The sequence below is a fragment of the Microbacterium sp. NPDC060132 genome (genome assembly GCF_042729675.1).
Lineage (GTDB): Bacteria > Actinomycetota > Actinomycetes > Actinomycetales > Microbacteriaceae > Microbacterium > Microbacterium sufflavum.
The window spans coordinates 2398214-2512402 of sequence record NZ_JBHWXU010000001.1; the positions used below are offsets into that span (position 1 = coordinate 2398214).

The 114189-nt window shown below is 70.9% G+C and carries 103 protein-coding genes and 1 tRNA gene (2 of these 104 only partly in view); 68 read left to right on the forward strand and 36 right to left on the reverse strand.

The annotated features are described in order from the left end of the window. Positions 1-432, forward strand: the end of a protein-coding gene (locus ACFWCH_RS11620) for a PDZ domain-containing protein (RefSeq protein WP_206251501.1). It extends 660 nt beyond the left edge of the window; the window shows 432 of its 1092 coding nt (coding positions 661-1092); its start codon lies off the left edge, out of view; it ends in the stop codon at positions 430-432. Positions 433-513: 81 nt separating this feature from the next. Next, positions 514-3435: a UPF0182 family protein gene (locus ACFWCH_RS11625; RefSeq protein WP_136029959.1), complete on the forward strand. Its 2922-nt coding sequence runs from the start codon at positions 514-516 to the stop codon at positions 3433-3435. A 1255-nt stretch (positions 3436-4690) separates the two neighbouring features. Here the strand turns inward: ACFWCH_RS11625 and ACFWCH_RS11630 are convergent. Beyond that, positions 4691-4764 (reverse strand) — tRNA-Met (locus tag ACFWCH_RS11630). Positions 4765-4844: 80 nt separating this feature from the next. On the opposite strand from ACFWCH_RS11630, the gene ACFWCH_RS11635 reads away from it, so the two are divergent. Next, positions 4845-5651: a carbon-nitrogen hydrolase family protein gene (locus ACFWCH_RS11635; protein ID WP_136044825.1), complete on the forward strand. Its 807-nt coding sequence runs from the start codon at positions 4845-4847 to the stop codon at positions 5649-5651. Positions 5652-5660: 9 nt separating this feature from the next. Here the strand turns inward: ACFWCH_RS11635 and ACFWCH_RS11640 are convergent, their stop codons facing one another. Further along, on the reverse strand, positions 5661-6857 hold the full coding sequence (locus tag ACFWCH_RS11640) for an aminotransferase class I/II-fold pyridoxal phosphate-dependent enzyme (protein ID WP_136035597.1): 1197 nt from the start codon (positions 6855-6857) through the stop codon (positions 5661-5663). A gap of 97 nt (positions 6858-6954) precedes the next feature. Between ACFWCH_RS11640 and ACFWCH_RS11645 the strand changes: the two genes are divergently transcribed. The 3 genes from ACFWCH_RS11645 to ACFWCH_RS11655 are packed head-to-tail and all read left to right on the forward strand — an operon-like array spanning position 6955 to position 11234. Next, complete coding sequence (locus ACFWCH_RS11645) at positions 6955-8496, forward strand: trypsin-like peptidase domain-containing protein (RefSeq protein ID WP_378803568.1); 1542 nt, start codon at positions 6955-6957, stop codon at positions 8494-8496. Positions 8497-8547: 51 nt separating this feature from the next. After that, the gene (locus tag ACFWCH_RS11650) at positions 8548-9801 is read left to right on the forward strand and encodes a CDP-glycerol glycerophosphotransferase family protein (RefSeq protein ID WP_136035937.1); all 1254 of its coding nucleotides are present in this window, start codon (positions 8548-8550) and stop codon (positions 9799-9801) included. Further along, the gene (locus tag ACFWCH_RS11655) at positions 9798-11234 is read left to right on the forward strand and encodes a CDP-glycerol glycerophosphotransferase family protein (RefSeq protein ID WP_378803569.1); all 1437 of its coding nucleotides are present in this window, start codon (positions 9798-9800) and stop codon (positions 11232-11234) included. Before ACFWCH_RS11650 ends, ACFWCH_RS11655 begins: the two co-directional genes overlap by 4 nt. A 12-nt stretch (positions 11235-11246) precedes the next feature. On the opposite strand, the gene ACFWCH_RS11660 is transcribed toward ACFWCH_RS11655, so the two are convergent. Beyond that, complete coding sequence (locus ACFWCH_RS11660) at positions 11247-12272, reverse strand: glycosyltransferase family 2 protein (RefSeq protein WP_136030000.1); 1026 nt, start codon at positions 12270-12272, stop codon at positions 11247-11249. 148 nt (positions 12273-12420) lie between these two features. On the opposite strand from ACFWCH_RS11660, the gene ACFWCH_RS11665 reads away from it, so the two are divergent. From ACFWCH_RS11665 to ACFWCH_RS11690, 6 genes are all read left to right on the forward strand, one after another. Continuing rightward, positions 12421-13704 (forward strand): CDP-glycerol glycerophosphotransferase family protein, encoded by a 1284-nt coding sequence (locus ACFWCH_RS11665; RefSeq protein ID WP_136035935.1) that lies wholly within the window; start codon positions 12421-12423, stop codon positions 13702-13704. After that, positions 13701-14471, forward strand: coding sequence for a biotin--[acetyl-CoA-carboxylase] ligase (locus tag ACFWCH_RS11670; protein WP_241115289.1), 771 nt, complete (start codon positions 13701-13703; stop codon positions 14469-14471). The genes ACFWCH_RS11665 and ACFWCH_RS11670 overlap by 4 nt, the downstream gene beginning before the upstream one ends. A 58-nt stretch (positions 14472-14529) precedes the next feature. Further along, complete coding sequence (locus ACFWCH_RS11675) at positions 14530-15084, forward strand: PH domain-containing protein (protein ID WP_168387224.1); 555 nt, start codon at positions 14530-14532, stop codon at positions 15082-15084. A 61-nt stretch (positions 15085-15145) separates the two neighbouring features. Then, positions 15146-16270: a 5-(carboxyamino)imidazole ribonucleotide synthase gene (locus ACFWCH_RS11680; protein ID WP_378803570.1), complete on the forward strand. Its 1125-nt coding sequence runs from the start codon at positions 15146-15148 to the stop codon at positions 16268-16270. Positions 16271-16394: 124 nt separating this feature from the next. Next, a complete protein-coding gene (purE, locus tag ACFWCH_RS11685; RefSeq protein ID WP_136029996.1) occupies positions 16395-16862 on the forward strand; it encodes a 5-(carboxyamino)imidazole ribonucleotide mutase in 468 nt (155 codons plus the stop codon). After that, positions 16859-18313 (forward strand): LCP family protein, encoded by a 1455-nt coding sequence (locus ACFWCH_RS11690; protein WP_136029939.1) that lies wholly within the window; start codon positions 16859-16861, stop codon positions 18311-18313. Before purE ends, ACFWCH_RS11690 begins: the two co-directional genes overlap by 4 nt. Before the next feature lie 166 nt (positions 18314-18479). Here the strand turns inward: ACFWCH_RS11690 and ACFWCH_RS11695 are convergent, their stop codons facing one another. After that, on the reverse strand, positions 18480-18938 hold the full coding sequence (locus ACFWCH_RS11695) for a hypothetical protein (RefSeq protein WP_240744521.1): 459 nt from the start codon (positions 18936-18938) through the stop codon (positions 18480-18482). Positions 18939-19207: 269 nt separating this feature from the next. After that, on the reverse strand, positions 19208-20971 hold the full coding sequence (locus ACFWCH_RS11700) for a DUF4012 domain-containing protein (protein WP_136035337.1): 1764 nt from the start codon (positions 20969-20971) through the stop codon (positions 19208-19210). 142 nt (positions 20972-21113) lie between these two features. On the opposite strand from ACFWCH_RS11700, the gene ACFWCH_RS11705 reads away from it, so the two are divergent. The 5 genes from ACFWCH_RS11705 to ACFWCH_RS11725 all read left to right on the forward strand — a co-directional run bounded on the left by ACFWCH_RS11705 (position 21114) and on the right by ACFWCH_RS11725 (position 28406). Then, positions 21114-22187, forward strand: a complete 1074-nt coding sequence (locus ACFWCH_RS11705; RefSeq protein WP_378803571.1) for a glycosyltransferase — start codon at positions 21114-21116, stop codon at positions 22185-22187. 197 nt (positions 22188-22384) lie between these two features. Next, positions 22385-24730, forward strand: a complete 2346-nt coding sequence (locus tag ACFWCH_RS11710) for a VCBS repeat-containing protein (protein ID WP_206251497.1) — start codon at positions 22385-22387, stop codon at positions 24728-24730. 75 nt (positions 24731-24805) lie between these two features. Continuing rightward, positions 24806-25720 carry an ABC transporter permease gene (locus ACFWCH_RS11715; protein ID WP_136029929.1) on the forward strand — a complete coding sequence of 305 codons (915 nt, stop codon included), beginning with the start codon at positions 24806-24808 and terminating at the stop codon, positions 25718-25720. Beyond that, positions 25717-26454 carry an ABC transporter ATP-binding protein gene (locus tag ACFWCH_RS11720; protein WP_136029927.1) on the forward strand — a complete coding sequence of 246 codons (738 nt, stop codon included), beginning with the start codon at positions 25717-25719 and terminating at the stop codon, positions 26452-26454. The genes ACFWCH_RS11715 and ACFWCH_RS11720 overlap by 4 nt, the downstream gene beginning before the upstream one ends. Further along, on the forward strand, positions 26451-28406 hold the full coding sequence (locus tag ACFWCH_RS11725) for a DUF6541 family protein (RefSeq protein ID WP_378803572.1): 1956 nt from the start codon (positions 26451-26453) through the stop codon (positions 28404-28406). The genes ACFWCH_RS11720 and ACFWCH_RS11725 overlap by 4 nt, the downstream gene beginning before the upstream one ends. On the opposite strand, the gene ACFWCH_RS11730 is transcribed toward ACFWCH_RS11725, so the two are convergent. Further along, positions 28403-28783, reverse strand: a complete 381-nt coding sequence (locus ACFWCH_RS11730; RefSeq protein ID WP_136029923.1) for a DUF2304 domain-containing protein — start codon at positions 28781-28783, stop codon at positions 28403-28405. The genes ACFWCH_RS11725 and ACFWCH_RS11730 overlap by 4 nt on opposite strands. Positions 28784-28788: 5 nt before the next feature. Beyond that, complete coding sequence (locus ACFWCH_RS11735; protein WP_136029921.1) at positions 28789-29475, reverse strand: glycosyltransferase family 2 protein; 687 nt, start codon at positions 29473-29475, stop codon at positions 28789-28791. Between the two features lie 80 nt (positions 29476-29555). Between ACFWCH_RS11735 and ACFWCH_RS11740 the strand changes: the two genes are divergently transcribed. The 4 genes from ACFWCH_RS11740 to ACFWCH_RS11755 are packed head-to-tail and all read left to right on the forward strand — an operon-like array spanning position 29556 to position 34063. Beyond that, positions 29556-30167: an acyltransferase gene (locus tag ACFWCH_RS11740; protein WP_136029919.1), complete on the forward strand. Its 612-nt coding sequence runs from the start codon at positions 29556-29558 to the stop codon at positions 30165-30167. Further along, entirely contained in the window at positions 30164-31261 is a 1098-nt protein-coding gene (locus ACFWCH_RS11745) for a DegT/DnrJ/EryC1/StrS aminotransferase family protein (protein ID WP_136029917.1), read from the forward strand. The genes ACFWCH_RS11740 and ACFWCH_RS11745 overlap by 4 nt, the downstream gene beginning before the upstream one ends. Further along, positions 31261-32250 carry a Gfo/Idh/MocA family protein gene (locus ACFWCH_RS11750; RefSeq protein WP_136029915.1) on the forward strand — a complete coding sequence of 330 codons (990 nt, stop codon included), beginning with the start codon at positions 31261-31263 and terminating at the stop codon, positions 32248-32250. Before ACFWCH_RS11745 ends, ACFWCH_RS11750 begins: the two co-directional genes overlap by 1 nt. 10 nt (positions 32251-32260) lie before the next feature. Continuing rightward, entirely contained in the window at positions 32261-34063 is a 1803-nt protein-coding gene (locus ACFWCH_RS11755) for an ABC transporter ATP-binding protein (protein WP_136029914.1), read from the forward strand. Positions 34064-34085: 22 nt separating this feature from the next. Here ACFWCH_RS11755 and ACFWCH_RS11760 read toward each other — a convergent pair whose 3' ends face one another. From ACFWCH_RS11760 to ACFWCH_RS11770, 3 genes are read right to left on the reverse strand one after another with little or no spacing between them, the layout of a single operon-like run. Further along, a complete protein-coding gene (locus ACFWCH_RS11760) occupies positions 34086-35171 on the reverse strand; it encodes a glycosyltransferase (protein WP_136029913.1) in 1086 nt (361 codons plus the stop codon). Then, the gene (locus ACFWCH_RS11765; protein ID WP_136029911.1) at positions 35168-36253 is read right to left on the reverse strand and encodes a glycosyltransferase; all 1086 of its coding nucleotides are present in this window, start codon (positions 36251-36253) and stop codon (positions 35168-35170) included. Before ACFWCH_RS11765 ends, ACFWCH_RS11760 begins: the two co-directional genes overlap by 4 nt. Before the next feature lie 25 nt (positions 36254-36278). Then, positions 36279-37334: a glycosyltransferase family 2 protein gene (locus ACFWCH_RS11770; RefSeq protein ID WP_136046079.1), complete on the reverse strand. Its 1056-nt coding sequence runs from the start codon at positions 37332-37334 to the stop codon at positions 36279-36281. A gap of 98 nt (positions 37335-37432) precedes the next feature. On the opposite strand from ACFWCH_RS11770, the gene ACFWCH_RS11775 reads away from it, so the two are divergent. Then, the gene (locus tag ACFWCH_RS11775) at positions 37433-38581 is read left to right on the forward strand and encodes an acyltransferase (protein WP_136029907.1); all 1149 of its coding nucleotides are present in this window, start codon (positions 37433-37435) and stop codon (positions 38579-38581) included. Here ACFWCH_RS11775 and ACFWCH_RS11780 read toward each other — a convergent pair. From ACFWCH_RS11780 to ACFWCH_RS11795, 4 genes are read right to left on the reverse strand one after another with little or no spacing between them, the layout of a single operon-like run. Further along, entirely contained in the window at positions 38573-39793 is a 1221-nt protein-coding gene (locus ACFWCH_RS11780; RefSeq protein ID WP_378803573.1) for a hypothetical protein, read from the reverse strand. The two genes, ACFWCH_RS11775 and ACFWCH_RS11780, sit on opposite strands and share 9 nt — an antisense overlap. A 1-nt stretch (position 39794) precedes the next feature. Next, positions 39795-40991, reverse strand: coding sequence for a glycosyltransferase (locus ACFWCH_RS11785; protein ID WP_168442798.1), 1197 nt, complete (start codon positions 40989-40991; stop codon positions 39795-39797). After that, on the reverse strand, positions 40988-42163 hold the full coding sequence (locus ACFWCH_RS11790; RefSeq protein ID WP_247638597.1) for a hypothetical protein: 1176 nt from the start codon (positions 42161-42163) through the stop codon (positions 40988-40990). The genes ACFWCH_RS11785 and ACFWCH_RS11790 overlap by 4 nt, the downstream gene beginning before the upstream one ends. Then, entirely contained in the window at positions 42147-43382 is a 1236-nt protein-coding gene (locus ACFWCH_RS11795) for a hypothetical protein (protein ID WP_247638598.1), read from the reverse strand. Before ACFWCH_RS11795 ends, ACFWCH_RS11790 begins: the two co-directional genes overlap by 17 nt. A 148-nt stretch (positions 43383-43530) precedes the next feature. On the opposite strand from ACFWCH_RS11795, the gene ACFWCH_RS11800 reads away from it, so the two are divergent. Beyond that, entirely contained in the window at positions 43531-44205 is a 675-nt protein-coding gene (locus tag ACFWCH_RS11800; protein ID WP_136029897.1) for a GCN5 family acetyltransferase, read from the forward strand. A 40-nt stretch (positions 44206-44245) separates the two neighbouring features. On the opposite strand, the gene ACFWCH_RS11805 is transcribed toward ACFWCH_RS11800, so the two are convergent. Beyond that, on the reverse strand, positions 44246-45151 hold the full coding sequence (locus ACFWCH_RS11805; RefSeq protein WP_136046075.1) for an LpxD N-terminal domain-containing protein: 906 nt from the start codon (positions 45149-45151) through the stop codon (positions 44246-44248). Positions 45152-45217: 66 nt separating this feature from the next. Between ACFWCH_RS11805 and ACFWCH_RS11810 the strand changes: the two genes are divergently transcribed. Genes ACFWCH_RS11810 through ACFWCH_RS11865 form a run of 12 tightly spaced genes read left to right on the forward strand, consistent with a single transcriptional unit; the run spans position 45218 to position 56397 of the window. Then, positions 45218-45442, forward strand: coding sequence for an acyl carrier protein (locus ACFWCH_RS11810; protein WP_136029893.1), 225 nt, complete (start codon positions 45218-45220; stop codon positions 45440-45442). After that, on the forward strand, positions 45435-46202 hold the full coding sequence (locus tag ACFWCH_RS11815) for an SDR family NAD(P)-dependent oxidoreductase (RefSeq protein ID WP_378803574.1): 768 nt from the start codon (positions 45435-45437) through the stop codon (positions 46200-46202). The genes ACFWCH_RS11810 and ACFWCH_RS11815 overlap by 8 nt, the downstream gene beginning before the upstream one ends. Positions 46203-46228: 26 nt before the next feature. After that, entirely contained in the window at positions 46229-47236 is a 1008-nt protein-coding gene (locus ACFWCH_RS11820; protein ID WP_206251487.1) for a ketoacyl-ACP synthase III, read from the forward strand. Continuing rightward, positions 47233-48402 (forward strand): glycosyltransferase family 1 protein, encoded by a 1170-nt coding sequence (locus ACFWCH_RS11825; RefSeq protein ID WP_366626882.1) that lies wholly within the window; start codon positions 47233-47235, stop codon positions 48400-48402. Before ACFWCH_RS11820 ends, ACFWCH_RS11825 begins: the two co-directional genes overlap by 4 nt. After that, positions 48395-49573 carry a hypothetical protein gene (locus ACFWCH_RS11830; RefSeq protein ID WP_378803575.1) on the forward strand — a complete coding sequence of 393 codons (1179 nt, stop codon included), beginning with the start codon at positions 48395-48397 and terminating at the stop codon, positions 49571-49573. Before ACFWCH_RS11825 ends, ACFWCH_RS11830 begins: the two co-directional genes overlap by 8 nt. 28 nt (positions 49574-49601) lie before the next feature. Beyond that, positions 49602-50666, forward strand: coding sequence for a non-hydrolyzing UDP-N-acetylglucosamine 2-epimerase (gene wecB / locus ACFWCH_RS11835; protein WP_378803576.1), 1065 nt, complete (start codon positions 49602-49604; stop codon positions 50664-50666). A 49-nt stretch (positions 50667-50715) separates the two neighbouring features. Next, positions 50716-52026: a nucleotide sugar dehydrogenase gene (locus tag ACFWCH_RS11840; RefSeq protein WP_378803577.1), complete on the forward strand. Its 1311-nt coding sequence runs from the start codon at positions 50716-50718 to the stop codon at positions 52024-52026. 59 nt (positions 52027-52085) lie between these two features. Next, entirely contained in the window at positions 52086-53222 is a 1137-nt protein-coding gene (glf, locus tag ACFWCH_RS11845) for a UDP-galactopyranose mutase (protein ID WP_136029879.1), read from the forward strand. Between the two features lie 10 nt (positions 53223-53232). After that, on the forward strand, positions 53233-54024 hold the full coding sequence (locus tag ACFWCH_RS11850) for an ABC transporter permease (RefSeq protein WP_136029877.1): 792 nt from the start codon (positions 53233-53235) through the stop codon (positions 54022-54024). Further along, complete coding sequence (locus tag ACFWCH_RS11855; RefSeq protein WP_168387290.1) at positions 54024-55130, forward strand: hypothetical protein; 1107 nt, start codon at positions 54024-54026, stop codon at positions 55128-55130. The genes ACFWCH_RS11850 and ACFWCH_RS11855 overlap by 1 nt, the downstream gene beginning before the upstream one ends. Continuing rightward, a complete protein-coding gene (locus tag ACFWCH_RS11860; protein ID WP_247638603.1) occupies positions 55127-55663 on the forward strand; it encodes an NUDIX hydrolase in 537 nt (178 codons plus the stop codon). The genes ACFWCH_RS11855 and ACFWCH_RS11860 overlap by 4 nt, the downstream gene beginning before the upstream one ends. Next, entirely contained in the window at positions 55663-56397 is a 735-nt protein-coding gene (locus ACFWCH_RS11865; protein WP_136029875.1) for an ABC transporter ATP-binding protein, read from the forward strand. Before ACFWCH_RS11860 ends, ACFWCH_RS11865 begins: the two co-directional genes overlap by 1 nt. Before the next feature lie 39 nt (positions 56398-56436). On the opposite strand, the gene ACFWCH_RS11870 is transcribed toward ACFWCH_RS11865, so the two are convergent. The 3 genes from ACFWCH_RS11870 to ACFWCH_RS11880 are packed head-to-tail and all read right to left on the reverse strand — an operon-like array spanning position 56437 to position 59916. After that, positions 56437-57045: a hypothetical protein gene (locus tag ACFWCH_RS11870; protein WP_247981498.1), complete on the reverse strand. Its 609-nt coding sequence runs from the start codon at positions 57043-57045 to the stop codon at positions 56437-56439. A gap of 1 nt (position 57046) precedes the next feature. Beyond that, complete coding sequence (locus tag ACFWCH_RS11875; protein WP_136029870.1) at positions 57047-58009, reverse strand: glycosyltransferase; 963 nt, start codon at positions 58007-58009, stop codon at positions 57047-57049. Beyond that, positions 58006-59916 carry a glycosyltransferase gene (locus ACFWCH_RS11880; RefSeq protein ID WP_378803578.1) on the reverse strand — a complete coding sequence of 637 codons (1911 nt, stop codon included), beginning with the start codon at positions 59914-59916 and terminating at the stop codon, positions 58006-58008. The genes ACFWCH_RS11875 and ACFWCH_RS11880 overlap by 4 nt, the downstream gene beginning before the upstream one ends. Before the next feature lie 148 nt (positions 59917-60064). Here ACFWCH_RS11880 and galE point away from each other — a divergent pair, with 148 nt between their 5' ends. Beyond that, entirely contained in the window at positions 60065-61054 is a 990-nt protein-coding gene (gene galE, locus ACFWCH_RS11885) for a UDP-glucose 4-epimerase GalE (protein ID WP_136029866.1), read from the forward strand. 15 nt (positions 61055-61069) lie between these two features. Here the strand turns inward: galE and ACFWCH_RS11890 are convergent, their stop codons facing one another. Together ACFWCH_RS11890 and ACFWCH_RS11895 are read right to left on the reverse strand one after the other, a co-directional pair. Further along, positions 61070-62368, reverse strand: a complete 1299-nt coding sequence (locus ACFWCH_RS11890; RefSeq protein WP_136029864.1) for an O-antigen ligase family protein — start codon at positions 62366-62368, stop codon at positions 61070-61072. Further along, on the reverse strand, positions 62365-63780 hold the full coding sequence (locus ACFWCH_RS11895; protein WP_136029863.1) for an O-antigen ligase: 1416 nt from the start codon (positions 63778-63780) through the stop codon (positions 62365-62367). The genes ACFWCH_RS11890 and ACFWCH_RS11895 overlap by 4 nt, the downstream gene beginning before the upstream one ends. A gap of 68 nt (positions 63781-63848) precedes the next feature. Between ACFWCH_RS11895 and manA the strand changes: the two genes are divergently transcribed. From manA to ACFWCH_RS11915, 4 genes are all read left to right on the forward strand, one after another. Beyond that, positions 63849-64976 carry a mannose-6-phosphate isomerase, class I gene (gene manA / locus ACFWCH_RS11900; RefSeq protein WP_247638605.1) on the forward strand — a complete coding sequence of 376 codons (1128 nt, stop codon included), beginning with the start codon at positions 63849-63851 and terminating at the stop codon, positions 64974-64976. Between the two features lie 150 nt (positions 64977-65126). After that, positions 65127-65444 (forward strand): WhiB family transcriptional regulator, encoded by a 318-nt coding sequence (locus ACFWCH_RS11905; RefSeq protein WP_136029858.1) that lies wholly within the window; start codon positions 65127-65129, stop codon positions 65442-65444. An 82-nt stretch (positions 65445-65526) separates the two neighbouring features. Then, a complete protein-coding gene (locus tag ACFWCH_RS11910; protein WP_378803579.1) occupies positions 65527-68547 on the forward strand; it encodes a glycosyltransferase in 3021 nt (1006 codons plus the stop codon). Then, a complete protein-coding gene (locus tag ACFWCH_RS11915) occupies positions 68544-69926 on the forward strand; it encodes a DUF5719 family protein (protein WP_378803580.1) in 1383 nt (460 codons plus the stop codon). Before ACFWCH_RS11910 ends, ACFWCH_RS11915 begins: the two co-directional genes overlap by 4 nt. A 20-nt stretch (positions 69927-69946) precedes the next feature. Here the strand turns inward: ACFWCH_RS11915 and ACFWCH_RS11920 are convergent, their stop codons facing one another. Beyond that, a complete protein-coding gene (locus tag ACFWCH_RS11920; RefSeq protein WP_240744592.1) occupies positions 69947-70369 on the reverse strand; it encodes a hypothetical protein in 423 nt (140 codons plus the stop codon). 77 nt (positions 70370-70446) lie between these two features. Here ACFWCH_RS11920 and ACFWCH_RS11925 point away from each other — a divergent pair, with 77 nt between their 5' ends. From ACFWCH_RS11925 to ahcY, 5 genes are all read left to right on the forward strand, one after another. Beyond that, positions 70447-70653: a DUF3499 family protein gene (locus ACFWCH_RS11925; protein WP_136032271.1), complete on the forward strand. Its 207-nt coding sequence runs from the start codon at positions 70447-70449 to the stop codon at positions 70651-70653. Between the two features lie 92 nt (positions 70654-70745). After that, on the forward strand, positions 70746-71672 hold the full coding sequence (locus tag ACFWCH_RS11930) for an efflux RND transporter periplasmic adaptor subunit (RefSeq protein WP_136036380.1): 927 nt from the start codon (positions 70746-70748) through the stop codon (positions 71670-71672). Beyond that, entirely contained in the window at positions 71669-72418 is a 750-nt protein-coding gene (locus ACFWCH_RS11935; protein ID WP_136032267.1) for an ABC transporter ATP-binding protein, read from the forward strand. Before ACFWCH_RS11930 ends, ACFWCH_RS11935 begins: the two co-directional genes overlap by 4 nt. Then, a complete protein-coding gene (locus tag ACFWCH_RS11940; RefSeq protein ID WP_378803581.1) occupies positions 72415-73629 on the forward strand; it encodes an ABC transporter permease in 1215 nt (404 codons plus the stop codon). Before ACFWCH_RS11935 ends, ACFWCH_RS11940 begins: the two co-directional genes overlap by 4 nt. Positions 73630-73671: 42 nt before the next feature. Further along, positions 73672-75117, forward strand: a complete 1446-nt coding sequence (gene ahcY / locus ACFWCH_RS11945; protein WP_136036381.1) for an adenosylhomocysteinase — start codon at positions 73672-73674, stop codon at positions 75115-75117. 19 nt (positions 75118-75136) lie between these two features. Here ahcY and ACFWCH_RS11950 read toward each other — a convergent pair whose 3' ends face one another. Next, positions 75137-75946 (reverse strand): RDD family protein, encoded by an 810-nt coding sequence (locus ACFWCH_RS11950; protein ID WP_247638607.1) that lies wholly within the window; start codon positions 75944-75946, stop codon positions 75137-75139. A 16-nt stretch (positions 75947-75962) separates the two neighbouring features. Between ACFWCH_RS11950 and ACFWCH_RS11955 the strand changes: the two genes are divergently transcribed. After that, entirely contained in the window at positions 75963-76955 is a 993-nt protein-coding gene (locus ACFWCH_RS11955; protein ID WP_247638608.1) for a stage II sporulation protein M, read from the forward strand. A gap of 12 nt (positions 76956-76967) precedes the next feature. On the opposite strand, the gene ACFWCH_RS11960 is transcribed toward ACFWCH_RS11955, so the two are convergent. The 5 genes from ACFWCH_RS11960 to ACFWCH_RS11980 are packed head-to-tail and all read right to left on the reverse strand — an operon-like array spanning position 76968 to position 82525. Next, on the reverse strand, positions 76968-78275 hold the full coding sequence (locus ACFWCH_RS11960; protein WP_136035404.1) for a DUF58 domain-containing protein: 1308 nt from the start codon (positions 78273-78275) through the stop codon (positions 76968-76970). After that, positions 78276-79247: a MoxR family ATPase gene (locus ACFWCH_RS11965; RefSeq protein ID WP_136035405.1), complete on the reverse strand. Its 972-nt coding sequence runs from the start codon at positions 79245-79247 to the stop codon at positions 78276-78278. A 52-nt stretch (positions 79248-79299) separates the two neighbouring features. Further along, entirely contained in the window at positions 79300-80487 is a 1188-nt protein-coding gene (locus ACFWCH_RS11970; protein WP_378803582.1) for a DUF4350 domain-containing protein, read from the reverse strand. Beyond that, positions 80484-81125, reverse strand: a complete 642-nt coding sequence (locus ACFWCH_RS11975) for a DUF4129 domain-containing protein (RefSeq protein ID WP_378803583.1) — start codon at positions 81123-81125, stop codon at positions 80484-80486. Before ACFWCH_RS11975 ends, ACFWCH_RS11970 begins: the two co-directional genes overlap by 4 nt. Next, the gene (locus ACFWCH_RS11980) at positions 81122-82525 is read right to left on the reverse strand and encodes a hypothetical protein (RefSeq protein ID WP_378803584.1); all 1404 of its coding nucleotides are present in this window, start codon (positions 82523-82525) and stop codon (positions 81122-81124) included. Before ACFWCH_RS11980 ends, ACFWCH_RS11975 begins: the two co-directional genes overlap by 4 nt. Before the next feature lie 95 nt (positions 82526-82620). Here ACFWCH_RS11980 and mtrA point away from each other — a divergent pair, with 95 nt between their 5' ends. From mtrA to hpf, 5 genes are all read left to right on the forward strand, one after another. Further along, on the forward strand, positions 82621-83301 hold the full coding sequence (gene mtrA, locus ACFWCH_RS11985) for an MtrAB system response regulator MtrA (RefSeq protein ID WP_136032889.1): 681 nt from the start codon (positions 82621-82623) through the stop codon (positions 83299-83301). A gap of 7 nt (positions 83302-83308) precedes the next feature. After that, a complete protein-coding gene (gene mtrB, locus ACFWCH_RS11990) occupies positions 83309-84988 on the forward strand; it encodes an MtrAB system histidine kinase MtrB (RefSeq protein WP_136032890.1) in 1680 nt (559 codons plus the stop codon). After that, a complete protein-coding gene (locus ACFWCH_RS11995; protein WP_136036241.1) occupies positions 84985-86703 on the forward strand; it encodes an LpqB family beta-propeller domain-containing protein in 1719 nt (572 codons plus the stop codon). The genes mtrB and ACFWCH_RS11995 overlap by 4 nt, the downstream gene beginning before the upstream one ends. Positions 86704-86795: 92 nt before the next feature. Then, the gene (locus ACFWCH_RS12000; RefSeq protein WP_378803585.1) at positions 86796-87443 is read left to right on the forward strand and encodes a ComF family protein; all 648 of its coding nucleotides are present in this window, start codon (positions 86796-86798) and stop codon (positions 87441-87443) included. A gap of 131 nt (positions 87444-87574) precedes the next feature. Further along, positions 87575-88231 carry a ribosome hibernation-promoting factor, HPF/YfiA family gene (gene hpf, locus ACFWCH_RS12005; protein WP_136032892.1) on the forward strand — a complete coding sequence of 219 codons (657 nt, stop codon included), beginning with the start codon at positions 87575-87577 and terminating at the stop codon, positions 88229-88231. A 66-nt stretch (positions 88232-88297) separates the two neighbouring features. Here hpf and ACFWCH_RS12010 read toward each other — a convergent pair whose 3' ends face one another. Beyond that, positions 88298-89623 (reverse strand): hypothetical protein, encoded by a 1326-nt coding sequence (locus ACFWCH_RS12010; RefSeq protein WP_206251468.1) that lies wholly within the window; start codon positions 89621-89623, stop codon positions 88298-88300. A 79-nt stretch (positions 89624-89702) separates the two neighbouring features. Further along, positions 89703-90320: a PadR family transcriptional regulator gene (locus ACFWCH_RS12015; RefSeq protein WP_136032894.1), complete on the reverse strand. Its 618-nt coding sequence runs from the start codon at positions 90318-90320 to the stop codon at positions 89703-89705. 185 nt (positions 90321-90505) lie between these two features. Between ACFWCH_RS12015 and secA the strand changes: the two genes are divergently transcribed. Beyond that, positions 90506-93310, forward strand: coding sequence for a preprotein translocase subunit SecA (gene secA / locus ACFWCH_RS12020; protein WP_378803586.1), 2805 nt, complete (start codon positions 90506-90508; stop codon positions 93308-93310). 69 nt (positions 93311-93379) lie between these two features. Further along, a complete protein-coding gene (locus ACFWCH_RS12025; protein WP_136032898.1) occupies positions 93380-94606 on the forward strand; it encodes a pyridoxal phosphate-dependent aminotransferase in 1227 nt (408 codons plus the stop codon). Here the strand turns inward: ACFWCH_RS12025 and ACFWCH_RS12030 are convergent. Then, positions 94497-95774: a CpaE family protein gene (locus ACFWCH_RS12030; protein ID WP_378803587.1), complete on the reverse strand. Its 1278-nt coding sequence runs from the start codon at positions 95772-95774 to the stop codon at positions 94497-94499. The two genes, ACFWCH_RS12025 and ACFWCH_RS12030, sit on opposite strands and share 110 nt — an antisense overlap. Then, positions 95774-96394 (reverse strand): SAF domain-containing protein, encoded by a 621-nt coding sequence (locus ACFWCH_RS12035; protein ID WP_378803588.1) that lies wholly within the window; start codon positions 96392-96394, stop codon positions 95774-95776. Before ACFWCH_RS12035 ends, ACFWCH_RS12030 begins: the two co-directional genes overlap by 1 nt. A 97-nt stretch (positions 96395-96491) precedes the next feature. On the opposite strand from ACFWCH_RS12035, the gene ACFWCH_RS12040 reads away from it, so the two are divergent. Then, a complete protein-coding gene (locus tag ACFWCH_RS12040; RefSeq protein ID WP_136032904.1) occupies positions 96492-96770 on the forward strand; it encodes a helix-turn-helix domain-containing protein in 279 nt (92 codons plus the stop codon). Here ACFWCH_RS12040 and ACFWCH_RS12045 read toward each other — a convergent pair. Continuing rightward, a complete protein-coding gene (locus ACFWCH_RS12045; protein ID WP_136032906.1) occupies positions 96758-97369 on the reverse strand; it encodes a hypothetical protein in 612 nt (203 codons plus the stop codon). The genes ACFWCH_RS12040 and ACFWCH_RS12045 overlap by 13 nt on opposite strands. Before the next feature lie 127 nt (positions 97370-97496). Between ACFWCH_RS12045 and ACFWCH_RS12050 the strand changes: the two genes are divergently transcribed. Together ACFWCH_RS12050 and ACFWCH_RS12055 are read left to right on the forward strand one after the other, a co-directional pair. After that, a complete protein-coding gene (locus tag ACFWCH_RS12050; protein WP_136032908.1) occupies positions 97497-97883 on the forward strand; it encodes an Rv3235 family protein in 387 nt (128 codons plus the stop codon). Positions 97884-97908: 25 nt separating this feature from the next. Further along, entirely contained in the window at positions 97909-99393 is a 1485-nt protein-coding gene (locus tag ACFWCH_RS12055) for a sensor histidine kinase (RefSeq protein WP_136032911.1), read from the forward strand. 60 nt (positions 99394-99453) lie between these two features. Here ACFWCH_RS12055 and ACFWCH_RS12060 read toward each other — a convergent pair whose 3' ends face one another. After that, a complete protein-coding gene (locus ACFWCH_RS12060; protein ID WP_017203224.1) occupies positions 99454-99702 on the reverse strand; it encodes a WhiB family transcriptional regulator in 249 nt (82 codons plus the stop codon). Between the two features lie 229 nt (positions 99703-99931). Here ACFWCH_RS12060 and ACFWCH_RS12065 point away from each other — a divergent pair, with 229 nt between their 5' ends. Next, on the forward strand, positions 99932-100318 hold the full coding sequence (locus ACFWCH_RS12065) for a hypothetical protein (RefSeq protein WP_136045625.1): 387 nt from the start codon (positions 99932-99934) through the stop codon (positions 100316-100318). A gap of 18 nt (positions 100319-100336) precedes the next feature. Here ACFWCH_RS12065 and bcp read toward each other — a convergent pair whose 3' ends face one another. From bcp to aroA, 3 genes are read right to left on the reverse strand one after another with little or no spacing between them, the layout of a single operon-like run. Next, the gene (gene bcp / locus ACFWCH_RS12070) at positions 100337-100810 is read right to left on the reverse strand and encodes a thioredoxin-dependent thiol peroxidase (protein ID WP_136032915.1); all 474 of its coding nucleotides are present in this window, start codon (positions 100808-100810) and stop codon (positions 100337-100339) included. 9 nt (positions 100811-100819) lie between these two features. Beyond that, positions 100820-101887, reverse strand: a complete 1068-nt coding sequence (rsgA, locus tag ACFWCH_RS12075; RefSeq protein WP_378803589.1) for a ribosome small subunit-dependent GTPase A — start codon at positions 101885-101887, stop codon at positions 100820-100822. Positions 101888-101889: 2 nt separating this feature from the next. Continuing rightward, positions 101890-103206, reverse strand: a complete 1317-nt coding sequence (gene aroA, locus ACFWCH_RS12080) for a 3-phosphoshikimate 1-carboxyvinyltransferase (RefSeq protein ID WP_136032919.1) — start codon at positions 103204-103206, stop codon at positions 101890-101892. Between the two features lie 71 nt (positions 103207-103277). Here aroA and ACFWCH_RS12085 point away from each other — a divergent pair, with 71 nt between their 5' ends. The 11 genes from ACFWCH_RS12085 to ACFWCH_RS12135 form a co-directional block, all read left to right on the forward strand. Next, entirely contained in the window at positions 103278-103940 is a 663-nt protein-coding gene (locus ACFWCH_RS12085; protein WP_136032921.1) for a sigma-70 family RNA polymerase sigma factor, read from the forward strand. Further along, positions 103937-104182: a zf-HC2 domain-containing protein gene (locus tag ACFWCH_RS12090; RefSeq protein ID WP_136032923.1), complete on the forward strand. Its 246-nt coding sequence runs from the start codon at positions 103937-103939 to the stop codon at positions 104180-104182. Before ACFWCH_RS12085 ends, ACFWCH_RS12090 begins: the two co-directional genes overlap by 4 nt. A gap of 42 nt (positions 104183-104224) precedes the next feature. After that, the gene (locus tag ACFWCH_RS12095) at positions 104225-105526 is read left to right on the forward strand and encodes a GNAT family N-acetyltransferase (RefSeq protein ID WP_378803590.1); all 1302 of its coding nucleotides are present in this window, start codon (positions 104225-104227) and stop codon (positions 105524-105526) included. Between the two features lie 122 nt (positions 105527-105648). After that, positions 105649-107313: an ABC transporter substrate-binding protein gene (locus ACFWCH_RS12100; protein WP_378803591.1), complete on the forward strand. Its 1665-nt coding sequence runs from the start codon at positions 105649-105651 to the stop codon at positions 107311-107313. Between the two features lie 41 nt (positions 107314-107354). Beyond that, a complete protein-coding gene (locus ACFWCH_RS12105; protein WP_136032929.1) occupies positions 107355-108359 on the forward strand; it encodes an ABC transporter permease in 1005 nt (334 codons plus the stop codon). Continuing rightward, positions 108352-109344, forward strand: a complete 993-nt coding sequence (locus ACFWCH_RS12110; RefSeq protein WP_136032931.1) for an ABC transporter permease — start codon at positions 108352-108354, stop codon at positions 109342-109344. Before ACFWCH_RS12105 ends, ACFWCH_RS12110 begins: the two co-directional genes overlap by 8 nt. Beyond that, positions 109341-110192 (forward strand): ABC transporter ATP-binding protein, encoded by an 852-nt coding sequence (locus tag ACFWCH_RS12115; protein WP_378803592.1) that lies wholly within the window; start codon positions 109341-109343, stop codon positions 110190-110192. The genes ACFWCH_RS12110 and ACFWCH_RS12115 overlap by 4 nt, the downstream gene beginning before the upstream one ends. Further along, entirely contained in the window at positions 110189-111049 is an 861-nt protein-coding gene (locus ACFWCH_RS12120; protein ID WP_378803593.1) for an ABC transporter ATP-binding protein, read from the forward strand. Before ACFWCH_RS12115 ends, ACFWCH_RS12120 begins: the two co-directional genes overlap by 4 nt. Positions 111050-111076: 27 nt before the next feature. Beyond that, positions 111077-112207, forward strand: a complete 1131-nt coding sequence (locus tag ACFWCH_RS12125; RefSeq protein ID WP_136030857.1) for an ROK family transcriptional regulator — start codon at positions 111077-111079, stop codon at positions 112205-112207. Between the two features lie 35 nt (positions 112208-112242). Beyond that, positions 112243-113499 (forward strand): 6-phospho-beta-glucosidase, encoded by a 1257-nt coding sequence (locus ACFWCH_RS12130; protein WP_378803594.1) that lies wholly within the window; start codon positions 112243-112245, stop codon positions 113497-113499. Further along, on the forward strand, positions 113496-114189 hold the 5' portion of the coding sequence (locus ACFWCH_RS12135; protein WP_378803595.1) for an N-acetylglucosamine kinase. The gene runs 323 nt beyond the window's last position; only the first 694 of its 1017 coding nucleotides appear in the window; its start codon is at positions 113496-113498; the stop codon falls past the right edge of the window. Before ACFWCH_RS12130 ends, ACFWCH_RS12135 begins: the two co-directional genes overlap by 4 nt.

The following is a 114189-nucleotide window of genomic DNA, read 5'->3' on the forward strand; positions in this document are numbered from 1 at the left end:
GGCGGGACCACGACCTGGCTGGTCGGCATCACCCTGCGCACCGACTACGATTTCGAGATCGACGTGACCATCCAGCTCGACAACGTGGGCGGCCCGAGCGCCGGCATGATGTTCGCGCTGGGCATCATCGACACGCTCACGCCCGGCGAGCTCAACGGCGGCAAGGACGTCGCGGGAACGGGCACGATCGACGCGGAGGGCGACGTCGGCCCCATCGGCGGCATCCGGCAGAAGCTCTACGGTGCGCGCGACGCGGGTGCCGACTACTTCCTGGCTCCGGCGTCGAACTGCGACGAGGTGGTCGGGCACGTGCCCGATGGCCTGCAGGTGATCCGGACGGCGACGCTGGAGGAGTCGCTGGCGGCGTTGGACGTCATCGCGGACGGCGGGGACACGAGCGGACTCCCGACGTGCGAGATCCCGGCCACCTGAGCCGGGTGGCCTTCCGCTCCGTGACGTCGCCGTGACCGGCGTGACAGCCTGCGCACAGCCGCCCGTGCCTAGGATGGAGGGGTGACCTCGACCTCAGCCCCGAACCCGGCCACGCCACGAACCTCTCGACGAATCCTCGGCATCTCGCTGGTGATCATCGCCGCGCTGATCGCGGCGTTCTTCGTCTTCGCTTCGCTCTACACCGAATTCCTCTGGTTCGACCAGGTCGGGTTCACCGGCGTGCTGACCACGCAGTGGATCGCGACGGCGGTGATGTTCGTCGTCGGCTTCCTCGGCATGGCGGTCCCGCTGTTCGTCGTCATCCAGCTGGCCTACCGTCTGCGCCCGGTCTACGTGCGTCTGAGCTCGCAGCTCGACCGCTATCAGGAGGTCATCGAGCCGCTGCGCCGCCTGGCCATGTGGGGCATGCCCATCTTCTTCGGACTGTTCGCGGGCTTCGCGGCGGCGGGCAACTGGAAGACGGTGTGGCTCTGGGCGAACGGTGTCGCCACCGACACGGTCGACCCGCAGTTCGGCGTCGACACGGGCTTCTACATGTTCGCGATGCCGTTCTACTCGATCCTGCTCGCGTTCGTGTCGGCCGTGCTGCTGCTGTGCTTGCTGGTCACCGCGCTCGTGTCGTACCTGTACGGCTCCGTGCGCATCGGCCAGGGCGAGCTGCGCATCTCCAAGCCGGCGCGCATCCAGCTCGCCGTGATCGCCGGTCTCTATCTCCTGGTGCAGGCCGCGAGCCTCTGGCTCGACCGCTTCAAGACCCTCGTCACGCCGGACGACCGCATCACGGGTGCCGCGTACACCGGTGTGAACGCGACGATCCCCGGCCTGGCGATCCTCGCGATCATCGCCGCCGTGGTCGCGATCCTCTTCTTCGTCACGGCCGTCATCGGGCGCTGGCGGTTCCCGCTCGCCGCGACGGCGCTGCTCATCGTGGCCTCGCTGGTCGTGGGCGTCGGCTACCCCTGGGTGGTCACCACCTTCCAGGTGAAGCCGAACCAGAACGCGTACCAGGCGGAGTACTACCAGCGGAACATCGACGGCACGAAGGAGGCCTACGGGGTCGCGAACCTCGAGACCACCGCCTTCGAGGCCGAGACCGATGCGGCGGCCGGCCAGCTGCGGGCCGACGCCGAGACCACGGCGTCGATCCGCATCATGGACCCGAAGGTCATCCCGCCGACCGTGCGTCAGCTCGAGCAGTACCGCGGCTACTACCAGTTCCAGACCACGATGGACGTCGACCGCTATGAGATCGACGGCGTCATGCAGGACACGGTGGTCTCGGTGCGCGACCTCGACATGTCGGGCCTCGGCGACGGCGACAACTGGAACAACCGCGTCGCGGTCTACACCCACGGTTACGGCCTCGTGGCCGCGGCGGGCAACCAGCGCACGAGCGACGGTGAGCCGGTGTTCCTCGAGCGCGGCATCCCGAGCTCGGGCTTCCTGACCGACCGCGAGAACTTCGAGCCGCGCGTCTACTTCGGCGAGAACTCCCCGGAGTACTCCATCGTCGGCGCCCCGGAGGGCTCCGAGCCGGCGGAGATCGATTACCCGCGCGGCAAGGACGGCTCGAGCGAGACGAAGACGACCTTCGACGGCGACGGCGGTCCGAAGATCGGCGACACGTTCACGAAGCTGCTCTACGCGCTGAAGTTCCAGTCGGAGCAGATCCTGTTCTCGAACCTGGTGAACGACGAGTCGCAGATCCTGTACGACCGCGACCCGAAGACGCGCGTGCAGAAGGTCGCTCCGTACCTCGAGCTCGACAGCGACCCGTACCCGAGCGTCGTGGACGGTCGCATCGTCTGGATCGTGGACGGCTACACCACCAGCTCCACGTACCCGTACTCGACGAGCGTGAGCCTGTCCGACGCGATCGCCGACTCGAACGTCACCTCGCCCTCGCTCGCGATCGACGACATCAACTACATCCGCAACTCGGTCAAGGCCACCGTCGACGCCTACGACGGCTCGGTCACGCTCTACGCGTGGGACGAGGAGGACCCGGTGCTGCAGACGTGGCAGAAGGTGTACCCGTCGACGCTCAAGCCGATCAGCGACATGTCGGGCGAGCTCATGAGCCACGTGCGCTACCCGACCGACCTGTTCAAGGTGCAGCGCGACATCCTCGGCATCTACCACGTCGACAAGGCCGGCTCGTTCGCGCAGCAGGACAACCGCTGGCAGACGCCGAACGACCCGCGCAGCGAGGCGATGCTGCAGCCGCCGTACTACCTGACGATGCAGATGCCCGGTCAGGACCAGCCCCGGTTCTCGATGTTCTCGACCTTCATCCCGGCGTCGCAGGGCGCGGGAGGCAGCCGAGACGTGCTGATGGGCTACCTCGCGGTGGACTCGGACGCCGGGTCGGAGAAGGGCGTGAAGGCCGACGGGTACGGGCAGTTGCGCATGCTCGAGATCGACACCGACACCACGGTGCCCGGCCCCGGTCAGGTGCAGAACACCTACAACTCGGACACCGCCGTGGTGCCCCAACTGAACCTCCTCCAGCAGGGGGAGTCCGAGGTGATCTACGGCAACCTGCTCACGCTGCCCGTCGGCGGCGGTCTGCTCTACGTGCAGCCGGTGTACGTGCAGTCGTCGGAGGGCACGCAGCTGCCGCGTCTGCAGAAGGTGCTGGTCGCGTTCGGCGACCGGGTCGCTTTCGAGAACACGCTCACCGAGGCGCTCGACACGCTGTTCGGCGGGGACTCCGGCGCCACCGGCGGTGATGACGAGGTCGAGCCGACGGATCCGGGCACCGATCCGGGCACGACGGATCCGGACACGGGGGAGACCCCGACCGAGCCGACCGCGCCGACGGACGCCCAGGCCGACGCGCTGGCTGCTGCGCAGCAGGCCCTGCTCGACCGGCAGGCCGCGCTGGCCGAGGGTGACCTCGAGAAGTTCGGTGAGGCCGACAAGCGCCTCACGGCGGCCGTCGAGAAGCTCCTGGAGCTGGAGGGCGCCGCGGGGCAGTGATCCTGCGAGGCTGAGACGAATGGGCGTCCCTGCGGGGGCGCCCATTCGCGTATCCGCCGGACGGACAGAGGGCGGGCGAGGCCAGCGCGCGCAGGGAAAGGCGAAGGCCCCTGATCGGATTTCTCCTCATCAGGGGCCTTCTCTTGTTGCGGGGACAGGATTTGAACCTGCGACCTCCGGGAGCTGGGCGTACCAGAGATGAACTTTGCGGCAGCTTGCGGTAATTCTGACTGATCTGGGCTTCTCTTGTCGTCATCAGAACAACGCAAAACACCACAAACTGGCGATGACGACTGATTTCTGTCGAGCGAATCTGTCGAGTGCCGTCTAGGACTTGTGTCCTTCGACATAGTGGCGAGCGTGCCGGGCCTCGATGACGAGTCCCGGCGGGAAGAGTCGCGTCCCTCGCGGACTATCCTCTCGCCTCCTATGGCAATGTTTCGTTCGCCACCGGGACGGTCTATCTGCAGTGCGGTCCAATCGGACTTAAGTCCTATGGGTGGCATCACATGCAAAGCAATCATCAGTCGCAGTGGGAGGGGCGAGTGGTTCAGATGACCGGGCTACCCTACGGGACCCCAGGAACGCCCGCTTGGGACGACTTCATGGAGAGCTTCATCAAGCAGACACTTTGGGAACCGGGTGGAATCACGAAGGAGTACAGCGGGAAACGCTGCTACACCGCTATATTTGATGTCTACCGGCTGAGCTCCAACGGGACGCCCGTGTACCAATACACATTCAACCCGACAACTATTCTTTCCATGTCGAACAATCGAGTAATCTCGTCCTACCCGACGACCTCTCAGGACTGCACCCGACAGGCGCCGTGGTGGTAAGGAAAGTCGAGGTCGAACTTGGCGTGCCTTATACAGGATGGCCGCTCCGGGCGGGACCCGATTACGAGTTCGGGCAACAAACCCTTTCGCCTGCTCTTAAGGAAGCTCTAGTTGGTTGGGCTGCCGAGTTCAACAGAGAGTTCGACGATGAGACAGGCTGGTCCTCTGATGAGACGCGTCGTACGCATCAGGAAACAGGTGAGCGATTGCGCGATGAGATCCAGGACCTACTTGGAGACTCGTTTGCGGTAACCCTCAATCCGCTCGGAGCAGGGTCGCTCCCGCCGGAGGACGTACCTCCCAGGTCATAGTATCGTGAGCGGATCGCGGCATAACTGTCGACCGAATCTGTCGAATCGTACTCGATTCAAAAGGAAAAGGCCCCGAGATCGTGATGATCTCGGGGCCCTTCTTTGTTGCGGGGACAGGATTTGAACCTGCGACCTCCGGGTTATGAGCCCGGCGAGCTACCGAACTGCTCCACCCCGCGGCACAAGAAGTAACTTATCACGGATTCCGAGGGTCGTCGAATCGAGCGCGGGAGTCCCGGGGGTGCGAGAGGATGGGGCCATGTCCGAGACCGCCGTCGCCGTCGCCGTGTGCCAGTTCGCCCCGACCGCCTCCCGCGAGGACAACCGCGACACGATCGCGGCGCTCACCGCCGAGGCGGCGGCGCGTGGCGCGAAGCTCGTCGTGTTCCCCGAGTACGCGAGCTACTTCGTCGACCCGCTCGACGAGAGTCTCGCCACGCACGCGGAGACACTCGACGGCGACTTCGTGTCCACGCTCACCGCTCTCGCGGGGGAGTACGCGGTCGTGATCGTCGCCGGGCTCGTGGAGCGGGCGTCCACCGAGGGGCACGTGCGCAACGCCGTCGTGGCCGTGGACGGGAGCGGCGTGCTCGCGGTCTACCGGAAGCAGCACCTGTACGACGCCTTCGGTCAGACCGAGTCCGACTGGATCGAGGCCGGCGAGCTGACGGAGCCCGCGGTGTTCGAGGTCGCTGGGCTGCGCTTCGGGCTGCTCACCTGTTACGACCTCCGGTTCCCCGAGGTCGCCCGGCTCCTGGCGGTCGCGGGCGTCGACGCACTGGTCGTCCCGGCGGAGTGGGTGCGCGGTCCGCTCAAGGAGCATCACTGGACGACGCTGCTCGCGGCGCGCGCGATCGAGAACACGGTCTATGCGGTGGCGGCCGATCACCCGGCACCGATCGGAGTCGGGCATTCGCAGATCGTGGATCCGCAGGGGGTCGTCCTGGCCGGAGTGGGCAGCGCGCCCGGCATGGCGGTCGGCGTGGTGGAGCGCTCGGCCGTCGAGCGGGTGCGGCAGGTGAACCCGGCGCTGCGCCTGCGCCGCTACGACGTCGTGCCGCGCTGAGGACCCGCGTCAGGCGGAGGCGAGGCGGCGGGCGGCCTCCTCGAGCACCTCGGTGCGTTTGCAGGCGGCGAAACGCACGAGTCCGGCGTAGTCGGCCCGATGCTCGGCCGACACGAAGGCCGTGAGAGGAATCGCGACGACGCCCGCCCGCTCCGGGAGGGTGCGGCAGAACGCCGCGGCATCCGACCCGCCGAGTGCGCTGGCGTCGGCCACCGTGAAGTAGCCGCCCCGGGGCGCGTGCACCACGAAGCCCGCGGCGCGCAGGCCGTCTCCGAGGATCTCGTGCTTGTGGGCCAGCGTGGTGGTGGCGTCGCGGAAGAACGCGTCGTCGAGGCGGAGTCCCCGTGCCACAGCCGGCTGGAACGGTGAGCCGTTCACATACGTGAGGTATTGCTTCACGGTCAGGACGGCGGTGATGAGCGCCGCAGGTCCGTGCACCCAGCCGATCTTCCATCCCGTGGCCGAGAAGGTCTTGCCCGCGGACGAGATGGTCAGCGTGCGCTCGGCCGCGCCGGGCAGGGTCGCGATCGGCGTGTGCGGGCCGTCGAAGGTCAGATGCTCGTACACCTCGTCGGTGACGATGACGGCGTCGTGGAGCTCAGCCAGCCGGACGATCTCGGCCAGCACCTCGGGGCCGAACACCGCTCCGGTCGGATTGTGGGGGTCGTTGACGAGGATGAGGCGCGTGCGGTCGGTGACGGTCGCGGCGAGCTGTGCGAGATCGGGCTGGAAGTCCGGCGCGCGCAGGGGGACGGTCCGCAGCCGGGCCCCGGCCAGGGCGACCGCTGCGGCGTAGGAGTCGTAGTACGGCTCGAACACCACGACCTCGTCGTCGGGGCCGTCGATCAGTGCCAAGAGCGTCGCGGTGAGCGCCTCGGTCGCGCCGGCTGTGACGATGACCTCGGTGTCCGGGTCGACCTCGAGACCGTAGAACCGCCGCTGGTGCTCGGAGATCGCGGTGAGCAGGTCGGGGACGCCTCGTCCCGGCGGGTACTGATTGGCGCCGGAGGCGATCGCTGCCCTCGCTGCCTCGAGCACCTCCGCGGGCCCGTCCTCGTCGGGGAAGCCCTGGCCGAGGTTGATCGCGCCGGTTCTGGCCGCCGCGGCGGACATCTCTGCGAAGATGGTGGGCGCGACGGTCCCGTCTGCGGACAGCAGGCCCGCACCGGCCGCCGTGCGCTGCCATGCGCCGGGTATGACACTCATGAAGAACAGGCTAAGGCCATAGCCGAAACTCACGCTCGACATACGAAACGCACAGGCACACGCGCCATCCTGAAGGGGCGTCGAAGGAGCAGACACCATGAACGAAGACAACCCCCAGGACCACACCGCACCCGCGTCGAGCGATGCCGTGCCCACCCCGCCCGTCCCGCCGATCCCGTCCGGCGACGGCCACTCGACCGCCGCCGGCCCGACCGCACCGAACGCGAACCACACGTCGGGGCCCGCGCCCGCGCAGGGACACGAGGTGCCGTCGACGTTCGCGTCGCACGCCCCGGTCGCCCCGATCGTCGCGCCGGTTCCGCACGGCCTCGCCGCGCCGGGCTCGACCCCGAACGCTCCGGGCGCCGCATTCGGCGTCCCCGCCACCGCGCCCTCCGGCGCCCACGCGCCGTCCGACGGCAACGCCCCCGCGGCGACGAAGGAGAAGTCCCGCGGAGGAACGCGCATCGCCGCGTTCGTCGTGGCGGCCGCCCTCGTGGGAGGTGTCGCCGGGTTCGGCGGCGGTGCGCTTCTCACGGGCTTGCAGGATCGCCCGTCGTCCGGCACCGCGCAGGGCCCGCAGACCGTCACCGTGAACAACCCCGGATCGGTCAACGAGACCACGGCCGTCGCCACCGCCGCCCTCCCCTCCGTCGTCACGATCGAGGTCGCGGGATCGCAGGAGGCCGGCAGCGGCTCCGGCGTGATCATCAGCAAGGACGGCTACGTGCTCACCAACACGCACGTCGTGACGCTCGGCGGTGCCGTGGCCGACCCGACCATCCGGGTGACCGCATCGGACGGCCGCATCTACGACGCCACGGTCGTGGGCACCGACCCGATCTACGACCTCGCGGTCATCAAGCTCACCGACGCGAAGGACCTCACCCCGATCGAGTTCGCCGACTCGTCGAAGCTCAACGTCGGAGACACCGCGGTCGCGCTCGGCGCCCCGCTCGGCCTGGCGAACTCGGTCACGACCGGTATCGTGAGCGCGCTGAACCGCAGCATCCAGATCGCCTCGTCGGCGCTGCCGGACTCCTCGTCCGAGGATGCGCCGGAGCAGCAGTCGCCACAGGAGGGCCAGGGCCCGTTCCAGTTCGACATCCCGGGCAGCGGCGGCCAGCAGACGACGGACTCCATCTCGGTGGCCGTGATCCAGACGGACGCCGCGATCAACCACGGCAACTCCGGCGGTGCGCTCGTCAACAGCAAGGGCGAGCTGATCGGGATCAACGTCGCGATCGCCAGCTCGGGCAACTCCGAGGACTCGGGATCGATCGGCATCGGCTTCGCGATCCCCTCGAACATCGCCAAGCGCGTGTCCGAGGAGATCATCGCCGACGGTGCCGCCACGCACGGGCTGCTCGGCGCCTCGGTCCGCGACGCCTCGGGTGTTGAGGGAGCCACGGTGTCCGGGGCGTACATCGCCGACGTCACGCCCGGGGGCGCCGCGGCGGACGCCGGTCTGAAGGCCGATGACGTGGTCACCGAGTTCAACGGCGTCCCCATCACGGGCGCCACCGACCTCACCGCGCAGGTGCGCGCGGCGGCTGCGGGCAGCAAGGCCACCGTCACGTACGTGCGCGGCGGCAAGGAGTACGACGTCGACCTGACGCTCGGGACGCTCGCCGGCTGAGGCACCCTGCTCCGGACGGAGGGACGCCACCTCGCGCGATAGGCTCGCGGGGTGGCGTCCTTCTCTTTCGGCACCGGCAATGCGGCCAAGCTGCTCCGCATCCCGCTGTACGCCCTCGGACGCCTCGGCACACTGCTCGTCCCCCGGGGCCGGCGCTGGGTCTTCGGCTGCGGCGCCGGGATCGGCGACGGAGCTCTTGCGCTCCAGCGTCACGCCGCCGCTCTCGGTCACGACACGCTCTGGCTCACGGCCGACGACCGCGAGGCGCGCGACGCCGCTGCGCTGGGCATCCGCACCGTTCCCCGCTCGGGGCTGCGCGGCTGGTGGGCGACCGCGCGGGCCGGAGTCGTCGTGGTCACGCACGGACTCGGTGATGTGAACCGGTACGCGAACGGCGGTGCGTTCGTGGTGCAGCTGTGGCACGGCATCCCGCTCAAGCGCATCGGGCTCGACTCGCCCGCGACGACACAGGTTCCGCCGGTTCCGGGTGCCCCGCTGCTGCGGCGCCTCATCGGGGTGCTCTACCGCGCAACGGCGCAGCGCATCCGTGTGCTGCCCGCGGCATCCGACCGGGCCCGCGGGCGCCTGGAGTCGGCATTCGGACTGGGCGACGACCGGGTCGTGGTGACCGGCGAGCCGCGCGTGGACGTGCTGTCCGCCGGCACCGAGGCGGAACGCCGCGCGGCGGCGCGCGCCGTGCTGGTCGGTGCCGCGGGGGAGTTGCCGCCCGCCGCTCGGGTGCTGCTGTATGCGCCGACGTGGCGTGACGGCGCTCCCGATCCGTCCGTCCCGACCGCTCAAGAGTGGATCGAGGTCGTGCGGCTGCTGGAGCGCCACGATGCTGTGCTCCTGGTCCGTTCGCACCCCCTGGGCGCCGGCTCCTACGCGCCGCCCCTGCCGACCGCCAGGGTCCGGATGCTGCCGAGCGCGGTGCTCCCCGATGTGACACCGGCTCTCGCCGCGGTCGACGTGCTGGTCACGGACTACTCGTCGCTGGCGTACGACGTCGGACTGCTGCGCATGCCGGTCGCGTTCCTGGCGCCCGACGCGGAGGAGTACGCCCGCACCCGCGGCTTCTATGGACGCTACGCGGATGTCGCCACGACCGGTGCGGCCGAGGGATGGCAGGCGCTGCTGTCAGAGCTCGACGCGCTCCTGGGGGATCCCGCCGCCTTCGCCGATGCCGCGACGCGGTCCGCTACGCTCAGCGCGGAGATGCACGCGTTCCGCGACGGGGAGAACACCCGTCGCGTCTACCGGGCGATCCGCTCGCGGGGTGTGCCCGCGCCGAAGGGAGCAGCATGACGACGGCCCGCATCGATGTCGAGGCGGAGGCGCTGATCATCGCCGGGTCCGGCCAGCGACCCGGTATCGCCGAGCTCGCCGGACCGCGGGCGCGGGTGTCCGCCCGCCTGACCGGTGGCGGCACGACGTGGAAGGCGACGTTCCCGCTGCAGGCGTCGCGGTGGGGCGGGCCCGAGCTGCCGCTGCCGTCGGGCGAGTACGCGCTGTCGATCGAGGGCGTGGATGTGACGGAACTCCGCATCGCTCCCCTCGTCCTGCGTGGCGTGCGGATCGCGGTCGACGGCGCCACGGTGCGCATCGCGGCGCCGATCGATCCGGTGTACGACACCCCGGAGGGGCGATCGACGCTCGAGGAGCGCTACGTGTCGCAGGCTGGCGGCACCGAGAACGCGGTGTTCTTCGAGAGCTTCTACGGCCGCAGCGTCGGCTGCAACCCGCGGGCCATCGACCGCGAGCTCGCGCAGGGGGCACCGGAGGTGCGCCGCTACTGGAGCGTGGTCGATCTGTCGGTCGCCGTGCCCGACGGTGCGATCGCGGTGGTGGAGGGCAGCCCGGAGTGGTGGCGTGCCCGCGGTGCCGCACGTCTGCTGATCGTGAACGACTGGCTGCGCCGACGGTTCGCGCGCAAGCCGGGACAGAAGGTGCTGCAGACGTGGCACGGCACCCCGCTCAAGCGGCTCGCCCTGCACCGCCCCGGCTTCGACCCGCGCCGCATGGCGGCCGTGGTGAAGGAATCGCGGCGGTGGGACGTGCTGCTGGCGCAGAACACCTACGCCGAGCGCATCCTCCGCAAGGCCTACGCGTTCTTCGGTCGTCCGATCTGGGTCGACGGCTACCCCCGCAACGACGCGCTGATCACGGGCGACCCTGCGGCGGTGCGTGCGGCGCTCGGCATCGGCGACGAGGAGCGCGTGCTGCTGTACGCGCCCACCTGGCGTGACGACCGCGCGGAGATGGTCGACTTCGTCGACCCCGAGCTCCTCGCCCGTCAGGCGAACGCGGTGGTGCTCGTCCGCGGGCACTCCCGCACGCTCGAGCAGGGGAGGGACAGGGCAGGGGCCCGTGTGATCGATGTCACGGGCTACCCGGAGACATCCCAGTTGCTGCTTGCCGCCGACGCCCTCGTCACCGACTACTCGTCGGTGATGTTCGACTTCAGCGTGACCGGCAAGCCGCTCTACTTCCTGGTCCCCGACCTCGACCACTACCGCGGGCAGCTGCGCGGGTTCTACTTCGACCTCGCCGAGCGGGCTCCCGGTCCGCTGGTGCGCACGCAGGACGAGCTGGTGGCGGCGCTCGACGATCCCGAGCACGAGCAGAGGTACGCGGAGCGCTATGCGGCGTGGCGTCGGCAGTTCAACACGCGCGACGACGGGCACGCGGCGCGACGGGTCGTCGACCGCATCCTCGACCTGGGGTTCGTGACCCGCTGATCACCCCGTAGGTCAGGGCAGCGGCGTGTTGCGGCTGCCCAGGCGCGAGGCGTCCACCGTGTCTCTGGCACCGCGCAGCACGCCGGTCAGGAACCCGAGCCCCCAGGACAGGTGCATGGTGGGCAGCACCGCGAGAGTCCACAGCCGTTGCCGCAGGTCTCCGCCGCCGCGCGCACAGGCGACGGCCACCACGAGCAGGACGTACAGGACGATCGGCCCGTAGACGAGCACGGACGCCAGGATCGACGCCACCCCGCCGAGCACGCCCGTGAGCTGCAGCACGCCGACGACCACCGCCAGCACCACGAGCAGCACGAGGGCGGGCGGCGCGAAGTAGCGGAGGCCGTTGCTGCGGCCGAACCGCCGGACGAGCTCCCCACGCCACGCCCCGGTCGCCCGGAACTGTCGCGCCAGGCGCAGCCAGTTCTCGCGCGGCCAGTAGGTGACGGACAGCTCCGGGTCGAACCAGACCGCGTGGCCCGCCTGCCGGATGCGCAGGTTGAGCTCCCAGTCCTCGCCGCGGCGGATGGTCTCGTCGAACAGGCCGACCTCGTCGAGCACCGCGCGGCGCATCACCCCGAGGTAGGCCGACTCGGCCTCGCCCTCGGTGCGGCCTCCGTGGTACGCGCCTCCGCCGAGTCCGACGGGGGAGTTGTAGAGCCGGGCGACGGCCTTCTGGAACGGCGTGCGGCCCTCCGCGTGCATGACGCCGCCCACGTTCGCCGCTCCCGTGCGTGCGAGCGTCTGCAGGGCGTGGGCCGCGTAGCCGGGGGCGAGTTCGGAGTGCGCGTCGACCCGGACGATCGTGGGGTAGCGGCTTGCGCGGATGGCGGCGTTGAGTCCGACCGGGATGTGGGCGGCGGGGTTCTCGACGAGCCGGATGCGGTCGTCGGCGGCGGCCAGACCGCGTGCCAGCTCGGTCGTGCCGTCGGAGGAGGGCCCGAGAGCGAGGACCAGCTCGGTCGGACCCCCGACCTCCTGCGCGAGGACGGACTCGACCGCGTGCCGAAGGTAGGCGCGCTCGTTGAGCACCGGCATCACGAACGACACTCCGGTCGCGGGGTCGGTCGTCTTCTCTGGGGGCACACGTCGATCATGTCACGGCGGCTCCCTCGCTGGCTGAGGGCTGTCCACCGCTCGCGTCCCTCCGCCGGGAGGGGCGCGAGCGACGAACTATCCTGGAGGGATGGGTGCACTGTCTGATGCGAAGAAGGCCTACCGTCTGCTGCGACGGGCACTCGAGTCCCGCTCTGCCGTGCAGCGCGTGCGCCGTCGGCTCGCCGAACGGGAACCCTACCCGCCCGAGCACTTCCAGATCGCGGTGTACTTCGCCGACGGTGCGGTCAACATGTACCAGATGCGCCAGTGGTACCGCCCCCTCGCGGAGCTCTCGAAGCGCTGGCCCGTCGTGGTGCTCTCGCGCCAGGCAACGGGAGCCGAGAAGCTGCTCGACGAAGATGCGCCTCCCGTCGCGTTCGTGCCGAAGGTGCGCGATCTGGAGCGTTTCATCGCGACGCAAGACATCCGCATCGTGCTGTACGTCAACCAGAACACCCGGAACTTCCAGATGTTCCGCTACGGTCGCCGCTGGCACGTGTTCATCAACCACGGCGAGTCCGACAAGATGTACATGACCACGAACCAGTACAAGGCGTACGACTGGGCGTTCGTGGCAGGGCAGGCCGCCCGCGACCGGCTGTCGCGCACGCTGTGGGACTACGACGTGGACCGTCGCACGATCGAGATCGGCCGCCCGCAGGCCGACCACTACTCGGGCGTGCTGCCCTACGCACCCGACGACAGGATCGTGGTGCTCTACGCGCCGACGTGGGAGGGCGACCGGCCGAGCGCCCACTACGGGTCGATCGCCTCGCACGGCGAGGCGCTCGTGTCGGCGCTGCTCGCGAGCGGCCGTCATCGTGTGATCTACCGGCCCCATCCGCGCAGCGGTGTGGTGGACGAGGCCTACGGTGCCGCGCACCGCCGGATCCTCGCGGCGATCGCCGCCGCCAACGCGGCCGATCCCGCCGCGCAGCACGTGTACGACGACGGTCCCGAGCTGGGGTGGCAGCTCGCGGCGGCCGATGTCGCGGTGGTCGACATCTCCGCGATGGTCTACGACCGGCTCGCAGCAGGCAAGCCGCTGATGATCACCCGCCCCGTCGACCCGGAGGCCGCCGTCGACACCACCGGCTACCTCTCCGATTGCGAGTGGCTGACGGTCGAGGGTGCGACTGACATCGTCTCCGAGGTCGACCGGGTGCGGGCCGACGAGGCGGCCGTCGCGCGGCTGCGCATGTGGGTGCAGCACTACTTCGGCGACACCACCCCCGGAGTCGCGACCGCCAAGTTCCACGGGGCGATCGAACAGCTCATGCAGGAGTGGGATCGCTGGCGCGCCCACGAGGTGGGAACCGTGCGCGACGATCAGAACGACGACGACGAGGAAGCCGAGGACGAGGACGCATGAGCCTCGATCTGCCGCGCACCGCCGCAGTCGCCTCCCGGCTCGTGGTCGTCGAGGCCACCGGCTCGACGAATGCCGACCTGCGCGCTTCCGCGGCAGATCAGCGGGCCTGGCCGCACCTGTCCGTGCTCGTCACGGAGGATCAGACGGCGGGGCGCGGACGCCTGGATCGCACCTGGGTCGCGCCCGCCGGTACCGCGCTCGCGGTCTCGGTGCTCCTCCGTGACCTTCCCCGTGATCCGGCTGTTCGCGGCTGGATCCCGCTCGCCGCCGGGCTCGCACTGGCCGATGCGGTCGCCGCACAGCTGCCCGCCTGCGAGGTCGCCGTGAAGTGGCCCAATGACGTGCTGGTCGACGGTGCGAAGATCTCCGGGATCCTGGCGGAGGCGACGGCCGACGCCGTGGTGGTCGGCGCAGGGGTGAACACGCGCATGTCGCGGGAGCAGCTGCCGGTGCCGACAGCCACCTCGTTCGCAGCGCAGGACGCCGCCGTCGACGAGGACCTGCTGCTCGTCACCTACCTCACGGGGCTCGACCAGTGGCTGACGGCGCTCGCCGCGGGGGAGGACGCCCTCACCAGTGGCCTGCACGCCGCGGTGACGGCGCGCTGTGCGACCGTCGGCCAGGCGGTGCGCGTCTCGTTGCCCGACGGCAGCTCGCTCGAAGGAACCGCCGGCGCCCTCGACCCGGACGGGCGGCTGCTCGTGGTCGCCGACGGCGCGACGCGCGCGGTCTCCGCGGGCGACGTGGTGCACGTGCGGCCCGCGTGACGCGGGGACACGCCGCCCGGCGACCGGCGTTGTCGGTCTCCCGGGGCACAATGGTGGGGTGACCCAGCCCGTGACGCTCGGCGGGCGGCCGCTGATGCCGCCGCCCGGGGCCCCCGCCGAAGAGCTGCTGATCGCGCGCTTCCGTAGCCACGCGCGACGCCTGTTCTGGTCCGCAGTGGTGCTCATCGCGACGTTCGGGCTCACTGCCTACCTGTACGACAACCTGCCGGCCGGGTTCGAGAACTGGATGCTGCTCGCCGCAGCCGGCGCCGTGGTCCTGCTCGCGGTCGTGGTCCCCTTCGTCGTCTGGTACTCGCGCACCACCACCATCACGACGCGACGGGTGATCGCGCATCAGGGCATCGGTTCCCGGCAGCGCAGGGAGATGTCGCACGCGCGTGGGTACACGATCGGGGTGCGCCGCGGACCGCTCCAGCGCCTGTGGGGGTGCGGCACCGTGACGCTGTCCAACGGCGTCGACGCTCCGCTGCGGCTGCCGAACGTCCCGAACGTGACCCTGGTGCACGAGACGCTGGCGGACCAGATCGAGGTCGGGCAGATCCTCGCGCACCGCGACGCACAGGCCACCGCCGACGACACCGACGCCCTCTGACCCGCGGTCCCTCGCGCGCCCTCGAGTGCGGAAGAATGGGACCAACGAATGGAGGCGGCACATGGCGTTGCGCGTTGGCGTGATCGGCGGAGGACAGCTGGCACGGATGATGATCGCTCCGGCGGTCGAGCTCGGGATCGACCTGCGGGTGCTCGCGGAGGACGACGGCATGTCCGCCGGGCTCGCGGCCACGGCCGTCGGCGACTACCGTGACCTCGCGACGGTCCGCGCGTTCGCCGAGGGCGTCGACGTCATCACCTTCGATCACGAGCACGTGCCGCAGGACGTGCTGCGGGCCCTCGTCGCCGACGGCGTCGCGGTGCACCCGGGGCCCGACGCGCTCCAGTTCGCCCAGGACAAGCTCGCGATGCGTGCCCGTCTCGCCGACCTCGGGGTGCCGCAGCCCGAGTGGGCAGCGGTGCGGAGCGTCGCCGAGCTGCAGTCCTTCCTCGACGCCCAGGGTGGCGCGGCCGTGGTCAAGACCCCGCGGGGCGGCTACGACGGCAAGGGCGTGCGCGTCGTCCGCTCCGCCGACGACGCACGGGACTGGCTGGACGCCCTCGGTGAGGGGGAGGCACTGCTCGCCGAAGAGCTCGTGCCGTTCGTCCGCGAGCTCGCCCAGCAGGTCGCCCGGCGCAGCGGGGGAGAGATGATCGCGTACCCCGTGGTCGAGACCGTCCAGCGCGATGGGGTGTGCGCCGAGGTCATCGCGCCCGCCCCGGCCGCCGGCGATCGGCTGGTCGAGGTGGCGGAGGGGATCGGACGCACCATCGCGGAGGGTCTCGGCGTCACCGGCATGCTCGCGGTCGAGCTGTTCGAGACCGACGACGAGCGCATCCTCGTCAACGAACTGGCCATGCGTCCGCACAACAGCGGGCACTGGAGCCAGGACGGCGCCGTGACCGGACAGTTCGAGCAGCACCTGCGCGCGGTCGCCGACCTGCCGCTGGGCAGCACCGCTCCTCGCGCGTCGTGGTCGGTGATGGTGAACATCCTCGGCGGCCCGATCGGTGCCACGCTCGACGAGCGGTTCGCGTCGGCGATGGCGGAGCACCCCGGCGCCAAGATCCACACGTACGGCAAGGCGCCGCGTCCGGGTCGCAAGGTCGGACACGTCAACGTCGCCGGGGAGGACCTGGACGAGGCGGTGTACGTCGCTCGGGCGGCCGCCGCGCACTTCGCGTGACGCGAGGCGGACGGGACCTGGGCGCAGCCGCGTGCCGCTGGGGTGTTCTCCCAGTGCGAGCCCGTAGCCTGTTCTGGTGACAGAGCCACTTCACTCCTCCGCTGCGCCCGTGGTCGGCGTCGTCATGGGGTCCGACTCCGACTGGCGCGTCATGAGTGACGCCTCGCAGGCCCTGACGGACTTCGGGATCCCACACGAGGTCGAGGTGGTCTCGGCGCACCGCACCCCCGACAAGCTCATGTCGTATGCGCGGGAGGCCCGCGCGCGAGGGCTCCGCGTGATCATCGCGGGGGCCGGCGGAGCGGCCCATCTGCCCGGGATGCTCGCGTCGATGACGCCGCTGCCCGTGGTCGGTGTTCCCGTGCCGCTCGCGTACCTCGACGGCATGGACTCGTTGCTGTCGATCGTGCAGATGCCGGCGGGGATCCCCGTGGCGACCGTCTCGATCGGCGGGGCCCGCAACGCCGGCCTCCTGGCCGCCCGCATCCTCGGCGCCGCCGACGCGGAGCTCGCCGACCGGGTCGAGGCCTACGCGGCCGATCTCGAGTCGCAGGTCGCGGCGAAGAACGAACGGCTGAAGGACTCGCTGTGACCCTTGCGCCTCCGCGCGCACGACAGCGCCCGATCATCGAGACCCGGCCGCTGCGGCACCCGGACTCCACCGACCCCGGGATGATGTCGAAACGCGGGTGGTGGCTCATCGCGATGAACCTTCTTCTTCCGGGGTCCGCTCAGGTGCTGGCGGGCAACCGCCGTCTCGGTCGGTTCGGTCTCGGCGCCACGCTCACGGCCTGGCTGCTGGTGATCGTGACCGTCGGTCTCGCCCTGTTCGCCCGACCGGTCCTCCTGTGGCTCACGGTCGCCGGCGGGTTCTTCTCCGCCGTGGTGCTGACGATCGTCCAGGTGCTGCTGGTGGCGTACGTGGTGCTGTGGATCGTGCTGACCCTCGACACCCTGCGCCTCGTGCGGCTGGTCAAGGTCCCCAACCCCTCGCGGCTGGCGATCCCCGTGGTGGCGCTCGTGCTCCTCGGTCTGGTCGGCGGCGCCGCCGGTTACGCCGCGACATCGGTGGGATCCGTGCGGGGAACCGTCGGGGCGATCTTCGGGCAGAGCGGACCGAGCCTCCCGCCGAGCGACGGCTACTACAACATCCTCCTGCTCGGTGCGGACAGCGGGGACGGCCGCGACTCCATGCGTTTCGACAGCATCTCGGTCGTGTCGGTGAACGCCGAGACCGGTGCGGTCACGATCACGGGCATTCCGCGTGAGCTCCCGAATGCGCCGTTCAGCGACGGCAGTCCCATGCAGGCGCAGTACCCGAACGGATTCGAGGGGCACAGCTCGTCGACCTGCGGGTGGAACGGCTGGATGAACCACGTGCGTTACGCCGCAGAGGTGTGCCGGGACGACGGAGGAGCGGAGCTGTACCCGAAGGCGGTCGCCCAGGGCTCCGAGCCGGGCATCGAAGCGACGAAGGATGCCGCCGAGGGCGTCCTCGGGATCGAGATCCCGTACTACGTGTTCGTCGACATGCACGGCTTCGCCGACCTGGTCGACGCGCTGGGCGGGGTCGATATCAACGTCACCGAGCGTCTCCCGAAGGGCGGTCCGCCCGAGGGATGGACCGGGACGGACGTGAACGAGTGGGCGATCGGCTGGATCGAGCCGGGCCAGCAGCACATGGACGGCGACACGGCGCAGTGGTACGCCCGCTCGCGCTACACGACCAGCGACTGGGACCGCATGAAGCGGCAGCGGGAACTTCAGGAGGCGATCCTGGCTCAGTTCACGCCGCAGACCGTGCTGACGCGGTTCAACGAGGTCGCCGCGGCCGGCACGGCGTTGATCAGCACCGATCTGCCCCAGGACAAGCTTCCGGAGTTCTTCGATCTGATGCTCAAGGCGAAGGAGCAGCAGGTCACGACGATCGAGCTGACCCCGGATTCGGGCGTGGACGAGCACAACCCCGACTACGGGTACATCCACCAGATGATCCAGCAGGCGCTGCACCCGCCGACGTCGACCCCCACGCCCAGCCCCTGACGGAGGGGGCCCGCTCCGCGTGGGCATGGCGCAGCCCACGGGCGACGCTCCCGAGGGTCGTCGCCCGTGGGCGTCCGGTGCAGCACCGGATTCGCCAGACGACGGTGATCGGAGGGGGAGGGATCACCGTCGTCCAGCCGACCACCGCGCGAGGCGGCAGCCAGGCTCAGGCGCGCTTGCGGCGAACGATCCCGGTGGCGACGAGCGCCCCACCGGCGACCAGGGCGGCAGCTCCACCGCCGAGCACCCACGGCGAGACCGAGCCGCCGGTGAGCGCGAGCTCCATGCCGCCGCCGGTCAGGGGCAGCTCGGTACCCGCGGGTGCGACAGCAGGGTCGTGATCGCAGCTGGACGCGGCGTCGTGGCCGTGCGACACGGTGATCGTGGCGGTGTACGGACGCGAGCCCCCGAAGGCGACGGCGTAGGAGCCCTCACCGTCGGCCGGCGGGCGGAACGTCAGCGTCATGCTGCCGTCGGCGCCGGCGGTGTTGCCGGAGGTCGCGGCCTTGCCCGCGTTCTTGCCGGAAACGGAGACCGCCACGTTCTCGGACGGCAGGAAGTACCCGGGGCCGAAGACGATGGTGGAGACCTCGCACACGTCGATGATCGGGTCGCCGACCTTCACACCGGGAGGCGAGGGGTACGAATCGCTGGATGCGTCCGGAATCGTCGGCGCAGCGGTTGCGATGGTCGGCGCGACGAGTACCAGCGCGCCAGCGGTAAGGCTGATGGCAGCCAGTTTCTTCAGCATGATCTCTCCCCAGAAATGTCACGCGGAATCGCCTCCGGACACACCCCTGCGTCCGACTGCGTGAGGTCTCCTGCCCCCACGGCAGGTTCACAGACCCCAGTTATTCCCCAGTGAGATGACAGTACCCCATTCGAGGGAGATTGTCACGAACCGCAGCGGAGTGTGTCCTTGGTCAGCTCCGGCCCCGTGATCAGGGGGGTGTGCAGCACCTCGGTGAGCCGCTGACCGGCACCCGTGCCCTGGAACTCGACGGTGATGGTGGTCGACTCGCCGGGCGCCAGCTGCACCTCGTGCTGCACGACGGACCGGTCGCCGAGCATCGCCGTCTGCACGCCGTCGTCCTCACCGTCCCTGTCCACGTGGGACGGGGTGGCGCCCTCGGGGCCGTACACCGCGATGAGCGTGCGCACGGTGCCGGGCGGCACGCCGTAGAACCCGTCGCCCGTCACGTACGGCGGCAGGGAGGTCGCCGCGTCGGCGGGTGCGGTGTTCGTCCAGGTGACGGTGATCTGCGTGGTCGGCTCTCCGTCGCAGCGCCCGACGGCGGTCGCGATCGTGGCGCGCGTGTAGTAGTCCATCTTCGCGCCGGTGCCGTCGTTGAACAGCACGCCCACGTGACTCGTGTCGGCCGAGTCCGGGGGGATCGTGCCGCCGAGGGCGCTCGCGGCGAGCAGGGTCTCCTCGTCCTCGTGCGCGCTCCAGATGCGGATCCGACCCTCGCCCGCGGCATCGGCCAGCGCGCCGATCAGAGCCTGGGGATCGCCGCCCGACAGGGCTGCTCCGAACAGGCCGCCGGCTGCAAGAGCGAAGATGTCATCCTGTGCCACGGGGTCGGGGACGGCCGCGTAGATCTCCGACAGCAGAATGCTCGTGATCGTGTCGGACGTCGCCGTGAAGGGCCCGAACGTCAGGTCGCCCGTGACCTCCATCAGATGCTCGGCGACCAGGGCGTCCACGGCGATCACCCCGTCGACCTGGCCGCCGAAACGCCCGACCCACCGTGCCGCGATCGTCTCGCCGGCCTCGCGGAAGTCGGGGATGCTGGTGATGTTCTGCAGGAACCGTCCTGGACGATCCTCGAACAGCGCCGTGGTGGACTCGCTCACCGGGAGGGGGACATCGAGGGCGGGGAAGTCGCGCGTGGATGCCTGGCTCTGCAGGGTCACCCGCCCGTTCTCGGCGTGCAGCAGGGCGATCGAGCCGATGATGCCGCCCGAGGAGCGCAGTTCGGCGTTGTTCTGCATCGCGAGCACGTACGTGCGCGGACCGTCGCCGCCCAGCATCGTGGGCAGGAGCACGGCAGCGCCGTGCAGCGAGCCCACGACCGTCGCCGCCTGCGTGACGGATCCTCGCATCTGACGGATGGCATCGGCGAGAGGGGGCAGCGTCGCATCGGCGTCGATGCGCTTGGCACGGTCGTCGGCGGAGGTGAGCGACGCCGCGGCGGCGGCCAGGGGCTCCTCGACCTGGGCGAACGGCGCGAGGTTGATCGCGCCGTCGGTGAAGCCCAGGCTCGACAGGTCGAGATCGGCGCCGACCTGCAGCAGGGGTCGCAGCGCCTCGGTCGATACGTCGTCCGCGATCTCGGCGATCTCGCTGACGGCCTGGAAGTTCGGACCGACCCACGGCAGGACGCCGAACGCGTGCCAGATCGGATCGGAGGTGAGGTCATGGGCGGAGGCCGCGTTGCGGGCGATGGCATCGGAGATGGGCTCCGCGCCGTCGAGATCGCCCTCCGCGATCGCCTGCTTCAGCTGGGTCGCGCCCTTCGCGACCTGACGCAGATCGTCCACCGCGCCGATGCCGCGGACCGTGACCCAGCCGATGGCGATCACGAGCAGTGTCAGGAGGATGCCGATGGTCCATCCGATCCATCGGCGTCGGGCAGGAAGTCGGCCATCGCTCACTCGAGCATTCAAGCACGGTGGGTACGCGCGAGGCCATGGAGCGCGCACGTGAGGTCATGCGTTGCTGTGGGAACGCTGAAATTGCGGACCGGCGGGCGGTGCGCTCCACGGCTCCGCAGCATGCCGCGGTTAGCCTGAACCCATGGGTGCTCGGCTGCGTGTGGTTCTGGATCAACTGGTGCACGTCGTGGACCAGGACCAGGCCACGGCGGCACGTGAGCTGACGGCGGGGCTCGTCGCGACGGCCCCGTCCGGCTGCGCGGTCGACGCGATCGTACCGGCGGGCGCGCAGGTGGACGTCACCGGGGTCGACGAGGTGCGCACGCTCGGTTTCGGTCGCCGGGAACTGGCGGCCTCGTGGCAGCTGGGCATCGCTCCGGGTGTGGGCGGCGGGATGATCCACGCGCCCACGCTGATGGCGCCGCTCGTGCGCCACGACAGGGTGCACGACCACGATCAGACCACCGTGACGGTGTGGGACCTGTGCGCCTGGGACGACCCGGGCGCCCTGTCGAAGTCGGCCGTGGCCTGGCAGCGCGGCATGCTCCGCCGTGCCGCGCGGCACGCGGACGCCGTGGTCGTGCCGACCCACGCCGTGGGGGAGCGTCTGGCCGAGATCGCCCGACTCGGCGACCGGATCCGCGTCATCGCCGGCGCACCGCCGCACGATTTCGCCGTGCCTGCCGACGCCGAGTCCCGGCGGGGCGCGCTGTCCCTGCCGTCGGAGTACATCGTCCTGACCGGATCGGCGGACACCCTCGCGGCGGGGTTCCGTGGAGCCGTCGCCGCCGGCGTCGATGCCGTGGTGCTCGACGCCCCGGAGGGCTCGGAGCCGCGGCTGGCCGAGGTCGCCTCCGCCGCAGGCCTGCCCGAACGGCGCGCGCACGTGCGCGGTGCGCTGTCGGCAGCGGACCGAGCTGCCGTGCTCTCGGGGGCGTCCGCCTACGCGGCGACGAGGACGGTCGCGGGGTGGCCGTGGCGCGCCGTCGAGGCGCTCACCGTCGGGGTGCCCGTCGTGGCGAGCGATACCGGGTGCCACCGTGACGTGATCGCGGACGGCGGGATGTTCGCCGCGCCGGACGACCTTCCCGACGCGCTCGCCGATGCGGCGGGCAACGGTTCTGCGCGCTTGCGGGTGCTCGCATCGGACCGGTCGCGCGCGTTCTCCTGGGCGGGCGCGGCAGAGAGGGTGTGGAGCCTGCACGCCGACCTGTGAACGGCTGGGAAGACGCTGCACAATCGGGCGACACGCCGAATTCCCCTGGTGGAAACGTCGCAACAGTGGCATCATCCCGCAACTTCCGTCACACTGGTCACATGTCTCGACGTGCCCCACGCTCGCGAAACACCCTGAGGACCTCCCGACTCCTCACCTGTTTCCTCGCCGTCTCCGCCCTCCTCGTCGGCACCGTCATGCCGGCCACCGCCGCGACGGCCGCCGCTTCCGCTTCCGCGCCCGTCGCCCGCGCGGTCGGCGCCCCCGCGGCGTCGGGGATCGCGAAGAGCACGCTCGCCGGCTTCACGCCCGGCAACATCATCAGCGACGCCGTCTTCACCAACAAGGACACGATGACGGAGGCGCAGATCCAGGCCTTCTTCAACGCGCGCGTCTCGCGGTGCCTCGGCGGCACCGACGAGGACGGTCGTCCCATCGTGTGCATCAAGGACTTCAAGATGACCACGGTCACTCGGGCCGCCGACCAGTACTGCGACGGATACACCGGCGCCGCGAACGAGAGTGCCGCGCGCATCATCTACCGTGCAGCGCAGTCGTGCGGGATCAACCCGCAGGTGCTCATCGTGATGCTCCAGAAGGAGCAGAGCCTGGTCAACCACACGTGGCCCAGCGCCTGGCGCTACGACATCGCGCTCGGACAGGGCTGCCCGGACGACGCGCCCTGCGACCCGCAGTACGTCGGCTTCTTCCACCAGATCTACGGCGCCGCCCGCCAGATGCAGATCTACATGGAGGGCAAGTGGTTCCAGTACTACGCGCCCGGCCGCACCTGGAACATCCTCTTCAACCCGAACCGCGCGTGCGGCTCCTCGCCGGTGTACATCGCCAACAAGGCGACCTCGGCCCTCTACTACTACACGCCGTACCAGCCGAACGCCGCGGCGCTGCGCGCCGGATACGGCGACGGCGACACCTGCTCGGCCTACGGCAACCGCAACTTCTACAACTACTTCACCGACTGGTTCGGCTCCACCCAGGCGCCCCAGGTGCCTTCGCTCGCCTCGGTCAGCTCCTCGTCGTACATGGTCGGCGTCGACAGTGCCGGCGTGCTGTGGGGATACCCGTTCGCGAAGAACGTGTGGGGCAACCGCAAGCAGCTCGCGAGCGGCCTGACCGGGGTCAGCGCGGCCATGGTGGTCGGCGATCTCGACGGCAGCGGCACGCGCGACCTCATCATCCGCCAGGGCAACGGCGTCTCGGTGATGCGCGGCAGCGGCGCCAGCTTCTCGGCACCGCAGTCGCTGAACCTGGACTGGAGCGGCGTGGTGCTCTCCACCGCCGCGGGCGACCTCGACGGCGACGGCATCCCCGACGTGCTCACCACCGCCAAGAACGGCGACCTCATGCTGTGGCGCGGCAACGACAAGGGCGGCCTCCTGCCTGCGATCCGCGTCGGCTGGGGGTGGGCCGGCATGAACATGCTCGTCGGCAACATCGACCTCAACGGCGACGGCAACCCCGACCTCATCGGCAGGGACGCCGCCGGTCGACTGTTCGCCTACTACGGAGACGGCGGCGGCGGCTGGACCGGCTCCCGTCAGCTCGGGCAGGGCTGGGGTGGCATGACCGCGATCTTCGTGCCGGGCGACTTCACGGGCGACGGCGTCAACGACGTGGCGGCGCGCACCGCGAACGGCGACCTCTACATGTACCCCGGCGACGGACGGGGAGCGATCACGTCGAGCGGCAAGATCGGCAACGGCTGGCAGATCCTGTCGGCGCTGACCGGTTCGGGCGACCTCGTCACCAAGCCGCGGGCCATGCCATCGGGCGTGGGCGACGTCGACCGTGACGGCGGACCCGACGTGCTCGGGCTCACGGCACAGGGGAACCTCAACCTCTACCGCGGGAACGGCGCCGGTGCCTGGCGCGGCTCCCAGCAGATCGGCTCGGGGTGGACGGCGGGCGACCGACTGATCCCCATGGGCGACTTCAACGGCGACGGGTACCGCGACCTCGGCCGGGTGACTCCCGACGGACGGCTCTGGCTGATCCCCGGCGTCGCGGGCGGCTACGGGCAGCCCGTCGTGATCGGCAACGGCTGGCAGAACCACACGCTCCTCGTGGGCGGCATCGACTTCGACGGCGACCGCAACACCGACATGATCGCGCGCAACTCCGCCGGCCACCTCGTGTACTACCGCGGTGACGGCAGGGGCGGCTGGGCGAGCCAGGCCATCCAGATCGGCTACGGCTGGGGCGGCTTCGACATGGCCGTCAACGGCGGCGACTTCGACGGCGACGGTCGGGCGGACCTCATCATGCGCACGACCGACGCGCGCCTGTGGGTGTACCCGACCAACGGCACGGGCGGCTGGGGCACGCCGCGTCAGATCGGTGTCGGGTGGGGCGGCTTCAACGCCCTGTTCAGCCCCGGCGACTTCGACGGCGACGGCACCTCCGACCTCCTCGGGCGGCACACGAACGGCAACCTCTACCTGTTCCGCGGTGACGGCCGTGGCGGCTGGGGCGCGAGCGGCGTGATCGGGAACGGCTGGAACACGCTCACCGCCCTCGGCTGAGCGCGTGCCGTGAAGGCGTCCGGACGGGTGCCATAGGATACTGGAGTGCGCCGCGGCGACCGCCGCCGCAGCTGAATGAGTGGGGCCGTGACAGATACCCGAGATCTTTTCGCCGTCGTCCCGCGTTCCTCCTTCGACACCCCCGGCACGAGTCGCGGTCTGATCGATGTGGTGCGCTGGCGGTATCTGCTGTATCTGCTCGTGCGGACCGGCGTCACCACCCGCTACCGCAACTCGGTGCTCGGCTGGACCTGGTCGTACGTGCGACCCGGGGCGCAGTTCCTGGTGTTCTGGGTGGTCCTCGGATTGTTCCTCAGCCTGAACAGGAACATCGAGAGCTACCCCGTCTACCTGTTCTCGGGCATCGTCGTCATCAACCTCTTCTCCGAGGCGTTCAAGAACGCGACGACGTCGATCGTGAACAACGCCCCGCTCGTGCGGAAGGTGTTCCTGCCGCGGCAGCTCTTCGCCGTCTCCGCCGTGCTGGTGGCGTTCATCCACTTCCTCCCGCAGCTGGCCCTGCTGCTGATCGTGTGCCTCTTCCTCGGCTGGATCCCCGGGATCACCGTGCTCTCGGTGCTCGCCGCGCTGGCGGGCATCGTCATCGTCACGCTGTTCGCGCTGGGGCTCGGCCTGTTCTTCGGCGCGATCAACGTGCGGTTCCGTGACGCGGAGAACATCGTCGAACTGCTGCTCCTGCTCGCGACCTGGGCCTCGCCCGTGCTCTACGCGTGGACGATGGTGCAGGAGGCCGTCCGCACGCTCGGCTGGCCGGACTGGATCCTCGAGCTCTACATGCTGAACCCGATCACGCAGGGCGTCGAGCTGTTCCACTACGCCTTCTGGCGTCCGGTCACCGAGACGACCATGCCGCTGCCGCCCGGCCTCGGCTGGAACACGCTGTGGACGTTCCTGATCGCCCTGGGCACGCTGCTGATCGGGCAGCTCGTCTTCCGCCGACTCGAGGGAAGGTTCGCGCAGGACCTATGAGTACCGCCATCGCCCCCCGCCCGAGCATCGTCGTCGACGGTGTGCGGAAGAACTTCACGCTGAACCACGCGCTGTCGCTCAAGGACACCGTGGTCGCCTGGATCCGACGTCGCAAGACCTCCAGTACCTTCGAGGCGCTCAAGGGGCTCGACCTCGTCATCAACGAGGGGGAGTCGGTCGCGATCCTCGGGCTCAACGGCTCGGGCAAGTCCACTCTCCTCAAGCTCATCTCGGGGGTCATGGAACCCGACGCGGGCGAGGTGCTCACGCGCGGCAGGGTCGCGGGTCTCATCGAGGTCGGTGCCGGCTTCCACCCCGAGCTGTCCGGGCGCGAGAACGTGTTCCTCAACGCGGCGATCCTGGGCATGCAGCGCAAGGAGATCGAGGAGCGCTACGACGAGATCGTCGCGTTCAGCGAGATCGAGCAGTTCATCGACCAGGAGGTCAAGCACTACTCCTCCGGCATGTTCATGCGGCTCGCGTTCTCCGTGGCGATCCACGTCGAGCTGGACGTGCTGCTCGTCGACGAGATCCTGTCGGTCGGCGACGCGCCCTTCCGGGAGAAGTGCCGGCAGAAGTTCGGCGAGCTGATCGCGCAGAAGAAGACCCTCGTCGTCGTGAGCCACGACATGGAGATGGTGCGTGAGCTCTGCACCCGAGGCGTGGTGATCAACAAGGGCGAGGTCGTGTACGACGGCGAGATCGAGGGCGCGATCGCGTTGGTCGACGAATGATCGGCGACTGGGTCGCGCAGTCGGGGCTGATCGCCCTGACGCTCCTCGTCTTCTTCGTCCCCGGTCTTCTGCTGGGCGCCGCTCTCCGTCTGCGCGGGTTGACGCTCTGGGCGTCGGCCCCGAGCCTCTCGGTCGGCACGCTCGCGGTGCTGGCCATCGTCTTCCCGTTCCTCGGGGTGCACTGGGGTCTCGCTTCTGTCGGCATCGCGGTCGCGGTCGTCGTGGCGGTGGTGTTCGCGGTGTCGCTGCTGCTTCGTCGCGGTCGCAGCGTGGCCGACGTGCCACGGCGGCAGCCCCGGCACCTCGCGCTCCTGGCCGTCGGCCTCATCGTCGGCGGCGGCCTCAACGCGGCGCGATTGATGGCGTACGTCGGCACCCCGACCGCGATCTCCCAGACGAACGACGCCGTCTTCCACCTGAACGCGCTGCGCTGGGCCGCCGAGTCCGGCACGGTCTCGTCGCTCGACCTCTCCGGCCTGCTGGGCGGATCCACCTTCTATCCCGCGGCCTGGCACGCCATGACCTCCCTGGTGGCTCTGGACATCGGCTCGATCCCGGTCGCGGCCAACATCGTCGCGCTGGTGATCGCCGCGGTGGTGTGGCCGCTGAGCGTGTCGCTGCTCGCCCACGTCGTCAGCCGCGGGGATGCACTGGTCACGGCGCTGGCGGCCGGGTTGTCGGCGGGCCTGATGGCGTTCCCGCAGCTCATGTTCGAGTGGGGTGTCCTGTACCCCTACGCCCTCTCGCTCGCCGTCGTCCCCGCCGCGGTCGCCCTCACGATCGTCGCGGTGCGGTCGTGGCGGGGCGCACGGCGCGGTGAACGCCTTCTGGCCGCTGCGGGTCCGGGCGTCGCCGCGCTCCTGGCGGTGACGGCGGCCACGCTGTCGCAGCCGTCGTCCGTGCTCACGTGGGGTGCGCTGGTGATGCTGTGGTTCTCCGGGAGCCTGCTGCTCGGCATCCGCCGCCCCGGCGCGCGCCCTGTGCTGCGGTGGAGCGTGATCGTGGTCGGCTGGGCCGCGGTGGGCGTCGTGTGGCTCGTCCTGGCCTACCTCGCCGGACCGGTGCTGTGGCGGTCGTACCGCGGCGTGTTCGGCGCGATCGCCGACGTGCTGGTGAACAGCCACTCGCTGCTGCCCGCGGCGTGGGGGATGAGCGTGCTGCTGCTGGCCGGATTGATCGCCGCCGTGCGCGACCGGCGACTGCGGTGGCTGGCGGTGGGATGGGCCGGGTTCTCGCTGCTCTACATCGTGAGCGTCGGCACCGACCTTCCCTTCATCAAGAGGGCCCTCACCGGTCCCTGGTACGGCGACTCCTTCCGGCTCGCGGCGATGGTGCCGATCGTCGTCGTCCCCCTCGCCGCCTTCGGCCTCGCCATGATCGTGCGGATGGTGTCCGCCGCGATCCCGAGGCTCACGGGAGCGCGTCGCGACGCGGTCGCGCTGGTCTCGCTGGCGGTCGTCGCCGTGGTCGGGATCGTCAACGTCGCGCTCTCCCCGGTGGTGCTACTGCGCGTCGCGGACGAGACGGACGAGCAGTCCCGCTACGCGATGAACGCCGACAGCTACCTCTCCGACGACGAGTACCGCCTGCTCACCGAGCTTCCCGACCTCGTGTCGCGGGATTCGCTGATCATCGCGAACCCCTCCACGGGAGCCGGCTTCGCCTACGTGCTCGGGGAGCGCGACATCGTCCCCCGCACGTGGGCGCCGCCGCAGTCCGCCGCGTGGGACGTGATCGCCGCGCACCTGCGTGACGCTGCGGAGGACCCCGCGGTGTGCGAGGCCCTCGCCGCCTACGGCGACCCGGAGTACGTGCTCGACTTCGGCATCGGCGGCACCGGTCCCGGCGAGTACCTCATGCCCGGCATGACCGACTTCGAGGACCGGCCGGGATTCGAGGAGGTCGCCTCGGAGGGTGACGCGAGCCTCTGGCGGATCACCGCCTGCGGCTAATCCTCGGGCTGGCCGTCGTCCGGGGCGGCACGACGCGCGCCGTCCTGCGGGTCCTGCGACGCCTGCAGGAGCGCGAGCTTGCGCGCGAGCAGGGTGAGGCTGCGCTGCTGCGCGGCGTTCTTCCTCGACTGCGTGTAGACGAAGACCATGAAGATGACCACCAGCGCGTACAGCAGCAGGTCGGTGCCGCGCCCGACGCCCACGAGGTTCGCGACCCAGGTGAGCCACTGGGGGAACAGGATCGACACGATCGCCACGAGCACGAAGCCGCCGTACAGGAGACGGCGGATCGCCAGGTGGCTGTCCGCACCGGTCCGGCGCATGAACACGGCGCCGATGGCGATGACGGCCGCGATGAGAAGGATCTGGATCCACATGGCGTTCACCGCACGATCAGGTCGACGAGGATGTTGACGGAGTTGAGCACCGATTGGCCCTTCGATTTGGAGTAGTCGGTGTAGAGGAGCTCCACCGGGTGCTCGATCCACGGCAGCCCCGTGTCGCCGAGCTGCAGCACGATCTCGGTGGCGTGCGCCATCCGGTCCTGCTTGAGCTGCAGGCGCGCGGCGGCGTCGGCGCGGATGACGCGAAGGCCGTTGTGCGCGTCGGTGAGCTTGACGCTCGTGGTCATGTTGGTCACCCACACCGCGGTCTTCAGGATCACGCGCTTCATCCAGCCCGGGTTCGTCCGGTCGTCGAGGAAGCGCGAGCCGAACACGATCGCCGCGCCGCTGGCACGCGCCGCGGCGACCATCGCCACCGCGTCGTCGATGCGGTGCTGGCCGTCGGCATCGAAGGTCACGATGTACTCGCAGCCCGGCTGGGACAGGGCGTACTCGATGCCCGTCTGCAGGGCCGCACCCTGACCGAGGTTGATCGGGTGCTCGACGATGTGGGCTCCGGCGCGTCGTGCCACCTCCAGGGAGCCGTCGGTGGAGCCGTCGTCGATGCACACGATGTTCGGGAAGTGGGGGAGGACCCCCGCGATGACGCCGGCGATGACGCTTGCTTCGTTGTACAGCGGTACGACAACCCAGGTATGCGGGTCGGGAGTGGCTGGGTTGGTCACACCCCTATCCTCTCAGGAAACGCCTGTGCGAGCAGATAGGATGACCGAGTCCCCTTCCCGAGCCGCGAGGAGAATCCCGCATGCCCTCACCGACCGACGTCCGGATCGTCGATTCGGCCGATGTGTCCCCCGAGGCGAAGATCGGAGCAGGGAGCTCGATCTGGCATCTGGCCCAGGTGAGGGAAGACGCGCAGCTCGGCGAGAACTGCATCGTCGGCCGCGGCGCCTACATCGGCACCGGTGTCGTCATGGGCGACAACTGCAAGGTGCAGAACTACGCGCTCGTGTACGAGCCCGCTCGACTCGGCGACGGCGTGTTCATCGGACCGGCCGTCGTGCTCACGAACGACACGTACCCGCGGGCGATCAACGCCGACGGCACGCAGAAGAGCGCGCACGACTGGGAGCCCGTCGGCGTCACGATCGAGCGTGGCGCCTCGATCGGTGCCAGGGCGACCTGCGTCGCGCCCGTGACCATCGGCGCCTGGGCGACGGTGGCGGCCGGGGCCGTCGTGGTGAAGGACGTCCCCTCCTACGCGCTCGTGGCCGGGGTGCCGGCCCGCCGCATCGGCTGGGTGGGCGAAGCGGGCGTTCCCCTCACGCGCGCCGACGACGACAAGACCTGGGTGTGCCCCGCGACCGGCGGACGCTACACCGAGACAGACGGAACACTGACCAAGGAGACCGTGTGAGCGAGTTCATTCCCCCCGCCAAGCCGATCATCGGCGACGAAGAGCGCGAGGCCGTCGATCGGGTGCTGCGCAGCGGCATGGTCGCGCAGGGCCCCGAGGTCGCCGCGTTCGAGCAGGAGTTCTCGGCGCACTTCGTGCCGGGGCGGCCCTCCGTGGCCGTGAACTCCGGCACCGCCGGTCTGCACCTGGGTCTGCTCGCCGCGGGCGTCGGCCCCGGCGACGAGGTCATCGTGCCGTCGTTCACGTTCGCGGCGACGGGCAACTCCGTGGCCCTCACCGGCGGCACCCCGGTGTTCGTCGACATCGAGCCGGAGACCTTCACGCTCGACCCCGAAGCCGTCGCGGCCGCAATCACGCCCAAGACCAAGGGCATCCTCCCGGTGCACCTGTACGGTCACCCCGCCCGCATGCGCGAGCTGGAGGCCCTGGCCGCCGAGCGCGGCGTGGCCCTGTACGAGGACGCCGCGCAGGCGCACGGCGCCTCGCTCGACGGCCGCCCGGTCGGCTCGTTCGGCGACTTCGCGATGTTCAGCCTCTACCCGACCAAGAACATGACCAGCGGCGAAGGCGGCATGGTCACCACGGCCACGGACGAGATCGCCCGTCAGGTCAAGCTCCTGCGCAACCAGGGCATGGAGCGGCAGTACGAGAACGAGATCATCGGCTTCAACGCCCGCATGACCGACATCCACGCCGCGATCGGCCGGGTGCAGCTGCACAAGGTCGACGCCTGGACGAAGACCCGTCAGCAGAACGCGGCCTTCCTGGACGCGAACCTGCGCGGCGTGGTCGTGCCCCCGGTCGCCGACGGTGCCGTGCACGTGTACCACCAGTACACGGTCCGGGTGCCGGAGGACCGCGACGGCTTCGTGGCGGCGCTCAAGAACGAGCACAACGTCGGCGCCGGCGTGTACTACCCGATCCCGAACCACCGGCTGCCCTCGCTCACGCGCTTCGCCCCGGGCCTCGACCTCCCCGAGACCGAGCGTGCCGCCCGCGAGGTCGCCTCGCTGCCGGTGCACCCGTCGCTCAGTCAGGACGACCTCGAGCGCATCGTCACCGCGGTGAACGCCGTCGCGGGGGCAGGCGCCTGATGGCGGCGAATCTGCGCGCCGGACTGCTCGGCGTCGGGATGATGGGCCGCAACCACGCCCGCGTGCTGCGTGACGTGGAGGGCATCGACCTGGTCGCGATCGCCGACCCGGGCGGTGACCCGCACAAGGTCGCGGGCGAGCTCGAGATCCTCCCCGACATCGAGGCGCTCATCGCCGCCGGTATCGACATCGCCGTGGTCGCCGTGCCGACCGCGTTCCACGAGGACGCGGCGCTCAAGCTGGCCGACGCCGGGGTGCACACCCTCGTCGAGAAGCCGATCGCGCACTCGCTCGAGGCGGGGCGCCGGATGACGGACGCCTTCGCCGCCCGGGGCCTGGTCGGAGCCGTCGGCCACGTCGAGCGCTTCAACCCCGCGCTGCAGGAGATGCGACGCCGCCTGGAGGCGGGGGAGCTCGGTGACGTGTACCAGATCGCGACCCGCCGCCAGAGCACGTTCCCCGCCCGCATCGCCGACGTGGGCGTGGCGAAGGACCTCGCGTCCCACGACATCGACCTCACGAGCTGGGTCGCGCAGAGCGAGTACACCACGGTGTTCGCGCAGACCGCGCACAAGAGCGGACGCGACTACGAGGACATGATCACGGTCACCGGCCGGCTGGCCAACGGCGTGATCGTCAACCACCTCGTCAACTGGCTCTCGCCCATGAAGGAGCGCATCACGGTCGTCACCGGCGACCGCGGCACCTTCATCGCCGACACCGCGACCGGCGACCTGACGTTCTACGCCAACGGCACCATCCCGCTCGAGTGGGAGTCGATGCTCGCGTTCCGCGGCGTGTCCGAGGGCGACATCACCCGGTTCTCCTTCGCCAAGCGCGAGCCGCTGCGGGTCGAGCACGAAGCCTTCCGCGACGCCGTCCTCGGCAAGCCGAACGACGTCGTCACGATGGAGCAGGGCCTGCGCACGCTCGAGGTCGTCGAGGGCGCTCTCTCCTCCGCCGCCAACGGCGCATCCGTCGCCCTCTGAACGCGAGAACATGAAACGCATTTGGCCGGTCCTCAAGGATCTCCTCCCGCTGCTGCCGACCGGCGCGCAGCGGTACTTCGTCGGGTACATGATCGCCACGACGCTCATCACCGCACTCGACGTGGTGGCGATGTCGCTGCTGGCCGTGATCATCGGCCCGGCACTGACCGGCGGGGCGCTGCGGCTCCCGCTGATCGGCGAGGTCTCACCCGACATGACGCCGCTTCTGGTGCTCGGCGCCTGCGCGCTCATCATCCTGAAGTCGGTGCTCTCGGTCACGCTGCACTGGTTCGCGACGCGCCGGTTCGCGCGCTACGAGCTCGAGATCGGCGACCGGATGTTCAAGGCGTACATCAACTCCAGCTGGGAGGAGCGCTCGAAGCGCACGGTCGCCGAGATCACGCGCATCGCGGACGGCGGCATCGCGAACACGATGTCGGGCTTCCTGCTGCCGCTCATGCGCGTCCCGAGCTCGATCTTCACGTTCGTGCTGATCATCGTCGTGCTGCTGGTGGTCGACCCGATCACCGCGCTCATCGCCATGGTGTACCTGATCCTCGTGGCGCTCATCGTGCACCAGGTGGTGACGAAGCGCTCGCTGGAGGCCGCCACCGTCAACCGCAACTACAGCTACCGCGTCGCGATCCTGATGACCGAGATGATGGAAGCGCTGAAGGAGCTCAGCCTCCGCAACCGGCTCGCCGACGTCGCACAGCTGGTGACGGACAGCCGCCACCACTCGGTCCGCGCCAGGGCGAACGCGTCGTTCCTCGGTGTCGTCCCGTCGTTCGCGTTCGAGTCCGCCCTCATCGGCGGCGTCGTGATCATCGGCGGCGTCTCGTACTGGCAGGGCGGTCTGGCGGCCGCGTTGTCGTCCGTCGCACTGTTCACCGCGACCGGCTTCCGCCTGATCCCGGCGATCAGCGGCATCCAGGGCGGCATCGTGCAGGGTGTCGCGAGCATCCCCTCGGCACAGGACGTCATCGGTGACCTCACCGCCGCGGAGAAGGACATGGAGGTGTCGCAGACGCCCGCCGACACCGCGGAGCTGGCGGAGAACCCTCGGCTGCTCAGCCTGTCGGACGTGCACTTCCGGTACCCGGGAGCCGACGAGGACGTCATCCGCGGGCTCTCGCTCGACATCCCCCTCGGCAGCTCGCTGGGCATCGTCGGGCCGTCCGGAGCCGGCAAGTCGACGCTGATCGACCTGCTCCTCGGCCTCAGCCAGGCCACGACCGGCGACATCGAGATCGACGGGCACCCGCTCTCGAGCGTGCTCCGTCAGTGGCGCGGGCGCGTCGGCTACGTGCCGCAGCGGGTGGCGCTGTTCGACGCCTCGATCGCGCAGAACGTCGCCCTGACCTGGACGGATGAGATCGACCGGGACCGCGTGGAGTACGCCCTGGAACGCGCGCAGCTCAGCTCGCTCGTCGCGTCGCGGGCGAACGGCATCGACGAGCGCATCGGCGAGCGGGGCGTGTCCCTGTCCGGCGGTCAGCAGCAGCGTCTGGGCATCGCCCGCGCGCTGTACACCGATCCGCTGGTGCTGGTGCTCGACGAGGCCACGAGCTCTCTCGACACGAAGACCGAGGACGAGGTCACCAAGGCGATCCGGTCGCTGCAGGGCGAGGTCACGCTGATCTCGGTGGCGCACCGCCTGTCGACCATCAAGGACTACGACCGGATCTGCTACATGGACGAGGGCGTGATCGCCGCGCAGGGCACCTTCGTGGAGGTCGCCTCCTCGCTGCCCGCGTTCGCCGAGCAGGTGCTGCTGGCCGGACTCTCCGGAGAGCTCGAGCGCCGGGCGTGACTCCGCCGCCCGACCGGGTCGGTCAGACGATCCGGTCGGTGCGGTTCGCGGCGTAGAACAGCCGCGCCATCGCCTGCGGGTGCAGGGAGAACAGCGGGTTGGGCGTGAGCAGCGCCCCCAGTGACCGCTGGTTCCAGCGGTCGTTCGCGAGGATGCGGATCCGCTCCACGTCGGGCGCCGCCGAGAAGGTCTCGTCGATGATGCGATGGTCGACCCGCGACAGCAGCCGCAGGGCCCCGGGCGCCAGGGCCACGAGTCGGTCCAGGGTCTCCCGCAGCTCGGCCTGGTGCGTGACCAGCTCCGGCGTCGTCGTCGCACGGACGCCGATCGCGCTGAGGAACTGGATGCGCAGCAGCTTGACGACCGCTGCGGTGCGGGCGCGGCGGCCGAGGGCGCGGAACCAGGGCGCGGCTTCGAGGCCGTCGAGGAAGGCGAAGTCCTCGCGCACCGGGCGTGCCGTGAACGTGACGCGGTCGCCCTCGTCCTCGTGCCCGACGTACGCGGGACCGTCGATGTCGACGGCGAGGTCGCGCCCGCGGAACCACAGCTCTCCGGTCAGGGCGATGTCCTCTCCGGACGACAGGCCCTCGGTGAAGCGCAGATGGCCGAACCGTTCGCGGTCGATGAGGCCGAGCGGCGCGCTGCGGTAGGAGAGGCGGTCCTTCGCGGCGTCGAGCCGCCGCGATCGACGTCCGTTCCGCACGGGAGGAAGCGGGTTGTTGTGGCGCCCGACGAGCGTGATCTTCGGGATCACCGCGCTCGCCCCGGTCTCGCGCTGGATGCGCAGCCAGGAGTCCAGCGCGCCGGGCGCGAACTCGTCGTCGGAGCCGAGCAGCGCGATGAACGGGGCGGTGGACGACGCGAAGCCGAGGTTCATCGGTCCGGCCGGCGAGCGGATGCCGTCCTGCAGCTCGAGCAGGACCACGCGCTCGTCCCCCGCGTACTCGCCGAGGTTGCCGCGGATCACGGCGGGGTCGATGTTGTGCGCGACCACCAGCACGCGCACCGGAGCGGCGGTGGCGTCGAGCACCGAGGCCACCGCACGACGGATCGGTCGGGTGGCGGAGTGGACGGCGATCGTGACGTCGACCAGGGGCGACGCGGTCACAGCTGCCCCACCCGCTGCGATCGGGCGCCCGCGGCGAGCGTGCGGAAGGGGGCGTGCCGGTGCAGCGCCAGGAATGGGTTCCGGGGGAGCTGAGCGGCGGGGGAGAGATAGATCCACCGACGACCGAGCAGCGCGCGAGTGCGCTCGGGATCGGGCGCCCCGCGGCGCAGCTCGTCCATGACCCGGCGGTCGGCGATCGACAGCACCGACAGCACTCCGGGGGCCCAGGCGCTGACGCGGTCGACCACGGCGAGGAGCTCGGCGGCGACCGCGGCGATGCCCGGGGTCTCCAGGCGCGCGGCCACGGCGTCGAAGAAGTGGATGCGGAGCAGCTTGACGGCCAGGGCGCGGCGGTCGGCGGTTGAGGCGGCCGCGAACCAGTCCGCCTCCTCGATCACGCGGAGGAACGCGAAGTCGGCCGCCACGTCGCGCGGAGCGGAGGTGACGCGGTCGTCCGCGTCGTCGTGGCCCACGTACGGGGGACCGTAGAGGTCGTAGGCGATGCTCGTCGCCGTGATCCACAGCTCGGAGGTGTACGGCAGGTCCTCGCCGGACGTGAGGCCCTCGGTGAAGCGCAGGTCGCCGAAGCGCTCGCGGTCGATGAGGCCGAGGGGCGCGCTGCGGTAGTGCAGGCGGTCGCGGTCGGCGCTCAGGCCGGTCGTGCGGCGTCCGCGGCGCACGGGCGGGTACGGGTCGGGGCCTCCGGTCACCAGGCGGATGCGACCGATCACGACGTCGGCATCCGTCGCGCGCTGCAGCGCCAGCCACGAGTCGATCGCGCCAGGGGCGAACTCGTCGTCGGAGCCGAGCAGGGTGTGGAAGCGTGCCGTCGCCGCCGCCATCCCGAGGTTCATCGGGCCGGCGGGCGACGGGATGCCGTCGCGGAGGGAGAGCAGCCGGACGGCCGGGTGTTCCGACCAGGTGCCGAGGTTCGTGCGGATGATCTCCTGGTCGATGTTGTGTGCCACCACGTTCACGCGCACCGGAGCGGTCGTGCCTTCGATGACCGAGGCGACGGCGCGCGCGATGGGCCGGGTGGCGGAGTGGACGGCGATCGTGACGTCGACAAGTGGGGATTCCATACCGGATCGATGCTACCGCGGAGGCCTACGCCATCATGTCGCGCAGGGTCCGGTACGGGGCGTGCCGGTGCAGGGCGAGGAACGGGTTCGCCGTGAGCCGCGCATCGAGCCCGCCGCCCCAGCGGGCCGAGAGGAGGGCGCGGATCCGGTCGGCCGACGGCGCGCTCGTCTCGAGCTCGCGGAGCACCTTCCGGTCCGCGCGGCACAGCAGCGCGGTCGCGCCAGGGGACATCCGCTCGATCGCCGCGGCGGTGTCGAGCAGCTCGGCGCGGTAGGCGGCGATCCCGCCCGGGGCGTCCAGCCGGGAGGCGACGGCATCCATGAGGTGCACGCGGAGGTTCTTCACGCCGAACCCCCGGCGCGCCGAGCGCGAGGCAGCCCGGTACCAGGGCTTGGCGGCGACGATGTCGAGGAACGCGAAGTCGGCCGACAGGGGTCGGACGGTGCGGGTCACACGGTCGACCGCATCGTCGTGGCCGACGTACGCCGGGCCCGTACGGTCGTAGGCGATGTGCGCGCCGGTGAACCACAGCTCCGCGGTGAACTCGAGGTCCTCGCCGGACTCGAGGCCCGGGGTGAAGCGCAGGTCGGGGAAGCGCGTCCGGTCGATGAGGCCGAGCGGCATGCAGCGGTAGCTGAGGCGGTCCTTATCGACGTCGAGCTCCCGCACCCGTCCGCGACGTCGCGGCGGTGTCGGCTCTGCCGCCTCGTCCACGCGCACGCGCGGGATGACGGTGGTCGCGCCGGTCGAGCGGGCGACCGCGAGCCAGGAGTCGAGTGCCCCCGGCTCCAGCTCGTCGTCCGAGCCCATGACCGAGAAGTACGGCGCCTCGGCCAGCGCGATGCCGTGGTTCATCGGCCCGGCGGGGGAGGGGATGCCGTCCTGCAGGGACACGACGCGCACCTCGGGCCGCGTGCCCAGGTCGCCGAGGTTGGCGGAGATCGCCTCGGGATCGGTGTTGTGCGCGACCACGGTGACCCGCACGGCGGCGGTCGTGTCGAGCACGGAGGAGACCGCGCGGCGGATGGGACGAGCGGGCGTGTGCACGGGGATGACCACGTCCACGTCGGGCGACGGCATGTCGTCGATCCTATCGCGGGCGTTGCGGACGGACGGGGCGCGGGGGTCGGCACTGTATCCTTTCCGGAGCCCTGTCCTCGATCAGAGAGTCTCGTCGCGTGCACTCCGCCTCCACCCTCGCTCAGCCCACGCAGCGGCTGGACTCGCTCACCGGGCTGCGCTGGTGGGCAGCGTTCGCGGTCTTCCTGTACCACATGAATGTGTTCGCACCTCTGCCGGGTTCGGTGCAGTCGGTGCTGCTGAACGGCTATCTCGGCGTGACGTTCTTCTTCGTGCTCTCCGGTTTCGTGCTCACGTGGTCGGCGCGGCCGAACGTGCCCACCTCGACGTTCTACTGGCGTCGCTTCGCACGCATCTGGCCATCGCACATGGTGGCGCTCCTGATCGCGATCCCCGTGTTCTACACGTTGGCGCCGGTTCCGGAGGGGAGCTTTCTGAAGCCGTTCGACCTCGGCATCCTCCTGCTGTCGGTCGTCGTGATCCAGGCCTGGTGGTCCAACCCCGCCATCCTCTTCTCCGGCAACCCGGCCGCGTGGACGCTCACCTGCGAGGCCTTCTTCTATGCGCTGCACCCGTGGATCTCCCGGGTCCTGGTGCCGATGGCCAAGCGCGGGGCGCTGCTGCTGGCGGTCGGTGTCGTCGCCTACGCGTTCGTGTACCGCGCGGTGGTCCTGTTCGCCCCGGACCTCGGACTCGCCGCGCTCCCGGTGCCCGTGCAGCGGCTTCCGGAGTTCGTGCTGGGCATGGCGCTCGCGTGGGCGATCCGCTCCGGCTGGCGACCGCGCATCCACCCGCTCATCGGCGTCGCCGCTCCCGTGGCGGTGATTCTGGCGCACTACGCTTCCGGGCGGTTCATCCCGACCTGGAGCGTGACCCCGGCGATCAGTGGCATGCTCAACGAGCTGTTCACGGTCGCGTGCGGCATCGCGATCGTCTCGCTCGCCGTGCATGCACTGCGCGGCGGACGGCTGTGGTTCGCGTCGAAGTGGCAGGTGCGGCTGGGTGAGTGGTCCTTCGCCTTCTACCTCGTGCACGCGACGTTCATCTACGTGGCGCTGCGCGTCTTCGGCTACCAGCCCGCGTCGTGGAGCAACCTGCTCTGGTTCGCCGCCCTGTTCGTGGTCGACCTGGTGGCCGCATGGGCCCTCCACACGTTCGTCGAGCGCACGCTGGAGAAGCGCATGCGCCGCTGGAAGGACGACCGGGACGCGCGCCGCCGCACGCGAGAGGCGGTCGCGTCAGCCTGAGGCGCGGATCCAGCCGTCGAGCAGGACCGCGGCGCTCCGGCGCCCGGAGTGCACGGCCTCGACGAACACCGGCCCCGCCGCGGCCGCGGCGGCCGCTGCCTCACGGTCGGAGATCAGTCGGGCGACCACCTCGCCGAGGGTGTCCGGCGTGGCCTCGACGATCGGCAGCGGCAGTCCCACCTCCGCCTCGATGGCGCGGCGTACGTCGGGCAGCACGTGTCCGACCACCACGCGACCCGTCGCCATGGCCTCGCAGGCCGCGACTCCGTAGGAGCCGGCGCGGAACTGGTCGAGCACGATGTCGGCGTCGCTCAGCACCTCGGGCATCCGGTCGGCGGCGACGCCGGTCACGAGCTCGTACTCGATGTCACCGCTCGCGATGAGGGAGGCGAGGGCGGGCTCGATCAGGTGACTGCCCTTCTGCACGACGGAGGTGGAGGAGTGGATCACCCGCACCCGGTCGCGGTCCATGGCGGGGCGCCGCGCCCGGAACCGCGCGGTGTCGACGACCACGGGACACCACGTCGCCCACGGAACATCGTGCAGCAGGTCGGGTGTGGACACGAACGTCGGGCGACGCAGCTCCGTCAGCAGTGCGAGGTTGGCGTCCGCATCGGCCTGCAGCACGGCGGTGCGCGGATCGTCGGGGTACGGCGACCACGGGGTGCGCAGCGCATGGTCGCGGGGGCTGCGGATGTCGGTGCCGTGGCACAGGTACGCGACGGACACCCCCGCCTCCTCCAGCGCCGCGACCTCCGCGCGGACCTGCCGGTCGAACAGGCGGCCGAACAGCGGGCGCTCCGCCTCGATCAGCACGTGCGAGAACCGGCTGACGGCCTCCCACTCCGACTGCTGCCACTCGGTGGACGAGGTGGAGGAGATCGGGACCGGGACGTCCGCGGGGAAGGAGAGCCCGCCGGGCAAGACCTCCTCCATGTTGCGGGCGGCGATCTCCGGGTCCGCCTGCTCCAGGGCGCGCGCCCAGCGATACCCCTGGCCCGAGTAGTTCGTCGGGCCGATGAAGACCCGCACCCCGGCATCCGGCACGTCGGCCACCGGGGCGTCGCCGCCGCCGAGCGCGCGATGCGCCAGCCGACCGATCAGGCCGTCCGGGTCGCGCGCCGCCGAGTCGAGGGCGCGGTTGACCCAGCGGGGCAGTCGGGAGCGGTGCCGGATGATCCAGCCGGCGATCGCGTTCAGCCGCGCGCGCATTTCAGCGTCCGTCCCTCGTCTGGCCGACCGACTCGATCACGTCGACGACGCGGCCGGCGACCGCGGCCATCGAGTGCCGTTCCGCCGTCCAGTCGGCGACGCTCCGCCGCTCCGCCGCGCTCAGCGGGCGGGCCGCGAGGGCGGCCATGGCCACCGCGACCGACTCGGCGGCGTAGCCGCTGACGATGCCGCCGCGCACCTCCAGGTTCGCCTGGTCGAGGTAGGCGCCGGTGGGTCCGTTCGGCGGACCGGCGAAGATGACGGGGCATCCGGCGGCCATCGACGAGTACGCCTTCGTGGCGAACGCGTACTCGTAGCCGGTGCCGGGGCGCTGGGTGGCGATGGTCGCGACGGCGCGGTGCAGATGCGGGACCAGCTCGCTGCTGGGCATGGTCTCGACGAACTCCACGGAGTCGGCGACCCCGAGCTCGCGGGCCCGCTGCTCCAGGAAGGCGCGCTCGCTGCCGTTGCCGATGAAGCGCAGGGTGTACCCGGGGGTGCTGCGGCTGAACGCGGCGAACCCGTCGACGGCGATGTCGGCGCCGTGCCAGTGCGAGTAGGTGCCGGCGTACAGGAACACGGGTTCGGTCGGCGCCTCCGCCTCGGCGTCGGCCGGGGGGAGGAAGGCACCGGTGTCCGCCCCGAACCCGGTCACGACGGCCGGTCGGTCCACGCCGAGCGCGGCGATCCGGTCGAGCACGCCCTGGGAGATCGTGACGATGCGCCGCGCTCCCCGCATCGCGAAACGCTCGGTCGCGCGCAGCACGCGGATCACCAGGCGCGACGAGGTCACCTGCTCCGCGGCATCGGACCAGACGTCGGCGGCGTCGTACACGTAGGGGATGCGCCGCAGCGCGCACACGAGCCGCACCACGAACCCCGTGGTGGGCGGCGGCTCCATGAACACCACGTCGGGGCGCCGCAGGAACAGGAGTCGGAAGAACAGCGGCACGTCGAAGCTGGCGTACGGGAGGTAGCCGCGCACGTAGCCGCTGCGGTCGCGCAGCACCGGGGCCATGCGCACGTCTTCGACGGGTGTCCCCTCGTCGAGGCCGTGCGGCGGACGCACGGTGAGCACGGTGACGCGGTGCCCGCGGGCGACCGCCTCGTCGGCGACGGCGCCGAGGAACGACGACGCGGCCGAGGGCTCGGGGCGGTAGATGCGCGAGACGATCGCGAGGCGCATGCTCATGCTCATGCGGAGAGGAAGTGCGTCATCAGCTGCGCGCGGGAGAAGTCGCCGTTGTGCACGCGTCGGACGAACTCCCTCCCGGTCGCGGCGATCGCGCGGTAGTGGTCCCGTCGCACGGCGATGTCGCGCAGCATGTGTTCGAGTGTGTCCGGGGTGGTCTCCGGGATCGGCAGGGTCATGCCCGCGTGCCCCTCCACCTCGCGCCGGGCCTGCTCCGTGACGTGGGCCAGCACCACCCGCCCGGCGGTCATGCTCTCGCACGCCGCGACACCGTAGTCGCCGACCCGGAACTGGTCGAGCACGACGTCGGCGGACGCGACCACGGCCGGCATCTCGTGGTTGGGGACGCGGTCCAGCTGGATGAACTCGATGAGCCCCTCGTCGTGCAGCTTCTGCGCTACGGGGACGATGAGCGGCGTGCCCTTGACGTGCGCGTTGGTGGGCGCGTGGATGACGCGGATGCGCTCGCGCTCCAGGAGCGGCTCGTCGTTGATCCACTGCTCCTGGTCGATCACCACGCCGAGGAAGTGCGCGCGGGGAAGGTCGACGAGCAGGCCGGCGGTCGAGACGAACGTGGGCACGTCGAGGTCGGCGATCGCCGCGAGGTTGTCGGCCACGGCCTTCTCCGCGAGGTCGAAGGGCACCCAGTCCTCGCTGTCGACGAACAGCGACCACGGCGTCGACTCCAGGTGGGTCGACGGCAGTCGCACGTCGGTGCCGTGTCCGACGATGCCCACGCGCACACCGCGCTCCTGCAGCAGTGCGGTCTGACGGCGCAGGTCGCCGGAGAACATCCCGCCGAGGATGGGGAAGCACGCCTCGATGAGCACGTGCGTGTAGTTCGTCGCGATCGCATCGAGCATCGAGCGCTGCCATGCGCGGGAGTGCTCCGCGGTGCGCCAGGTCACGGTGTAGTCGGCGGGGTACTGCAGGAGGTTGTTGCCCGCGTGCACGTAGTTGACCGCGGACACCTCACCCGTCGACTCGGCCGCGCGCGACCACCGGTACCCCTGGCCGGCGTAGTTCACCGGTCCCACCAGCATCCGGATCGGACGGGAGAGGTCGGGCAGCGGCGGCGGGGGCGGGGTCACGCCCTTCGCCCGGTCGACGGTCGACGCGATCGCGTCCTGCACCGGCTTCGGGACGAGCTTCCAGGCGGCTTCAACGCGGGGATGCATCGGTGTCCTCCTCGTGCGGATCAGGGGCGGTGGCATGCAGCCAGGCTTCGTCGAGCACGGCGGCGGAGCGACGGCCGTCGTGGACGGCGCGGACGAACGTGTCGCCGGTGGCGCGGAGGGCGTCGAGGCCGTCGTGTGCGGCGAGCTCGCGCAGGACGCCCTCGATCGTGTCGGGCGTGGCCTCGACGATGGGCGGCTCCAGCCCGGTCTCCTCACGGACGGTCGCGCGCACCCGCTCGCTCAGGTGCCCGACGACGACGCAGCCGGACGCGAGGGCCTCGCACGCCGCCACGCCGTAGGAGCCGATGCGCAGCTGATCGATCACCACGTCGGCCGCGGCGAAGCGGTCGGGCATCTGCGCGGTCGGCACGCCCTGGATCAGATCGAGCTCGATGACCCCCTCCGCCTGCAGCCGCTCGAGCGTGTCGCGGATGAGGTGCGTGCCCTTGATCACGGACACCGACGGGGCGTGGGCGACCCGGAGACGCGCGCCGGGCGTGCGCGCCGTGCGCGGTCGCTCCCAGCGGGCGACGTCGACGGCCACCGGGAGCCACCGTGCGGTGGGGAGGTCTTCGCGCAGGTCGGGGGTGGAGACGAACACGGGGCGTCCGCTGCTCTCCAGGAGTGCGATGTTGCGCGCAGCGACCACCTCGTCCCGCGCGGCGTAGACCTCGGGGTCGGCGTAGTGCGACCACGGGTGGTCGCGCATGTGCCGCGACGGCAGCCGCACGTCGGTGCCGTGGGCGAGGTAGGCCACGTCCACGCCGCGCGTGCCGAGCGCTGCCGCCTGCGCGGCCACCGAGCGACCGAGGAGGCGACCGAAGGGTGGCTCCTCCGCCTCGATCAGCACGTGCGTGGCCGCGGTCGCCGCGGCGAACTGGTCACGCTGCCACGCGGTGTCGTTGTGGTAGGTCGGGATCGGCACGAGCAGGTCGGACGGGTAGTCGAAGCCGCCGGGGACCTCGATGGCCATGGTGCGCGCCGAGATGCGCGGCGAGCGGCGCTCCAGGGCCCTGCTCCACGCGAACGCCTGGCCGGAGTAGTTGACCGGCGCGATGAGGACGCGGACGGGTCGGTCGTCGAACGTGGTCGTGCCGACGGCTCCGGGGACGGGCTTCCCGTAGCGGCGGGCGGCGATCCGCCCGAGGGGGCTGGTGGGGGAGTCGGCGATGCGGTCGATCGTGGCGTTGACCCACCGGGGGAGTCTGTTCCGGTTCACGTCGTGCGTGCATTCTCCGGGGGACAGGAACTCATCCCGTCAGTATACCGAGGGGGCGCAACGGCGGTCCGACGGCGGGCGACTATCATGGGCGGGGTTGCCGCGGTCCCGTTCCGGTGGACCGGGACCGAATGGAACGGTGGGATCGATGGCCTCGTCAGAGCCGGGCAAGAAGGGCTTCTCGCTCAAGGACTATGCGGAGACGCTTCACGCCTATCTCGACGACGGGTACGCCGTCACGAGCTTCGACAAGTACCTCGATGCCCCGCAGGAGAAGCACCTCATCCTCCGGCACGACATCGACAACAGCATCGAGCAGGCCATGCGCGTCGCGCGGGTCGACGCGGAGGCCGGGTGCTCGTCGAGCATCTTCCTGCGCGTGCACGCCCGCGGCTACAGCCTGATGAGTCTGCCGTCGCTCATGATGATCCGCGAGATGGAGGAGCTGGGTCACGAGGTCCAGCTGCACCTCGAGGGCGGCATCGGCGAGGTGCTCGGCGGTGACAACTTCGAGTGGGCCGAGCGTCAGCGCACGGTCTTCGAGACGGCGGTCGGCCGACCGGTCGGCGGGTTCAGCCTGCACGAGCCGGCGCGACTGGGCGGATTCGAGTTCGCGGCGGAGCTCCTCGACCGCTGGTCCGACACGGTGCGCTACCACGCCTACGAGCCGCGGTTCATGATGCCGAACATGAAGTACCTGAGCGACAGCAGCGGCAACTGGCGTGAGGGCCACTTCGCCGAGTGGGTCGGCAAGGTGCCCGTGGTGCAGGTGCTCACCCACCCGTTCTGGTGGTTCGAGAAGGTTCCGGCCGAGAACTACTGATCCGGCCGGAACGACGGAGTCCGCAGCCGGCCGCCCCGGCTCAGCGCTTGTTGTCGCCGAGCCGACGGGCGGGGTTGCCGATGCGGATCTCGTCGTCGGGCACCGACTTCACCGCGACCGCACCGATGCCGAGCAGGGAGTTGCGGCCGAGCGTGACGCCCTGGATGACGGAGGCGTTGGGGCCGATCCAGGCGTCGTCCTCGATCACGACGCTGCCGGAGATCTCCGCGCAGGCCGTGATGATCACGTTGCGGCCGATTCGGCAGTTGTGGGCCACGTGCACATGGTCGTCGATCTTGGTGTGATCGCCGACGCGCGTCGGGGCGATGGTGCCGGAGCAGACCGTGGTGAAGTTGCCGACCTCGACGTGGTCCTCGATGACGACCGAGCCGAGGTGCGGGATGCGGATGTTGTCGCCGTCGGCGTCGCGCTCCATGCCGAAGCCCTCCTCGCCGATCACGGCGTGGCTCTTGATGAGAGCGTGCGCCCCGATGCGGACGTCGTGCCCGATCACCACGTGATCGCGGATCTCGGCGCCGTCGGCGATCACGGCGCCGGCACGGACGACGGTGTACTCCCCGATGTGGGCGCCGGGGTGCACCTCGGCGGTCGGGTCGACGCGAGCGGTCGGTGCGATCCCGGGAACGGGCTTGCGGGCGAAGTGCTCGGCGACGGCCAGGGCGAAGGCGGCGCGCGGGTTCTCCACCAGCACCGCCGTCCCCGAGCGGGCGTCGTCGGGGAGGGTGGCGGGGGCGAGGAGCACGGCTCCGGCCTCCAGCGCCTTCGCGGCAGCGGCCGCCGCCGCGACCGGATCGACCACGAACGTCAGGTCTCCCTCGCCGGCCTCGCCGAGCGGGGCGAGACCCGTGACGGAGCGATCCGTGCCGACGAGTTCGCCCGACAGCTGCTGGGCGAGGGCGGAGGCGGTGACGTGGGGCGCGTTCATGCTCCGACCCTACTGCGAACGGCGGGGCGCCCCGGCGGTGCGAGGGGCGGCCGATATGATCGACGCATGGATGAGAAGGCGCTTCTGGAGCTGGTGGCGGAGATCCTCGAGGTCGAGGTGGACGAGGTCGCACTGACCGATGAGCTGGACGCGGTGGGCTGGGACTCGCTCGCGAACATCAGCTTCATCGCGGAGGTCGACGAGGCGATCGGCGTGACGATCGATGCGGACGAGCTCGCGAACGCGAAGACCGTCTCCGACCTGCACGCACTCACCCGTGCCGGTGCCTGAGACCTCCGACTACCTGCACCTCGACGGCCGCGCGGTCGTCGTCACGGGCGCAACCTCGGGCATCGGTCGGCAGACCGCGATCCACCTCTCGCGTCACGGCGCCCGGGTCGCGCTGATCGGACGCCGCGAGGCCGAGCTGGAGGAGAGCCGCGACCTGCTCGCGGGCGAGGGGCACCTGCTGGCGCCGTTCGACCTGACCGACCACGCGGGCGTCGCGGCGCTGCTGCGCGGGATCGCCGCGGAGCTCGGACCGCTCGACGGCCTGGTGCACGCGGCGGGCGTCCACGTGACCGCTCCGCTGCGGATCGCGACGGCCGATCAGACCTCGGCCGTGTTCGACATCAACGTCACGAGCGCGCTGATGCTCGCGAAGGCGTTCCGTCACCCCAAGGTGCGCGCCGAGTCGTCGAGCATCGTCCTGCTGTCGTCGGCGGTCGGCCTGGTCGGGGAAGCCGGAGTGAGCGCGTACGCCGCGAGCAAGGCCGCCGTGGCGTCCCTCGGCAAATCGCTCGCGCTCGAGCTGGCGCGGGAGGGTGTGCGCGTCAACAGCATCGCCGCCGGGATCGTCGAGACCGCGCTGACCGAACGGCTGCGCGCCTCGGTGGGTGCCGCGGCCTGGGACGAGATCGAGGCGGCGCACCCGCTCGGCCTCGGCACCGTGGAAGACGTGGCGGGGGCGGCGCTGTATCTGCTCTCCCCGGTCTCGCGCTGGGTCACCGGTTCGGTGATGGTGGTGGACGGCGGGTACACCGCGAGGTGACCGCTCCCGGCCCGTAGACTGGGGGCATGGGTGCCCGCATCGCTGCCGTCGACTACTACCTGCCCGAGGCCGTCCTCAGCAATGAGGATCTCTCCCGAGAGTTCCCGGAGTGGAGCGTCGAGAAGATCTCCGGCAAGACCGGGATCGACCGCCGCCACATCTCCGGTCCCGACGAGTTCTCGTCCGACCTGGCCATCGCGGCCGCGCGGCGTCTGTTCGAGCGCGAGGGCATCGACCCCCAGTCGATCGACTACGTGATCCTCTGCACGCAGAGCCCCGACTACTACCTCCCCTCGACCGCCTGCATCGTGCAGGACGCCCTGGGCATCCCGACCTCGGCGGGCGCGACCGACATCACGCTCGGCTGCTCCGGCTACATCTACGCCCTGGGCCTCGCCAAGGGCCTGATCGAGTCGGGCCAGGCGGCGAACGTCCTGGTCGTCACGGCCGACACGTACACGAAGTTCATCAACCCGGCCGACAAGTCCGTGCGCACGATCTTCGGCGACGGCGCGGCCGCGACCCTCGTGACCGCGGACGGCTCCGACACCTCGCTCACCGCCATGACGTACGGCACGGACGGCTCGGGCGGCAAGAGCCTCATCGTCCCGAACGGCGGGCTGCGCGCGGGCGCTGCGCTCCAGCCGAAGGCGGACACGGCCGTGCGGGAGCTCGTCGCCTCGGGCTACGACCTGTACATGGACGGCCCCGACATTTTCAACTTCACCCTCCGCGTGGTGCCGGAGACGGTCGAGGAGATCCTCGCCAAGGCGCAGCTGGAGCAGGACGACATCGACCTGTTCGTGTTCCACCAGGCGAACGCCTTCATGCTCGAGCACCTGCGCAAGAAGCTCAAGGTGCCCGCCGAGAAGTTCTTCGTGTCGCTCGCCGAGTCCGGCAACACGGTGTCGTCGACCATCCCGATCGCGCTCGCCGACGCCGAACGCCAGGGCGCCCTGGTGCCCGGTATGCGCGTGATGCTCCTCGGCTTCGGTGTCGGTCTCTCCTGGGGTGGGCTGGTCGCGACGTGGTGAGCGCCTCCGCCCCGCGCCCGACGCTCCTCATCCTGTCCTTCGTGCCGATCGACGGTGACCCGCGCGTCATCAAGCAGGTGCGCCGCTTCGTCGACGAGTACGACGTGACGACGTGCTCGCCCGGACCGTCGCCGCACCCCGGCGTCACGCACGTCGAGATCCGTGGCGACCTCCCGCCCAAGCAGGACATCGTGACCAGGGTGCGCGACGAGTTCGCGCGGCGGACCGAGGGGTTCCGCCGGATGTACTTCCAGTCGCCCGGTGTGCTCGAGACCATCCACCTGCTGCGCGGGCGGCGCTTCGACGCGGTGATCGCCAACGACGCCGAGACCGTGGGCGTCGCGTGCCGGCTCTTCGGCGCCGACCGCGTGCACGCCGACCTGCACGAGTTCTTCCCGGACATGGGCTTCGAGGACACGCCGCTCGGCCGTCGGCACCAGCGCTACTGGTCGTGGATGACGAAGCACCTGGTGTCGCAGGCGCACTCGTCCACGACGGTCGGCGGCGAGATCGCCAAGCGGTACCACGAGTACGGCCTCCAGCCCGGGGTGGTGACGAACTCGACGCACCTGCGCGACCTCCCGTACCGTCCCGTGGGTTCCGCGATCCGGCTCGTGCACAGCGGCAACCCGTTCCACGAGCGCAGCCTCGGCGAGATCATGCGTGCGGTGGCGGCGTCCCCGGTCGAGGTCACCTTCGACCTCTACCTCACGTGGCAGCCCGAGAAGACGCGCTCCGAGTTCGTGGCGCTCGCCGAGGAGCTGGGGCCGCGGATCACGGTGCACGACCCCGTGCCGCAGTCCGTGCTCATCGAGACGCTCAACGAGTACGACCTCGGCATCCACATCCTGCAGCCGGTGAGCACCAACAACGTGATGGCACTGCCGAACAAGTTCTTCGACTACGTCCAGGCGCGCCTCGGCATCGTTGTCGGCCCGTCGGTCGAGATGGCGCGCATCGTGCGCGACCATGGCCTCGGCGTCGTCACGGACGGCTTCGACGAGGCATCGATCGCCGCGACCATCGACGCGCTCACCCCCGAGCGCGTCGACGGGTTCAAGCAGGCCGCGATGCGGGCGGCCGATGCGCTCTCCGCGGAGCGGCAGGTCGAGGTGTGGGCGCGGGCCGTGGAGGAGATCGTCGCCGGCTCGGCGGGCCGTGCCTGACGTCGGGGCGCGGGCGTATCGCCTCGCGCAGAAGCTCGTGCCCTCGTCGATCGCGGGGTACGTGCTCCCCGGGCACGTGCGCCAGTTCCGCGAGACCGGTGTCACCGTGGCCCGCGACGCCCCGCGGCGACTGCTCATCGCGCCGGTGAACTCGGCGGGGCAGGGGTACGCGTGGGCGCGCGCCGCCGAGACGCTGCCCGGCGTCGCCGCCGCCAGCGCCATGTTCCGCGGGGGTGACGACGTGTTCGGGTTCCACGCCGATCACCTCATCCCCGCGACGGCACTGGTCGGCAACGCTCGCTGGCGCCGGGCGCAGCACCGCGCGATCCTTCAGGGCTTCACGCACGTGCTGATCGAATCCGGGCGTCACCTGTCCGAGCTCGACGGCGACCCGCTGGAGCTGGTGCGAGAGCTGCAGGCGGCGGGGGTCCGCGTGGCGCTCGTGTGGCACGGGAGCGACATCCGTCTCCCGAGTGCGCACGCCGCGCGCGAGCCGGACTCGCCCTTCCACGGTGATCGCTATGCCGGGACAGCCGTGCTCGAGGAGATCGCCGAGCGGCACGCGCGCTTCGCAGAGGCCGCCGGGGTGCCCGTGTTCGTCTCGACTCCGGATCTGCTGCCGTTCGCGCCGGGTGCCACCTGGCTCCCCGTCGTGGTGGATCCGCGATCCTGGGCCGCGGCGGGGAACCGCCCTGCGCTCTCGGGCGACGGGCCACTGCGCGTCGTGCACGCCCCGTCGAGCGCCGGCCTGAAGGGCAGCGACCGCATCGCCGCAGCCGTGCAGCGGCTCGAGGCCGAGGGCCTCATCGACTACACCGAGGTGCGGGGCGTCCCCGCCGAGCGGATGCCGGAGCTGTACGGCGGCGCCGACGTCGTCCTCGACCAGTTCCTCGCCGGTGCCTACGGCGTCGCGGTGTGCGAGGCACTGGCGGCCGGTCGCCTGGTGGTCAGCCACGTGTCGGACGAGACCCGCGGTGCGGTGCGCGCGGCCAGCGGACACGAGCTCCCCGTGGTGCAGGCCAGGGCGGCGGAGCTGGAAAGCGTGCTGCGCGAGGTCGCCGCGAATCGCGCGCGCTCTGCGACGCGAGCCGCCGCGGGGCCGGCGTTCGTGCGCGCGGTGCACGACGGGACGATGTCGGCGGAGGCGCTGCGGCCGTTCCTCGACGCGTGAGCCGCCGGGCTCCGTAGAGTAGATGCTCGTGAAGATCGTCAGCGTCGTCGGCGCGCGCCCCCAGTTCGTCAAGCTCGCCCCGATCCACCATGCCGCCCGCGCGGCCGGGGTGGAGCACGTGATCGTGCACACCGGACAGCACTACGACCCGCTGCTGTCTGACGTGTTCTTCGAGGATCTGGGGATCGGCGCCCCCGACGTGCACCTCGGCGTGGGCAGCGGCTCGCACGGCGTGCAGACCGGAGCGATGCTGGGTGCCCTCGACGCGGTGTTCGACGAGCACCGCCCCGACTGGGTGCTGGTGTACGGCGACACGAACTCGACCGTGGCGGCGGCGCTGAGCGCGGTCAAGCTGCACATCCCTGTGGCGCACCTGGAGGCGGGGCTGCGCAGCTTCAACCGTCGCATGCCGGAGGAGCACAACCGCGTGCTGACCGACCACGCCGCCGACCTTCTTCTCGCACCGACGCAGGTCGCCGTCGACCACCTCACGCGCGAAGGGCTGGCCGAGCGCACCGTGCTGGTGGGCGATGTGATGACCGATGTGCTGTTCGACGTGCGCGACCGTGTCGCCCGGCGTGCCGCCGACGAGGGGGAGCGCCTGGACGCCGCCGAGGGGAAGTACTACCTGGCGACGATCCACCGCGCCGAGAACACCGATGACCCGGCGCGGCTGCGGCAGGTGGTCGAGGCCCTGGCGGGGCTCGACCGTCCCGTCGTGCTGCTGGCCCACCCGCGCGTGGTGGCCAAGGCGGCCGCGCACGGCATCGACCTCGACCGCGGCTCGCTCACCTCCCGCCCGCCGCTCGCCTACCCCGACCTGATCGCGGCCGCGGCGGCGAGTGCCGGTGTGGTGACCGACTCGGGCGGGCTGCAGAAGGAGGCGTTCCTGCTGCGCGTGCCGTGCACGACCGTGCGCACCGAGACGGAGTGGGTCGAGACGGTGGAGCTGGGCTGGAACGTGCTCGCGAACACGCGCGAGGAGATCGCGGCGGCCGTGACGCGTCCTCGACCGGCGGTCACGGACGCGGCACCGTACGGCGACGGGCACGCCGCCGAGCGCGTGATCGCGGTGCTGTCCGAGCGTCGCTGAGGCCCACCCGCGAGGAGCCGGGTACCCGCGCCGGAATATACTCGAACCCATGCGTATCGCCGTCGTGGCCCTCGGAAAGATCGGCCTGCCCCTCGCCGTCCAGTTCGCCAGCAAGGGACACGACGTGGTCGGGGTCGACGTCAATGCGGCCCTCGTCGACAGCGTCAACCGGGGCGTCGAGCCGTTCCCCGGCGAGGCGCAGCTGCAGGAGAAGCTGACGGCGGCGCTCGAGGCCGGACGGCTGCGGGCGACGACCGACTACGCGGAGGCGATCCCCGGGGCTGATGCCGTGGTCGTGGTCGTGCCGCTGTTCGTGAACGAGGAGACCGCGGAGCCCGAGTTCGGGTGGATGGACGCGGCCACCCGCTCGCTCGCCGAGCACCTGACCCCCGGCACGCTGGTGTCGTACGAGACCACGCTGCCGGTCGGGGTGACGCGCGGCCGCTGGAAGCCCCTGCTCGAGGAGGTCTCCGGGCTGCGCGAGGGGGAGGACTTCCACGTGGTGTTCTCCCCGGAGCGTGTGTTCTCGGGGCGGATCTTCGCCGACCTGCGCAAGTACCCCAAGCTGATCGGCGCGCTCTCCGACGAGGGGGCCCGCCGCGCCGTCGCGTTCTACGAGTCGGTGCTCGACTTCGACGAGCGTCCCGACCTGCCGCGCACGAACGGGGTGTGGGACCTGCAGAGCGCCGAGGCGGCCGAGATGGCCAAGCTCGCCGAGACCACCTACCGCGACGTGAACATCGGCCTGGCGAACCAGTTCGCCCTCTTCGCGGGTGCCAACGGCATCGACGTGTACCAGGTGATCGAGGCGTGCAACTCGCAGGTCTTCAGTCACATCCACCGCCCCGGCATCGCGGTGGGCGGCCACTGCATCCCGGTCTACCCCAAGCTGTACCTGTCGACCGACCCCGACGCCGACATCGTGCGCACGGCGCGCGTGTTCAACGAGTCGATGCCAGAGCGCCTGGTGGCTCAGGCCGAGGGCATGCTCGGCGACCTGTCCGGACTCCGGGCGGTCGTGCTGGGCGCGGCGTACCGCGGCGGGGTGAAGGAGACCGCGTTCTCCGGTGTCTTCCCCACCGTCGAGGCACTGCGACGCCGTGGCGCCGAGGTGCGCGTGCACGACCCGCTGTACACGGACGACGAGCTGCGCGCCCTGGGACTCGAGCCCTACGCGCTCGGGGAGGGCGTCGACCTCGCGATCGTGCAGACCGATCACGCCGAGTACCGCACGCTCCGTCCCGTCCAGCTGCCGGGCGTGCGGCTCCTGGTCGACGGCCGCGCCGTGACCGACGCGGAGGCCTGGGCCGGCACGCCGCGCATGGTCGTCGGCGCCGGCCGCGCCTCCGCCACGGTCTGACGACCCGCGACCGGGCGCCGCGGCTGAAGCTCCCAGCCGCGCGCCGATACGATTGAGGCATGGATCTTCTCGTCGTCGGGTCGGGTTTCTTCGGCCTCACCATCGCTGAGCGTGCCGCGGAAGCCGGCCGCAAGGTGACCGTCATCGACCGCCGCCCCCACATCGGCGGCAACGCCTACAGTGAGGCGGAACCCGAGACGGGGATCGAGGTGCACCGCTACGGGGCGCACCTGTTCCACACGTCGAACGCGACCGTGTGGGAGTACGTCAACCGCTTCACCACGTTCACGAACTACGTGCACCGGGTCTACACGACCCACAAGGGCACCGTGTTCCCGATGCCGGTGAACCTGGGCACGATCAACCAGTTCTTCCAGGCGGCCTACACGCCGGACCAGGCGCGTGCTCTGGTGAAGGAGCAGGCGGGGGAGTTCGACGTGAAGTCCGCCGCGAACTTCGAGGAGAAGGGCATCGCGCTCGTCGGCCGTCCGCTGTTCGAGGCGTTCTTCCGCGACTACACCGCCAAGCAGTGGCAGACCGACCCGCAGAAGCTGTCCGGCGACATCATCAGCCGCCTGCCCGTGCGCTACACGTACGACAACCGTTACTTCAACGACACGTGGGAGGGACTGCCGACCGACGGGTACACCGCGTGGCTCGAGCGCATGGCGGACCACCCCCGCATCGAGGTGAAGCTCGGCGTCGACTACTTCGACGAGGCGCAGCCGCTGAACAAGAGGGCGACCGTCGGCCAGGTGCCCGTGGTCTACACGGGGCCGGTCGACCGCTACTTCGACTATGCGGAGGGCGCCCTGAGCTGGCGCACGCTCGACTTCGAGCAGGAGGTGCTGAACGTCCGCGACTTCCAGGGCACCAGCGTCATGAACTACCCCGACATGGACGTGCCCTACACGCGCATCCACGAGTTCAAGCACTTCCACCCGGAGCGCAAAGACGTCTACGACTCCGACAAGACCGTCATCATGCGCGAGTTCTCCCGCTTCGCCGAGCGCGAGGACGAGCCCTACTACCCGGTGAACACGCCGACCGACCGCGAGGGGCTGCTGGCCTACCGCGAGCTGGCGAAGGGCGAGAAGGACGTGCACTTCGGCGGGCGTCTGGGCACGTACCAGTACCTCGACATGCACATGGCCATCGGGTCGGCGCTGTCGCTCTGGAACAACACTCTCTCCTAGACTCGGAACCGTGAGTCACGCTGCTGTCGGGGCGCCCGGGACGCCCCGGCGCTATCTGCATTCGCTGTGGCTGCTGTCCGCCCGCGACCTGAAGGTGCGGTACGCGACGAGCGCCCTCGGCTACCTGTGGTCGGTGCTAGATCCGCTGGTGATGAGCGCCATCTACTGGTTCGTGTTCACGCAGGTGTTCCATCGGAGCGTGGGCGAGGACCCGTACATCGTGTTCCTCATCGTGGCGCTGCTGCCGTGGGTGTGGTTCAACACCTCGGTGTCGGATTTTACGAGGGCGTTCAAGAAGGATTCGCGTCTCGTGCGCTCGACGGCGATCCCGCGGTCGATCTGGGTCAACCGCATCGTGCTGAGCAAGGGCATCGAGTTCCTGTTCTCGATCCCCGTGCTGGTGCTGTTCGCGGTGTTCAGCGGAGCCACGGTGAACGTGATGCTGCTGTGGTTCCCGGTCGCGCTCCTCCTGCAGATCATGCTGCTGGTCGGGCTCGGTCTGCTGGTCGCGCCGCTGTGCGTGCTGTACACGGATCTGGAGCGGACGACGGCGCTGATCCTCCGCGCGCTGTTCTACGCCTCGCCCGTCATCTACAGCTTCGAAGACCTCCCGGCGCCCTTCGACGTGATCGGGGCGTTCAACCCGCTCGCCGGGATCTTCACGCTCTACCGCGTGGGCTTCTTCCCCGATCTGTGGGACCCGATGCCGGTGATCGTGAGCGTCGTGATGTGCGTGGTCATCCTGGCGCTCGGCGTGTGGACGTTCCGGAGCCTCGAGCGCCCGGTGCTGAAGGAACTGTGATGTCTGCGGCTGCACGCGTGCTCATCGCTGAGCTCGACGCGCCCGCCCAGGCGGCGCTCTTCGACGGGGCTGCCGATGCGCGGGAGGCGATCACCGAGCTGACGGGGATGCTCCGGATCGGCATGCTCGTCTCCAGCGAGATCCTGGTGACCGACGCCATGCTGCTCGACGGGGCGTACTTCCTGACGCTGGGTCCGGACGGTGTCATGCGGGAGCTCGGCGCGACGCCGGGACGGTATCCCCTCACGATCACGGGCGTGCACCCGACGCTGCGCGAAGGTCTGGATGCTCGGCTCGCGAACGACGCGTTCCACTGGTCGCTTCCCGCTCTGCGCGGTGCGGTCGGGATCCCGGCGGAGGTCCGCCGCGGGTGGGACGAATGGCTGCGGTTCGTCGAGACGGGGATCATCCGGTACGAGCAGCAGACGGGTGGCGACGCACCCTTGCGCACGGGCACTCCGCCGGCCTCGTCGCCGGAGGCGCTGCGCGTGATCGCCGACGCGCGACTCGACGAGGTGCGGTTCCGCAGCGTGGCGTGGCAGCGCATCGAGGCGCTCCCGCTCGCGGAGGCCGATCGGGAGGCGGTGCGTCGCTGGTGGGGCGACGCGTACCTGCGCATGATCGCGGAGAACGCGGGAGCGGACTGGGTGACGTTCGGCGCCGAGGCCGACGGGCACCTCGCTCGCGCCGCGCACGACGTGGAGCTGCCGCTGTCGACGACGCTGGTCGCGTGGGCGCGGGAGTCCACCCCCGCCACGATCGCGGTCGCCTGGGACGCCTCTCATCGTCAGCGGCACCGCCTGCGCGAGCGGCCGACGTGGTCGCGCATGCGCGGGCTCGCTTTTGCGGCCACCCAGGTGACGGCCGTGTCGTCGCGGGGCTTCGTGCTGCTGACGTCGATCGCGAAGCTCGTCATCGCGCTCTGCGTGGTCGCCCTCGCCGTGCCAGGCCTCGGGCTCGGCTCCGTGGACAACGTCTGGACCTGGGTGGCCTTCGTCGGCGCCATCGCCACGACCGTGCCCTTCGACTCGCTCGGTGCCCTCAGGGAGCTTCTCGTCCGCGATCCGCAGGCACGGTTCGTCCTGCACAGGGGAGCGCGCTCATGACCGATGGATTCACCCCGGTGTACGCGAGCTCCGACGGGCTCCCGGTGCGGCTCGAGGCCGCCGCGCGGCGCGCCGCCGACGGGTCCGCCTACACGCACCACCGCCTCGTCGTCTCCGACGGGCGAGCAGGAGCGGTGATCGTGGCCCGCGACGCGGATCGGCTGCTGCTCGTGCTGAGCGCCCGGGAAGCCGCGGAGGCCGAGCTCTGGGAGCTCCCTCGCGGGGCGGGAGAAGCCGATGAGACGGCCGCCGAGACCGCCCTCAGAGAGCTGCGGGAGGAGACCGGCCTGCGCGGCCGCGACCCGCAGGTGCTGGGGTCGTACGTGACCGACTCGTCGATCTTCCCTCAGGAGGTCGCCGTCGTGGAGTGCCGCATCGACCAGGACGCGCCGGCGACCGTGCCGGACGGGGAAGTCTCCGACCGGCGCTGGCTGCCGCTCGCGGAACTGGCGCATGCCGTGCAGGACGGGACGATCCGTGATGCCCACACGCTCGCGGCCATCGCCGTCCTCTCATCGAGGGGGGAGCTGTGATGTCCGCGGCAATCGAGGTACAGGGGCTCGGCGTCCGTTTCCGCCGCAACCGGAGGGGGCGGCGCAGCTTCAAGGACCTGTTCAGCGGGGCATCGCGCCGTTCGCGCCCCGGCGAGTTCTGGGCGTTGCGCGACGTCTCGTTCACGGTGCAGCCGGGGGAGTCGATCGGTGTGGTCGGCCGCAATGGACAGGGGAAGTCGACGCTGCTGCGCTTGGTCGCCGGCGTGCTGCTCCCCGATGAGGGGTCGGTGCATGTCAACGGAGGCGTGGCGCCGCTCATCGAGATCACCGGCGGTTTCGTCGGTGATCTGACGGTGCGGGAGAACGTGCGTCTCACCGCGGGTCTCCACGGCATGTCGCGCGACGAGGTCTCGCGCCGCTACGACGACATCATCGCGTTCGCCGAGCTCGCCGGCTTCGAGGAGACGCCCTACAAGCACCTCTCCAACGGCATGAAGGTGCGGCTGGCGTTCTCTGTCGTGTCACAGCTCGACGAGCCGATCCTCCTCGTCGACGAGGTCCTCGCCGTCGGTGACAAGGCGTTCCGCGACAAGTGCTACAAACGCATCGACGAGCTGCTCGCGGAGGGGCGCACGCTGTTCTTCGTGAGCCACAACGAGCGCGACCTGCGCCGGTTCTGCACGCGCGGGCTGTACCTCGACAAGGGCGCGCTCGCGCTGGACGCACCGATCGGCGAGGTGCTCGACCGCTACAACGCCGACTACGCGGTCTGAGCCTCCACGCCCGCACGGTCGGGGCGAGGTCGCCGGGGCTCAGAGGCCGACGAGGCTCCGCAGGCTCTGCGCCGCCGTGCGCGCGGCATCGACCGCGCCGGCGGTGTTCCCGCCGTCGGTGATCGCCGTCCGCAGCTCGCTGAGCCGCTGCGTGTACGAGGCGGTGCCGTCGCGCCAGCTGTCCGCGATCGACGACGGTGCCGGGAGGTCGGACAGGCGTCGCGCGTCTTCCTGCAGTGTGTCCACCACGGGCAGTGCGTCCTGACCACTCGCGCCCGCGACGATGTCGAGCCCGCGCAGCGCGTCGGCCAGCGGCCCGGAGACCTGTCCGCGGAAAGCCTCCACGGTGGGGTCGACGACCGGCGGCTGCGTCACGATCGGCGTCTGGCTCGGCTGCGGGCCCGCCGTCGGCGTGGCCGTGGGCGTCGGCGTCGCGGTCGGCGTGGGGGTCGAGCTCGGCGAGGGCGAGGCGCTCGGTCCGGGCGTCGGGCCGTCTCCGCGAGGCAGGAGGAAGAACAGCAGGGCACCGATGATCGCGAGGGCGAGCACCGAGAGGCCGACGATCAGCCACACCCGCCCCTTGCGCTCAGGGGTGGGCGGAAGCGGGGCCCAGCGGAGCTCCGGCTGCGGTTCCTGCGGATCGGTCACGTCATGCCTCCAGAGGGGTCATCGGCTGCCACGACCGGTCGCGGCCCACGCGGCCGCCGTCGCGGATCCCGCGGAACAGGTTGCTCGTGCCCCGCACCGTGCGCTCGACGAAGACGAGCCGGATGAGCTCCTTCGCGAACGTCGCCGCGGTGCCGAGGCCGAACAGCACAGGGTTGTACACGCCGTGGACGCGGTAGTACTGCTTGATGAAGCCGCGGTTGCGCATGATGTAGTACCGGTAGGCGTTGCTCGACGCGTTCATGTGCCGGATGCCCATGTCCCACTGCTTGATCTCGCGCGTGCGACGCAGCACGAACTCGTCCACGATGACCGCGGTGGTCAGGCGCGAGGCCAGCCAGCCGTACATCTGGTCGTCCCAGTAGATGAAGAACCGCGGGTCGGGGAGCCCGATCTGCTGCACGATCGAGCGGTGGATGAACATGCCCTCGAAGCAGCCGCTGTTCATGTGCTTGTAGCCCGACTCGTCGAAGCCGGCCGGGGCGAACGGGATCGGGATGCCCATGCGCTCGGCGATGCGGTACTGCCAGTAGAACTCGCTGCCGTCGTAGTCGTACCGGCGGCCCTGGATGCTCTTGAAGCGCGGCGCCCAGCGGCCCATCCTGGCGAGGCCGTCCGGCAGCACCTCCACGTCGTCGTCCATCATCCAGATCCACTCGGACCCGAGCTCGTACGCGGTGCGCATGCCCTCGCTGAAGCCTCCGGACCCGCCCGTGTTCGTCTGCAGGCGCCGGTACACGATCTCGGTGCCGATGTCGTCACGGAACGACTCGACCACGTCGGTGGTGTCGTCGGCCGACGCGTTGTCGATGATGACCACGCGGCCCGGCTTCGGGTCCATCGCGGTGATGCTGGTGAGCAGCCCGGACAACAGGTGCGAACGGTTGAAGGTGACGATGACGATGGTCGCTGCGGTGGGGTCGAATGCAGCGGGGGCCGCGGTCATGCCTTCTCCTCGAAGATCTGCTGCCAGGACTGGGGGGAGACGAGATCGGGCATCGCCTCGCGGTAGCGCGCCCGCAGCTCCGGCCACCGGCGCCGGAGCTCGGCGTGCAGCCGGACGCTCTCGCGCAGCATGCGGCGGTACTGGCGGCGGTCGCGCGTGTAGATGTTCTTTCCGGAGCCGTCGGCCGTGCTCACCAGCACGCTGTCGAAGGAGGGGACGCGCCACCACTGGGCATCCTCCTTGCCGAACTCGGCCTCCGGCTGCACGACGTTCGCCGGGTGCGGACGGTGCATCCAGTGCGACACCAGCGTGGTCAGCGTGAACCAGCGCAGCCGCAGACCGGTCGGGTTGTCGAGGTCGTTCTTCGACACCTGCTTGTACACCTGGCGCCCGCGACGCGAGTAGAGCACGCGCGACGGGTCGCGGTGCACCACGGTCTCGGGGAACTCGGCGGCGAGGGCCCGCGCGGCGGGCATCGCGGTACGGATGTTCCGGCGCATGTGCTCCGGCCCCGACAGCACGTCGCGCAGCGCCCTGGCACGGAGGGCGACCGGGTAGTACTGCATCATCATCAGGTGCTTGAGGTCGACGCGCCGGCTGTGCCGGAGCAGGCGACCTCCGCGCGGGACCTCCGAGTGCAGGAGCCCGGCCACGATGCGGTTCCTGGCATGGAAGTAGGCCTGCCAGTCGATCGTGTCGTCCTTGTTCACCCAGGAGACGTGCCACAGGGCGACGCCCGGCATCGAGACGGTGGGGAATCCGGCCTCCCCGGCGCGCAGGCAGAACTCCGCGTCGTCCCATTTGATGAACGCGGGGAGGGCGAGGCCGACCGCACGGACCGCCTCGACCGGGATGAGGCACATCCACCAGCCGTTGTAGTCGGCGTCCATGCGCATGTGCAGCAGCGTCGACTGGCGCAGGTTCGACACCCCGAAGTCGTGCGGCATCTGCTCCTGGTACAGGTTGCGCCACATGAACGGCGCCTGGTCGACCACCTCGGCCCACCCGTGCAGCTTGGGCCGGTCGAGCAGATCGAACATGTGGCCGCCCACCAGCACGGGCGTGGTCGCGTACTGTCCGAACACGATCGACCGGCGCAGCGACTCCGGCTCCAGGCGCACGTCGTCGTCGAGCAGCTGCACGAAGTCGCTCTCCGGGCGCTGCAGCGTTTCGTGCATCGCCCTGGCGAAGCCGCCGGAGCCGCCCAGGTTCGGCTGCCGGATCACCCGCAGGGTCTCGCCGAGGCGTTCGGCGACGTCGTCGTAGCCGTCCTGCTCCTGGACCAGCTGCGTGCCCTGGTCGACGAGGAAGATGCGGTCGACGAACTCGAGGGCATCGGGCGAGGCGGCCAGGGCGCGCAGCGTCTCGACGCAGTAGTCGGGCTTGTTGAACGTGGTGATCCCGAGCGAGGCCTTGCCGGTGCGGGCCGGCTCGTGCTCGGTGGTCCACTCGGCGCCCTCCAGCACGGCAGGCTTCTCGTCGGCGACCACGTCGAACCAGATCCATCCGCCGTCGCTGTACTGCGTCAGCGCCAGGTCGAACGACGTCGTGGCCTCTCCGGTGACCTCGCGTGTGGCGACCCGCTGGCGCACGCCGCTGCCGTTCGAGCGGTAGACGAGGATCGTGGCGGGTCCGGTCGTGCGGACCGTGAGCTGCACCTCGCGCACGCTCGTCCAGTGCTGCCAGTACGACGCGGGGAAGGCGTTGAAGTAGGTGCCGAGGGAGACGCGGCGACCGGCGACGATGCGCGCACGGTGACGGCCGAGGATGTTGCCCAGGTGCGCCCTGTTGGACACCCGGACGGGCTCGTTCTCGATCACGGACCAGGTCTCGGGGTCGGCGTAGAGCGGGAGCAGGTCGGGGTCGCGATCGAGCGGGAAGACGACATTCTGAAGGACGTGGGCCACAGGGAGGTTCTCCGATGTTGGTGTCGCGGGACGCCGCCGGTGGGCAGCGCGCGACTCGACGAGCAGTGAGTAGCCTACCGTTCGTCACCTCGGGATCCGCGGAGAGCCTCCCCGGTCGCGCCCAGCCCGCCTGGTTAGACTGACCGCGATGAAGGTACTGATCACCGGCGGCGCCGGCTACATCGGATCGACCGTGGCGACGGCATGCATCGAGGCCGGGATCGAGGTCGTCGTGCTCGACGACCTCTCCAAGGGGCTCGAGGTGTTCGGCGACGGACGCAACCTCTACGTCGGCGACATCGCCGATCACGCGGTGCTGGACCGGCTGCTGGCCGACCACCCCGACATCGACGCCGTCGTCCACTGCGCGGCGCGCGTGGTCGTGCCGGAGTCGGTCGCCGACCCCCTGGGCTACTACGACAGCAACGTGGGCAAGACGATCGTGCTGCTGCAGCGGCTGCGCGACGCGGGTGTCCCGCGCGTCGTGTTCAGCTCCTCGGCCTCGGTGTACGCGGGGGAGTCGGGTGACGGCGTCGACGAGAGCGGTGCCCTGGCGCCCGCGAGCCCCTACGCGACCACCAAGGCCATGGTGGAGCAGATCCTCGCCGACGCAGCGGCCGCCGGCGACTTCCGGGCGATCGCGCTGCGCTACTTCAACCCGATCGGCGCCGACCCCCGCCTGCGCACGGGGCTGCAGAACCCCACGCCCTCGCACGCGCTGGGCAAGATCATGCAGGCGCACGCCTCGGGCGAGCCCTTCACCATCACCGGCACCGACTGGGCCACGCGCGACGGCTCCGGGCTGCGCGACTACGTGCACGTCTGGGACCTGGCTCTCGCGCACGTCGCCGCGGTGCAGCGGTTCGACCGCGTGGCCACGCCCGACGAGCCGTACCAGGTGATCAACCTGGGCACGGGCGACGGCGTCACGGTGCGCGAGCTCGTGCAGGCGTTCGAGCGGGTCACGGGCGAGGTGCTGCCGGTGGTCGAGACCGGCCGACGCCCGGGCGACCAGGCGGGCGCGTACGCGATCGTCGACCGTGCCGCCGCGGTGCTGGACTGGCGCGCCGAGCGCTCGGTCGACGACGGTGTGCGCGATGCACTGGCCTGGTCGGAGAAGCTCCGCTCGCTGCGCTGACTTCCGGCGCGGACCCTAGCCCTGGGGGCGGAGGGTCGGGATGGCCCCGGTGTGCGCGGCGTCGATGTTCTCGCGCCATGAGCGGGACTGCCCGGCGCGCAGGGCGCACAGCACGAGCAGGAACCAGCCGGCACCCACCAGCGTGAAGCTCTCGAACATCGAATCGACGGCGAGCGTCACGAGCGTGATCGGCGTCCACGCGTAGACCACGGATCGGCGCACGCTCGCCACCAGCCAGGAGCGGATGAGGGCGACTCCTCCCAGCAGCAGGAACAGCACGAGGCCGGCCGTGCCGAGCTGCAGCAGCACATCGAAGAACGCGTTCAGCGCGCTCTGGTGGTGCTCGCCCAGCTGGAAGTTGATGAACGTGAACGGATACTCCCCGCGAGCCCAGTCGCCGAACCAGCCCCACCCCGTGATCGGCTTGATCGACACGAAGTCGAGGATCATGTTCCACAGGGTCGCCCGCATCGAGAAATCGGAGCCGGCGTCCAGCAGCGCGATGATCTGGTGCCGCAGCGCGAACGCCACCGCCAGGGCGAGGGCGACCAGCGCCCCGAGGCCCCACTGGACCATGGTGCGACGCGCGGGGGAGGTGTGCCGCACGATCGTGAGCGCCACCGTCACGATGCCGACCGCCACCGCCAGGACGAGCACCGTCGGCGAGGAGGACAGGAACGCCAGCCCGCCGGCGAGGGCGATCGACACGACCGCGAGCGGCGGGTCCACCGACTGCGTGCGCCACTCGATCACGAAGGTGATCAGCGCGATCACGGCGATGAAGCCGAGCATGTTGCGGCTGCCGAAGACGCCCTGCACCGGTCCGCCGAGCGCGAGGTCGCCCTGCACGCCGAGGAACGAGAACGGGATGTCGAGCAGCACGCCGGACAGGATCTCCACGCCCAGCGAGAGCGTCAGGAGCACCCGCAGCGCGTCGCCCAGCGCCCGCACGGTCTGGAGGGTGTCGCGGATGTGGCCGACCGTGATGGCGAGGAACGCGAAGCCCAGCAGGGAGAGCCAGCCGAAGAACGTGTCCGAACGATCGGTCGTCCACACCAGGCTCACCAGTGCCCAGCCGAGGAACGCGATCAGCGACGAGGGCGCGAGGCGCAGCAGCGACAGCTCCTCGCGGCGCACCCAGAGGATCGCGGCTCCCAGCACGCAGAGCAGCGTGACGATCGTGGCGAGGGTGACGGGAGACGTCATCCGCTCGATCAGGAACGAGCCGAACACCGCCAGCAGCACCGCAAGCGTGAAGGCCCGCGCGAACTCCGCCGACCCGAGGAGCCGGGTGATCGTGCGACCCGGCGTCACGGCACCCGCCGCTGCGTCGTCCCGCGCTCGAACACGAGGTCGCGCTCACCCACGCCCACGAGCGGCACGGACTTCAGCTTGAACGACAACAGGACCAGCAGCAGCCAGCCCCACAGCATGATCGGCGTGGACTCGGTCAGGCCCTGCACGAGCAGCACGATGGTGTAGAGGCTCGGCAGCAGGGTGATCGGCGAGAACGGTCGGTGCGCGTCGAGGTCCCACCGCGGACGGTCGACCGCGAAGAACCAGGAGCGCCACAGCAGGCTGCCGTAGGCGACGGCCATCAGCACGACGCCGAGCACGCCCAGCTGCAGCAGCACGTCGAGCCACATGTTGTGCGCGTGGAACACCGTGATGCCGTGGTCGACGATCCAGTGGTCGAACGCGGGATCGCTCGGCACCCACGGGCTGGAGAAGCCGTTGCCGAACAGGGGGTGCTCGCCCGCGCGCTCCAGGACCTTGGTCCAGATCTTCTCCGAGCGCCCGGTCAGGTCGGCGCTGCGGCCGAGGAGCGACAGCAGGGGCCCGCGCAGCAGCCAGACGGCGGCCCCGACGATCACGGTCGAGCCGATGGCGACGACGTACACGCGCGTGCGGGCGCTCGGGGTCGACGCCCGCCGCATGACCAGTGCCACCACCAGCACCACCACAGCGGCGCCCGCGCACACCAGCGCCGTGGCGGAGGAGGTGCGCAGCAGGAAGTAGGCCGCGAGGATCATCCACAGCGCGAGGGTGGTGCGCCACCGCGCCCGTGCCGCGAACAGCACGCCGAACGTGATGAGAGCGAACAGCGACACGATCGCGAGCAGGTTCGCGTTGCCCACGATGCCCTGGATGCGGCCACCGTCGAACAGGTTGTCGCGCACCCAGTACCACTGCGGGTCGATCTCGCCGTCCGGCAGGTCGACGAAGTTCGGCAGCAGGGGGCCGTGCAGCACGAGGGACACCCACAGCTCGAGGGCGAGCGACAGTCCGAGGATCCACTTGAAGGCGGAGGACAGCGCGCGCACGATCTCGTGCCAGGTGAGCACGTGCGCGATGAAGAGGCCGTTCACGGTGACCGCGGCGAGCAGCAGCCCGGTCGCGATCGTCGGCCCGCGCCACTGCGACCATGCCACGGACACCAGCGCGAGTGCGGTGTAGCCCAGCGCGGCCCACGGCAGGCGTCGCCAGCGGAAGGGCTGCGGACGACGACGCGCGAGCATCGGGATGCCGATCGCGAGGGTCGCGACGGTGAAGAGTCCCAGCACGGCGGCGGCGCCGACCACGCCGAGCAGGTTGTAGACGGCGGAGTGCGCGAAGGCCACGAAGAGCACGAGGATGACGTACCCGCGCAGCAGCAGGTGCCCCGTCGACTCGCGCTCCGGCGCGGTGGGAAGGGGGGCCACCGGGTGCTTGGTGTACTGGGCCATCGCGTTCAGGCTACCGCGACGGACGCGCGGCGATCCTGAGCGCCGCAGCGGGGCTCTACGCTGGGGGCATGCTGCTCGCGCTCACGAACGCCCCCCGCGACTACGCCTGGGGATCCGAGACCCTGCTGGCCGATCTGGAGGGGCGCACCCCGACGGGCGCACCGGAGGCCGAGGTGTGGTTCGGCGACCACCCCGGCGACCCGGCGGAGGTCGTGGGCGACGGCACGCTCGACCGCGTCACGGGCGGCACCCTGCCCTACCTGCTGAAGCTGCTCGCAGCCGGGAGCCCGCTGTCGATCCAGGTGCATCCGACGATCGAGCAGGCGAAGGCCGGGTGGGCGAAGGAGAGCGCACGGCCCCTCGACGACCCCGAGCGCAACTACCGGGACGACAACCACAAGCCCGAGCTCATCGTCGCGCTGAGCGAGCGCTTCGAGTCGCTGAGCGGACTGCGCCCCGTCGCCGAGTCGCTCCGGCTCCTCGACACGCTCGCGCCGGGACCGGGGGTTTCCCGGCTCCGGGAGCTCCTCCAGCAGGAGTCCGACCCGCTGGGCTCCGCGATCGGCTGGCTGCTCGGCGGCGACGCCCAGGCGGAGGTCGACGAGATCACGGCCGCCGTGATCGCCGCGGCCGCGGGCGAGGCGGGGGAGTGGACCGAGACGGTGCGGGCGGTCGCCGGCATCGCGGGGCACTACCCTGGCGACCCCGGCGTGGTGGTGGCGCTGCTGATGAACCACGTCGTGCTGCGCCGCGGTGAGGGCGTGTTCCTGCGGGCCGGGCTGCTGCACGCCTATCTCTCCGGTCTCGGTGTGGAGATCATGGCGGCGAGCGACAACGTGCTGCGCGGCGGACTGACCCCGAAGCGCATCGACGTCGCCGAGCTGCTGCACATCCTCGACACGACGACGGGCGAGGTGCCGGTGCTGCGTCCGCAGGACGGCCAGGCGATCACCGAGTACCCGGTGCCCGTGCCGGACTTCGCGCTGCGGCGGGTCGCGCTGGACGGCGAGCCGGTGACGCTCGCGGTGGACGGCCCGACGATGGTGCTCGCGACCTCGGGTGCGGTGCGGGTGGCCACGGCGACGGGGGAGGAGCTCACGGCGGCGGTCGGCACGGCGGTGTTCGCGGACGCCGAGGAGCGCACGCTCACCCTCGGTGGTGCGGGCGAGGCGTTCGTGGCGACGCCCGGGCGCTGACACGACCGCGACACGCCGACGGGCGTCCATGAACCTTCAAGAATCCGTTGAGGGTTTACGATCCGCGACTTGACCCGAGCGAATCACACCGGTGTAATTAGGTGAGCACGGCCCGCCAGGGGGGCGGTTTTTGAAGGGTTGGAGGTCGACATGACGGGTTACCGTTCCGATGTGCCGGAGAACTGGTTCGTCGATCCGGTCAACCTCGGTGTTCCCGGGGTTCGCCGGTCCGACCCGGACGACGACAACGCCCTCGCCTGGCAGAGCGACGCGCTCTGCTCGCAGACCGACCCGGAGGCCTTCTTCCCCGAGAAGGGCGGCTCGACGCGAGACGCCAAGCGCATCTGCACCGCGTGCGACGTCCGTGGCGAATGCCTCGAGTACGCGCTGAGCAACGACGAGCGCTTCGGCATCTGGGGCGGTCTCTCCGAGCGCGAGCGCCGCAAGCTCAAGCGCCGCGCCAGCTGAGGCGATCACGCCGCGCGGCTTCGCGGGCGCGCCGGGGTCCCTGACCCGACGCCGACGATCGCGCGCATAGGCTGACCACGTCATGCCAGCCCGAGTTCACGCCATCATCGTCGCGCGCCCCGGCCCCTCGGCCCGCGCGCAGCTGCTCCGCACACTCGACGCCGTGCGATCCCAGACGCTCGCCCCCGACGCCGTCACGCTCGTCCTGTGCGGGGATGCGGCGACCGCTCGCGAGAGCGAAGCCGTCGCGAACACGGTGGAGGGCATCATCGAGGCGCGGCCGTCGACCTCGTTCGCGGAGGCGATCGATCTCGCCAGGCCTCGGGTGCCGGAGGGGTCTGCGATCTGGCTGCTGGCCCAGGACACCGCCCCCCACCCGCGGGCGCTCGAACGACTCGTCGGCACGCTGGAGCGCTCGCCGTCCGCCGCGATCGTCGCCCCCAAGGTCGTGGCCACCGACAACGACCGGGAGATCGTGTCACTCGGTGTGAGCATGACCGCGCTCGGCCGATCGGTCGAGCTCGCCGCCGGGGAGCTCGACCAGGGCCAGCACGACCGCATGGACGATGCGCTCGGCGCCGACATCCGCGGCCTGCTGATCCGCGGGGAGGTGCGCGACGCGCTGCGGCCCGACCCGGCACTCGCGGGCGCCGACGAAGGACTCGACCTCGGGGTGCGCGCGCGCCTGGGCGGCGGGCGCGTCGTGCTCGCGCCGAGCGCCCGGGTCTCCGCCGCGCCGGACGGCCCCGCCGCCCTGCCCTCCGGGCGCTCCCGCCGCGCGTACGTCACGCGCCTCGCGCAGCTGCACCGCCGTCTGGCCTATGCGCCCCTTCCGGCCGTGCCGCTGCACTGGCTGTCTCTGCTGCCGCTCGCGCTGTGGCGGTCGATCACGCACCTGATCGGCAAGCGACCCGAGGCCGTGCTGCCCGAGTGGGGCGCCGCGCTGGCCGCGATGCTGCGATTCGGGGCCGTCGCCCGCTCGCGCGCACGCATCCGGGCCTTCCGCACGTCCTCCTGGGCCAGCATCGCCCCGCTCCGGGTGACCTCGGCGCAACTGCGCCGACGGCTCGACGACGGGCACGGCAGCGAGCACGGCGCGGTGAGCGAGCTGCGCTTCTTCTCCGGCGGCGGCGCATGGGTCGTGCTGGCCGCCCTGGTCGTGGGCATCGCCTCCTTCACCACGCTGCTCGCCTGGCCGGCCATCGGGGGCGGTGGCCTGCTGCCGCTGCGCCAGACCGTCGCGGCGCTGTGGGGCGACGCGGCCTGGGGCACCCGCGGACTGGGCGTCGACGTGGTCGGCCCCGCCGATCCCTTCGCCGCCGTGGTCGCGGTGCTCGGCTCGCTGTGGCCGGCCGGCCCCTCGTTCACCCTCGTGCTGCTGTGGATCCTGGCGCTGCCCCTGGCGGTGCTCGGCGGGTGGTTCGCCGCGACCCGTGTGACTGATCGCGCCGGACTGCGGATCTTCGCCGGGATCGCCTGGGCGCTGGCACCCACGTTCCTCACCGCGCTCGTCGACGGCCGCCCCGCCGCGGTGCTCGCCCACCTCCTGCTGCCGTGGCTGTTCCACTCCGCGGTCGTCGCGCACCGCTCGTGGGGTGCCGCGGGCAGCGCCTCGCTGCTGCTGGCCGCGGTGCTCGCCTGTGCGCCCTCGCTCGCCCCCGCGCTCGCTCTGCTGTGGCTCGTGACGCTGGGCATCGTGATCGGCACGGCCCAGTTCCGCGGCGCCGGTCGTCTGCTGTGGCTCCCGCTGCCCACGGCCGTGCTGTTCGGGCCGTTGATCTCCTGGCAGCTTCTGCACGGCACGCCCCTGGCACTGCTCGCCGACCCGGGACTCACGTGGGCGGCACCGCAGGCCGGAGCAGACGCGGTCGGCCGCCTCGCGATCGCCCTCGGCTTCCCGACGACCGACCTCGCGGGCTGGGCGACCGTCGCGCCCGGCGGTCTCGGCACGTGGGCGGCCCTCCTGTGCGCACCGCTCGCGCTGCTCGCCCTCGCCTCGGCCGTCTCACCGCGGTGGCGCGCGGGCATCACGCTGCTGGTGGTCGCCGTCGCCGGTGTCGCGACGGCCTTCCTCGCGGTCGGCGTCAGCGTCTCGTTCGCGCAGGGCACCCCCGTGCCGATCTGGCCGGGCACGGGGCTCAGCCTCGCGTGGATCGGAGTGCTCGGCGCGGCGACCGTCACGCTCGACACGGCGCTCCCGCTGCCGCGGCTGCGCACCGTGGCGACCACCGTCACGGCGGCCGCGCTCCTGGTGTGTGCCCTGCCCGCCCTCACCGCGTTCCACACCGATCGATCCGTGCTCACCAACGGGCCGGAGTCGACGCTGCCCGCCTACGTGGCCGCGCAGGCGGCGGGCGACCGCGCGATCTCGACGCTCATCCTCACCCCGCAGAACGACGGCGGACTCGCGGTCGAGGTGGTCCGCGGAGCCAGCGAGACCCTCGGGGCCCAGACCACCATGCTCTCGACCGCCGTCGAGCCCCAGGGCACCGACACCGGCACGCTCGCGGTCGACCTGATCTCCGCCCGCGACTTCGATGCACCGGCCGAACTCGCCGCGGAGGGCATCAGCTACGTGCTGATCGCCCAGGTCGCGGGCGAGGGCGACCGGGCCCGTGCGCTGCGCACGGCCTCGATCGCCGCGATCGACCAGCGCCCGGGTCTCGTCCACGCGGGCACCACCGAGCGCGGAGTGCTGTGGCGGCTCGAGGGCGACGCCGCGGCACCGGCGTCGCTCACCGCGGCGCAGGAGGGCACGGCGCGGCTCGTGATCACCCTGCAGCTGCTCGTGGTGCTGGCCGCGCTGCTGCTGTCCATCCCGACCAGGGCGTCGCGGCGTGCCGCCAGGGCGCAGTCGCGCATCGTCGGGCGGGCGCCGGAGGAGCCGATGGTGCTGCCGCGTCACGCCGAGGATCTCCCGGCCGCGGTCGTGGAGGACCCGCCCGTCGGCGCGGTCGAGGATCCGCAGGACGAACCGGCTCTGACGGACGAGGCCTTGGCGCCCATCGCCGAACCGGTTCCCGAGGCCGAGGTCGGGCCCGCGGACACCGCGGGGCCGGACGACGACACGCCCGCACCGCAGCCCGAGGAGGAGCGCCGATGAGCGGCAACCGCGCATTCCGGGTCGCCGCGACCAGCGCCCGCGTCGTGACGGGCGTGGCCGTCGCCGCCGCCTGCGTGATCGGGGTCGTCGCGGCCGTGCACGCACCCTGGCCCACCGTGGCGCACGAGCCGGCGCAGGAGCAGGTCACTCCGCTGCCCGGCGACAGCGTGCTGGTCTGCAACGGCGACTTCCGGGCGCTCGGACGCGACTCGTCCGCACCGCTCGACATGACAGCGGCGGCAGCCCCCACGCTCACCACCGGCGGTACGTCGGGAGATCCGGCCTCGTCGGGAGTGGCGACGCCCGACCTCGCCGACGGCGACGAGGTCTCCGTGCTCACCGGCGCCGTGGAGGGCCGCACGGCTCCGCTCATCGCGGGCGCCGAGTCGTTCACCCTCGCCGCGGACGACCTGGCGGGCTTCGCGGCCACCCCGTGCACGGTGCCGCGCCTGGAGTCCTGGCTCGTCGGCGGTGCGGTGGGCACCGGCACCGAGGACATCGTCATCCTCACCAACGCGGCCGAGGTGCCGTCCACCGTCACCCTCACCGTGTACGGCGAGACGCGCGGCGGCCGCACCGTCATCATCCCGGCGCGCACGCAGACCGCTCTTCCGCTGACCTCGATCGCCGCCGGCAACGAGGCGCCGGTCGTCAAGGTGAGCGCGGTCGGGGCTCCGGTGCGCGCCGTCCTGCAGTCGTCGCTCGTGCGCGTGCTCGACCCCGCCGGCATCGACCTGCAGGAGGCCGTGGCCGGCGCGCAGCAGAACGTGGTCATCACGGGGGTCCAGACGTTCACGTCCGACGGCGACGAGGCCGACATGACCGTGCTGCGGCTGCTGGCACCCGGCGCCGACGCCATGGCGAAGGTCACGGTGCACAGCGAGGGCTCCTCGCCGACGACGGACGAGTTCTCCGTCCCGCTCGACCCCGACGTCCCCGCGCAGGTCGCGCTCAGCGGGCTCGAGCCGGGACGCTACACCGTGGAGATCGAGGCGGAGGCCCCGGTCGTCGCCGCCGTCCGCCAGCAGGACGGCTTCGGACGCGACACCGACTTCGCGTGGGTGACTCCGGCCGCCCAGCTCGACGACCAGGCCGCGGTCGCCGTGCCCGCCGGTCCCGCCCCGCGGCTGCAGCTCGCCAACACGGGCGACGAGGACGCGACCGTCACGGTCGAGCCGATCGACGGCGGTCAGCCGCAGGAGGTGTCGGTGCCGGCGGGGCAGACCCGCGGTATCGACGTGACCGCGCGGACGACCTATCTGCTGCGCACCACCGGACCCGTGCACGCCGCGGTGACCCTGACCGCGGCCGGTGCGCTCGGCGTGCTGCCGGTGCCGCCGTCGCCCGGCGTGGAGAAGTCGATCACGGTCTACCCCTGACCCCGGGACGGGGCGCGCAGTCAGTGGTCGTGGCCGAGGTCCCAGGGCTCGCGGCCGACGTACTCGGCGGCGGCCCGGAACACCGCGCTCTCGATCGCCATGCGGCGGTGCGCGGCGTCGTCGTGTCCCGGAGGGAGCAGCCGCTCGATCGGGATGCGGAACAGCACGATCCGCCGCCCCTCGCGGTCCAGGTGCCAGCGCGGCACCTCCCCGTCGCCCTCGGCCGCGGGCAGCGCCCCGATCTCGAAGCGCACCTCCTGCAGCTCGGGCCAGGTGCCGCGGAGGAACTCCACCGCAGTGCCCACCGTGAGGTCGAACCGGTCGAGCCGCCCGTCGAGCGGTGCGAGCGGCGGGCGGACGACCTCGCTGCGCCCGAGTCGTCCGTGGCGTCCGTGCCTCGCGCCGCGTCGGGCGGTGGGGGCGTGGGCGCGACGACGGGGCATGCCGAAAGTCTAGGCGCTGCGCGCGCGCTCGGCGCGGCATCCGCTCCGCTCGCGACGGGGGTCGTAGCGTGAAGGGGATGGACGGACGACTCTGCTCGAAGGTCGGCTGCGCGCGTGAGGCCGTGGCCACCCTCACCTACGACTACGGCGACCAGATGGCCGCTCTCGGACCGCTCGGAACGGCGAACGACCCGCAGGCGCACGACCTGTGCGCCCCGCACGCCGACCGGCTCTCGGTGCCGGCGGGCTGGCTCGTGATCCGCCACGAGGCCCTGCGCGCCTGATCCGACACGCGGGCGGAGGCACCGTGGCCCCTGCCGATTCCTGGGTACTCTGACGGCGGCGGTGTCACGGCGGCGCGGCCGGAAAGGCTACCGTGCTCGTCTGGCGTCGCTGGGTCCTGCCCCTGCTGCTCGTGGTCATCTTCGGCGCCTGCGCCGCCGCACTCGTGAAGATCGCCTTCTTCCCCGACCGGTCTGAGGCGATCGTGAGCCCCGAGGCGGGCATCACCGATCCGGTTGTGGCGGTCGAGCGGGGGGCCGTCGTCAACGCGCTCAGCCTGGACGGCACGGTCGCGCGCGACGAGAGCTATCCGGTGCGCAGCGAGCTCAACGGCACGGTCACTGCGGTGCACGTGGCCGACGGTGCGAGCGTCGCGGCCGGGCAGAAGCTGTTCACCGTGCGCCAGGACGACCCGCGCAAGGACATCGACGTGCTGGCGCCCGAGGCCGGCGACGTGTCGGAGCTCGCGATCGTGAAGGGCCAGGCCACCACGGTGGGCACGGAGACGTACACGCTCACCCCGGCCCGCTACCACCTGCAGGCGACCGTGGAGCCCGTGCAGCTGTACCGGCTCGTCAACGCGCCGACCGAGGCCACGGTGACCATCACGGGCGGCCCCGCCCCGTTCCCGTGCACGGGCGTGCGGGTGCAGGTGAGCGAGGAGGGCACCGCGAGCGTGCGCTGCGCGATCCCCGCCGATCAGACCGTGTTCGCCGGCCTGCCCGCCACGATGGATCTCGCGCTCGGACAGGTCGACGATGCGCTGGTGATCCCGGTCACGGCGGTGCAGGGCGGCGCTGGCACCGGAAAGGTGTGGGTCGACGCGGGCGACGGCGGCGAGCCGGAGGAGCGCGAGGTCGCCCTCGGCGTCAACGACGGTTCGATGGTGGAGGTGACCGACGGGCTCGCGGAGGGCGACAGCATCCGCCAGTTCGTGCCGGGCTTCGTCGCACCCGTCGAGGAGTTCTGCTACGAGATCTCCCCGGGCGTCGAGCAGTGCGACAGCGGGATGAGCTGGTGACGCTGGTCGCGCTGGAGGGCGTCGCCAAGAGCGTCCTCCTGCCCGACGACTCGCGCCTGGAGATCCTCCGCAGCGTCGACCTCGAGGTCGGCGCGGGCGACCACGTGTCGATCGTGGGACGGTCGGGTTCGGGCAAGTCGACGCTGCTCAACATCCTCGGCATGCTCGATGCCCCCACGTCCGGGACGGTGTCGTTCGAGGGGCGGGAGGTCCGCCGGATGCGCTCCGGTCGCCTCGACCGTCTCCGGGGTGAGAACGTGGGCTTCGTGTTCCAGCAGTTCAACCTGCTGCCCGGTCGCACCGCGCTGGACAACGTCATGATGCCGCTCGGCCACGCGCGTGGACGGCTGTTCTGGGACCGCCGCCGCATCGCCGCCGACATGCTGGAGCGCGTCGGACTCGGGCACCGCGTCGACCAGGTCGCCGACCGGCTCTCCGGCGGCGAGCAGCAGCGCGTCGCGATCGCCCGCGCGCTCGTACGCCGCCCGGTGCTGATCCTCGCCGACGAGCCGACCGGCGCCCTCGACATCGACACCGGCGCGACCGTGATGGCCCTGCTCGACGAGGTCGCGACCGAGACCGACGCCGCCCTCGTCACGATCACGCACGACCTGCACGTCGCGGCCCGCGCGCGCCGCCACTACCGCCTGGACGCCGGGCGGCTGGAGCCGGCCGACCTCACGAAGGCGTTCGAGGCGTCCACGCTCGCCGCCTCCGTGCCCGGGGCCGCGGAGGTCGCGTCGTGACCGGGTTCCTCGGAGCGCTCTCCGACGCCTGGGCCGAGATCCGGGTGCACAAGCTCCGTGTGCTGCTCAGCCTCATCGGCATCGCCGTGTCGGTGGGCGCGCTCACCGCGGTCGTGGCGATCTCGGAGTACCAGCGCCAGTTCCAGGAGGAGCAGTCGGACCGCTGGGGCGGCCGTGCGGCCACTGTGGTCGTGGCGGTGGCGGCCGACGACGGCACCCCGGTCGACGCGGACGAGGTGGACGAGCGCTTCCGCAGGGCCTCGGAGCGCTTCGGCTTCAGTCACACCGCCCGGATCGCCCAGGGCCTCTCGCTCGGCGTGGCGCTGCCCGACGGCGTGACCCCGGTGAACACACGGCTGGTCGACCCTGCGTACTCGCAGATCCACCGGGAGAAGCTGCTCGAGGGCCGGTGGCTGCACGACGGCGACCTCGAGGCGCTCGCACCGGCGGTGGTCATCAGCGAGCCGCTGTGGGAGCGCATCGGGCGGGTCCCGGTCGCCCAGCACCCCACGATCACCGTCACCGGAGACGCCGGCGGCACCTACCAGGTGGTCGGGGTCGTTCCGCGGCAGGGCTTCGGCGACGAGGAGCTCCGTCTGGACCTGCTGTACGACGCCTACCGTGACCGCGTCGACGCGCTGCCGGAGGAGACGTTCACCCAGTACGAGGTGTGGCTCGGCCCCGACGAGGTCGACGCGATCGCGCCGGTGCTCGCGATGGACCTCCGCGCCGGGCTGCCGGAGGGGCAGACGGTGTCGGTGAGCCGCTCGGACTGGGCGGCGCAACCCGGCACCGCCGACGCTCAGGCCACGTTCGAGATGGTCACGGGCGGCATCGCGTCGCTGATCCTCGCGCTCGGTGCGCTCAGCCTGATCAACATCCAGCTCGTCGCGATGCGCCAGCGGGTGCGGGAGATCGGGGTGCGTCGGGCCTTCGGCGCGAGCTCCGGCCGGGTGTTCTTCGCGGTGTTCCTGGAGAGTCTGGTGGCGACGACCGTGGCGGGGGCGATCGGCATCGCGATCGTCGTGGCGGTGCTGCGCTCCGAGTGGCTGATCGGCTCGATGTTCCCCGGTATCCAGGACATCCCGCCGTTCCCCATGCGGGCGGCACTGGTCGGTCTCGTCGCCTCGGTCGTGGTCGGCGCAGTGTCGGGCTTCATCCCCGCGCTCGTGGCGCTGCGGGTCAAGGTGATCGACGCCATCCGGTTCTGACACACGGGCGGTGCGTCCGCGACCTGATGGAACAATGGGCCCATGCCTGAGCTCGAGTACCGCATCGCCGATCTGTCCCTCGCCGACGCCGGACGGCACCAGCTGCGGCTCGCCGAGAACGAGATGCCAGGGCTCATGGCCCTGCGCGCGGAGTTCGGCGCGGCGCAGCCGCTCAGGGGCGCGCGCATCGCGGGATCGCTGCACATGACCGTGCAGACGGCCGTGCTGATCGAGACGCTCGTGGCGCTCGGTGCCGAGGTGCGCTGGGCCAGCTGCAACATCTTCTCCACGCAGGACGAGGCGGCCGCGGCGGTCGTGGTCGGCCCGCACGGCACGGTGGACGCGCCCGCCGGTGTGCCCGTGTTCGCGTGGAAGGGCGAGACGCTCGAGGAGTACTGGGCGTGCACCGAGCGGATCTTCGACTGGTCGTCGTCGGGCGTCGACGGCCCGAACCTCATCCTCGACGACGGCGGCGACGCCACGCTGCTGGTGCACAAGGGCGTCGAGTTCGAGCGGGCGGGCGTCGTCCCCGATGCCGCCGAGGGCGACCCGCACGAGTACCGTGTGATCCTCGACCTGCTCCGTCGGACCCTCACGGCGTCGCCCGACCGCTGGACGCGGGTCGCCGCCGGGCTGATCGGCGTCACCGAGGAGACCACCACGGGCGTGCACCGCCTGTACGAGCTCGCGGTGTCGGGAGACCTGCTGTTCCCGGCCATCAACGTCAACGACGCGGTCACGAAGAGCAAATTCGACAACAAGTACGGCATCCGTCACTCGCTGCCCGACGGGCTGAACCGGGCGACCGACGTGCTGATCGGCGGCAAGGTCGCGTTCGTGTGCGGCTACGGCGACGTGGGCAAGGGAGCGGCCGAGGCGCTGCGCGGTCAGGGCGCCCGGGTCATCGTGAGCGAGGTCGACCCCATCTGCGCGCTGCAGGCCGCGATGGACGGCTTCGAGGTGGCGCGTCTGATCGACGTGGCCGGCGGGGTCGACATCGTCGTGACCGGGACCGGCAACCGCGACGTGGTGACGGTGGAGCACCTGCTGGCGCTCAAGCACCTCGCGATCGTCGCGAACGTCGGCCACTTCGACAACGAGATCGACATGGCGGGGCTGGAGGCGCTCGACGGTGCGGAGAAGGTCGAGATCAAGCCGCAGGTGCACGAGTGGCGCCTGCCGAGCGGTCGCAGCGTGCTCGTGCTCAGCGAGGGCCGGCTGATGAACCTCGGGAACGCGACCGGGCACCCGTCGTTCGTGATGAGCGCGTCGTTCACGAACCAGGTCCTCGCGCAGCTCGAGCTGTTCACGAACGCGGCGGCGTACCCGGTCGGGGTTCACGTGCTGCCCAAGGCACTCGACGAGAAGGTCGCGCGTCTGCACCTGGACGCGCTGGGCGTGCGGCTCACGACGCTCACCGAGAGCCAGGCGGCGTACATCGGGGTGCCCGTCGAGGGGCCGTACAAGCTCGACCACTACCGCTACTGAGCGCGGCGGAGAGGCGAGGTCAGACGCCGACGCGGCGACCCGTCAGCCGCTCGGCGCGGCGGTCTGCGTTCTCCAGGGCCCGCCGCTCGCGCTCCCGCCGCAGCACCGTGATGCCCACGAGCACGAGCTCGGCGGGGGCGGCGGGCACCGGCGACACGAACGGCGCCGCCTCCGCGAGCAGTCCCTGCGCCACCCGCTCGCGCGCGGCGGGCATCATCCGCGGCGCGCTCTCCAGGAACTGCGAGATGCGGCGCGCCAGGCGATCGGGCAGCCGGGCGACGTCGGCGATCTGCGCCCATCCGGCGAGCTGCGGCGGAAGCACGGGCGCGTGCCCGGTCAGCCGTGGCGTGCGCACGCGCTGGCTGTACGTGCCGGCGACGAGGTCGCCGAGTCGCTGCGAGCGGGAGGTGAACGCGCCCACCAGCACCGCCAGGCCGCCGAACGTGAGGTAGATCTCCAGCACGCCGAGGAGCGCGCGGATGAAGGCGTGCCGGAACCCGGCGGCGCCGCCGTCCAGGCGCACGATGCGCCCGCCGACCGCGAGCTTGCCGAGGCTGCGTCCCTTCAGGGCGACCTCCATCGTGATCGGCAGGACGACGAAGCTCACCACGAGCGCGGCGACGGTGGCGATGCGGTCGGTCGCCTCGTCGAGCACGCCGGCGTCGAGCAGCCAGATGCGCAGGAAGATCCACAGCACGAAGACGCCGTAGCCCACGAGCATGTCGATGATCGCTCCCGCGGCGCGGAGCACGAACCCGACCGGCTGCACGTCGATCGCGACCGCCTCACCGGAGAGCACCTCGTCGGAGACGTCGATCTGCGCGGACATGAGTACAGTAAATCAGGTGGATGCCGATGCCCTGACCGACGTCCGCCGGTCCGAGTGGGAGCGGCTGGATCAGCTCAGCCGCGCTCGCCTCGACGGCGCGGGGGTCGACGAGCTCATCGTGCGCTACCGCGCCGCATCCGCCGACCTCGCCGAGCTCAAGACCTCCGTCGGCGACTCGCCGCAGGGCGCCTACCTCTCGACGATCCTGGTGCGCGCGCGACTGCGGCTCACCGGCGCCTCCGACAGCATCCTCACCCAGGTCGGGCGCTTCTTCGGGCTCCAGCTCCCCGCCGCCCTCTACCGGCTGCGCTGGACCACCCTGATCATCGCGGTCGCGTTCATCGCGGTCGCCGTGGGCGTCGCGGGCTGGATCGCGAGCGATCCGGCGCTGGTGGCGACGCTCGGCCCGCCCGACGCCCTGGAGCAGTACGCCGACGAGAGCTTCACCGGGTACTACACCGAGAACCCCGCTGCCGTGTTCATGGGCATGGTGTGGACGAACAACGCCTGGATCTCGATGCAGTGCGTGCTGTTCGGCGTCACGGGCATCTGGCCGATCTACATGCTGCTGCAGAACGCCCTCGGGCTCGGCACGTCGGGCGCGGTCATGGCGGCCCACGACAAGGCCGACCTGATGGTGCTCTACATCCTGCCGCACGGCATGCTCGAGATGACCTGCATCTTCGTCGCAGCCGCCGCCGGGCTGCACGTGTTCTGGGCGTGGGTGGCGCCGGGTCGCCGGTCGCGCGGTGAAGCGCTCGCGGAGGAGGGGCGGGCCCTCGCCACGGTCGCGATCGGGCTCGTCTTCGCCCTGTTCCTGTCGGGCCTGGTGGAGGGTTTCGTCACGGGCTGGGCGCTGCCGTGGCCGGTCAAGATCGGCATCGGGGCCGCGGCGCTCGCCGTGTTCCTCGTCTACATGCTCGCCATCGGCGGACGGGCGTATCGCCGCGGGGAGAGCGGCGACCTGGTCGAGTACGAGGCCGGCACGCCGCGGCTCGTCGCCGGCTGACGACGGCCCCGGTCACAGCCGTCCGGCGGCCTTGAGCTCCAGGTAGCGGTCGGCAATCCGGGGTGGGAGCGCCTCGGGGTCGGCGGCGATGGCCTCGCCGCCCGCCCGCCGGATCGCGTCGGCCACGTTCTCCGCGTCGCGGAGCGTCCGCTCGGCCGCTGCGGCGACGTACACCTCCTCGCGCGAGCCCCTGGCGCGCGCCAGTGCGGCGATCCCGTCGTCGGTGACCGAGCCGACCAGCACGGTCGTCGCCCGCGACGCGGTCGGGAATGCGCCGAGGAAGCCGCGTGCGGACTCCGCCGCGTCCTGCGCCGTGAGCGCGACGATCAGCGAGGGGCGCGTGGTCAGGGTGCGCACCGCCGCGAACGCGCTCTGCCAGTCGGTGTCCACCAGTCGTGCGTGCACGGGGGCCATGGCATCGGTGAGCGCGGGAAGGAGCGCGGTGCCGTCGACGCCGGTGACCCTGGCCCGGACGACCCGGTCGAACATCAGCAGGTGCACGTGGTCGCCCGCGCGGGAGGCGAGGGCCGCGAGCAGGAGCGCGGCCTCGAGGCTCGCATCCAGGCGGGTGCCGTCGCCCACGCGGGCCGCTGCCGTGCGACCCGTGTCGACGAGGATGACGACGTGGCGGTCGCGTTCCGGGCGCCAGGTCCGCAGCATCGTGGTCCCGGCCCTGGCGGTCGCGCGCCAGTCGATCGAGCGCACGTCGTCGCCCCGGACATACTCGCGCAACGAGTCGAACTCGGTGCCCTGACCGCGCACCTGGATGCTCGTGTTGCCGTCGAGCTCCCGCAGCCGGGCGAGCCGGGAGGGGAGGTGCTTGCGGGAGCTGAACGCGGGCAGCACGCGGATGGCGCCGCGGACGAGGTGGCGCGCCTGCCGTCCCGCGATGCCGAGGGGCCCGCGCGAGCGGATCACGACGAACTCGCTCACCAGCTCGCCGCGACGGCGAGGATGCAGCGGCAGCTCGACCCGTCCGCGCTCACCCGACGCGATGCGCAGGCGCTGGCGCTCCAGGGGCGCACCGGCGGTGGGCTGCCAGGCGTCGCGGATCACGGCGTCGAGCGTCCGCGTTCCGTGGTTGTGCAGGGCGACGCTGACCGGCACGGGTTCGCCGAGGCGCGCCCGCGCGGGCAGCCGGCGGGTGACGGTCACCGCGCGGGGACTCGCCGCCCGCACCACGTCGAACACCACGAGCAGGGCGCACAGCGCGAGCCAGCCTCCGAGCACGGCGTACGGCGGCACCCCCGCGAGACCGGTTAGGACCAGCGGGACGATGCCGACGGCGAGGGCGACGGCGAGGCGTCCGGTGACGAACACCTAGATCGGCACCCTGGTCTGCTGCACCACGGAGGTGAGCACCGCGTCGGCGGACACGCCCTCCATCTGCGCGTCGGGCCGCAGCTGCAGCCGGTGGCGCCAGACGGGGACGAGCATGGTCTGCACGTGGTCGGGCGTCACGGCCGTCGACGCGTTGAGCCAGGCCCAGGCCTTGGCGGCAGCGAGGAGTCCGGTCGAGGCGCGCGGGCTCGCGCCGAGCTCCACGGAGGGGGACTGGCGGGTGGCCCGTGCCAGGTCGACGACGTAGCCGAGCACGTCGTCCGTGACCTCGACGGCGGCGGCCGCGTGCTGGGCGGCGCGGATCTCCTCGGCGGACACCACGGCTTCGACGCCCGTGAGCTCGCGCGGCGAGAAGCCCTGCGCGTGGCGCCGCAGCACCGACACCTCGGCGTCGCGCTCCGGCATGCCGACGACGAGCTTCATCAGGAACCGGTCGAGCTGCGCCTCGGGGAGCGAGTACGTGCCCTCGTGCTCGATCGGGTTCTGGGTCGCGGCGACCAGGAACGGATCGGGCAGCGTGCGGCTCACGCCGTCGGCCGACACCTGACGCTCCTCCATGGCCTCCAGGAGCGCGGCCTGCGTCTTCGGCGGCGTGCGGTTGATCTCGTCCGCCAGCAGGATGTGCGTGAACACGGGTCCGGCGCGGAAGTCGAACTCGCCCGTCCTGGCGTCGTACACGAGTGAGCCGGTCACGTCGCCGGGCATGAGGTCTGGCGTGAACTGCACGCGCTTGGTGTCGAGCCCCAGGGCCCTGGCGAACGACCGCACGACCAGCGTCTTCGCGACGCCGGGCACGCCCTCCAGGAGCACGTGACCGCGGGCGAGCAGCGACACCAGCAGACCGGTGACGGTGCCCGCCTGGCCGACCACGGCCTTGTCGACCTCGGTGCGGACGCGGTGCATGGCCTGGCGCAGCGCGGCGTCGTCGATGGGACGGTTGTCGTCGGTCACGGGGTCTCCTCGGATTCCGGGGTGAGCGGGGGTCGGTCGGGGCGGCGGGGCGTCATCCGTCGTCGCTCCGCGCGGTGCGGGCCGTGTCCTCGACGGCGGTCTCGAGCTCGTCGAGCTGGCGCGCGAGGGCGATCAGGGCGGCGTCGTCGGCGGGTGGCGCTCCGGCGAGCAGCGCCTGCAGGGTGCCGCGGGGGATCCGCAGCCGGTCGGCGGCGGCGTCGGCGACCTCGTCGGCTCCGGCCTGGACGGCGAGCCCGAGCCGGACGGCGAGCCGTCGGCGGGTCCCTTCGCGCAGCGCTTCGGCCGCGTGCGGGGCGTCGGCGGCCTTGGCGGTGAGCCGGGCGCGTCCGAGCATCGTCTCCGAGGCCCGGACGGTGACCGGCAGCGTCTCGGCGACGAGCGGGCCGAAGCGCCGCCCTCTCGCCAACGCCACCGCGAGTCCGGCGGCGAGGAGCAAGAGGATGGCCGGGGTGACCCAGTCCGGCGTGAGGCTGCCGAGCGTGTCCGGTGCGGCGGTGCCCTCGACGTCGGAGTCCTGGAAGGAGGGGACGTACCAGACGAGGCGGTCGGACTGGCCGAGCAGCGCGAGGCCGAGGGCGGCGTTGCCGTTCTCGGCGAGGAAGGCGTTGCTGAACAGCTTGGTGCCGTCGACGATCGTGCGACGGTTGCCGTCGCGGTCGTCCACGAGCACGGCCGCGCCGCTGTCGTCGCCGAAGCAGGCGTCGACGCCGCTCGCGGGCGAGAACAGGCGGTCGGGCCGGATCGTGCCCACCTCGGCGAACTCGGGCACGGCGCAGTCGGCCGCGGCGGTGGAGACGCTGCCCGGCGCGGGCTCGCCGATCCGCAGTTCCCCGAGCAGGTGCGTGCCGGTGGAGAGGAAGACCACGCGTGCGGCCGGCGCGATGAGGTCGGCGATCGCGTCGTCGCTCAGGGTGTACGGGTTGGTCATGGCCAGCGTGGCATCGTCGTCCAGTGCGGCGCGGACCTCGGCGCGGCTGCGGGCGACCTCGACCTCGACGCCCCGGTCGCGGAGGATCTCGGCGAGGGCGAGCGCCCCCGTGTCGCTGCGGCTCTCCGGGTCGAGGGCACCGCGAGCGCCGGGGCTGCTGGCGGCGAACTGCGAGGCGGCATTGGCCACGACGAGCACGAGGATGCCGATGAGCGCCCAGCCGACGATCGCGCCCGTGCGGCGAGGGCGCCGCTCGGCCGTCGTGGCGTCCTGCGGGGTGACGAGGGTCATGCGGGTACCGCCTCCGGTCGCCGCGCGCGCAGGCGGTCGTCGGTCGCGGCGAGCTCGCGGTAGGTCTCCTCGGAGGCGGGGTGGCGCAGGTAGCGCACATCGTCGAAGGCGGCGGCGGCGCGGCGCATCGCGTCGGACTCCTCGGCGAACACGAGGCTCGCCGATCGTGCGATGGCCTGCGCGGTCGCGCCGGGCGCGGGGTCGATGAGGTCGCGTTCGAGGAGGCTGCGCGCGATGGCCCGGTAGCGCAGCACCACGGCCGTGTTCCAGTCGCCGTCGCGCGCGCTGCGCTCGGCATCGGTGCGCAGCTGCGCGGCGGTGCGGTCGTCGTCGGCGCCCAGCAGGTGCGCGTGGCCGCGACGTACCGCGCGGGACCGCCGGGGGCGCCCCCACACGAGCAGGGCCGTGATCAGGGCGGCGGCGATCAGCAGGACCACGGCGATGAGTGCGACGGGGCCGACGCTCTCTCCGTTGCCGGAGCTGAACAGATCGGCGAGGAACCGTCCGACGTCGCGGGCGAGCAGATCGAACCAGGTCGGCTTGGCGTCGGCGTAGCGCGGGTTGGCGAGCTCCTCCTCGGCCCACCGCCGCGCTTCATCGCCGTCGGGGATGAAGACCTCGTCGAACCGGAGCATCATGCGGAGCGGTCACCGCCACCGGGAGCCGTGCCGTCGCCCTCGGGCGCGGGAGCGGGCGTCGCCGGAGCCGCGGGACGCGGGGCCGGGGCGGGCGGGGGCGCGGGGGCGAAGGCCGGCGCGGGTGCCGGCGGGTACGCGGGTGCCGGCGGGAACCCAGGCACGGGCTGAGACGCGGGTGCCGGCGGGTACGCGGGGGAGGGCGCGCCGCCGAACCCCGGGGTCGTTCCGGCCGGCGGCGGACCGTAGGGATACGGCTGCGGCGGGGCCTGGGGGTACCCGTACCCCTGTGTCATCATCACGTGCTCCGGAACCTGACGCGGCGGCGGGGCGGAGGTGACGGCGCGGGCGGTGTCCACCACGAACGGGTCGCCGAGCTGGTCCTCACTCGCACCGAGGTCGAGGCGCTCCACATAGGAGAGGAGCGTCTGGTCCAGGCCCTCGTAGCGCATGCGGCAGTCGAGGTAGACCAGCACACCGCCCGTGCTCTGCACCACGATCGTGATCGCCTGCAGGATCAGCAGGAGCACCTGCGGGGCGAGGAGGGCGAAGACGTAGCCGATCACCGCACTCGGCTCGCTGGCGCCGGTCGGCGCGATCACGGTTCCGAGGAACGACGACACCAGCGCCGTGGGGATGCTCACCACCTGCATCGCCAGCCCCATGATGAGGCTGATCAGGAACGTCACTCCGAACGCGACCCAGAAGCGACCGCGCGTGAGACGCCACGACCGCACGAACGCGTCGCGGAAGCGGGCGCGCTCCAGCACCAGGATCGACGGGACGAGAAGCAGCTTGGTCGTCAGCCAGATGGTCAGGGGGATCGCGGCGATCGCCAGCAGGACCACCACGATGATCACGATGCCGATCAGCTCCGGCGTGCCGCCCAGACCGCCCGCGGTGAGCGCTCCGATGATGGCGACCACGATCGCGATGCCGCCGAACATCGCGAGCACCGAGAGCGATGCGAAGCCGGCGAGCCGCCAGAACGCGGGGAGCATACGGCGCCAGAGCATGCGCAGCGAGGCCTTCCGCCCGACGGCGGCGTACCCGATGTCGGCGGCCACCACGCCCTGCATCATCGCGGTGAAGGCGATCGACGCGAGCCCGACGATCAGCCCGGCGATCACGTTGATGGCGATCGTGCCGGCGAGCACGGCCTCGAAGTCGGGCGACGAGGGAGACACCGTCTCGAGGCGGGTGAAGGTGGTGAACAGCACGACACCCATGACACCGGCGGTCGCGATGACGACGACGAACTGGATCACGACGGCGAACCCGAACAGCACCTTCGGGTTGTGGCGGAGCGCCGCGAAGGCCTTGCCGAGCAGCATGCCGAACGTCAGCGGATGAAGGGGGATGATCCCCTTCTTGGGGGCTGGGGTCCACGTCTGGCCGCTCACGGGCCTCCCTCCGTCGTGCGCTCCCATCGTGTCATATCCTCGCGGTGAGGCGCAGACCTGCGGAGGGCGGTACTCGGTGCCATAAGGTAACAGTTATGACCTCACGCATCCTCGTGGTCGACGACGACACGGCGCTCGCCGAGATGATCGGCATCGTGCTGCGCACGGAGGGCTTCGAGCCGGTCTTCTGCGCGGACGGCGCGCGCGCGGTCGACGAGTGGCGCGCACAGCGTCCCGACCTGGTGCTGCTGGACCTCATGCTCCCCGGCATGGACGGCATCGAGATCTGCACGCGGATCCGGGCGGAGTCCGGGGTGCCGATCATCATGCTCACGGCGCGCAGCGACACCGCGGACGTGGTGCGTGGCCTCGAAGTGGGCGCAGACGACTACATGGTCAAGCCGTTCAACCCGAAGGAACTGGTCGCCCGCATCCGCACCCGGCTGCGCCCGACCCCGCAGACCACCAGCGAACAGCTGCGCATCGGAGACCTCACGGTCGACGTCGACGCGCACGAGGTCCGCCGGGGCACCACGCCCATCGCCCTGACGCCGTTGGAGTTCCAGCTGCTCGTGGCCCTCGCCTCCAAGCCGCAGCAGGTGTTCTCGCGCGAGATGCTGCTCGAGCAGGTGTGGGGCTACCACTACAAGGCCGACACCAGACTGGTGAACGTGCACGTGCAGCGGCTGCGCGCGAAGGTCGAGCTCGACCCGGACAACCCGAAGATCGTGATGACCGTGCGCGGTGTGGGCTACCGCGCCGGCAGCGTCGCCTAGGCGCACGATGGCCGCGACGACAGCGACCACGGCCGTCGCTGTGCTGCGCGACTGGCGTGGCTGGCCGGCCGTGATCTCGGCGCTGTGGCGGCGGTCGCTGCGGTTCCGCACCCTGGCGATCACCCTGGTCGCGACCTCGCTGGCGATCTTCATCACGTGCGTCACCATGGCGCTCGTGATCCAGAACGACCTGTTCGTCTCCCGCAAGAACGTCGCCCTGGAGGACGCGCGCCGCGCGGTCGACCAGGCGCAGAGCATCCTCGACGTGGCCGAGGTGGGCGACGACCCCGCGGCGCTCACCGACCTGTGGAACAGCATCCCCGACACGCTGGCGCGCACGTCCAGCGCCGATCAACTGGCCGGGTTCAAGATCGAGGACGAGCCGGGAGGGGTACGACTGAACGGCTTCACGGCCGGCCTCACCGCCAACCTCCTCAGCCCCGAGCTGAAGACGAGGGTGGAGGAGCTCGACTACGTCCAGGCGTGGCAGTCGGTCGCGCTGCCGGTCGAGGACGGGGGAGAGGTTCCCGGCATCATCGTGGGGCAGCAGCTCCAGGTGCCGGAGGCCGGCCCGTTCGCGATCTACTTCGCGTACGACCTGGCCGATGCCGATCAGACGCTGGTGTTCGTGCAGCGCACGCTGTGGATCGCCGGGATCGGCCTGGTGGCGATCGTCGCCGCGATCTCGTGGATCGTGCTGCGTACGGTGTCGACGCCGATCGTGCAGGCCGCGGAGACCAGCGCGCGCCTCGCCGCGGGCGACCTCGGCGTGCGGCTGGAGGTGCACGGCGAGGATGAGCTCGCGACCCTCGGCCGGTCGTTCAACGCCATGGCCGACAGCATCGAGGCGCAGATCAAGGAGCTCGGGGAGCTGTCGATGGTGCAGCAGCGCTTCGTGTCGGACGTCTCCCACGAGCTCCGCACGCCGCTGACGACGATCCGTCTCGCCGCCGACATGCTCAACGACCACCGTGACGAGTTCGACGCGACCACCGCCAGGGCGACCGAACTGCTGCACGCGCAGGTGCAGCGCTTCGAGACTCTGCTGTCCGACCTGCTGGAGATCAGCCGGTACGACGCGGGGTCCGTGCAGCTGGAGCTCGAGGCGACGAGCCTCGCGCACCTCGCGGAAGACGTCATCGAGCAGATGCGGCCGCTCGCCGACGGCCGCGGCTCGGAGCTGCGGCTCGTCGCACCGGGCGGCTACTCGCCGGTGGACATGGATCCGCGCCGGGTGCGTCGAGTGCTGCGCAACCTGGTCGGCAACGCGATCGAGCACGGCGAGGGCCGGCCGATCGTGGTCACCGTCGACAGCAATCAGCACGCGGTGGCGGCGGGTGTACGCGATTTCGGCCTCGGCATGGACCCGGCCGACGCCGAGCGCGTGTTCGACCGGTTCTGGCGCGCCGATCCCTCCCGGCAGCGCACGATCGGTGGCACGGGGCTCGGACTGTCGATCGCTTTGGGCGACGCCACCCTGCACGGCGGTACGCTCGCGGTGTGGTCCGAGTTGGGCGTCGGGTCGAACTTCGTGCTGACCATCCCTCGCCACGACGGTGTTCTCGACGGGCCGAGCCCGGTCCCGGTGGAGCCTCAGGAGCCGCTGGCGGAACTGGGCGACGCGACGCAGCCGATCTCGATCGCGGAGATGTACTCGGAGCTGCTCGAGGGGAGGGAGGAACCGTGAGCGCACGCAGGTCGCGACGTCTCGCGCTCGCCGCCGCCCTGGGCATCGTGGCGCTGCTCCTCCCCGCCTGCGCCGGTCTGCCCACGAGCGGCGATGTCGCGGTGGGTCTCAAGCTCGGCGAGTCGCCGCAGGATGTGGACGTCCTCCCCGTCGCCTCCGGTCCCATCGCCGGAGCCGGTCCGGAGGAGATCGTCGAAGGCTTCCTGGAGGCCGGGATCACGACGTCGGACAACTGGGACACGGCGCGCGAGTTCCTCGCCCCGGCGCTGCAGCGCAGCTGGGCACCGTCGGCGGGCGTGTCGATCGACGTCGGCCCCGAGGCGCGGACGCTGTCGTCCACGGTGCCGGAGGACGAGGTGGAACAGGCGGACACCGCCGAGGTGCAGGTGCAGCTCGACCTGGTGGCGAGCGTGGACGGGGCGGGTGCCTACAGCGGCGCGCCCGGCGACTCCAGCGTCCCCTTCGCGCTGGAGCGCATGGACGACGGCGAGTGGCGCATCACCCAGGCGCCCGACGGCATCGTGATCGACGAGGCGCGGTTCCCGAAGGTGTTCGAGGGGTATCCGCTGCAGTGGTTCGACTCCTCGTGGTCGCGCCTCGTGCCGGACATGCGGTGGTTCCCCCGACGCCAGAGCCCGGCGACGACCGTCACGCAGGCGCTCGTGAGCGGAACGCCGTCGGAGTGGCTGGACCCGGCCGTGCAGACCGCGTTCCCCGCCGACGTGCAGTTGGCGCAGGACGCGGTGCCGATCACCGGACAGGTGGCTCAGGTCGCTCTGACGCGTCCGGCGTCCGGACTGGACCAGACCACGCTCGCCCGCATGCGCACGCAGTTGCAGTCCACGCTGAAGGCCGCCGGGGTGAACGTCACGCAGGTGCGCTTCAGCGTCGACGGCAGGTCCCTCGACGCGGGGGTGGTCGAGCTCGCAGGCACCCCGGCGGACGTCGGGACGCTCGTGCTGCGGAACGGCGAGTTCGGGCGGATCGTCGGCGACGAGATCTCCCCGATCCCGGACATCAGCGAGCAGATCGTCGCGATCCCGCAGCCGATCCTGGCGATCGACGTCGGCATCGACGACTCCTACGCGGTCGTGCAGCTCGACGACGGTCACGTGTACCGGGTGGCGAAGTCCGGACGCGATGAGTTGGACGCGCGCGCCGGTCTGGTCGAGCCGTCTCTCGACCCCTTCGGCTACGCGTGGTCCGTCCCGGAGGGTGATCCCCAGGCGGTGCAGGCCTCGGGGAGTGATGCGGCCCCGCACGCCGTGGCGAACGCCTGGCCGAGCGCCTCCTCCATCTCCGACCTGCGCGTGTCGGCGGACGGTGCCCGGGTCGCCGCGGTGATCGTGGTCGGCGGGCAGCGGTGGGTCGTGGTGGCGGCGATCGTGCGCGACTCGGCGGGCGTGCCGACCGAGCTCGGCGACCTCGTGCAGCTGTTCCAGCTCCCGGAGCCGTCCACCGGGCTCGTGTGGCTCGGGCCCGACCGGCTCGCCGTGCTGGCCTCTCCCAGCAGTCCGCGGCTCGTGCTGCAGGCCGTGGGCGGGCCGGGGTCGTCCGAGACGGCGCCGGTCGATGCGATCTCGATCTCCGGCGCGCGCACGCCCGCTGGTGTGCGGATCCTCGGTGCCGCCGGTCAGTTGTACGCGCACGCGGGATCGGCGTGGCGCGAGGTGACGGAGGGCATCACGGTCCTGGCGACCCGGGCGGGGGAGTGACCTCTCCTCCACGGTGACGGATCTCGCGGTGCGGCCCGCGGGTCGTGCTCGCGACGACCGCCGCGGAGCGGGCCCGGAGACACCATGAAGGCATGCCCGTGCCCTCCGCCCTCCGTTCCGTCGTGCTCGAGGCGGCCGCGCTGCTGCTGTCGGCGGTCTGCGGCGGGTGCGGCCTGCCCGGCACGCTGCTGTGCGACGTCTGTCGAGCCGAGCTGATCCCCGACCCGCGGGCGGTGCGCACGCCCGAGGGTCGGAACGTCCACGTGGCGCTGACCTATCAGGGCGTGGCGGCGCGATGCCTGCGCCGCCTCAAAGACGAGGGCGAGACCCTCCTCGCGCGCCCGCTGGGGTCCGCGCTGGCTGCCGTGCTCGGGCCCGCGGTGAGCCACGGAGCCCTCGTCGTGCCGGTGCCGACGTCGCGCCGTGCGTTCCGGCGCCGCGGCTTCCGGGTGCCCGATCTGCTGGTGCGGCGGGCGGGGGCGAGCACCACGCGGGTGTTGCGCTGGACCAGGGCGGCGCACGACCAGCGCAGCCTCGGTGCGATGGAGCGGCGCGACAACGTCCGCGCCGCGATGCGTGCCGTCGCGGACGGGCGCGGCGCGGCGGTCGTCGTGGTGGACGACGTGGTCACCACCGGAGCGACCCTGGACGAGGCCGCGCGGGCGCTCGAGGAGGCCGGGTATGAGGTGATCGCGCTGGTCGCGCTCGCCGCCACGCCGACGAACGCGGTATCCGGATGAGGTTCATCGGAGACTCACCGGGGACACAGGGCCGACACCCGTGACTTCCGTCGCCGGTCGGACTACGGTGGGGTGTCACAAGGCGACCACGGTCCGCCCTTGGCCGGGAGGACCGGGACAAGGAGGCAGCAATGGAAACGAGTATCGTCGGCGTCGGGGTGGGTATCACCGATCGCTTCCGCACCGTCGTCGAAGAGAAGATCGCCAAGATCGAGACTCTCGCAGCCAAGGCGCAACGTCTGGACGTCAAGGTCACCCACCGCGTGTATCGAAACGGGCGCGTCCCCGATGAGACGGTCGAGCTGACGCTCATCGGCAAGGGTCCCGTGGTCCGGGCCGAGGCGGTCGACGGCGACAAGTTCGTCGCGCTGGATCTCGCGGTCGACAAGATGACGGAGCAGTTGCGCCGCGCGAAGGAGAAGCGCGTCGACGGACGCCAGCACCCGCGCGGCCCGCACTTCGAGAAGGGCAGCGGATCGCTCGAGGGCATCGACGTGCAGCCGGCATCGGTCGAGGTCCTGCACGCCGTCGCGACCGGCAGCATCCCCGTGCAGAACGACGAGGAAGAGGAGTACTCGCCCGTCGTCATCCGCACCAAGAGCTTCGATGCGGAGTGGATGACCGTGGAGGAGGCGGTCGACCGGATGGAGCTCGTCGGGCACGACTTCTTCCTCTTCGTCGATGCCCGCACCGACCATCCCAGCGTGGTGTATCGCCGCAAGGGCTGGGACTACGGCGTGATCGCGCTGAGCACGCAGGCACCGCCGGCGGAGGCACTCGCCTCCTGAGCTCGGCAGACGCACGAACGGCCCGATCCATCGCGGATCGGGCCGTTTCGCGTGGTCAGGGGTGCGTCAGTCGAAGATGCCGTCGAGGATGCTGCCGATGACGAGTCCGCCGAGGATGCCGGAGGCGAGGTCGCCGCCGCCCATGCCACCACCCCGGCGCGGACCGCCGCCCCAACCGCCGCCCCAGTCCTGGTCCTGCGGGCGCGAGGAGTCGATGTCGCGCTGCGCGAGCTGCAGCGCCTCGGCGGCGAGGTGCGCGACCCGTCGCGCCTGCACGAGCGCGGCCTCTCTGGTGTCCTCCGCCGGCAGGAGGTCGCTCAGGTCGACGCGCAGGCGCTCGGCCTCGGCGAGTCGTGTGCGCGCATCCGCCCCGATCCAGCCGCGGTGTCCGGCGATCAGGCCGCGTGCCACGCCCAGCTGACGGTCCGCGTCGTCGATCGCGTGCTGTACCTGGGCGAGCGACGGCAGCGGATTCTCGGCGCGGTGCCTGGCCTTGGCGATGGCGTCGTCGAGCGCCGAGTTGGCCTCGCGCAGTCGCGACAGCTCGGCGAACGGATCATTCGGCTGGCCGGCCGGGGTCAGCGAGGCGAGCGCGGCCTGCAGCGCCGCCACCGCCTCGGCGACCGCGGGCACCGCGGGGGCGTTGCGGGCGGCGATCAGGTCGCCGCGGGAGTCGGCGATGACCTCGGCGAGGGTGGACTCGGCGCGGAGCGCTTCGATCTCGAAGTCCTCGACCGCGTCCAGCAGTGCGGCGGCTCGCCGCGTCGCCTCGGTCGCGGTCTCGAGGGCGAGGTTGGCTTCCTCGTTCTGCTTGGCCTCGCGGCGTCGCTCGGAGATGTCGGCGCTGTGGGTGGCGAAGCGGATCAGCTGCTGCGCCTCGGCGGCGCTCGCCGTGATCTGGTGCATCGCCGAGTCGGCGTAGCGCGCGGAGAGACGGGAGACCGTCTCGTCCGTCTGGGGGATCCGCGCGGCGAGGGCCTCGGCGTCGGCGCGCACCTGGGCGATGATCTGGGGTGCGCGGCGCACCTTCGCGACCGACTCCGCGAGGACGGTCGTCTTCTCGTCCAGGAGGTCTTCGGCCCAGTCGCACAGCTGCAGGATGCGCGCGTTGCGGGTGCGCAGCTCCTCGGCGGTGTCGGGGATCTCGTCGTGGTTGAGCTGATGAAGCTGGAACGCCTCGCGCAGGTGCGTGCGCACGGAGGTCAGGGCGGCCTTGAGGTCGGCGGTCAGGGACTCGCCCAGCTCGGCCTCGGCGAACACGAGCTCATCGGCGGTGGTGCGGATGCGCTCGTCGGCTCCGACGAGGGCCTGCTCGGCACGCCGTGCGAGGTCGGCGTCCTGAGCGGCGAGCTCTTCCTGTTCGCGTTTGCGTCTACCCCAAAATCCAGCCATGAGGCGATCCTAGTTTCCCCGGTGACCGCGCGGGCTGAGCATCCGCTCCAGGCGAACGTGCCGTACGACCGCGGCGGTCTCAGGCGACGGGTTCGGGCCGACGCTGCTGCGCGGCTCCGGCGGGGCGGCCGCGCTTGGGTCGCTCGGTCGCGAGACCGAGCGCGAGCTGAGGATGCGGGTGTGCGGCGAGACGGCGCTCGGTGTGCTCCAGCCACCGCACCTCGGCCTCGGCCGCGAAGATCATGGAGTCGGTCACGAGCGACCAGGCCAGAGCCTCCGCGCTGTCGGCGTCGTGACCGGTGAAGGCGGCGTCGCGCAGAGCCGCGAGCCGGCGCTCAGAGGACGCGCGCTGCGCGCGGATGACGTCGGCGGCGTCGACCCCGGGGAGCGTCGCCGCCATCGCGACCTTGACGGCGAGCTCTTCGCGCGCCGGTTGGATCCGCTCGACGGGGTCGGACAGCCAGCGGGCCACCTCGGCCGATCCGTCCGGCGTGATCCGCCAGTACACGTGGCCGTGCTCGTCGGCGTCGCCCCGCTGCACCATGCCGTCGCGCTCGAGTCGTTCGAGCGTGTTGTAGATCTGTCCCACGTTCAGGGTCCAGGTCGACCCCGTTCGACGGGCGAACTCGTGACGGAGCTGGTACCCGTAGCAGGCGCCCTGATCGAGGATGGCGAGCAGGCTGTGGCGGACGGACATGGCCGGACTCCTCTGCGTGACGGACGGAAGCATGCCGAGTATATGCATACTCGGCAACACCGCCGCGGCGCGGCACGATATGCCGTGCAGGCGACGCGCAGGTCACAGACCGGTAACATGGCAAAGTATGCCTGGCGATCGCCTCTCGGCGGCCGGCAAGGACCCAATGACAGGGAGAGACATCCGTGGCCAATCCTCTTGAGAAGCTGCTGCGCGCCGGTGAAGGACGCATCATCCGTCGCCTCAATCAGGTGGTCAAGGCCGTGAACGCCCTGGAAGACGACATCTCGGAGCTCACGGACGACGAGCTCCGCAACGAGACGGCGGAGCTCCGCGCGCGGTACGAGAAGGGGGAGACCCTCGACCAGCTCATGCCGGAGGCCTTCGCGGCAGTGCGCGAGGCGGCCAAGCGGACCCTGGGCATGCGCGCCTACGACGTGCAGATCATGGGTGGCGCGGCGCTCCACCTCGGCAACATCGCCGAGATGAAGACCGGTGAGGGCAAGACCCTGGTCGCGACCTTCCCGGCCTACCTCAACGCCATCGCCGGCAAGGGCGTGCACGTGATCACCGTGAACGACTTCCTCGCGAACTACCAGGCCGAGCTGATGGGACGCGTTTACCGCGCCCTCGGCATGACCACCGGCATCATCGTCTCCGGGCAGACTCCGGCGGTGCGTCGCGAGCAGTACGCCGCCGACATCACCTACGGCACGAACAACGAGTTCGGCTTCGACTATCTGCGCGACAACATGGCCTGGCGCAAGGAAGACCTCGTCCAGCGCGAGCACTTCTTCGCGATCGTCGACGAGGTCGACTCGATCCTCATCGACGAGGCCCGGACGCCGCTCATCATCTCCGGACCCTCCTCGGGCGAGGCGAACCGCTGGTTCGCGGAGTTCGCCAAGATCGCCCGCACGCTCGAGGCCGGTGTGGACTACGAGGTCGACGAGAAGAAGCGCACGGTCGGTGTGCTCGAGCCGGGCATCGAGAAGGTCGAGGACTACCTCGGCATCGACAACCTCTACGAGTCGGCGAACACTCCGTTGATCTCGTTCCTCAACAACTCGATCAAGGCGCTCGCCCTGTTCAAGCGCGACACCGACTACGTCGTGATGAACGACGAGGTCATGATCGTCGACGAGCACACCGGACGCATCCTCGTGGGCCGCCGTTACAACGAGGGCATCCACCAGGCGATCGAGGCCAAGGAGGGCGTGCCCGTCAAGGCCGAGAACCAGACGCTCGCGACGGTCACCCTGCAGAACTACTTCCGCCTCTACGAGAAGCTGGCCGGCATGACCGGTACGGCCGAGACCGAGGCCGCGGAGTTCATGTCCACCTACAAGCTCGGCGTCATCCCGATCCCGACCAACCGGCCGATGATCCGTAAGGACCAGTCCGACCTCGTCTACAAGAACGAGACGGCGAAGTTCGCCCAGGTCGTCGAGGACATCGCGGAGCGGCACGTCGCCGGCCAGCCCGTGCTCGTCGGCACGGTCAGCGTCGAGAAGAGCGAGTACCTCTCGCGGCTGCTGGCCAAGAAGGGCATCAAGCACGAGGTCCTGAACGCGAAGAACCACGCGCGTGAGGCCGAGATCGTCGCGCGCGCCGGCCGCCTGGGGGCCGTCACCGTCGCCACGAACATGGCCGGTCGCGGTACCGACATCATGCTCGGCGGCAACGCCGAGTTCCTCGCGGTGCAGGAACTGAAGTCCAAGGGCCTCGACCCGGTCGAGACCCCCGACGAGTACGAGGTCGCGTGGGACGAGACCTACGAGGCCATGAAGGCCGTGGTCGCGGAGGAGGCCACCAAGGTCATCGAGGCCGGGGGACTGTACGTCCTCGGCACGGAGCGGCATGAGTCCCGTCGTATCGACAACCAGCTCCGCGGTCGTTCCGGTCGTCAGGGCGACCCGGGCGAGAGCCGGTTCTACCTCAGCCTGACCGACGACCTCATGCGCCTGTTCCAGTCCGGCGCCGCCGAGGCGATCCTGGCCCGCACCAACTTCCCCGACGACGTGCCGATCGAGTCCGGCCTGGTCTCCCGCGCGATCCGCAGCGCCCAGTCGCAGGTCGAGGCGCGCAACGCCGAGATGCGCAAGAACGTCCTCAAGTACGACGACGTGCTGAACCGGCAGCGCGAGGCGATCTACGCCGACCGTCGCCACATCCTGCAGGGCGACGACATCGCCGACCGGGTGCAGCACTTCATCGAGGACGCGATCAGCGGCGTCGTGCGCGACCACACCGGCGAGGGTCACAACGAGAGCTGGGACTTCGACGCGCTGTGGACCGAGCTCAAGACGCTCTATCCGGTCGGAGTGACCATCGACGAGGTCGTGTCGGAGGCTGCGGGCCGCAAGGGCGGGATCACCGCGGAGGGTCTCACGCGCGAGCTGCTGTCCGACGCGAAGATCGCGTACGAGAAGCGCGAGGAGTCGCTGGGCGAGGCCGCCACGCGTGAGCTGGAGCGCCGTGTGGTGCTGCAGGTGCTCGACCGCCGCTGGCGCGATCACCTCTACGAGATGGACTACCTGAAGGACGGCATCGGCCTGCGTGCCATGGCCCAGCGCGACCCGCTCATCGAGTACCAGCGCGAGGGGTACGCGATGTTCCAGTCGATGATGGGGCAGATCAAGGAGGAGTCCGTCGGCTACCTCTACAACCTCGAGGTCGAGGTGCGCCGCGTCGGCGATGCGCAGACCGCGGAGGTCGAGGCGAAGGGCCTCGCCACCGACGGGGGCGAGCAGCGACTGGAGTACTCCGCCGCGAACGACGCCGGCGAGGTCGAGGTGCGCAACGACCGCGGGCAGGTGCAGCAGGCGGCGACCGACCGTCTGCGTCAGGCGGCCGCACGGGCGCAGACACCCCCGTCCGCCCCCGAGGAGGAGGCGCCGCGCGGCGCGTTCGGCCAGCGCACCGAGGCCCCCGCACCGGCCGCCGGCAACCGCGAGCAGCGTCGGGCGCAGGGCAAGAAGAAGAAGTGACCCGAGCAGGGTGAGAGGAGGGCCAGTCCGTGCGGATTGGCCCTCCTTTCGTCCCTGTAGGCTTGATCGATGACACCATCGCGCACCTTCGACCAGTCGTCGAAGCTCAAGAACGTCCTGTACGAGATCCGCGGAAACGCCCTCGTCGAGGCGGCGCGACTGGAGGCAGAGGGCCACCGGATCCTCAAGCTGAACACGGGCAACCCCGCGATCTTCGGCTTCGACGCCCCGCATCAGATCGTGCACGACATGCTGGCAGCCCTTCCCACGGCGCACGGCTACAGCGACAGCAAGGGCATCATCTCCGCGCGACGCGCCGTGGTGAGCCGGTACGAGCAGGTCGAGGGCTTCCCGCGGTTCGACCCCGACGACGTGTACCTCGGCAACGGCGTGTCCGAGCTCATCACCATGACCATGCAGGCGCTGCTCGACGAGGGCGACGAGGTGCTGATCCCGACGCCCGACTATCCGCTGTGGACCGCCATGACCAGCCTCGCGGGTGGCACGCCGGTGCACTACGTGTGCGATGAGAACAACGGCTGGCAGCCCGATCTGGAAGATCTCCGGTCCAAGATCACGCCGCGGACCAAAGCCATGGTCATCATCAACCCGAACAACCCGACCGGTGTCGTGTACTCGCGCGCGGTGCTGGAGGGCCTGGTGCAGATCGCCAGGGAGCATCAGCTGCTCATCCTGTCGGACGAGATCTACGACCGCATCCTGTTCGACGATGCGGTGCACATCCCCACGGCGACCCTCGCGCCCGACCTGCTGTGCCTCACGTTCAACGGCCTCTCGAAGACGTATCGTGTGGCGGGCTACCGCTCGGGGTGGATGGTGATCACGGGGCCGCAGGACCATGCGAAGGGCTTCATCGAGGGCATCACACTGCTGGCGTCGACCCGACTGTGCCCGAACGTACCCGCGCAGCACGCCGTGCAGGCGGCGCTCTCCGGGGTGCAGTCGATCGATGCGCTGATCGCGCCGACCGGTCGCCTGCACGAGCAGCGGGACATCGCATGGGAAGGCCTGGAGGCGATCCCGGGGGTGACGTGCGTGAAGCCCCAGGGGGCGCTGTACGCCTTCCCGCGTCTCGACCCCGAGGTGCATGAGATCCGTGACGACGCGAAGCTGGTGTACGACCTGCTGGTGTCGGAGCACATCCTGGTCGTGCAGGGCACCGGATTCAACTGGCCGAATCCCGATCACCTGCGGTTGGTGACCCTGCCAGAGCCGCGAGTGCTGAGCGAAGCCGTCGAGCGACTGGGGAACTTCCTCTCGAGCTACCGCCAGTAGGCGCGGCGACGGCGGGCGCGGGGGAGAGCGACAGCGCGAGTCGACGCACCCCCGCGACGAGGGCGGAACGCGGAGTGAGGTCGGCCATGGGCCGCGCGTGCAGCAGGGCCGCGTCTGCCGCGCGCTGGTCGAACGGCAGGAAGACGATGTCGGTGATCCCGGCGAACCGTTCGAGAGTCCGGCGGACCTGTCCCCGGGCGTCAATGCCGAGCGGCCCGGGGCGTACGGCGTTGACCACCACCGTGATGGGCGTGGAGCCGACGAGTCGGCGGACCTCGGCGTGGTCTCGGAGGAAGCGGCTGATGCCGACCGGGTCGGCGGCCGCGACGGCCACGATCCGGTCGGCTTCGGCGAGGGTCGCCGCGGTTGCCGCGTGGCGGCGAGGGCCGACCAGATCGTAGGTCGCCTCGTCGTCGGCGTCGACCGCGGCTGCCACGTCGACCACCGTCTCCTCCGCCCACTCCCGGCAGGCCGCGAGGAGGACGTGGAGTCGATGCGCCGAGAGTTCGGGCCAGCGAGTCGGACGATTGATGCCGCACAGCACGTCGAACTCCACACCGCCCGCGCCGACGCGTGCCGCCAGCCTGGCGAGCTCGGCGCTGTCGAGTGCCCCGGTCTCCGCGCGGCGGCAGGCAGCGGCGATTCCCGGGGCGTCGTCGCCGAGCCCGAGGAGAAGCGCGAGCGAGGGAGCGACCGTGTCCGCATCCAGCAGCGCTGTGCGGCGGCCCGTGCGCGCCAGCTCCACGGCCAACTGGATCGCGACCGTCGAGCGGCCGGGAGCTCCCTGGGGCCCCCAGACCGCGATGATCCTCGGGGAGGCGCTCCGAGGCGTCTCGGCGACGGCGGGCGAGGCCTCCGCGTGGAGCGCTGCCGCCACCTCCCAGCCGGGGGCATCCGTGCGCAGCGCCGACGGAAGGCCGAGTCGTGCCAGGAGACGACTGTCGGAATCGCCGAGCGCCACGATACGGACACCCGCCCGGTCACATGCGGCGATCAGGTCCGGAGTCAGCGCGTCGCGCGAGGCGGGAACGATCACCGCATCCACGCCGGCGTGAAGATGCTCGCGAACGCTCGACGGACCATCGATGGCGACCGCGTCCACTCCTTCCAGGAGGAGCTCGGCGGCGAGCTGGTCCGCCCGATCCTTCGGGAGCGCGACCAGGACCATCACGATCCGGCACCGACAGGGATCACGGAGAGCGCGGCGCCCCCGGTGGCGGCCGCGAGCACGTCGGCGACGTCGGTCCGGTCGACGACGATCTCCACCTTCGTGCCGCTCTCCGTCAGCATGCCGTCGTCTTCGAGAACCGTCCGCACCACCGCGTCGCCGACGAGGACGCGCGGGGCGTCGAACGTCCTGCCGTCGTCTCTCGCGGGTGCCTGCCACACCTCGACGTCGGCGCCGGGGCCGATCGAATCGGGGATCGCGGTCGTGGTCTCGATCACGACGGTGGTGGTGCGGTCGTCCTTCTCGTCGGCCACCGCGGACCGGGGGAGCAGCTCGCCCTTCGTGAGGGTGCGCCGCGCGATCTGCCCCGGCTCGAGCCGACCTGGACCCACGTACCGATCCGTGAGTGCGCCGATGCTGACCTGGGCCACCTCGAAGTCGTCAGCGGTGAGAACCTCGCCGCGCGCGATGGTCCGCCGCGCCTGCAGGAGCGGTTCGGTCCGGTCGGATGCCGCGACGAGCAGCCATACCCCGGCGATCGAGATGACGACGAGGGCGATGCCGACCAGGAAGCGCAGGTCGGCGCGGAAAGCCGGGCGCGGACGCGAGTGGGAAGCCATGGCGATATCGTCACAGAACCGCGGAGAGGGCTCGCGGAGTTATCCACATACGCGGGACACCCGCCTCCGTCGGTGGCCCCTCGACCAGAATGTGGGTATGACACCCGCTCCGACCCCCGCACCGCAGTTCCTCGCTCCCGCGCAGGTCGCGGAGCTCCTGAGCATCGACGTGGCCGAGGTGATCGGCCTCATCCACGAGGGGCGACTGCGCGGCGCGCAACTGGGTTCGCCCGCGCGCTGGCGCGTGGAGGAGGCCAGCATCGAGGGGTACCTCGCCGAGCAGTCGGAAGAGGCACGCAGGATGGCGCTGTGGCGTCAGTCGCAGACCGCGAGCTTCCCCGAGGTGTGGGGAACGTCCGCGGCTCACACGCGCTGATCGCCGGAGAAGCGCACGACGACGAGCGCCGCGTACGGGACGATGCGGAACCCGCGCACCGCAGCGGCTCGCCGCGACTCCCCGGTGTCGTGCAGCGCCAGATCGAGGTGATCGGCGGCGGCGCGATCGATCGTGCCGTGCACGTCGTCTCCGTGTCGTGTGGTCAGGTGGACGGGTACGCGTCGTCGCGCGAGGTCGCGCAGCACGAAGCCGATCGGCATACGCTCGCGGAGGGTGCGCTCGGCGGGCCGATGCTCGTCGAGGCTGGAGAGCATGGCGCCGTGGTCGACGGCGAGACCCGTGATCGCGGGGAGGGGAATCAGCAGGGCCGACGCGGCAGCCCTCGCCTCCTGCGGTACCCGCGAGACCGCTGCGATCCAGTCGACGCCGAGGGATCGGAGCGTCACCGGAAGCCGGTGGCCGTCCGCCAGGTCGACGACCGCGTCGGCGTCGGCGGCGCAGAGCTGCCGGAGACGCGAGTGCAGGTCGAGTCGGGAGATGCGGAGCCGCTCGGACTCCGCATCCAGCGCGGCGCGCTCCGCCTCCCACTCCGAGGCGAGCTGGCTCTCGAGGTCGTCGAAGAGGCGGTCCCAGTGCACCCGACAGAGCGTAGGGGGAGCGCGGGTCGGATGTACGAGTTATCCACATAGTTCCGCTGATCGCCCCCGCGCGGGTGCTCGCGCGTGCTCGACTGTCGCCGTTCGTCCGCCGACCGGAGAGTTCGCCATGATGCTTCACGAGTACTTCGCCCCGCAGCCGACGCCCACGCGTCAGCTTCCCGATCCCGCACCGCTGCTGCGCCGTCTCACGCACGGTGTCCTGGAAGTGCTCGCCGGTGTGCGGGAGATCGATCAGCTCGCGCGATGGTTCAGCGAGGACGCGTACCGGAGTCTGGTCGTGCGTTCGAACCTGGCGGCACGGGCGAGGAGCGCGCGGGGTGTGCCGCCGGCGCGACCGACGTTCGTGATCCGTTCGCTCCGGGTCACGGAGCCGGTCGACGGCGTGATCGAAGCGGTCGTCGTCGTGGCAGGTCCCGGACGGACCAGGGCGGTCGCGGTGCGACTCGAAGGGCTCGATCGACGATGGCGGGCGACGTCGCTGGCCATCCTCTGAGGCGGTGCGGCCCTAGGCTGGGTAGGTGTCAACCCTCAGCGACCTCGCCCAGACCCAGGGCCTTCTGACCGACGACGACATCGAGTGGCTGCACCGTCTTGCCGGTGACGGTCAGCTCCTCGCCGACCTGGCCTCCGCGGACATCGTGCTGTGGATCCAGACGGAGGACGGGTCCTTCATCGCCGTCGCCCACGCCCGTCCGAGCGGCGCGGCGACGCTGTTCTACCGGGACATCGTCGGCGAGCGTGTTCGTCCGCAGTGGCGCACGCAGGTCCAGGGCGCTTTCGAGTCGGCGGAGATCGTGGACTCCTCCTCGCCGGATTGGTTCGAGGAGACGCCCACGCGCGTGCGGGCGGTTCCGATCGTGATCACCCGCCGCGGCGACGACGTGGCGCCCTCCGTCATCGGGGTCGTGACCCGCCACACCAACCTCGGCGAGGTCCGCACGCCGTCGCGGCAGCAGATCACGTTCGACGAGTGCGCGAACGACCTGTTCCGCATGATCGCGGACGGCAGCTTCCCCGACCCGGCCGCACCGACCTCACCCCGTCGCGGAGCGCCGCGTGCGTCCGACGGCCTGATCCGCATCGACGTCGACGGGATCACCACCTTCGCGAGCCCGAACGCGCTCTCGGCGTTCAACCGCATGGGATTCGACGACGAGCTCGAGGGGGAATCGCTCGCGGAGGTCACGACCCGGCTGGTACCGCCCTCGCGGCAGGTCGACGAGTCGCTGCCGGTCGTCGTCACCGGCCGCGCACCGTGGCGCACCGACATCGAGGCGCGCGGTGTGACCGTCTCGTTGCGCGCGATCCCGCTGAAGGACCACGGCACCCGCATCGGCGCGATCGTGCTCTGCCGCGATGTCTCGGAACTGCGGCATCAGGAGCAGGAGCTGATCACGAAGGACGCGACCATCCGGGAGATCCACCACCGGGTGAAGAACAACCTGCAGACCGTGGCGTCGCTGCTACGGATCCAGGCGCGTCGCACGCACTCCGACGAGGCCCGAGACGCGCTCACGCAGGCCATGCGCCGGGTCGACGCGATCGCCGTCGTGCACGACACGCTGGCCCAGGGACTCACCCAGAAGGTCGACTTCGACGAGGTGTTCGATCGGGTCCTCAAGCTGGTCGCAGAGGTGGCGTCCGCGCCGAACACCCGGGCTCGTACGCAGTCGACGGGGCGCTTCGGGGTGCTCCCGAGCGAGTACGCCACGCCGCTCGCCCTCGCCCTGACGGAGGTCGTCACGAACGCAGTGGAGCACGGGCTCGCGGGTCAGGAGGGCTCGGTGACCATCGACGCCCAGCGCACCGAGGACAACCTCCGCGTCACCGTGCGCGACACCGGCCACGGGCTGCCGGAGGGGCGCGTCGGTCAGGGCCTTGGTACGCAGATCATCCGCACGCTCATCCAGGGGGAGCTCGGCGGGTCGATCGAGTGGCGCGGCAGCGAGGGTGAGGGCACCGAGGTGGTCATCGACATCCCGCTGCGATGGCTGGAGCGCTGAACGCGGACACCGGACAGACGGAAGCGGCCTGAGATCTGATCTCAGGCCGCTTCGAAGTCGTCAGGAGGCGCGGCGGGCGCGGGCGGCGCGGCGCTTGAGTGCGCGGCGCTCGTCCTCGGACAGGCCGCCCCAGACGCCCGAGTCCTGGCTGGTCTCCAGGGCGTACTGCAGGCAGATCTCGGTGACGGTGCACGTGGCGCAGACCGTCTTGGCCTTCTCGATCTGGTCGACGGCCGGTCCGGTATTGCCGACGGGAAAGAAAAGCTCGGGGTCGACGGTCAGGCAGGCGGCCTTATCGCGCCAGTCCATGGGGGCTCCTCGGTGTGGATTTCATGAGATGTCGCGATGCGACTTCTCGATTCGGGCGGCGGTTCGGGTTCCGCTACCCTGTTGAGATGCGGGCGGATGCCCGCCGATTGTGATGCGAACGCGAACGTTCGCCCCACGCCGCTGTGGGAGCACATGACTTTCTCTATTCTGTTACATGGATACCCTGAAATCAAGGGTTTTCTCTGCTTTGCACCCCCAGGAGGACCCCGTGCGCGCACCGGGAATCGCCCTCGCCGCGTCCGCGGTGCTCGCTCTGGAAGCCGCCGCGCTCGTCGTGTTCGCGGCGATCGAGGTGGCCGGTCTCGGTGCGGGGGACGCGGCGTCGTCGACGACGGCGATCGCGCTCATCGTGCTGACCCTGATCGGCGCAGCGGCCCTCGTCGCGTTCGCCGTGGGGACGCGTTCCGGGCGGTCGTGGGCGCGCTCCGGCGGGGTGGTGGCTCAGGTGCTCGCGGTCGCCCTGGCGCTGGGATCGCTCACGGTGCAGCCGGTGCCGTGGGCGTTCGTGCTGGGACTCGCGGTTCCGGGAGTCGTCGGCTTCGCGCTGCTCATCTCCAGCGCGCGACGCGAAGGCGAGCGCCGCGGGGCGGAGTGACGCCCCACGGCGCCATGCTCACGCGTCGATGCCGAGCTGCTTGCGCAGTCGCGCCACGTGTCCCGTGGCCTTCACGTTGTACTGCGCGAGCGTGATCACGCCCTCCTCGTCGAGTACGAAGGTCGAACGGATCACGCCCTCGACCACCTTGCCGTAGTTCATCTTCTCGCCCCAGGCGCCGTACGCCTCGTGGACCGCGTGGTCGGGGTCGCTGAGCAGCGGGAACGTGAGAGCGTCGCGTTCGCGGAAGGTGGTCAGGGTGGCGGGGTCGTCGCGGGAGACCCCGACGACCTGGTAGCCGGCACCCTGCAGCGACGAGATGCTGTCGCGGAAGTCGCAGGCCTCGGTCGTGCACCCGGGGGTCATCGCAGCGGGGTAGAAGTAGAGCACGGTCTTGCGGCCGCGCAGGTCGGCCAGGGAGACGGGGTTCCCGTCCTGGTCGAGGAGGGAGAAGTCAGGGGCGGCAGTACCGGGTTCCAGGCGCTCAGTCACCCGTCCACTTTATCGGCCGGGAGTCTGCTCCGCCTTGTCGGCGAACGTCTGCAGGAGGCGCTGCAGCGAGTCGAGGCGCGCGCGGCCCGTCTCGCTCAGCTCTCCGCGCTCCGCGGCCTCGATGAGGGCGCAGTCCGGCGCATCGGGCAGGTGGGTGCAGCCTCGGGGGCAGTTCTCCGCGATCACGGCGAGTTCCGTGAACGCCGCCAGGATGTTGGCGGGATCGACGTGTCCGAGGCCGAACGAGCGCACACCGGGAGTGTCGATGACCCATCCCGTGCCGTCCGGACCCTCGTAGCGCAGCGACACGGTCGACGAGGAGGTGTGGCGCCCACGGCCGGTGACCTGGTTGACGTGACCCGTCGCGCGGCCGGCGGACGGGACCAGCGCGTTGACGAGCGTCGACTTCCCGACGCCGGAGTGACCGACGAAGACGGTCGTGTGGCCGACCAGCGCCTCGCCGATCTCCGCGACGGGCATCTCGTCGCGTGCGCTGGTGAAGATGCGCAGGTCGAGGCCGTCGAAGTGGGCGAGGAACTCCGCGGGGTCGGCGAGGTCGGTCTTCGTCACGACCAGCAGCGGGCGGATGCCCGCGTCGAGCGCCGCGACGAGGTAGCGGTCGACCAGGCGGGCCCTCGGCTCCGGGTCGGCGGCGGCGACGACCACGAGCATCTGGTCGGCGTTGGCCACGATCACGCGTTCGACCTGGTCGGTGTCGTCGGCGCTGCGGCGCAGCAGGGACGTGCGGTCGAGGATGCCCACGATCCGCCCGAGCGTGCCCTCGGCGCCCGAGGTGTCGCCCACGACGCGAGCCTGATCGCCGGTCACGATCGGCGTGCGCCGCAGTTCGCGAGCGCGCGCGGCCGTGATCGTGTGCTCCTCGGCCGTGCCCTCGTCGAGGAGGACGGAATAGCGTCCACGATCGACGCCGAGCACGCGGCCGATCTGGGCGTCCTCGTGCGCTGGTCGGCGCTTGGTGCGCGGACGGTTCGCCTTCGGGTTCGGACGCGTGCGGATCGCGCTCTCGTCGTACTCCTCGAAGTCGTCGTCGAGGTCGGTGTCGTCGAGCCAGCTCACCGTCAGCCTCGCAGCATCCGCTCCCAGAGCATCGTGAACTCCGGGAGGGTCTTCGCGGTCGTGCCGATGTCATCGATCTCGACGCCGGGCACCCGCAGTCCGATGAGGGCCCCCGTCGTCGCCATACGGTGATCGTGGTGCGCGGGCCACGTACCCCCGCGCAGGGGGGAAGGCACGATCCGCAGGCCGTCGGGAAGCTCCTCGGCGGTGCCGCCCAGCGCGCGCAGGTTTCCCACGAGCGCCGCGATGCGGTCGGTCTCGTGCAGGCGGATGTGCCCGATGCCGCGGATCGTGGTCGGGGACTCTGCGAATGCCGCGAGACCGACCAGCGTGGGCGTGAGCTCGCTCGCCGCGGAGAGGTCGATGTCGAGGCCGCGGATGCTCGTGCCCGCGCGCACCGTGAGGGTGCCACCGTGGCGGGACACGTGGGCGCCGGCGCTCTGCAGGATCTCCGGCAGGAGCGCGCCGGGCTGCGTCGAGTGCGCCGGCCAGCCGGTGATCGACACCGCTCCGCCGGTGACGAGCGCGGCGGCGAGGAACGGCGCGGCGTTCGACAGATCCGGCTCGATCGCGATCTCTTTCGCACGCGGCACGCCGGCCTCGACCAGCCACTCGCCGACGGCCGGTCGCTCGATGCGGATGCCGCGGCGGCTCAGCGCCTCGATCGTCATGTCGATGTGGGGCAGGCTCGGCAGCCGCTCGCCCGTGTGCACGAGGTGCAGGCCGACATCGAAGCGCGGGGCGGCGAGCAGCAGGCCCGACACGAACTGGCTCGAGGCGGAGGCGTCGATCTCGACCCGGCCGCCGCGGATCCGGCCGTGCCCGCGGATGGTGAACGGCAGCGCCCAGGTGCCCTCGTCGTCGATGTCGACCCCGAGGTCGCGCAGGGCGCTGATCAGGCCGCCCATCGGACGATGCAGCGCGGTCTCGTGGGCCGTGAGGTGCACGTCGTTCTCGGCGAGACCCGCGAGCGGGGAGATGAAGCGCATGACCGTGCCCGCCTGACCGCAGTCGATGGTGACACCGCCGTGCAGCTTCGCCGGGGTGACGACGAGATCGGGACCGAACTCGTGACCGCCGTCGACCTCCTCCACGCCGACGCCGAGGGCGCGCAGGGCCTCGATCATGCGCTGGGAGTCGTCGCTGTGGAGCGGGGCGATCAGACGCCCCGGCCCGTCGGCGATCGCCGCGATGATGAGCTCACGGTTCGTCAGAGACTTCGATCCGGGGATCGTGAGCTCGGCGCGCACCGGCGCGTCGGTGGTGGGCGCGGGATAGGCGCCCTGCACACGGGAGGGGGAATACCTTTTGGCGCTCATCGGTTCTCACCTTAGTAAACAGGACGCCGTCATCGTGAGAAGCGGCGCACCCGAGGCAGGAAGGGATGGGCATGCCCGCGACGTTGGAGCGCGAGGTGATCGACCTCCGCGGCCTAGACTGGCCGGTGATGGATGACACCGCAACCGCAGACACCGTCGGCGACCCTCGACGCGAGTTCGAGGAGCAGGCGCTCCCCTTCATGGACCAGCTGTACGCGGCGGCCATGCGCATGACCAGGAACCCGGCGGACGCCGCCGACCTGGTGCAGGAGACCTTCGTGAAGGCGTACGGGTCGTGGTCGACCTTCTCCCAGGGCACGAACCTCAAGGCCTGGCTGTACCGCATCCTGACGAACACGTACATCAACATCTACCGCAAGCGTCAGCGCGAGCCGTTCCAGGGCACCATCGACGAGCTCGAGGACTGGCAGCTCGGCGGTGCCGAGTCGACCACCGCCTCGCACAGTCGCTCCGCGGAAGCCGAGGCGATCGACCGCATGCCGGCCTCGGTCGTGAAGGATGCGCTGCAGGCCGTCCCGGAGGACTTCCGGCTGGCGGTGTATCTGGCGGATGTCGAGGGCTTCGCGTATCAGGAGATCGCCGACATCATGAAGACCCCCATCGGCACCGTGATGAGCCGTCTGCACCGTGGCAGGCGGATGCTGCGGGAGCTGCTGGCCGACTATGCCGCCGAGCGAGGCATCGCCGCGGCTGAACCGAGGAGCACGAAATGAGCGACTGCGGCTGCGACAAGGCCCGTCAGGATCTGGAGGAGTACCTCCGCAACGAGGTGTGCAAGACCGAGCACGCCGAGATCCGCGAGCATCTCGAGAACTGCCCGTCCTGCCGGGACGAGGCGCTCGTGGCCACCACCCTCACCGAGGTCGTGGCGCGCGCCTGCAAGGAGACCGCTCCCGAGGAGCTGCGCGACCAGGTGTTCGCCCGCCTGCGCGAGGTGCAGGCCGCGCAGCACTGACCGGCCCGCTCGCGCGTCGGCGGCGGCCAATAGGCTGGTCGCATGGCCCTCATCGATGCACGCGGGATCCCCGCCGATCAGACCTCCGTCGACCGTCTGGCAGGGGAGGGGCTCGACTACCGGGTGCTCGACCTGGATGACGCCGCGGCGGTCGAAGCGTTCCAGCGCGCGCTGGCCCGTGGCTTCCTGGGCGCGGAACCCACCGCCGAGACTCTTGCGGACGGGCTGCCCACCGTGCGCAGCCGCCGCAACATCGGGGTCTATGAGCGCGACCCGGCGACCGCGCCGCACCCCGTCGCCACGATCGACTCCTGGGTGACGCCCATGACGGTGCCCGGCGGCGAGATCGGCCTGTGGGCGATCAGCGGGGTCACGGTCTCCGGGACGCACCGGCGCCGCGGTATCGCCCGCGCCCTGCTGGAGGGCGAGCTGCGCGCCGCCGCAGACGCCGGGGTCGCGGTCGCCGGGCTCACGGCATCGGAGGCGACGATCTACGGCCGCTACGGATTCGGGTCTGCCGTGCCGGTCGCGCGGTTCACGGTCGATACGCGGCGCGCGGGCTGGGACGGCCCCGCACCGCAGGGGCGCATCGAGTACCTGGATCGTGAGCAGCTCGCACAGGAGCTCGGCGCGGTGCACGAGCGCTCGCGCGGTGCGCGGTCGGGACAGGTGCCGGGGTGGCGTGCGCGCTGGACGGGCCTCGCCGGTCTGCAGTCGTCGGACACCGACCGTGACCGCGTGCGGGGCGTACGACACGTCGACGCCGACGGCGTGGTCCGCGGTGTGATGGCGTACGCGGTCAGCGAGAAGGGCGAGTCGTTCCGGTTCGCCCTGCACGTGCGACTGCTGGTCGCCGAGACTCCGGAGTCGACCGCGATGCTGTGGCGGTTCGCGCTGCAGCACGACCTGGTGGACGAGGTGACCGCCGACCTGCGCCCGCTCGATGATGCGCTGCCGTGGCTGGTCGCCGACCCGCGCGGCGTCACTCAGATCGTGCACGACCACGGCTGGCTGCGCATCCTCGATGCGCCTGCCGCCCTCACGGGGCGCCGGTACTCGTCTCCGCTCGACGTCGTGATCCGGGTGGAAGACCCGCTGGGCTTCGCGAAGGGGGAGTGGCGCATGCGGGCGGACGGCGCGGGGCGTGCCGAGGTCGAGTCGGCCTCGGGCGAGGAGGCGGACGTCACGCTCTCGGTGTCGGCGCTGTCGTCGTTGTACGCGGGCAGCGTGCGCGCGGCCTCGCTGGCGGGTGCCGGCCGCATCAGCGGCTCCCCGGAGGCCGTGGGGGCGCTCGACCGGGCCCTGGCCGCATTCCCCGCCCCGTCGCTCGACATCTGGTACTGACCTCGAATCGAATAACTAGAAACCTCTTTACTGGAAAGAGCCTTTACTATAACCTCGCCTCAGAGCGGATGCCTGTCCGCTCTGCTCGACTTCCGCAACGAAGCTCTTGAGACGAGGTTTCCATGCACGTCAACCGCTGGAGGAAGACCCTTCCTCTCGTCGCCGGTGCCGCCGCCCTCGCGCTGGCACTGGCCGGCTGCACGCCCGGTGGCAGCGCATCCGGCACAGATCGCCCGCTGCGCATGTGGTCAGGGTCGATGACGCCGATCACCAACAACTTCAACCCGTTCGCGGTGGACACCGCGACACACATGACGTTCGGCGCGATCTACGAGCCGCTGTTCTTCTTCAACCAGCTGTCCGCCGACCCGCCGGTCGGGATGCTCGGCGACACGTACGAGTTCAGTGACGACGGCACCGTCCTCACCATCACGATCAAGCCCGACCTGAAGTGGAGCGACGGCGAGGACCTCACCGCCGAGGATGTCGCGTTCAGCCTGGGCTACGGATCGAACCTCGACCCCGACATGGTGTCCGCCGAGGCCACGGACGACACCACGGTCGTCGTGACGTACTCCTCCGCGAAGTTCACCGCGACCCCGCTCATCCTCGGCTCGACCTGGATCATCCCGAAGCACATCTGGTCGGACATCGACGACTACATGACCGAGACGAACCCCGAGCCGGTCGGGTCCGGCCCCTACATGCTCAAGTCGTTCACCGACGCCGCCTACACGCTCGAGGCGAACCCGCTCTTCCGCGACGGCCCGCCCGAGATCACCGAGGTGCAGGACATCGGCATCGACTCCAACCAGTCCTCTGAGGATCTGCTCAAGACCGGCAAGCTCGACTGGGTCGGCCAGTTCATCGCCAACCCGGACGGCGTGACCTCCAACGGCCGCATCAGCACGATGAATCAGCAGCAGGACCCGACCGTGATCGTCACCTGCGCCGACGCGTCGATGGGCTGCGCGGGTGCCCAGACCGACCCGGCCGTGCGCCAGGCGCTCAACCTCGCGATCGACCGAGCGGCCATCAGCAGCAAGGCGTTCGCCGGGCTGTCCGGCGAGGCGTCGCCCAGCTTCGCCCTGCTGCCGCGCGACGAGAAGTGGCTGAGCGATCCGTCCCTGGCGGTCAGCCCCCAGGAGCCCGACGCGGCGACCGCCGAGGGCATCCTGGAAGGCGCCGGCTACACCAAGGGCTCCGACGGCTTCTACGGCAAGGACGGCACCGCGATCGAGCTCGACCTGTTCTCGCCCGACGGCTGGACCGACTACAACGACGCCGCCAAGCTCATCAGCGCACAGGCCGCGGAGGCCGGCATCCGCGTGAACGCGCGCACGGTGTCGGAGGCGGAGTACTGGACGCCGATCTCGACCGGCGACTTCCAGCTCGCCCTCTACGGCATCACGCAGTCGCTGGTCGCCGACCCGTACTCCAACTACGACCAGTACTTCACCACGGCCGCCAGCGCCAAGGTCGGCGAGGAGCCCACCAAGGGACAGAACTACGCCCGCTACACCAACCCCGTCGTCGACGCCGCGGTGAAGCAGGCCGGCGCGACGCAGAACGAGGCGATCAAGAAGGAGGCGTACGCCGCGGTGCAGGCCGAGATCGCGCGTGACCTGCCCTACATCCCGGTCGTGCTGAACGCCTCGCAGTCGTTCTTCAACACGGCCGACTTCACGGGCTGGCCGACTGAGGACGACATGTACGCGGCACCACTGCCGTACCTGTCGACGGCCTCCGCGGTCATCCTCACGCACCTGCGCCCGGCGAAGAAGTAGGGCACAGCACCCATGGCTCGATCCGACGAGAGGAGAGGCTCGTGAAGTTCTGGATGCGCCGCATCGCGTTCTACATCATCACGCTCTGGGCCGCGATCTCCCTCAACTTCCTGCTGCCGCGGCTGCTGCCCGGCGACCCCGCCGCGATCATGCTGGGCAAGCTCCGGCGCGCGAACGGTGGACGACCGCTGTCCGAGGAGACGATCGCGGCGATCACCTCCATCCTCGGCGCGGAGAAGGGATCGACGCTGTGGGATCAATACCTCGCCTACTGGGGTCGGCTGCTGCACGGTGATCTCGGGGTCTCGTCGACCCGATACCCGGCCCCGGTAGGCGAGCTCATCGCCGCGGCTCTGCCGTGGACGGTGACGCTCGTCGGAGCAGCCACCATCATCTCGTTCGTGCTCGGGATCCTCGCGGGCGCCTGGGTCGGATGGCTCCGCGGGACCTGGGTCGACCAGCTGGTGCCGGTGACCACGTTCCTGCAGTCCATCCCGTACTTCTGGCTCGCGCTGGTGCTCGTCGCGGTGTTCTCGGTGCAACTGGGGTTGTTGCCGATCATCGGCGGCTACGACGTGTTCGAGTTCCCGGCGGGTCCGGAGTGGACACCCGCGTTCTTCGCGAGTGCGTTCGTGCACGCCCTGTTGCCGGCGGCCACGATCGTGATCTCCTCGGTCGGCGGCTGGCTGCTCGGGATGCGGAACATGATGGTGCAGACGATGTCGGAGGACTACGTGCTCACGGCGGAGGCGAAGGGGCTGCGGCCCTCCCGGATCCGCCGGGCCTATGCGGCGCGCAACGCGTCGATCCCGAGCCTCGCCGGCTTCGGCATCGCGCTGGGCTTCGTCGTTGCAGGCTCGATCGTGACGGAGCAGGTGTTCAGCTACCCCGGACTCGGCAAGCTCATGATCCAGTCCGTCCAGGGACTCGACTACGCCCTGATGCAGGGGGTGTTCCTCGTCATCACGCTGACCGTGCTGGCGGCCAACTTCCTGATCGACCTCCTGTACGGCTTCATCGACCCGAGGGTGCGCCGCGATGGCTGATCTGATCGTCTCCCCGTCCGAGTCCACGCACGCCGTGGCCGTCGCCCGGTCGGCGCGCCTGCGCCGCGGACTCCCGCGCCTGTCGGGCAAGCTCCTCGTCGGGATGATCGTGCTCGCCGCGATCGTGCTGTTCGGGCTGATCGGCCCGCTCCTGCTCGGCGATCCGCGTGACGCGAGCTTCGAGCCGCTGCTGCCGCCGAGCCCCGAGCACCCGTTCGGCACCACCAAGCTGGGCTTCGACGTGCTCGCGCAGGTCGCGACCGGCACGCAGGGCTCGCTCTTCGTCGGTGCGGTCGCGGGCGTCGTGGCGCTGTTCCTCGCGTTGGTGTTCGGCGTGCTCGCCGGCTATTTCGGCGGAGCGCTCGACGAGACCCTGATGCTCGCGACCAACATCATGCTCGTGATCCCCGGGCTCCCGCTCGTCATGGTGATCGCCGCCTACGTGCAGCACACGGAGGGCCTGGGCGACCTGGCCCGCAGCTCTCTGCTGGTGGCGCTGGTGCTCGGGATCACCGGCTGGGCGGGGTCGGCGGTGGTGCTCCGCGGGACGGCGCGGTCGCTGCGCACGAGGGACTACGTCGCCGCGGCGGTCGTCGCGGGCGAGCGACCGCTGCGGGTGATCTTCGTCGAGATCCTCCCGAACCTGGTGCCGCTGCTCGCCGCGCAGCTGATCTTCGGGGTGATCTTCGCGGTGCTCGGCGAAGCGGGGCTGTCGTACCTCGGCCTCGGACCGACCGGGTCGATCACCCTGGGCACGGTGCTCAACGACGCCCAGACCGGTCAGGCGGTGGGAAGCGGCGCCTGGTGGTGGTTCGTGCCGCCCGGCCTGATCATCGCGCTGATCGGCACGGCCCTGTCGCTGATCAACTTCGCGATCGACGAGATCGTGAACCCGAAGCTGCGCCTCGCGCCGGTGGCCGCGCGCCGCCAGCGCCGAGCACGTCGCGCCGGTCGTGGCGTCGGCGGGGAAGGAGCGGTCGCATGAGCGACGCGGTGCTGTCGGCGAGGAACGTGTCGATCGAGTACGAGGTGGATCCGCCGGTCAAGGCTGTCCGCGACGTGTCGTTGACGCTGAACCGTGGCGAGATCCTGGGGTTGGCGGGGGAGTCGGGGTGTGGGAAGACGACGCTCGCGTATGGGATGAACCGGTTGTTGAAGGCTCCGGCGTTGATGACCCAGGGCGAGATCGTGTTCCATGACCGGGATGGTCACGACATCGATGTGGTGGGCCTGGATGGGGAGGGGTTGCGGGCGTTCCGGTGGGACAAGATCTCGATGGTGTTCCAGGGGGCGATGAACTCGCTCAACCCGGTGATCAGTGTGAGGGCGCAGATCTTCGACATCTTCGACACGCACCGTCCGGAGATGAGCAAGAGGGCGAAGCGGGAGCGGGCGGAGGAGCTGCTGACGCTGGTGGGGGTGGATCCGAACCGCCTGACGAGTTTCCCGCACGAGCTGTCCGGCGGGATGCGGCAGCGGATGATGATCGCGATGGCGTTGGCGCTCGATCCGCAGGTGATGATCATGGACGAGCCGACCACGGCGTTGGATGTGGTGGTGCAGCGGGGCATCATCCGGGAGATCATGCGGTTGCGGGAGAGGTTGGGGTTCGCGGTGATCTTCATCACGCATGACCTGCCGATGCTGATCGAGATCAGTGACCGGATCGCGGTGATGCTGCAGGGGCGGATCGTGGAGCAGGGCACGGCGGAGGAGATCTACCGGACCCCGCAGCACGAGTACACGAAACGGCTGCTGTCGAGTTTCCCGTCGTTGACCGGGGAGCGCGGCGATTTCGTCCGCACGGGTATGAGCCAGGAGGGCATCCGATGAGCGCCATCGCCGACACCACCACCGCGACCGGCACCCTGGAGGCGCGGAATCTGGTGAAGGACTTCACCCTGCGCTCCGGGTTCCGCACGAGTGTGTTGCATGCGGTGAAGGACGTGTCGTTCACGATCGAGGCCGGGAAGACGGTCGCGCTGGTGGGGGAGTCGGGGTCGGGGAAGTCGACCATCGCACGGATGCTGATGAAGCTGGAGACGCCCACCTCCGGGTCCATCCTCCTCGACGGTGTCGAGTCCGGCACCCGGGGTCGGGGGTTGGAGCGGTACCGGTCGGATGTGCAGATGGTGTTCCAGGACCCGTTCGCGTCGTTGAACCCCTTCCACACGATCGTGCATCACCTGGAGCGTCCGATCCGCCTGCACCACCCGAAGCTGTCCGGGACGGCGGTACGGGCGCGGGCGATCGAGCTGCTCGAACGGGTCCGGCTGACCCCGGGGGAGAGCTTCGCCGAGCGCCGCCCGCACGAGCTGTCCGGCGGGCAGCGGCAGCGCGTCGCGATCGCGAGGGCGCTGGCCCCAGGGGCACGGTTCATCGTCGCCGACGAGCCGGTGAGCATGTTGGACGTGTCGATCCGGCTCGGGGTCCTGAACCTGCTGGCCGAGCTGCAGCGGGAAGAGAACCTGGGCGTGCTGTACATCACCCACGACCTCGCCACAGCCCGCCACTTCTCCGATGAGATCATGGTGCTCTACAAGGGCGACGTCGTCGAACGCGGACCCGCCGACCAGGTCATCCTCCACCCGCAGCACGAGTACACCAAGACCCTCCTCGGTGCCGCCCCCGAACCCGAGAACCTCGGCCGCCTTCGCGACCACGTCCGCGCTGAACTCGGCATCGCCTGAGTCGGTCGCGGGGAAGGAACACACACCATGGCACAGATCGACCCAGGCACCTCGGCATGGCTGCGCACCAGGAACGATCGCGAAGCGCTGCGACTCATCCTCGAGCACGGCCCGCTGACCCGCACGCGACTCGGCGAGCTGTCCGGGATGTCGAAGCCGACCGCCACGCAGATGATCGCGCGACTCGAGCGCGCCGACCTCGTGCTGCCGGTGGGGGAGGTCGCGGGCAGTCGCGGCCCGAGCGCGGTGAGCTGGGGCGTGCGGACCGACCGGGTGGCGGGGGTCGCGGTGAGCATGCTCGACGGCAGCATCCAGGCGACGCTCGTCGACGCCACCGGCCAGGAGCATCCGGTGGTCGACCTTCCGGTGATCGGCGAGGAACGCTCGCCCGAGCAGGACATCGCGCGCGCCGTCGATGCCGCATGCGCCGCCGCCGGAGCCGACCGCGACACGATCGAGGCCGTGACGATCGGCGTGCAGGCCGCGGTGGGTCAGGGGCAGGACACCCTGTCGCTCACGGACTCGCTGCCGGGGTGGCCCGCGACGGGCGCCAGAGCCCGGATCGAGGCCGCGCTCGGTGTCGCGGTGACGCTGGAGAACGACGTCAACCTCGCCACGATGGCCGAGCGTGCGGTCGGCGTGGCCCAGGACGTCGACAGCTTCGCGTTCCTCTGGGCGGGTGTGGGCCTCGGTGTCGGCGTCGACCTGGGCGGCACCATCCACCGCGGCGCGCACGGCAGTGCCGGGGAGATCGGCTACCTGACCGTGGCCGCCGGCACCGGTCAGCCCGGAGCCGTGACCACGGATCTGCTCGGCTCGCAGGTGATCCTCGACCTCCTGCCCCCCGACGACGACGGCCTCGCCGCACTCGCGCTGCACGACGAGGTGCTGCGGATGGTCGCCGACCGCATCGCGCTGACCATCGAGCCCGTGCTGGTCGTGCTCGACCCCGCCCTGATCGTGCTCGGCGGGCCGACCAACCTCGCGGGAGGACAGCGGCTCGCCGAGCTCGTGGCCGAGCGTGCCGCGGGAGAGGAACGGCCGACCCCGGAGGTGCGCCTGAGCGGAACGGGCGACAGCGCCGTGCTCCTCGGTGCCCGCCGGCTCCTGGTCGAGCAGATCCGCACGATCCTCGAAGACCGCATCCCCACCGACTGACGCCCACCGGGCACCCGCCCGAACAAGGAGGACAGATGAAACTCGCCATCGTCGGCGGAGGATCGACCTATACGCCGGAGCTGATCGACGGGTTCGTCCGGCTGCAGCGTGAACTGCCGATCGAGGAGCTCGTGCTCGTCGACACGGATCCCGACCGCCTGAGGCTCGTGGGCGGCATCTCCCGCCGCATGATGGCGCGGGGAGGGCATCCCGCGCGACTGCTCACGACCACCGACCTCGCGGCGGGTGTGAGCGACGCCGACGCCGTGCTCATCCAGCTCCGCGTGGGTGGCCAGGACGCCCGCGAGCAGGACGAGAGCTGGCCGCACGACGTCGACTGCATCGGGCAGGAGACCACGGGCCCCGGCGGACTCGCGAAGGCGCTGCGCACGGTCCCGGTGGTGCTGCGCATCGCCGACGTCGTGCGTCGCCACGCCAAGCCCGAGGCGTGGATCGTGGACTTCACCAACCCGGTCGGCATCGTCACCCGCGCCCTGCTGGAGGACGGGCACCGCGCCGTCGGACTGTGCAACGTGGCGATCGGCTTCCAGCGGCGTTTCGCCGAGGAGGCCGGAGTCGCGCCCGACCGCGTCACCCTCGCCCACGTGGGGCTCAACCACCTCACCTGGGAGCGCGGCGTGTACATCGACGGCGTCGACCAGCTCCCCGCGGCCCTCGCGACGCGGGGGCGAGAACTGGCCGACACGGTCGAGCTCCCGCCCGCCCTGCTCGCGCAGCTCGGCGTGCTGCCCTCGTACTACCTGCGGTACTACTACGCGCACGACGAGGTGCTGCACGAACAGCGTCACCACGCGACCCGCGCGGTCGAGGTGCGCGCGATCGAGCACGAGCTGCTGGCGCTCTACGCCGACCCCTCCGTCGACACCAAGCCCGAGATCCTCGAGCGGCGCGGCGGGGCGTTCTACTCCGAGGCGGCCATCGAGCTGCTGATCGCGATCCGCGGGGGCGCCGAGGTGTCGCGCGTGGTGAACCTCCGCAACGACGGGGTACTGCCGTTCCTCCCCGACGACCACGTGATCGAGGTGCCCGCTCGGTATCGCGACGGTCGCTTCCTCGCCGAGCCCGTGGCGGCACTGCCCGACGACATCCGCGGACTGATCTCCGCGGTCGCAGGCTACGAGCGGCTCGCGCTCGACGCGGCGACCGCCGGCGGGCGTGACCGCGTGCTGCGGGCGATGCGTGCGCACCCGCTCGTCCTGCAGCACGAGCGCGCCGAGAAGCTGACCGATCTGCTGCTCGCCGCCAACGCGCGATACCTGGAGTGGGCGTGACCCGCGGCGACCGGAACCGGCTCGTCCTCGCGGCGGACGGCGGCGGCTCCAAGACCGACGTGGTGCTGCTCGACACCGCGGGCGAGGTGCTCGCGTGGGAGCGCGGGACCGGGTCGAGCCCGCAGATCGACGGACTCGCCCCGTCGGTCCGCGTGATCGACGGGCTCGTGCGGCGCGCCCTCGGCGACCGCGACCCGCGTGACCTCGACGTCGTGGGGCTGTACCTGTCCGGACTAGACCTCGCGGAGGAGATCGCGGCGTTCCGTGCGGCCATCGCGCCGCTGCCCTGGTCGCCGGGCGCGATCGTGGAGAACGACCTGCACGCACTCCTGCGCGCCGGAACCGACGCGCCGGACGCCGTCGCCGTGATCTGCGGCACGGGCATGAACGCCATCGGGGTGCGGGCGGATGGGGCGCAGGTGCGCTTCCCCGCGTTGGGCCCGCTCTCGGGCGACTGGGGCGGGGGCGCCGAACTGGGCGACGCGGTCGTATGGCACGCCGCACGGGCTGAGGACGGCCGGGGACCGCACACCCTGCTGGTCGAGCGGCTTCTCGCCGCGGTCGACGCCTCCTCGGTCGCCGCGCTCATCGAGGACGTGCACCTCGGACGACGGCCGGCTCAGGCCTTCGCGGCTCTCGCACCGCTGCTGTTCGAGGCGGCGGCCGCGGGGGACGAGGTCGCACGGCAGG

Excerpts from the sequence above, each read along its gene's own strand:
- mtrA (WP_136032889.1), top strand. The coding sequence starts at position 82,621 with ATGACCTCACGCATCCTCGTGGTCGACGACGACACGGCGCTCGCCGAG.
- ACFWCH_RS11705 (WP_378803571.1), top strand. The coding sequence starts at position 21,114 with ATGGGTGCTCGGCTGCGTGTGGTTCTGGATCAACTGGTGCACGTCGTG.
- ACFWCH_RS12040 (WP_136032904.1), top strand. The coding sequence starts at position 96,492 with ATGACACCCGCTCCGACCCCCGCACCGCAGTTCCTCGCTCCCGCGCAG.
- ACFWCH_RS11755 (WP_136029914.1), top strand. The coding sequence starts at position 32,261 with ATGAAACGCATTTGGCCGGTCCTCAAGGATCTCCTCCCGCTGCTGCCG.
- ACFWCH_RS11750 (WP_136029915.1), top strand. The coding sequence starts at position 31,261 with ATGGCGGCGAATCTGCGCGCCGGACTGCTCGGCGTCGGGATGATGGGC.
- galE (WP_136029866.1), top strand. The coding sequence starts at position 60,065 with ATGAAGGTACTGATCACCGGCGGCGCCGGCTACATCGGATCGACCGTG.
- ACFWCH_RS12060 (WP_017203224.1), bottom strand. The coding sequence starts at position 99,702 with ATGGACTGGCGCGATAAGGCCGCCTGCCTGACCGTCGACCCCGAGCTT.
- ACFWCH_RS12050 (WP_136032908.1), top strand. The coding sequence starts at position 97,497 with ATGATGCTTCACGAGTACTTCGCCCCGCAGCCGACGCCCACGCGTCAG.
- ACFWCH_RS11920 (WP_240744592.1), bottom strand. The coding sequence starts at position 70,369 with ATGCCCCGTCGTCGCGCCCACGCCCCCACCGCCCGACGCGGCGCGAGG.
- mtrB (WP_136032890.1), top strand. The coding sequence starts at position 83,309 with ATGGCCGCGACGACAGCGACCACGGCCGTCGCTGTGCTGCGCGACTGG.
- ACFWCH_RS11860 (WP_247638603.1), top strand. The coding sequence starts at position 55,127 with ATGACCGATGGATTCACCCCGGTGTACGCGAGCTCCGACGGGCTCCCG.
- ACFWCH_RS11855 (WP_168387290.1), top strand. The coding sequence starts at position 54,024 with ATGTCTGCGGCTGCACGCGTGCTCATCGCTGAGCTCGACGCGCCCGCC.
- ACFWCH_RS11635 (WP_136044825.1), top strand. The coding sequence starts at position 4,845 with ATGTCCGAGACCGCCGTCGCCGTCGCCGTGTGCCAGTTCGCCCCGACC.
- ACFWCH_RS11765 (WP_136029911.1), bottom strand. The coding sequence starts at position 36,253 with ATGGAATCCCCACTTGTCGACGTCACGATCGCCGTCCACTCCGCCACC.
- ACFWCH_RS12035 (WP_378803588.1), bottom strand. The coding sequence starts at position 96,394 with ATGGCTTCCCACTCGCGTCCGCGCCCGGCTTTCCGCGCCGACCTGCGC.
- purE (WP_136029996.1), top strand. The coding sequence starts at position 16,395 with ATGGGGTCCGACTCCGACTGGCGCGTCATGAGTGACGCCTCGCAGGCC.
- ACFWCH_RS12085 (WP_136032921.1), top strand. The coding sequence starts at position 103,278 with ATGCCCGCGACGTTGGAGCGCGAGGTGATCGACCTCCGCGGCCTAGAC.
- ACFWCH_RS11905 (WP_136029858.1), top strand. The coding sequence starts at position 65,127 with ATGACGGGTTACCGTTCCGATGTGCCGGAGAACTGGTTCGTCGATCCG.
- ACFWCH_RS12110 (WP_136032931.1), top strand. The coding sequence starts at position 108,352 with ATGGCTGATCTGATCGTCTCCCCGTCCGAGTCCACGCACGCCGTGGCC.
- ACFWCH_RS11865 (WP_136029875.1), top strand. The coding sequence starts at position 55,663 with ATGTCCGCGGCAATCGAGGTACAGGGGCTCGGCGTCCGTTTCCGCCGC.
- ACFWCH_RS11895 (WP_136029863.1), bottom strand. The coding sequence starts at position 63,780 with ATGGCCCAGTACACCAAGCACCCGGTGGCCCCCCTTCCCACCGCGCCG.
- ACFWCH_RS11950 (WP_247638607.1), bottom strand. The coding sequence starts at position 75,946 with ATGTCCGCGCAGATCGACGTCTCCGACGAGGTGCTCTCCGGTGAGGCG.
- ACFWCH_RS11925 (WP_136032271.1), top strand. The coding sequence starts at position 70,447 with ATGGACGGACGACTCTGCTCGAAGGTCGGCTGCGCGCGTGAGGCCGTG.
- ACFWCH_RS12015 (WP_136032894.1), bottom strand. The coding sequence starts at position 90,320 with ATGTCCGTCCGCCACAGCCTGCTCGCCATCCTCGATCAGGGCGCCTGC.
- ACFWCH_RS11800 (WP_136029897.1), top strand. The coding sequence starts at position 43,531 with ATGGCCTCGTCAGAGCCGGGCAAGAAGGGCTTCTCGCTCAAGGACTAT.
- ACFWCH_RS12130 (WP_378803594.1), top strand. The coding sequence starts at position 112,243 with ATGAAACTCGCCATCGTCGGCGGAGGATCGACCTATACGCCGGAGCTG.
- ACFWCH_RS11730 (WP_136029923.1), bottom strand. The coding sequence starts at position 28,783 with ATGTGGATCCAGATCCTTCTCATCGCGGCCGTCATCGCCATCGGCGCC.
- ACFWCH_RS11680 (WP_378803570.1), top strand. The coding sequence starts at position 15,146 with ATGGCGTTGCGCGTTGGCGTGATCGGCGGAGGACAGCTGGCACGGATG.
- ACFWCH_RS12125 (WP_136030857.1), top strand. The coding sequence starts at position 111,077 with ATGGCACAGATCGACCCAGGCACCTCGGCATGGCTGCGCACCAGGAAC.
- ACFWCH_RS12025 (WP_136032898.1), top strand. The coding sequence starts at position 93,380 with ATGACACCATCGCGCACCTTCGACCAGTCGTCGAAGCTCAAGAACGTC.
- ACFWCH_RS11670 (WP_241115289.1), top strand. The coding sequence starts at position 13,701 with ATGAGCCTCGATCTGCCGCGCACCGCCGCAGTCGCCTCCCGGCTCGTG.
- ACFWCH_RS11810 (WP_136029893.1), top strand. The coding sequence starts at position 45,218 with ATGGATGAGAAGGCGCTTCTGGAGCTGGTGGCGGAGATCCTCGAGGTC.
- ACFWCH_RS12095 (WP_378803590.1), top strand. The coding sequence starts at position 104,225 with ATGGCCCTCATCGATGCACGCGGGATCCCCGCCGATCAGACCTCCGTC.
- glf (WP_136029879.1), top strand. The coding sequence starts at position 52,086 with ATGGATCTTCTCGTCGTCGGGTCGGGTTTCTTCGGCCTCACCATCGCT.
- ACFWCH_RS11840 (WP_378803577.1), top strand. The coding sequence starts at position 50,716 with ATGCGTATCGCCGTCGTGGCCCTCGGAAAGATCGGCCTGCCCCTCGCC.
- ACFWCH_RS12000 (WP_378803585.1), top strand. The coding sequence starts at position 86,796 with ATGCCCGTGCCCTCCGCCCTCCGTTCCGTCGTGCTCGAGGCGGCCGCG.
- ahcY (WP_136036381.1), top strand. The coding sequence starts at position 73,672 with ATGCCTGAGCTCGAGTACCGCATCGCCGATCTGTCCCTCGCCGACGCC.
- ACFWCH_RS12100 (WP_378803591.1), top strand. The coding sequence starts at position 105,649 with ATGCACGTCAACCGCTGGAGGAAGACCCTTCCTCTCGTCGCCGGTGCC.
- ACFWCH_RS11720 (WP_136029927.1), top strand. The coding sequence starts at position 25,717 with ATGAGTACCGCCATCGCCCCCCGCCCGAGCATCGTCGTCGACGGTGTG.
- ACFWCH_RS11910 (WP_378803579.1), top strand. The coding sequence starts at position 65,527 with ATGCCAGCCCGAGTTCACGCCATCATCGTCGCGCGCCCCGGCCCCTCG.
- ACFWCH_RS12030 (WP_378803587.1), bottom strand. The coding sequence starts at position 95,774 with ATGGTCCTGGTCGCGCTCCCGAAGGATCGGGCGGACCAGCTCGCCGCC.
- ACFWCH_RS11645 (WP_378803568.1), top strand. The coding sequence starts at position 6,955 with ATGAACGAAGACAACCCCCAGGACCACACCGCACCCGCGTCGAGCGAT.
- ACFWCH_RS11805 (WP_136046075.1), bottom strand. The coding sequence starts at position 45,151 with ATGAACGCGCCCCACGTCACCGCCTCCGCCCTCGCCCAGCAGCTGTCG.
- manA (WP_247638605.1), top strand. The coding sequence starts at position 63,849 with ATGCTGCTCGCGCTCACGAACGCCCCCCGCGACTACGCCTGGGGATCC.
- ACFWCH_RS11665 (WP_136035935.1), top strand. The coding sequence starts at position 12,421 with ATGGGTGCACTGTCTGATGCGAAGAAGGCCTACCGTCTGCTGCGACGG.
- ACFWCH_RS11915 (WP_378803580.1), top strand. The coding sequence starts at position 68,544 with ATGAGCGGCAACCGCGCATTCCGGGTCGCCGCGACCAGCGCCCGCGTC.
- ACFWCH_RS11725 (WP_378803572.1), top strand. The coding sequence starts at position 26,451 with ATGATCGGCGACTGGGTCGCGCAGTCGGGGCTGATCGCCCTGACGCTC.
- ACFWCH_RS12090 (WP_136032923.1), top strand. The coding sequence starts at position 103,937 with ATGAGCGACTGCGGCTGCGACAAGGCCCGTCAGGATCTGGAGGAGTAC.
- ACFWCH_RS11785 (WP_168442798.1), bottom strand. The coding sequence starts at position 40,991 with ATGAGCATGAGCATGCGCCTCGCGATCGTCTCGCGCATCTACCGCCCC.
- ACFWCH_RS11655 (WP_378803569.1), top strand. The coding sequence starts at position 9,798 with ATGACGACGGCCCGCATCGATGTCGAGGCGGAGGCGCTGATCATCGCC.
- ACFWCH_RS11820 (WP_206251487.1), top strand. The coding sequence starts at position 46,229 with ATGGGTGCCCGCATCGCTGCCGTCGACTACTACCTGCCCGAGGCCGTC.
- ACFWCH_RS11640 (WP_136035597.1), bottom strand. The coding sequence starts at position 6,857 with ATGAGTGTCATACCCGGCGCATGGCAGCGCACGGCGGCCGGTGCGGGC.
- aroA (WP_136032919.1), bottom strand. The coding sequence starts at position 103,206 with ATGAGCGCCAAAAGGTATTCCCCCTCCCGTGTGCAGGGCGCCTATCCC.
- ACFWCH_RS11780 (WP_378803573.1), bottom strand. The coding sequence starts at position 39,793 with ATGCGCGCGCGGCTGAACGCGATCGCCGGCTGGATCATCCGGCACCGC.
- ACFWCH_RS12115 (WP_378803592.1), top strand. The coding sequence starts at position 109,341 with ATGAGCGACGCGGTGCTGTCGGCGAGGAACGTGTCGATCGAGTACGAG.
- hpf (WP_136032892.1), top strand. The coding sequence starts at position 87,575 with ATGGAAACGAGTATCGTCGGCGTCGGGGTGGGTATCACCGATCGCTTC.
- ACFWCH_RS11660 (WP_136030000.1), bottom strand. The coding sequence starts at position 12,272 with ATGCCGGTGCTCAACGAGCGCGCCTACCTTCGGCACGCGGTCGAGTCC.
- ACFWCH_RS11740 (WP_136029919.1), top strand. The coding sequence starts at position 29,556 with ATGCCCTCACCGACCGACGTCCGGATCGTCGATTCGGCCGATGTGTCC.
- ACFWCH_RS12010 (WP_206251468.1), bottom strand. The coding sequence starts at position 89,623 with ATGGCTGGATTTTGGGGTAGACGCAAACGCGAACAGGAAGAGCTCGCC.
- ACFWCH_RS11970 (WP_378803582.1), bottom strand. The coding sequence starts at position 80,487 with ATGACCCTCGTCACCCCGCAGGACGCCACGACGGCCGAGCGGCGCCCT.
- ACFWCH_RS11875 (WP_136029870.1), bottom strand. The coding sequence starts at position 58,009 with ATGACCGCGGCCCCCGCTGCATTCGACCCCACCGCAGCGACCATCGTC.
- ACFWCH_RS11715 (WP_136029929.1), top strand. The coding sequence starts at position 24,806 with ATGAGTGGGGCCGTGACAGATACCCGAGATCTTTTCGCCGTCGTCCCG.
- ACFWCH_RS11710 (WP_206251497.1), top strand. The coding sequence starts at position 22,385 with ATGCCGGCCACCGCCGCGACGGCCGCCGCTTCCGCTTCCGCGCCCGTC.
- ACFWCH_RS11790 (WP_247638597.1), bottom strand. The coding sequence starts at position 42,163 with ATGCATCCCCGCGTTGAAGCCGCCTGGAAGCTCGTCCCGAAGCCGGTG.
- ACFWCH_RS11770 (WP_136046079.1), bottom strand. The coding sequence starts at position 37,334 with ATGCCGTCGCCCGACGTGGACGTGGTCATCCCCGTGCACACGCCCGCT.
- ACFWCH_RS11975 (WP_378803583.1), bottom strand. The coding sequence starts at position 81,125 with ATGATGCTCCGGTTCGACGAGGTCTTCATCCCCGACGGCGATGAAGCG.
- ACFWCH_RS12120 (WP_378803593.1), top strand. The coding sequence starts at position 110,189 with ATGAGCGCCATCGCCGACACCACCACCGCGACCGGCACCCTGGAGGCG.